The organism is Kribbella sp. NPDC003557, from assembly GCF_040610805.1.
Classification (GTDB): Bacteria; Actinomycetota; Actinomycetes; order Propionibacteriales; family Kribbellaceae; genus Kribbella.
Genome location: NZ_JBEXMY010000009.1, coordinates 1 through 112,980 on the forward strand (window position 1 = coordinate 1; position 112,980 = coordinate 112,980).

The following is a 112,980-nucleotide window of genomic DNA, read 5'->3' on the forward strand; positions in this document are numbered from 1 at the left end:
GCTAGCCGGAAGCAGATGCTCCGGCGCTAAGCCGGGGGCGGGCGGGAGCGCGCGGAGCAGGTGCGCTGAGGAGCGCAGCGACGAAGTAAGCACCTCCGCAGCACGCGCAGGGCACTCATCCCCTGACCAGTCGCCCGCCGGAACCCCCGGCGCAAGCCGGAACCCCCGGCGCAAGCCGGAACCCCCGGCGCAAGCCGGAACCCCCGGCGCTAGCCGGAAGCAGATGCTCCGGCGCTAAGCCGGGGGCGGGCGGGAGCGCGCGGAGCAGGTGCGCTGAGGAGCGCAGCGACGAAGTAAGCACCTGCGCAGCACGCGTGGGTGTTATCCCTTGGCGGCGAGCAGTTTCTCCAGATCGTCCAGGACCTTCATGGCGCCGATCGGGCCGAGGCCGAGGAACCAGACCTCGTCGTCGACCCGCTCGGCCTTGCCCGCCTTCACCGCGGCCAGCGACTTCCACAGGTTGCCGTTGACGACCTTGGTTTCGTCGGTGGTGTCGGGTTTGCCGTAGCTGGAGTAGAAGATCCAGTCGCCGGCGCCCTGGCCGATGTTTTCCTGGGAGACCTCGACGGCGAGGTCCTGGACGTCCTGGATCTTGGGGCGGGGCAGGCCGACGTCCTTCAGGATCACGCCGATGAACGACAGGTTGCCGTACAGCCGGATCTGTCCGGGGCGGAACCGGACCAGCGAGATCGTCGGGGAGCCGTCGACCTTCGACTTCACCTCGTCGGCACGCTTCTGGTAGTCGTTCAGCAGGCCGGTGGCCTTGTCCTCCTCGCCGACCGCGTCGGCGACCAGCAGGAAGTTCTCCTTCCACGGGAACCCGGGCCGGATGCTGAACACGGTCGGTGCGATCGCGCTGAGCTTCTCGTACAGGTCGTTGGCGCGCAGCTTGCTGCCCAGGATCAGGTCGGGCTTGAGCGCCGCGATCGCCTCGAGGTTCAGTTCGCTGATGCCGCCGACGGTCTTGATGCCCTGCGCCTTGTCGGCGAGGTACGACGGTACGCCGCTCTGCCCGGCCGTCGTCGCCATGCCGACCGGGGTGATCCCCAGCGCCAGCACGTCGTCGAGCTCGCCGCTGTCGAGGACGACGATGCGCGACGGCTTCTTCTCGATCTGCACCGAGCCGAGCGCGCCCTTCACCGTCCGCGGGAACGCGCCCGGCGCGGCGTCCGAGCCGAGTTTCGCGGTCTCGGCGTCGGCGGTCTTGAACAGCCGGCCGCCGGTGGCCACTTCCTTGTCACCGACGCCGGTGTCCGAACTCTTGGTGTCCCCGCCGCCGCACCCGGCGAGCGCCAGGACGGCGGCCGACGCGACGATCCCGATCAGCTTCTTCACGGACGTTGAGCCTACAACAACCTAGCTTAGGCTGGCCTAACCAGGTCCACGTGCTGACCCGCCCCGAGCTCGACGGTCCGCTCCCCGTCCGGCAACGCGATCCGGTACGTGCCGGCGTGCGACGCGCGGACGACGGCCTCCGTCAGCGTCCCGTCGCGCCAGGCGACGTCGAACGTCAGCCCGCCGCGGGCGCGCAGGCCGCGGAACGATCCGTCGGGCCACTCGGCCGGCAGCGCGGGCAGTACGCGGATGACGTCGGTGTGGCTCTGCAGCAGGAGTTCCGGGATGCACCCGGTCATGCCGAAGTTCGCGTCGATCTGGAAGATGTCGCCGTCGCGGTGCATCAGGTTGTCCGACACCAACCGGCTCAGATAGTCCTGGATCACCGCGACAGCGCGCGCCGGCTCGAACAGCCGGGCCCACAGCGCGACCAGCCAGGCGGCGGTCCAGCCACCGTTGACGGCGCCCGCCGTACGCAGCTCCAGCGAAGCCCGTGCCGCCGCGGCCCACTCCGGCGTACGCAGCGGGTCGATCTCCGCGCCCGGATACAGGCCGTAGAGGTGCGACTGGTGGCGGTGCTGCGGCTCCGAGGGTTGCCAGTCGGTCGGCCACTCCAGCAGCCGCCCGTCCGGCGCCGTACGAATCCTCGGCAGCTGCTCGCGGGCTGTGGTGGCCCGATCGACCAGCTCGGACGACAGGCCGAGGACCGACGAAGCCTCGGCCAGGTTCGCGAACAGCTCGCGGATCAGCCAGATGTCGTACGTCGACGTGAGGTCGACCGACGCCTTCGCGCCCGACGGCAGGACAAAGTGATGCTCCGGAGCGGTCGACGGGATGAACTGCAGTACGCCGTCCTGGTCCTCGACGAGCATCGCCAGGACGAACTCAGCCGCACCGGCCATGACCGGGTAGGCCCGTTCCCTCAGGAACTCGACGTCACCTGTGAACCGGTAGTGCTCCATGAGATGCGCCGTCAGCCACACGCCACACGTGGCGCACATCGCCCAGACGGGATCGTCCCCGCCCTCGCCGACAGGCCACGTCGCCATCCAGATATCCGAGTTGTGATGCGACACCCATCCGGGAGCGTCGTACAGGATCCTCGCCGTCTCCGCACCGGCCGAGGCCAGGCCTTCGAGGAGGTCGGTGAGCGGATCGAAGCACTCACTCAAACCGGTCAGGTCGGCGAGCCAGTAGTTCATCTGCGTGTTGATGTTGTTGGTCCAGTCGCTGGCCCACATCGGCCGGCGGTCCTGGTTCCAGATGCCTTGCAGGTTGGCCGCCTGCGTCCCGGGCCGTGACGACGCGATCAGCAGGTAGCGGCCGAGGTTGAAGGTCAGCGCGACCAGATCGGGATCGTTGCCCCCGGCAGCGACCGCCTCGATCCGCTCGTCGGTCGGCAGGTTCACGACCGGACCGAGCTCCAACGACGCCCGGTCGTACAAAGCCCCATGATCCTCGACGTGCCGCTCACGAAGCTTCTCCACAGCAACCGAATCCAGCGCGGAAAACGCTGCACTCAAGGCCTCCAGCGGATCCCGCCCCGGCGCGCTCTGCCACCCGGCGAACGTGCTCGCCGCCGCCACCAGCACAGTGAGCCGATCGGCCCCACGGACCGCGATGCCGTCGGGCGACGTCGTGACCGTACCGCCGGCAACGAAGGCGCGGACCGCGACGCCGAAGCCGATGCCGCGCCCCTCCTCGTACCGGATCGGGTCCGGACTCTGCCGGTACTCGATCGTCAGGTCCGACGGCGCCCGGCCGACCACGCCATAGGTGCTATCAGCAACTTCCGCCAGGATCGGATGCTGACTCTCCAGCGCCAGATCGAGCGTCATCGCCCCCGGCTGATCGGCCGTGATCGTCCACGCCAGCACCTGGTCCGGCGCCGACACGAAGGTCTCGCGCCGGAACCGCACGCCGTCGACCGTGTAGTCGACGGCGGCGATCCCGGTGCGCAGATCCAAGCTCCTCCTGTAGTCCGCAGCCTCGCCCGCCGACCGGATCACCAGGTCGGCGAGCGGCTGGTACGACTCCACCAGCGGCCCCTGCAACGCACGGGTCCGTTCGGTGGCCGCCAGCTGATCGCCGTCCTCCAGCAACAACCGGCGTACGTCGGCCAGCACCGCCGGCCCGTCCGGAACGGTCAGGGTCCGTGGACCGTCACCGGACCAGACGTCGTCGAGGTTGAGCGCGATCCGCTCGTCGGCGACCCGGCCGTACACCTTCGCGCCGAGATGCCCGTTGCCGAGCGGCAACGCCTCGAACCAGTCCGTTGCGGGGCTGCGGAACCACAGGAGGTGTGACAACTACTTGCTCCCGGACTTGTACTTGTCGTAGGCCTGCTGGTTGATCTCCAGGTACCGCGGCATGCCGGTGCTCTCGAGCCCCTTCACGTACGCGTCCCAGTCGGTGTCGATGTTCTTCGAACCGGTGATGAAGGCCAGCTGGTTCTGGTTCACGTAGGTGTTGAGGTTGGTCTGCAGCGTGGCGAGCTCGCCGCTCAGGCTCGGGTCCGGCCAGACCGAGGTCTGCGGGAACCACTGCGCCTTGTCCTCGTGACCCTCGTACAGCTTGGTGGCCTCCCACAGCCGCCGCTCCAGGCCGGCGCCGGTGTAGATGTCCTTCGGCGTGACCTGCGCGTTCCGGAAGGCGAGCGTGTTGTTGTACTGACCGAGCGCGCCCCAGCTGATGTTCTTCGGCGCGTCCTGCTTCGGCTTGTACATCGGCTTGGTGCTGGCGTCGAGCGCGATGTCACCAGCGGCGGGCTTGGTCCAGCCGACACCCTCCGGGCCCATGTTGGTGATCATCTGGCCCTCGTCGCTGTAGATCCAGTCGAGCATCTTGATCGCCGCGACCTGGGCCTCCTTGCTGGCCTTGTTGGTCAGCATGAACGTGTACCCGGTCGACGTCGGGTGGTTGTACCCGGTGTAGCTCTTGCCCTCGGGACCGGTCAGCGGCGGAACGGCGTCGTACTGCTTGTCCCGGCCGTCCTTGGAGTCGAGCTGCACGAAGATGCCCGGCCAGAGCACCGGCACGGAGCCCAGGACGACGGCCTTCGGGTTGTTGCCCTGCGCCTGCAGCGCCTGCGCGTTCTGGGTGAACGCGGCCTGGTCGATCAGGCCGTCCTTGTACAGGCCGCGGATGTACTTCAGGCCTTCCTTCCACTGGTCCGAGGTCACCGGCGTGACGACCTTGTCGCCGTTCAGCGTGATCAGCGACCGGACACCGTTGTTCGCACCGACCGGGTCGTAGGCGAACGCGTTCATCAGGTACGCGATCAGGCTGCTGTCCTGCGGGTCGGTCGTCATCGGGATCTCGTCGGCCTTGCCGTTGCCGTTCGGGTCCTTGGTCTTGAACGCCTCGAGCACCTTGCGCAGGTCGTCGGTCGTCTTCGGCACCTGCAGGCCGAGCTTCTTCAGCCAGCTGCTGTTGATCCACAGCTTGTCCGGGTAGGTGCAGTGGAAGCAGTCCGCCCACTGCGGCAGCGCGTAGATGTGACCGTCGGGCGCGGTCGACATCTCCTTGTACTCCTTGTTGGAGTCCAGCGCCTTCTGGATGTTCGGCGCGTTCTCCTTGATCAGGTCCTCCAGCGGGACCGCGATGCCCTGCTGGCCGAGCTTGAGCACCTCCGCCTGGGTGAACGCGTCGATCCACGGGATCAGGAAGAACAGGTCCGGGTAGTCGCCGCTGGCGAGCGCGATCTGCCGCTTCTCCTTGGCCGGCCCGGCGTCGTACGTCGTGGTCTGCCAGCGGAACTGGATCTTGAACTTGTCGCTGATGATCTTGGTCACCGCGTTGGTGTCCATGTTGGTGCTCTGGTCGGACGGCGTGAAGGTGTCGATCACGACCTTGCCGTCGGCCGACGTCTCGTTCGCCGCACCCTTGCCGGACTTGTCCGAACTGCACGCCGCCAAAGCCAGCGCACCGGCCGCGGCCAATGCGACGACCTTGCTCACGGATGAGCGCATTTCTGGTGTTTCCCTTCTGGAGTGGGCCCTTCAGCCCTTGACCGCGCCGACCATCACGCCCTTGGTGAAGTGGCGGGCGACGAACGGGTAGATGATCAGTACGGGCAGGCTCGAGATGACGATGAGCGCGTACTTGAGGACGTTGGCCAGCTGTTGCTGTTCGAGCTGCTGGGCCAGACTCGTCGTGGTGGTGGACCCGGTGAGGGTGTTCAGGATCAGGACGTTCCGCAGCACGATCTGCAGCGGGTACAGCCCGGGGTCCTTGAGGTAGATCAGCGCGTCGAAGTAGCTGTTCCACTGGAAGATCGCGTACATCAGCGCGATCACCGCGATCACCGGCTTGGACAGCGGCAGCACGATCGACCAGAGGAACCGCAGGTCGCTCGCCCCGTCGATGGTGGCCGCCTCGTACAGCTCCTCCGGGATCGTGCTGCGGAAGAACGTCCGCGCGATGATCACCTGCCAGACGCCGATCGCGCTCGGGATCACCATCGCCCAGCGGGTGTTCAGCAGGCCGAGGTCCTGGACCACCAGGTAGGTCGGGATCAGGCCGCCGGAGAACAGCATGGTGAAGATCAGCACGCTCATGATCACGTTCCGGCCGAAGAACGTCCGGCGGGACAGCGGGTACGCGATCGCGATCGTCAGCGTGACGCTGATCAGGGTGCCGCCGATCGCGTAGATGAACGAGTTCAGGTAGCCCTTCATGATCAGCGGATCGCTGAAGGCCTCCTGGTACGCCTTGATGCTCGGCTCGATCGGCCACAGCAGCACCCGGCCGGCGCTGACCGCCGACGGGCTGCTGAACGAGTTCGCCACGATGTAGATCAGCGGTACGGCGACCACGATGAGCGCGATCCAGAGCATGATCTTCACGCCGAGCAGGAAGATCTTGTCGGTGCGCGTCTCCTCGATCGTCGTGCGCTGCGACTCGTGCCGGCGCGCCGACGTACGGCGGAATCCCTGCAGTGTGATGCTCATGACCAGAGTCCGTTTCCGGTGATGCGCTTGGCGGCGAAGTTCACGCCCAGCAGCAGGAAGAGGTTGATCACCGAGTTGAAGAGCCCGATGGCGGTCGCCATGCTGAAGTCGGCGTTCAGCAGACCGGTCTTGTAGACGTAGGTGGCGATGATCTCCGACTGCGCGGTGTTCAGCGGGTTCTGCAGCAGGAACGCCTTCTCGAACCCGATCGACATGATGTTGCCGACGCCGAGCACCAGGATGATCACCGCGGTCGGCATGATGCCGGGCAGGTCGACGTGCCGGATCCGCTGCAGCCGGCTGGCGCCGTCGATCCGCGCCGACTCGTGCAGCGCCGGGTCGATCCCGGAGAGCGCGGCCAGGTAGATCACCGCGGAGTACCCGGTGGTCTGCCAGACGTCGGACCAGACGTAGATGTGCCGGAAGTAGTCCGGCCGCCCGAGGAAGTCGACCGACGGTACGCCGAACAGGCCGATCGCGTCGTTGACGAAGCCCAGCCGCGGCGACAGCACCAGGATCGTCATCGAGACCACGACCACGGTGGAGATGAAGTACGGCGCGTAGGTGACCAGCTGGACGATCTTCTTGAACCGGCCGTTGCGGATCTCGTTCAGCGCGATCGCCAGGATGATCGGGATCGGGAAGCTCGCCAGCACCGTGTAGACCGACAGCAGGAAGGTGTTCTTCACCAGGGTCCAGAACACCGGGTTCTGGAAGAACAGCTCGAAGTTGCGGAAGCCGACCCAGTCACTGCCCCACGGGCCCTTGATCGGGCTGTAGTTCTTGAACGCGATCACCGCGTTGGCGATCGGGACGTACTTGAAGATGACGAAGTACGCGAGCGGTACGACGACCAGCAGGTAGAGCTGCCAGTGCCGCCGAAGACTGCGCCGGGCCTGCGTCCGGCGACTCGTTCGCGGTGGTTTCCGGGCTGTAGCCGCCGCCGGCGGCGCCGGTGCCGCGGGTACCGGTTTCACCTCGAAGGTTGCGCTCACTCCGCATCCTTTCCCTCACGCGCTGGAGTGGAACCGATATCCGATAGGATCTCGGGTTTCGCTATCCCGGAGGATGACACAGATCCCAGGACAGCGGAAGAGTTCCCGGTCCGGTCGATACCGGACGGTGACCGATGCGCTCAGATCCCTTGTCCACAAGGGAATCTCGGAGTTGCCCCCAGCAACCACCGGTCGGCAAACGCCAACTGATCCGGTGGCCAGCCACCGGATCCGGGCACACACCGATCACACCCGGGGTCGCTCTGAGCCACCGACACCGGACCGATCCACAATTTATTTCTCGTGTTAACTATGTCGCAGTCAACCCGCCCACCACCACCCATGTCAAGACCTGGATTCAGGCGAGGGAGCTCTGCGGCTCGGCGTGCACGACCGGCCTGCGGGCGGAGTGACCGCGGCGAGGGCGACGGCGCTGTGGCGGATCGATCACGCTGCGCTGTACGAGACCCTGGGGCACCGGAAGGTGACTGGGGTCAGACAGGAACCTGACCCGACCATCACGGGGGAACGGCCGGGCCAGGCACTACTGATAGTACTCCTGCCGACCAAGCGAGGCCGGGTAATTCGAGGGCGGACGCGCCGGGTGCTCCCCTACTCTTGGCGGCATGCGTACTCGCTCCTGACAGCGCACCCGTCGTGCGCCATACCAAGCGTTTGACCGATTCCCGGTCGCGCTTCGTCCTGCCCGCACATGTCGTCAGGAGCAACCCGCGATGCCTTCGTACCGATCGGCCGACCCGACGCGGACGTACTACGTCTACAACGCCGCCTGGTCCTTCCTGGCCGCCCTGTCCTTCACCCTGAACCTGGTGTACTACGTCCGCGACGCCGGACTCGACCCGCTGCAGATGGTCCTGGTCGGGACCACGCTCGAGCTCACCTGCTTCCTGTTCGAGATCCCGACCGGCATCGTCGCCGACCTGTACAGCCGCCGGCTCTCGATCGTGATCGGCTTCCTGCTGATCGGGGCCGGCTTCCTGCTGCAGGGCCTGGTGCCGGCGTTCCTGGCGATCCTGGCCGCGCAGGTGCTGTGGGGTGTCGGCTTCACGTTCACGTCCGGCGCCGACCAGGCCTGGATCACCGACGAGATCGGCACCGACCGGGCCGGCCGGGTGTTCGTCCGCGCGCAGCAGTTCGAGCTGGCGGCGAAGATCGCCGGTATCGTCACCGCCGGCGGCCTCGGGCTGATCAGCCTGCCGCTGCCGATGGTGATCTCCGGCGCCGGGATGATCCTGCTCGGCCTGCTGCTCGCGCTGTTCATGCGGGAGCAGAACTTCCACCGCACCCCGCGCGAGGAGCGGGAGACGTTCCGGCACCTGGCGGAGACCTTCAAGCACGGTCTCGGTGTCGCCCGGCGCCGCCCCGTCGTACGGACGCTGGTCCTGGTCAGCCTGATCAGCGGCCTGTCGAGCGAGGCGTTCGACCGGCTGTGGTCGGTGAAGATCCTGACCTTCACCTTCCCGACCGTCTTCGGTACGTCGGACCCGGCGTTCTGGTTCACCGTTCTGGCCCTGATCGGGACACTGCTGTCGCTCGGCACGTCGGTGACGCTCGACCGGCTGTCCCCGGAGCGGTTGTCGGCCGCGCACCCGACCGGCATCCTCGCCACGTTCGCGCTGCTGCAGATCGTCGGCGTGGTCGGTTTCGCACTGTCCGGCAGCCTCTGGCCGGCCCTGGCGGGGATGTGGCTGAGCACGGTCGCGGGCACCGTCGCGTATCCGGTCCAGTCCGCCTGGCTGAACCGGCACATCGACTCCCGGTCCCGCGCGACCGTCCTCTCGATGGTGTCGCAGGCGAACGCGATCGGTCAGGTCGCCGGCGGGCCGCCGCTCGGCGCCGTCGGCCGCTCGTCGCTGCGTTCGGCGCTGCTCGCGTCCGGCCTGCTCCTGGTCCCGATCCCCGTCCTCTACCTGCGCACCCGGGTCCCGGACGAGGCCCTCACTCGTCGATCTTGATCCGGACGGCTTCGCGGCGGGCGTCGTACGACGACTTGATCAGGCTGGCGACCGTGGTGACGAACAGGGTGCCGACGATGAAGCCGAGGGAGGTCAGGATGCCGATGTGCGGCAAGTGGATCGCGCCGATGTCGTCGATGTGCGAGCCGTGCAGCGCCTCGATGATCAGCTTCACGCCGATGAACGCGAGGATCACCGACAGGCCGACGTTCAGGTAGACGATCCGCTCCAGCAGCCCGCCGATCAGGAAGTACAGCTGCCGCAGGCCCATCAGCGCGAACGCGTTCGCGGTCAGCACGACGTAGGCGTCCTGGGTGAGCCCGAAGATCGCCGGGATCGAGTCGAGCGCGAAGATCACGTTCGCCATGCCGATCGCGGAGATCACGATCACCAGTGGGGTGAGCATCCGGCGGCCGTCGATCCGGGTGGTCAGCTTGGCGCCGTCGTAGTCGTGCGCCAGCGGGAGGACCCGGCGCAGCCCGCGCAGCACGGCGTTCTCCTGGAAGTCCTCCTCGTCGTTCTCACCCTCGATCGCCAGGCGGACCGCGGTGTAGACCAGGAACGCGCCGAAGATGTAGAACACCCAGCTCGCCGCCGAGATCGCCGCCGCGCCGGCCAGGATGAACACCGCGCGGAGCAGCATCGAGACCACGATGCCGATGTACAGCACCTTGTCCTGCGCCAGGCTCGGGACGGCGAACCGCGCCATGATGATGACGAACACGAAGAGGTTGTCGACGCTGAGGCTGTACTCCGTGATGTACCCGGCGACGAACTCGCTGCCGGACTGCCCCGGGCTGAACAGGAACAGGCCGAGCGCGAACAGCCCGGCCAGACCGACGTAGAACAGCACCCAGCGGGTCGCGTCCTTGATCGTCACGGTGTGGTTGCGGCGGGCGATCACGATCAGGTCGAACGCGACGATCGCGAGCAACCCGACGATCGTCAGCACCCAGACGGCAGGGGACATGACAGAGACCATGACGAACCTCCGGACGTCGGCGAACAACCAGCTTGGTCCGGAGGTCTCTCCCGCCTGGCCGATACTCCTGAGACCAGGCCGGCAGCACCGGTTCGGCCGCCCAGGCCTCCCGTGATGACGACGCTGCCGCTTCGGGGATACTCCCCTCCACAAACGCGCCAAGTGTATAGGTACCTAACGCATTTGCGATCATGGTATACCGCATACTGACTGCAGAACTAGATCGGATGCCAATGTGAGACATCAATGTCTCACATGAGTTATGCTCGTCTCATGGCAGTCGATCGGGAGCAGGTACTGCGGGCCGCCGCGAGCCTGCTGATGCGCAAGTCCACCGCGACCATGGACGAGGTCGCCCGGGCGGCCGGGATCAGCCGCGCCACCCTGAACCGGCAGTTCGCCGGGCGGGACGCGCTGATCCGCGCGCTGGAGGAGCTCGGGATCGCCGAGTGCGAGGCCGCCGCGGCGCGCGCCGCCGTCGACGACGGTCCGGCGACCGACGCCGTCCGGCGGTTGGTGCGCGAGCTGGAGCCGGCCTCCGGGCTGATCGCGTTCCTGTACTCCGAGAACCAGCTGTTCGAGGGCGAGGAGCAGAACGAGGGCTGGGCGCGGCTCGACGCGCGCCTGGTCGCGCTGTTCCGCCGTGGGCAGGAGGCCGGCGAGTTCCGGATCGACCTGAGCCCGGCCTGGCTGACCGAGGCGCTCTACGGGCTGCTGGTCTCCGCGGCCTGGGCCATCTGTGAGGGCCGGGTCGCCCCCAAGGACTTCACCACGAACATCACCGAACTGCTGCTCGGCGGCGCCGTCCGGAGAACGGAATGAAGCAGCAAGTCACACGGCCCGGGCGCTGGCTCGCGCTGTCCGTCCTGGTGCTCGCGGTGCTGCTCATCGCCGTCGACTCGACCGTGCTCGGTCTCGCGACGCCGTTCCTGTCCGAGGACCTGCAGCCGTCGGGCAACCAGTTGCTGTGGATCGGCGACGCGTACTCGTTCGTGCTCGCCGGACTGCTCGTCTCGATGGGCAGCCTGGGCGACCGGATCGGCCGCAAGCGGATCCTGCTGGTCGGCGCGACGGCGTTCGGCGCGCTCTCGGTGCTGAACGCGTACGCGAACTCGGCCGAGCTGATGATCGCGGCGCGCGCCCTGCTCGGGGTCGCGGGCGCGACGCTGATGCCGGCCACGCTGGCGCTGATCCGCAACCTGTTCCACGACCCGCGCGAGCGCAGTCTCGCGATCGGGATCTGGGGCGCCGCGGCGTCGGCCGGGATGGCGATCGGCCCGATCGTCGGCGGTGTACTGCTGGAGAACTTCTGGTGGGGTTCGGTGTTCCTGATCAACCTGCCGGTGATGGCCGTGCTGGTCGTCGTCGGCGCGAAGCTGCTGCCGGAGTCGCGGAATCCGGAGCCGGGTCCGTGGGACCTGGTCAGTGTCGTGCTGTCGATGATCGGCATGGTCGGGATCGTCTACGCGATCAAGGAGTTCGCGGCGCACGGGGTCGACTGGATCCCGGTCGCCGCGGCCGTGGCCGGCGCGATCGCGCTCTACGGATTCGTCCGGCGGCAGCGCCGGCTCCCGATCCCGTTGCTGGACCTGCGACTGTTCCGCAGCCGTGGATTCAGCAGCGCCGTTCTGGCCGACCTGCTGACCATCCTCGGGTTGTCCGGGCTGATCTTCTTCCTGTCGCAGTACCTGCAGCTGGTCCAGGAGCGGCGGCCGATCGAGGCCGGCCTCGCGGAGTTGCCTGCCGCGATCGGGTCGATCGTCGCCGGTCTGCTCGCGGGACAGGTGGCGCGGCGATTCTCGGTGCGCGCCGTCGTGGCCGGCGGGCTCGCTGCGATCGGGCTGGCTTTGGCGGCTCTCACCACGATCAGCGCGGACACAGGCTATCCGCTGCTCGGTGCGGCGTTGCTCGTCGTCGGAGCGGGTGCCGGATTCTCCTTCACCGTCACGGCCGACGTGATCCTGGCCGCCGTGCCGAAGGAGGAGGCAGGCGCCGCGAGTGCCGTGTCGGAGACGGCGTACGAGCTCGGTGCGGCGCTCGGGATCGCGCTGCTGGGCTCGATCGTCACCGGGGTGTACCGCAACTTCACCGGTCCCGCGGGCACGCCCGCCGCGGCTCACGAATCACTCGGTGGGGCGGTCGAGGCGGCCGCCCAGCTGCCGCCGCAGGCCGGCGCCGAGCTGCTCGACGCCGCCCGCGAGTCGTTCGCGCACGGGGTATCGATCGCGGCCGGCGTGGGCGCGGTCGTCCTGCTCGCGACCGCGGTCGCCGCCTGGTTCCTGCTCCGCGGCCAGCGGCTCAGCAGCGAACGCTAGGCAAAAAGTTTCCGTTTCTTCGATGAGCCCTGGGAGATTTCGCCGGATCGGAGTACAAAAGAAGTTCTGTAGGTCTGTCCGCCCCTAGGCCTAGGAGGAACTGTCATGGCCGGATTCAACGGCGAAGCATCCTGGTTCTGTTGCGGAAACGCATGGGGACCCTGTGCGAGCACCGGTCACGGTGCCTGCGGCACGTGCAATTCCGGGAGCTTCCAGCACGCGTGGCCGAACACCTCGGACGCGTGCCTGTCGATCACCCGTCCGGACCGCTGCGGATTCACCGGGATGACCCGGCGTACCTGCGGTTTCCGGCACGCCACCACCAACCTGTGCAACGGAAAACGGGTCGTCACCTCGATCGCGGACTGCGGTCCGCAGACCGACCTGTTCTGCGGTGAACGCGCCTGCTGCGGCGGCACGTGCGCCGCGAACCGCCTGCTCGACCTCACGCCGGCCGCGTTCTCCGCGATCGCGAGCCTGAGCGCCGGTCTGATCCCCGCGAACATCGACGTCGGCTGAGGAGTGAGCTGAGATGACTGCAACGATGGATCGCCGCGCCCTGCTCACCCGCGCCGCACTCGGCGCGACCGGCCTGGTCGCCGCCACCGCGATGGGTTCACTCGCCCCGGAGACCGCGTTCGCGGCCGGTGCGCAGTTCCCGGACGCCGGGCAGCCGGACCCGAACTTCGCCGAAGGCGTGATCACCGGCCGGAACCAGGATCTCCTGCAGGTGCAGGGATCCGACGGCCGGCTGCACCGGATCCAGCTGACCGGTGTGACGAGCGTCTGGAAGCTCCGGCCGACCACGATCGACCAGGCCAGGATCGGCGACGGGCTGTACGCGCGCGGCGTGCTGCTGCCCGACGGGATCCTGGCCGCCGAGGCGATCTGGGTCAACATCGTCAACCTGACCGTCGCGATCACGTCGATCGGCCGCAACGGCGTCCAGCTCGACCACCACGGCCAGAAGGTCGTCGGGCACATGCAGCCCGGGACCACCGCGGCCGTGTACAACGGCACGCCGGCGGTGTCGGACCTGTCGATGCTCAAGGTCGGCCGGCACGCCCAGGTGATCGGCGCCTGGCGACCGGGGACCAACGAGATCGACATCGCCACCATCTACACGTCGAACTGACATGGGCACCGTGGCGGCCGCGCAGCCGCTCCTGATCGGACTGCTCCTGCTCTGGTCGGCCTACGGCAAGTTCGCCGACCCGGCCCTGGCCGACCGCACAGCGCTCCCGAGCCTGGTCGGCGAGTCCCGAGCCAAACCTACCTACCAAGCCGTTGCCACCCTCGAAGCCCTGATCGCCGTCGCCCTTCTGCTACCGCCGGTCTGGACGATCGAGGCCTTCGCTGCTGTCGCTCTGGCAGCGGGTTTCACCGGCTTTCTCATCTACTCGAAGGTCGTCGTACCGGAAGCCTCCTGCGGATGCATGAAGGCCTCGGCCAAACCCGTCGGCTACCGGGCGATCGCCCGCGCCTTGTTGCTGCTGGCAACCGCCGGCCTCGCGACCACGGCGGACGCGGGCTGGTGGTCGGCGGGCGCGACACTGCTCGTCCTCGTCGTCGAGGCGGCGGCGTTCGCGATGCTGTCCGCCGAGCTCGACCGGTACTGGCTGTTGCCGCTCCGGCGCTTCCGGATCCGGCTCAGCCACCCGTACGCCGGTACGGCGTCCGACGACACGCCACTCGTCGCCACCCAGCGGCGGGTTCTGCTCAGCCCGGCCTACCGCGCGGTCGACGGGATGCTGAGCTCCGACATCCACGACTACTGGGACGACGAGGAGTGGCGGTTCGTGAGCTACGCCGCCAGGTACGACGGCCGCCGCGCGACCGTCGTCTTCGCCGTACCGCACCAGGACTCCACCCCGTCGGCGATCCGGGTCGCCGTCGTCGAGGAGACGACCGGGCTGACCTTGTACCGCCCTACCGTGCTGGTCACGACCGGATAGCGATCGCCAGGCCATCACAATCGCACGCTGCCGCCCCCGCCACGCTCGCCGTGGCGGGGGCGGCGCGATTGTGCCGGCGTGGCGATCCGCGCTGTTGACATCGACCTCCATCATTAGGAAGCTTTCCTAACAGTTCGTCCCCTGCAGCTCCTCCGCCCCGGAACCCCAGGAGACCTCATGAAACCCCGTTCGCTCTGGGCTGTGACCGCGCTCGCGGCCGCCCTGCTCGGACTCAGTGCTTCCCCGCCCGCGACCGCAGCCCCGACCGATTACCAGGCCGAGGACGCGACCGTCTCGCAAGGTGTGGTCGAGTCCAACCACACCGGCTACACCGGCACCGGCTTCGTCAACTACGACAACCTGGTCGGCAGCTACGTCGAATGGACCGTGACGGCCCCGGCCGGCCCGGCCGACGTGACGCTGCGCTACGCGAACGGTACGACGGCCGCGCGCCCGATGGACTTCACCGTCAACGGCCAGCCCGGCGCGGTCGGGATCACGTTCCCGGGCACGGGCGCCTGGACGACCTGGCAGACCAGGACCGTCCGCCTGCAACTCGCCGGGGGCACGAACACGATCCGCGCCCGCGCGACCAGCGCCGACGGCGGGCCGAACGCCGACAAGCTGACCGTCACGCCGACCACCGACGACACCACTCCTCCGTCGGCCCCGGGCGACCTGACCGTGAGCGACATCAAGTCGAACGCCGCGACGTTCCACTGGACCGCGGCGACCGACGACGTGGGCGTCGTCCGGTACGAGATCAACCGCGGCGGCAACGTCCTCAAGGTCGTCGACGGCAGCACGCTGAGCGCGACCGTGGACACGTTGACCGCGAACACGGCGTACGACATCTCGGTCGGCGCGTTCGATGCCGCGGGCAACGCTTCGCAGCAGAGCAACGTGGTCACGTTCACCACCCCCGGCAGCGGCGACACGCAGCCGCCGACTGCGCCGGGGAACCTGCGCTCGACGGGCGTCACCGCGAGCAGCGTGTCGCTGGCGTGGACCGCGTCCACCGACAACAGCGGGAGCATCGCCGGCTACGACGTGTACCAGGGCTCGGCGAAGGTCGCGTCGACCGGCTCGCTGACCGCGACCGTCACCGGGCTGACTGCGAACACGGACTACACGTTCACGGTCAAGGCGCGCGACCCCGACGGGAACGCGTCCGCCTCGAGCGACGCGGTCACGGTGCGGACGTCTGCCACCGGCGCCGGCGGCATCCCGGCGTACGACAAGGACATCGCGAAGGTCGATCTCGGGTGGAGCGTGGCGTTCCTCCCCGACGGCTCGGCACTCGTCACCGAGCGGGACCGGTTCGAGGTCCTGCGGGTGACGGCGAGCGGCCAGAAGACGACGCTCGGAAAGGTCCCGGGGGTGGTCACGACGACTGGGGAAGGTGGTCTGCTCGGCCTCGCGCTGTCGCCGAACTTCGCGAGCGACCACTGGGTGTACTTCTACCACACGGCATCCGGCGACAACCGGATCGTGCGGATGAAGTACGAGAACGGGCAACTCGGTACGACGTCGTCGCCGGTCCTCACGGGGCTGGAGAAGAACCGGTACCACAACGGCGGGCGGATCGCGTTCGGGCCGGACGGGAAGCTGTACGCGACCGTTGGTGACGCCAAGAATTCGCAGAACGCGCAGAACAAGAACTCGCTGAACGGGAAGATCCTGCGGCTCAACCCGGACGGGTCGGCGCCCAGCGACAACCCGTTCTACAGCAGTGGCGGCAACGCGCGGTACGTGTGGAGCTGGGGCCATCGGAACCCGCAGGGACTGGCCTGGGACTCGCGCGGTCAACTCTGGGCGGGCGAGTTCGGCGAGAACAGCCAGGACGAGCTCAACCTGATCCAGAAGGGCGGGAACTACGGCTGGCCGGCCTGCGAGGGCACGATCGGCGACTGCGGCGGGTACATCGCACCGAAGCGCACCTGGTCGACCGCGCAGGCCGGTCCGAGCGGTGTCGAGATCGTCAACGACTGGATCTACATCGCCGGCGTGACCGGTGAGCAGTTGTGGGTCACGAAGATCAACGCGGCGGGCGACGGTGTCGGCACTCCGCAGGCGTTGTTCTCTGGCCGCTGGGGCCGTCTGCGCAGTGTCACGCGGACACCGGACGGCGGGCTCTGGCTCACGTCGACCAACAACGACAAGAACGGAGGTACGCCGTCCACTATCGACAACGTGATCGTCCGGCTGAAGTTCCCGTAACTAGAGCGGGCGGCCGAAGTCGGAGTAGGTGGGGACGCCCGTGGTGAGGGTCTGTTCGGCGAGGGCCAGGCGGCGGGTCATGGACGGGCGGAGGCGCGGCGCTGCCTGGGCCAGGGTGAGGAAGTGGTAGGCCCTGGCCTCGGTGGCGTCGAGCGTGAGCGTGGCGTCGTCCAGGACGCCGCCGTCGAAGACGAAGGCCAGCGAATCGGACCACGGGCCGTGCGCGGGGACCCAGTCGACGACCAGCAGGCGGCCGATGTTCAGGACGAGGCCGATCTCCTCCCGCACTTCCCGGCGGCACGCCTCGTACGGCGACTCGTCCGACTCGACGATGCCGCCCGGGATGTCGAGCGTCGGCTTGTACGTCGGCTCGAGGAACAGGACGCGGCCGTCGCGGTCCCGGATCAGCGCACCGCCCGCCGCGGTCTTGCGTGGCATCCGGGCCGCGATCCCCGCATTGAACTCCCGCTCCGGCTCGCCCTCGGCCACAAGATCGTCGTGTCGGTTCACCTCTCCAGTGTCGGCTACCAATTGAGCTCGGCCGGACGCGGGCAGCTACCCACTCGACGGCCGCCGCGGATCGGCGCATTCTCGAACCAGCGGACAGCGCGCGGAGGGGTCTGAGGCGCTGGGAAGTGGGGGACGAGATGTCTGGTCTCGGGTGGGCCGCGCGCGGGCGCGGGCGGATCAGTGTGGTGGCCGCGATCCTCTTGGTCGCCGCCCTCCTCACACAGGGCGCGGCCCGGGCCGCGACGTTGCCGACCGGGTTTCGTGACTCGGTCGTGCTGAGCGGGCTGACCAACCCGACGGTGCTGCAGTTCGCGCCGGACGGACGGATCGTCGTCGGTCAGAAGAACGGCGTGATCAAGATCTTCCAGAGCCTCACCGACACCAGTCCGGTCACGGTCGCGGACCTGTCGTTGCAGGTCGACGACTACTGGGACCGGGGACTGCTCGGACTCGCCCTGCCGCCCAACTTCCCCACCAGCCCGTACATCTACGTGCTGTACGCGTACGACGCGGCGATCGGCGGGACCGCGCCGCGGTGGAACGACGCCTGCCCGACACCACCCGGCCCCACCACCGACGGGTGCCTGGTGTCGGCGCGGCTGTCCCGGCTGCAGATCAGCGGCAACGTCATGACCGGCTCCGAGCAGGTGCTGATCAACGACTGGTGCCAGCAGTTCCCCAGCCACTCGGTCGGGACACTGCTGTTCGGGCGTGACGGGTACCTCTACGTCAGCGGTGGCGACGGCGCCAGCTTCAACAACGTCGACTACGGCCAGTACGGCGCGACGTACGCCGGCGACCAGGCGAATCCGTGCGGCGATCCGCCGGGCTCGGTCGGCACCGCGCTGACCGCTCCGAACGCGCAAGGCGGTGCGCTGCGCAGCCAGAGCATCCGCCGCCCCAGCGGTCCGGCCACGCTCGACGGCGCGATCCTGCGCCTCGACCCGGCCACCGGCGCCGGTGTGTCCGGCAACCCGTTCTTCTCCTCGACGGATCCGAACGCCCGGCGGATCGTTGCCTACGGCACACGCAATCCGTTCCGGATGACGCAGCGCCCGGGGACCGACGAGCTGTGGATCGGCGATGTCGGCTGGAACACCTGGGAGGAGATCAACCGGGTGGTGTCGCCGACGACGGCCACCAACCTCGGGTGGCCCTGCTACGAGGGCGCTGCCGCGCAGGGCGGGTACCAGGGCGCCGGGTTGTCGTCGTGCTCGTCGCTCTACTCGACGCCCGGCTCGGTCGTCGCGCCGTACTACGCCTACAACCACAACGCCTGCGTGGTGAGCTACACCGGCTGCCACACCGGAGGCTCGTCGATCACCGGGATCGCGTTCTACCAGGGCGGCGCGTATCCGGCCGAGTACAACGGGGCGTTGTTCTTCGCCGACCACTCGCGCAACGAGATCTGGGCGATGATGCCCGGTACGAACGGCCTCCCGGATCCGGCCAGACTGCGGTCGTTCGTCGGCGTCGACTCGACGGGGGCCGCGGCCGGGCACCCGGTCGACCTGAAGATCGGTCCGGGCGGCGACCTGTTCTACGTCGACATGGAGAGCGGTGCCGTTCACCGCATCACCTTCACGGCCGCCAACCAGCCGCCGACCGCGGCCTTCACCGCGACCCCGTCCAGCGGCCCGGTCCCGCTCACGGTGAACTTCAACGGCAGTTCGTCCACCGATCCCGAGGCTGGGCCACTCACCTACGCGTGGGATCTGAACGGTGACGGCACGTTCGGCGACGCGACGGGCGCGACGGCGACGTACACGTACACCTCGGCGGGCGTCTATCACCCGAGCCTGCGCGTGACCGACAACCAAGGTGCGACGGACACGACGTCGGTCGCCGTCACGGCCGGGAACACCGCGCCGACCGCGGTGATCGACTCCCCCGCCTCGAGCCTGCTGTGGAAGGTCGGTGACCAGATCGGCTTCACCGGTCACGCGACCGACGCACAGGACGGCGCGCTGCCCGCGTCCGCGCTGAGCTGGAAGCTGATCCTCCATCACTGCATCACGCCGGCGGACTGCCACGCACACGAGTTGCAGACCTTCGGCGGTACGTCGGGATCGTTCGCGGCGCCCGACCACGCGTATCCGTGCTGGCTCGAACTGTCCCTCACCGCGACCGATTCCGGCGGCCTGACCTCGACGACATCGCTCCGCCTGGACCCGCGCACCGTCGTCCTCACGTTCCGGACGAACCCGGGCGGGCTCAACCTGACCAACATGGTCGTCAACGAGGCGCCACGGTCGACGCCGTTCTCCGTCACGGTCGTCGTCGGCTCGGCGAACTCGGTCAGCGCGCCGTCGCCGCAGCAGTTCAACAAGTTCACGTACAACTTCGTCTCGTGGTCCGACGGAGGCCCGCAGAATCACACCATCACGGCGCCGGCGGTCAACACCACCTACACCGCCACCTATCGCAAACGCTGATGATCCAGCTGGGCCCGGAGGAACGTGAGTTTGTCCGGGTTCAGGATCGCGCGGATCGTGGCGATGCCGCCGTCGCGGAGCTGGGGGATCAGTACGCCGGTGAGCTCGCCGGACTCGTGGACCAGGATCGCGGGTGCGTCGTTGACCTCGACGACGGACAGCCGGGCGGTACGGGCGCGCGGGCCGGCGGCCAGGCCGGCCAGGTAGTGCGCGGCGTTCGAGCGGCCGAAGATCGGCTCGCGGGCGGCGATCGCCTTGCCGCCGCCGTCGGCCCAGATCGCGGCGTCCTCGGTCAGGATCGCCTCCAGGCCGGTGACGTCGCCGTCGACGGTGGCCGCGATGAACCGGTCGACCAGCGCCGTCGCGTCCGCGGGCCGCGCCTCGAACCGCCGCCGCTCGTCGCCGACGCGGGCGAGCGCGCGGTGGTACAGCTGCCGCGCGTGCCCTTCGTCGAGGCCGAGCACCTCGGCGCTGTCCCGGTGCGTGTAGCCGAACGCCTCCCGCAGTACGAAGACCGCCCGCTCCGGAGGAGTCAGCTTCTCCAGCAGCACCAGGAAGCCGAGCGACACCGTGGCCCGCCGTTCGACGAGCTCCTGGGGGTCGTTGCCGGTAGCAATCGGCTCCGGCAGCCACGGCCCGACGTACCGCTCCCGCCGGGCCCGGGCCGACGTGAGCCGGTTGATGCACAGATTGGTGACGACCGTGGTCAGCCAGGCTGCGGGCGTCTGCACCGGGCCGTGCGCGGATCGCCAGCGCAGGTACGCGTCCTGGACGACATCCTCCGCCTCGGTCGCCTCGCCGAGCATCCGGTACGCGATCCCGAACAGGCGCGGCCGCTGCTGCTCGAACTCGGCGACCTCGTCCATGACCCCGATTGTCACGGATGCTCCGCGAACGGGACGAGCTGCTCCCGGTCCCCTTCCCGTAAGGCGAGCTCCTGCCGCCAGACGGGATTGTCGACGAAGTGGTTGTCGAAGCGCTCCGCGGTCGCGAGCACCTCGGCCGGCGACGCCTCGCCCCGCCGGATCCGGTCACCGAGCCGGAAGTAGTCGAACCGGTTGGTGCCCGGGGCCTTCACGATCAGCACGTCGGCGCCGGTGTCCATCGGCGTACCCCAGGCGTGGTGCATCAGCGGCGGCACCAGCAGGTAGTCGCCCTTCCGGACGGTCAGCACCTGGTCGCCGGCGAGGATCCGGAGCGCGCCGTCGAGCAGGTAGAACATCTCCGGCGAGTCCTTGTGGAAGTGCGGCGGCGGGCCGTCGACGCCCGGGCCCAGCGTGGTCCGGACGACGTTCATGACCCCGGCGGTCTGGTCGGCGTCGGCGATCAGCCAGGTCTGGTTCGGCGCCGCGCCGAGCCGCTCGGCGCCGGCACCGCGGGTCAGGACTGCGTTCTGGTCTGCGTTCTCGTGTGCGTCCATGCCCACCTGACCGGGCGGCAGCCACGGTTCGTGACGGCGCGAGCTGTGACCGTGGTCACTTCGCGATCGATCAGTTTTCGAGAAGCAGGCGCCGCCCGGCGGCTCCTAGGGTTGAACTACCAACCCGACAGAGAGGCACGACGATGGCTGCCACGAAGAAGAAGTCGTACGAGGGGTTCACCGCGGAGGAGCAGGCCGCGATGAAGGAGCACGCGAAGGAGCTGAAGAGCAAGGAGGACCCGGCCGAGGCGCAGGCGGCGAAGATCGCCGGGATGGCGGACGCCGACCGGGTGATGGCCGAGCGGCTGAACGAGCTGATCCCGCAGATCGCGCCGGACCTCACCCCGAAGCTCTGGTACGGCATGCCGGGCTGGGCCAAGGACGGCAAGATCGTCTGCTTCTTCCAGGACGCCGCCAAGTTCAAGGCCCGCTACGCCACCTTCGGCTTCAACCCGCCGGCCGCGCTCGACGACGGCGACTTCTGGCCGACCTCGTACGCCGTCCTCGAACTCACCCCGGCCGTCGAGAAGAAGATCGTCGCCCTGGTCAAGAAGGCCGCCGGCTAGCCCTTCGGCGGCAGGCGCCGGCCGCACCTGGTGCCGTGGCAAAATCTGGCGGGTGCAGATCGGGATGCTGGGGCCGTTCGAGGTGCGGGCCGACGACGGGAGCGTCGTCGACGTGCCGGGCGCGCGGTTGCGCGGGCTGTTGGTCGCTCTGGCGCTCGACGCGGGACGGGTGGTGCCCAAGGCAACGCTCGTCGACTGGATCTGGGGTGAACAGCCGCCGGCGGACGCGGCGAACGCCCTGCAGCGCCTGGTCTCCCGCCTGCGCAAGCTGCTGCCGGTCGAGGGGCACACGGACGGTTACCGGCTGCAACTCGACCCGGACGCCGTGGACGCCGTACGGTTCGAGCGGCTGGTCACCCGCGCCCGCACCGATCAGGACCCGCAGGGCGTCCGGCTGCTGCGGGAGGCGCTCGCGCTGTGGCGCGGACCGGCGATGCAGGACATCGGCCTCACCGAGAGCGGCGCGTTCGACGCGGCCGTGACCCGGCTCGACGGGCTCCGCCTGACCGCGACGGAGGACCGGTACGACGCCGAGATCACGCTCGGCCACGGCGCTGACCTCGTCACCGAGCTGACCGACCTGGTCGCGGCCCACCCGATGCGTGAACGCCTGGTCGCCGCCCTGATGCGGGCGCTGGTCGCCTCCGGCCGCGACACCGAGGCGCTGCGCGTGTACGAGCGCACCCGCGAACTCCTCGCCGACGAGCTGGGCGTCGACCCCTCGCCGGAGCTCTCCGCCCTGCACGTCGCGCTGCTCCGCGGCGAGCTGGTCCGGCGCGACGAGAAGCGCAACACCAACCTCCGCGAAGAGCTGACGACGTACGTCGGCAAGGAGACCGACATCGCCGCGGTCCGTGACCTGATCGCCGGGCACCGCCTGACCACGCTGATCGGGCCGGGCGGATCAGGCAAGACCCGGCTCGCGTCGGAGACCGGCCGGACCGTGCTGGGCGACCTGCCCGACGGCGCCTGGATGGTCGAGCTGGCCGCGATCGGCGCCGACGGGGACGTGGCACAGGCGACGCTCGGGGCGCTCGCGCTGCGGGACGCGTTGCTCGGCGACGTACCGGACACCGACCCGACCGACCGGGTGATCGCGGCGGTCCGCGAGCGGGCGATGCTGCTGATCCTGGACAACTGCGAGCACGTGATCGAGTCCGCCGCGACGTTCGCGCACCGCGTGCTGGGCGAGTGCCCGCGGCTGCGGATCCTCGCGACCAGCCGGGAACCGCTCGGGATCACCGGCGAGGCGCTGTGGCCGGTCGCGCCGCTCGCCCTGCCGACGGACGGCAGCGACGTCGCCGCGTCGCCGGCCGTCCGGCTGCTGCAGGACCGCGCCCGGGCCGTCCGCGCGGACCTCGCGCTCGACCCGGAGACGATGGCTCGCATCTGCCGCGCGCTCGACGGGATGCCGCTGGCGATCGAGCTGGCCGCGGCCCGGCTGCGCACGATGTCGCTGGAGCAGCTCGCCACCCGCCTCGACGATCGTTTCCGCCTGCTGACGGGCGGCAGCCGTACGGCGCTCCCCCGGCACCGCACGCTACGCGCGGTGGTCGACTGGAGCTGGGAGCTGCTGTCCGATGCCGAGCGGTCGGTGTTGCGCAGGCTCGCGGTGTTCGCCGGTGGTGCCAGTCTCGAGGCGGCCGAGCAGGTCTGTGCGGGTGGCGAAGTCGAGTCGTGGGAGGTGCTCGACCTGCTGACCGCGCTGACGGAGAAGTCGCTGGTCGTCACCAAGGACGAGGGCGCGCCGCGGTACCGGTTGCTCGGCACCATCAAGGAGTACGCGCAGCAGCGTCTGGACGAGGCGGACGAGACCGACCTGACCCGCCGTACCCATCTCGCCTGCTTCACCGAGCTGGCCGAGACCGCCGACCCGCATCTGCGGCGCGCCGAGCAGCTCGAATGGCTGGCCAACGTCGAGGCCGAGCACGACAACATCGCTGCCGCGATGCGCGGGGCGCTGGCGGCCGGCGACGCGGAGGGCTCGATGCGGCTCGCCGCGGCGGCCGGGTGGTACTGGTGGTTCGCCGGGCACAAGGTCGAGGGCAGCGAGTTCCTGATGGCGGCGCCGGAGGTGCCGGGCGAGGCGTCGGACGAGAGCCGCGCCGTGGTGTACGCATTCGTCGCCAACTTCATGACGTCAGGGCGGGGCCGTGACCAGTTCGACGCCGAGGACTGGATCCGCAAGACCGCGGACCTCAGCCGGCGGGTCAAGAGCCCGCACCCGGCGGTGACCCTGTCGACCGCGCTCGAAGCGCTGCTGCAAGGCCCCGGCTCGTTCGTGTCCACGTTCGACTCGTTGCTGACCGATAGCGATCCGTGGGTTCGGGCGCTGGCGCGGCTGCAGACCGGCAAGATGCGGATCATGCTCGGCGACGGCGACCGGGACGCCGACCTGGCACTCGAGGCGGCGCTGGGCGAGTTCCGCGCGATCGGCGAACGCTGGGGGATGTCGTTCGCGCTGACCGAGCTGGCCGACCGGCTCGCGGTCCGCGGCGAGTTCGCCGACGCCTGCGCGTACTACGAGCAGGCGGCCGCGGTCGCCACCGAGGTCGGCGCGATCGAGGACGTCGTCCGGATGCGGTCGCGGCAGGCGCAGCTGTACTGGCTGGCCGACGACCAGGACGCGAGTGCGGCCGCGATGGCCGAAGCCCAGCGGCTGGCCGAGCGGGTCGCGTGGCCCGAGGCGCTGGTCGAGCTGGCGTTGTGCAAGGCCGAGCTCGCGCGCTGGAGCGGTGACGCCGAGGAGGCGCGCCGGCAACTCGACCGGGCGACGACGATGCTGGGCCGCGAGGCCGAGCAGGCGACCCTGCGCGCGATGATCCAGGACGTGCTCGGCTACCTCGCCACCGACCCCGACGAGGCCTGGCAGCACCGCAGCGCGGCGTTCCAGGCGGCGGCCGAGGGCGGGCACCCACCCGGGATCGCCCAGATGCTCGTCGGCATCGCGGACCTGGCGTTGCGCACCGGTCAGGACGAGCAGGCCGCGCGGCTGCTCGCCGCGAGTGCCGTCGTCCGCGGCCTGCCGGACCGCTCGAACCCCGACGTGGACAGGCTCGAGGACGAAACCCGCCGCCGCCTCGGTGACACGAAGTTCACCGAGGCGACGGAAGAGGGCCGGCAGGCGAGCTGGCGAGAGCTCGTCGAGGTCACGCTCGCTTCTTGAACGTCGAGGTCGCCCAGAAGTAGCCGACCGCGGCGATCCCGAGGCACCACGCGAACGCGGCGATCATGTCGCCGGTCTGCGGCGTCCCGTTCAGCAGGCCGCGCAGGCTCTCGATGATCGGCGTGAACGGCTGGTACTGCGCGAACTGCTTCACACCGGGCCCCATCTTGTCCGCCGGCACGATCGCGCTGCTGAAGAACGGCAGCATGACCAGCGGCACCGAGGCCAGGCCCGCGGTCTCCGGCGACTTCGCGAACAGGCCGAGGGCAACGGTCAGCCAACCGGTGGCCAGCCCCAGCAGGACGACGAGACCGATCACCCCCAGCCACTGCGCGAAACTCGCTGACGGGTTGAACCCGAGCGCGAACGCGACCCCGATGATCGCGGCGATCGCGATCAGATTGGTCAGCACGCTGGAGATCACGTGGCCGGTCAGCACCGCTCCGCGCGGCACGTCCATCACCTTGAACCGGTTGATGATGCCCTTGGTCATGTCGGAGTTCACCGCGGTCGCCACGGCGCCGAGCCCGTAGCAGACCGCCAGCAGGAGCATGCCGGGCGTCGCGTAGTCGACGTACGGGACGCCGACGCTGAACGCGTCGCCGAGCATGTAGACGAACATCAGCATCACCACGACCGGCATCAGGACGGCGTTGAACACCGAGGTCGGGTTCCGCGCGATGTGCTTGAGGTTGCGGCGCAGCATCACGATCGAGGGGTTCTTCATTTCGCGACTACCTCCGCGGTGTCGTGCCCGGTCAGGGCGAGGAAAACGTCGTCGAGGTCAGGGGTGTTGACGGAGAACTCGTCGGCGGCGAGCGCGTGCTCGTCGAGCCGGTCGAGCAGCGCGCGGACCGACTGGGTGCCGCCGTCGCTGGGGACGCGCAGGGCGAGCGCGTCGTCGTCGCGGGTCGAGCCGGGCATGACCGCCGCGGCCTTGTCGAGGTCCTCGACCGAGCCGAACCGGAACCGGACGTGGGTGCCGGGGATCTGCCGCTTCAGCTCCTCCGGGGTGCCCTGGGCAACCAACCGGCCCTTGTCGAGCACCGCGATCCGGTCCGCCAGCTGATCGGCCTCGTCCAGGTACTGGGTGGTCAGGAAGATGGTCACACCGTCGGCGAGCAGCTCGCGGATGATCGTCCACATGGTGCGCCGGCTGCGTGGGTCGAGGCCCGTCGTCGGCTCGTCGAGGAAGATGATCCGCGGGTTGCCGACCAGCGTCATCGCCAGGTCGAGCTTGCGGCGCATACCACCGGAGTACGTCGCCGCCGCCTTGTCCGCGGCCTCCGTCAGGTCGAAGCGCTCCAGCAGCTCGGTGACCGTGCTGTCGGCCGCGCCGGCGGTCAGGTCCACCATCAGCTGGAGGTTCTCGCGGCCGGTGAGCAGCTCGTCCACGGCCGCGAACTGGCCGGTGACGCCGATCGCGGACCGGACCGCCCTGGCCTCGGTCGCGACGTCGTGCCCGGCCACGCGGACCGTACCGCTGTCGGCCTTGGTCAACGTGGTCAGCACGTTCACCGTCGTCGTCTTGCCGGCCCCGTTCGGGCCGAGCAGGGAGAAGACGGTACCCGCGGGGACGTCGAGGTCGATCCCGTCGAGCACGGTCTTGTCGCCGAATGCCTTGCGCAGTCCTGTGACCGCGATCGCCGAAGTTGTCATGGGAACACCTTCGGCGGGCGCCCTGACACGCACCTGACACGCCGCCTACACGGTGTCAGCCCGGTGTCCGCCCTGATCGCAGGGCGCTGTCAGGCGGTCCGGCCAGAGTTGTCGCACCGACACCACAGGGAGCGATCAGATGTCCACTTTCACCACCCCCGCGCCGATCTCCGCCACCATCGACATCATCTTCGGCAACATCGTCGTCAAGGCGAGCGACCGCACCGACACCGTCGTCGAGGTCCGGCCGACGGACCCGGACTGGGAGCTGGACGTCAAGGCCGCCGACGAGGTGGTCGTCGAGTTCACCGACGGCAGGTTGCAGGTCAAGCACCCGAAACTGCGGTCGATCTTCAGCAAGCGGTACGGCGCCGTCGAGGTCCTGATCGAGCTGCCGACAGGCTCCGACCTGCACGGCTACACCGCCAAGGGCGAGTACGTCGTCGAGGGCGAGATCGGCTCGTGCGAGCTGAAGACCGCCAACGGCGACATCCACGTCGACAAGGTGACCGGCAACCTGCGCGCGAAGTCGGCCACCGGCCACATCACCGTCGACACGGCCGGCGGCGATGTCAACGCCCGGACGGCGAGCGGCAACATCCGCGTCGGCACCCTCGGCACCGGCCCCGTCGACCTCTACACCGCCACCGGCGAGGTAGCGATCGGCGTCCCCGCCGGCACCACACCCGCCCTGGACGCCCACACCTCGGTCGGCCGCGTCCTCAACAAGGTGGAAACAGACGGGCCGGCCGTCCGCACCGTGCCTGTCCGTGCCCGGACCCACGGCGGCAACATCACCCTCACCCGCGCCTGAGGCTACGGCCGGACGGGATCGGCGGCCAGGGAGGCGAGGAGGTGGAGTTTCTCGGCGGACGGGGAGCCGGGTTCGGCGGTGTAGACCATCAGGATCAGGCCGGGCTCGGCGGTGATCGCGAGCTCCTCGTAGGCGAGGGTGAGGTCGCCGACCTCGGGGTGGTGGAAGCGTTTCGTGCCCGAGCCGTGGGTGCGGACGTCGTGCGATCCCCACAGCCGGCGGAAGGTCTCACTCTGCGTGGACAGCTCGCCGACCAGGTCCTGCAGGCCGCGGTCGTGCGGGTCACGGCCGGCCTCGGCGCGCATGATCGCGACACACATCTGCGCGAACACGTCCCAGTGGGGGTAGAAGTCGCGCGACGCCGGGTCGAGGAACTGGAAGCGGGCGAGATTCGGCGTCCGTCCGCCGTCGCCGATCAGTGGCGAGTAGAAGACCCGCCCGAGCGCGTTGGTGGCCAGCAGGTCCTGCTGCGGGTTGCGGACGAACGCGATGCCGTCGGTGATCGCGTCCAGCGCCCACTGCAGGCTCGGCCGCGAAGGGCTCTGGGCGGTGGTCCGGCGACGCCGGCGTCCCGAGGCGGGGATGCCGTCGGCGGCGCGGGCCAGATCGAGCAGGTGCGCGCGCTCGGTGTCGTCCAGCCGGAGGGCCTGGGCGATCGCCTCAAGCACCCCCGACGAGGCGCCGGCGATCGTGCCCCGTTCGAGCTTCGCGTAGTACTCGACGCTCACCCCGGCCAGCGTGGCCACCTCGCTGCGGCGCAGACCGGCCACCCGGCGCTGCCCGACCGCGGGAAGGCCGACGTCCGACGGGGTCAGCTTCGCCCGCCGTGAGGTCAGGAACTCACGGACCTCGGCCTTGTTGTCCATGTCATCGACAGTAACGCCGCCGCGCCGCCCGAGGGATGTACTGCCGGTACACCTCTCCAGCGTGACTTCTTCGGCGCCTCCGCCGGCGCTTGCATGGAGACATGACCAGTACTGCCGCGCGTCCGACCGTGACGCTGACCGCCACGGTTCTCGCCTCGGTCGTGCTGATCACCGCGATCGCGCCGCTGGCGACCGACATGTACGTGCCCGCGTTCCCGCTGGTCGCCCGCGACCTGAACACCGGCCCGACCGAGGTGCAGCTCACGCTGACCACCTTCTTCGTCGGTATGGCGCTGGGCCAGTTGCTCGGCGGACCGTTCTCGGACCGGGTCGGCCGGCGTCGCCCGTTGCTCGTCTCGCTCGTCGTGCTGACCGCGGCGTCGCTCCTGTGCGCGTTCAGCCCGGGGATCGGCGTGCTGATGGTCGCGCGGCTGCTGCAGGGCTTCAGCGGCGGTTGGGCGATGGTCATCGCGCGGTCGATCGTCGTGGACCTGACCTCCGGAGCACGGCTGGTCCGGGCGATGAACGTGGTCGCCGGTGTCGCGGGGATCGCGCCGATCGTCGGGCCGTTGCTCGGCGCGGCCGTGCTGCAGTTCACCCACTGGCGGGTGTCGTTCTGGCTCGTCGCCGGGCTCGCCGCGCTGATGGTGGCGACGGTCGCGGTCGGCGTTCCGGAAACCCTGCGCCGCCGCGGTGAGCCGTTCAGCGGCGACGTACTGCGGCACCGTGGATTCATCGGCTACCTGGTGGTCTTCGCCTTCTCGATGGGCACGATCTTCGCGTACGTCGCGACGTCGGCCTTCGTGCTGCAGTCGATGAACGGCCTCTCGCCCGTCGCGTACTCCGTGGACTTCGCGTTCAACGCCGTCGGGCTGACCGTCGCCACCCTGGTCGCCGCGCGACTGGCCGATCGGGTCCCGACCCGGCGGGTCGTCCTTGTCGGGCTCGCCGTGACCGGCGTCGCCGGTGTGACGCTGCTCGGAGGCGCGCTCGCAGGCATGCCGCTGCCGGTGGCGTTGGCCGGCTTCTTCGTCCTGATGACCGCCCAGGGCCTGGTCGGCCCGAACGCCGGCGCGCTCGCCTCCGCCCAGGTCCCGGAGCATCCCGGCACCGGCTCGGCACTGCTGGGATTCCTGCAGTGGTGCATGGCCGGTGTCGTCGCCCCGCTCGCGGGTCTCGGCGGCGAGCGGAGCGCCGTACCGATGGCGTCGATCGTGCTCGCCCTGACGGTCCTTTCCCTGTTCGCACTGATCACCAACCAGAGAGGTTCCCACCGATGCGTGGAGTCATGATGTACGGTCCCGGCGACGTTCGCGTCGAGGACCGGCCCGACCCGGCGATCCAGCAACCGACCGACGCGATCATCCGGCTGAGCGCCAGCTGCGTCTGCGGTTCCGACCTGTGGCCGTACCGCGGCCAGGACCGGCTCGACGGAGCGACCCCGATGGGGCACGAGTACGTCGGGGTCGTCGAGGAGATCGGGTCCGCGGTCCGCACCGTCAAGCCCGGCGACTTCGTGATCGGCTCGTTCTTCGCCTCCGACAACACGTGCGAGATCTGCCGGGCCGGGTACCAGTCGAGGTGCGTCCACGCCGAGCCGATGGGTGCCATCGGCACCCAAGCCGAGCTGGCCCGGATCCCGCTCGCGGACGGCACGCTCGTCGCCACCGGCGGGATGCCCGACGCCGATCTGATCCCATCCTTCCTGGCCGCGTCGGACGTCCTCGGCACCGGCTGGTTCGCCGCGGTGGCAGCCGAGGCGGGCCCGGGCAAGACCGTGGCCGTCGTCGGGGACGGTGCCGTCGGGCTGCTCGGTGTGCTCGCCGCCAAGCAACTCGGCGCCGAGCGCATCATCGCGATGAGCCGCCACGAGCCCCGGCAGAAGCTGGCCCTGGAGTACGGCGCGACCGACATCGTCACCGAGCGCGGGGACGCCGGTGTCACGCGGATCAAGGAGCTCACCAACGGGTACGGCGCGCACAGCGTCATCGAGGCGGTCGGCACCCAGGAGTCGATGATGCAGGCGATCCGCGCGACCCGGGCCGGCGGCCATGTCGGGTACGTCGGGGTCGCGCACGACGTGGCCCTGCCCGGCGACGAACTGTTCTTCTCCGGCGTCCACCTGCACGGCGGCCCGGCCCCGGTCCGCCACTACCTGCCAACGCTGATCGACCTGATCTCCCGCCGCGAGATCGATCCCGGCAAGGTCTTCGACCTCACGGTCCCGCTCACCGACGCACCCAAGGCCTACGAAGCCATGGACCAGCGCCAGGCGATCAAGGCCCTGCTACAGCCGTAACCAGCCGAAGCCACGCGGTCAGGGTGACGTGGTCGGGCGCGCCCCGTCGCAGTCTGCCGCGGGAATTGGATCCGGGTTCGTCGGAAAGCGGGCTGAATTATGTCGGAGTGTTGACGGAATAATTCCTGGTTCCTACCGTCACGAACGTGCAGACGTTTCCAGGAGTGCAGGCGCTGGTGCGGAGGACCCATGAGGAGCGGGTCCTCCAGGTGCTGCGTGAGCAGGGCGCGCTGAGCCGGAATCAGATCGCCCATGCGGTCGGTCTGTCCCGGACGACGCTGTCCGAGATCACCGGGAGCCTGCTGCAGCGCGGTGCGATCGTGGTGACCGACACCGACGCGGCGCACCGGGAGGGCAGCGGGCGTCCCGCCGAGCGGCTGGCGCTGGATCCGGCCTCCGGGCAGTTCATGGGCGTCGACTTCGGGCACCGCCGCGTGCACGTCACGGTGGCGGACGCCTCGCACGAGATCGTCGCCTCGGGCTCCGACCGGTACGACGACCGGGTGGACTGGCCGACCCGGCTCGACGTCGCGTTCCGCCTGGTGGAGCGGCTGAGCGACGAGTACGGCGTCCACTACGGCGCCCTGCAGGGCGTGGGCATCGGGATTCCTGGCCCGTACTCGGGCAAACCCGGCGTCCGCGACTACCCGTCCCACCGGGCGGCGGCCGAGGGTTTCCACGAGGCCTCGGTCGACGAAGCCTTCTGCGAGCGGTTCGGCGCGCCGGTGATCGTCGACAACAACACCCGGCTGGCGGCGCTCGCGGAGGCGATCTTCGGCGAGAAGGCGATCGAGAACCTGCTCTACCTCCGCCTGTCCGACGGCGTCGGCGGCGGACTCGTCGTCGGCGGCCGGCTGGTGTCCGGGTCGGCCGGCCTGGCCGGCGAACTCGGCCACGTCACCGTGCGCGCCGACGGCGACCCCTGCCGCTGCGGCAAGAACGGCTGCCTCGAGACCATCGCCTCGGTCCCCGCCATCCTCGCCGCCTGCCGCGCCGCCGGACTTCCGGTCGAGAGCCTCGACGACCTCGCGGCCGCGGTCGCCCGGTCGCACCCGCTGGCCGACCGCGTCCTGCGGGACGCTGCCGCCGCGGTCGGCCGTGTGCTCGCCGCGGTCGCGATGGCGCTCAACCCCGCGGAGATCGTGATCGGCGGCGAGATCACCCGGATCGCGCCGGCGCTCGTCGAGCAGGCCGCCGCGACGGTCGCCTACGAACTCTTCCCGGGCGCCGCCTCCCCCGGTGTCCGGGCCGCGCACCTCGCCGACGACGACGGCGCGCTCGGCGCCCTTGCCGCGGTGTTCCACAGTTCGCCGTTACTGGCGGGCTACCCCGAGACGCCGGCGCCCGCCGGCGCCGGTTCGCGGGCGGCGATCCGCCCGCGGCAGACCCGAGGAGTGGCCGATGGCCGTGATCAGTGACCAGACCGCCCGCGGCGCCAAGCCGCGCGACCGCGCCGGAGGACGAACGCGCGCCCGGGCCGGTGGTCTCCCGCTGCTGCTGAACGCGGTCTCCGTCGGTCTCGGCATCGCCGTGTGGTGGGCACTGGCGCTCGCCGGGCTCAAACTCCCCACACCACCCGAGGTCGTCTCGCAGGCGATCACCCTGACCGGCAACGGGACGCTGGGCAAGGACGTGCTGGCCAGCCTGACGCGGGTGCTGATCGGCTTCGCGCTCGGCACCGCCGCGGCGATCCCGGTCGGCTTCCTGATGGGCTGGTACGCCGTGGTGCGCGGGCTGGTCGAGCCGTGGATCCAGTTCTTCCGCACCGTCCCGCCGCTGGCGATCATCCCGCTGGCCATCGTGCTGATGGGGATCGGCGAGGCGCCGAAGATCTTCGTCATCTTCCTGGCCGCGTTCCTGGCCTGTGTGATCTCGACGTTCCAGGGCGTGGTCAACGTCGACCGCACCCTGATCAACGCGGCCCGGGTGCTGGGCGCCAGGGACGCCGCCATCTTCGCCCGGGTGGTGGTGCCCGCCTCGACGCCGTTCATCCTGGTCGGCATGCGGGTCGGCCTCGGATCGGCCTGGGCGACCCTGGTGGCCGCCGAGCTGATCGCCGCCCAGCAGGGCCTCGGCTTCCGGATGCAGAACGCGCAGCTGTACTACGACCTGCCGACGATCTTCGTCGGCCTGATCTCGATCGGCGTCCTCGGTCTGCTGATGGACCGGATCCTGCTGACCGCCGAACGCCGGCTCACCGGATGGCAGGAGCGCCGATGAAGATCTCCGTGCAGTCCGTGACGAAAACCTTTGCCCTCGGCAAGGACACCTTCACCGCGCTCGACCGGGTGTCGCTCGACATCGCCGACAACGAGTTCATCACCGTCGTGGGCCCGTCGGGCTGCGGCAAGAGCACGCTGATGAACATCCTCGCCGGCCTGGAGGAACCCACCTCCGGACGGGCGCTCGTGGACGGCGTGCCGGTCGAAGGCCCCGGGCCGGAACGCGGCGTGATCTTCCAGCAGTACGCGCTCTTCCCCTGGCTCACCGTGCGCAAGAACGTCGAGTTCGGCCTCAAGACCGCCGGTGTCGGCAAGGCCGAGCGCCGCGAACGCGCGCAGCACTTCATCGACGTGGTGGGGCTCGCCGACTTCGCCGACGCGCTGCCCAAGATGCTGTCCGGCGGGATGCGGCAGCGCTGCGCGATCGCCCGCGCGTACGCCGTGAACCCGTCGATCCTGCTGATGGACGAGCCGTTCGGGGCCCTGGACGCGCTCACCCGGGTGAAGCTGCAGGAGCAACTGCTCGACACCTGGAGCCAGGAGCAGCGCACGGTGTTGTTCATCACCCACGACGTCGACGAGGCGGTCTTCCTGGCGAACCGCGTCATCGTGATGGCCGCCCGGCCGGGACGGATCTACGACGTGATCGACGTCGACCTGCCCTACCCGCGGTCGGAGGAGTTCCGGCTGAGCGCCGAGTTCGCCGACCTGCGCAACCACGTCTGGCACTCCGTCTACCACCAGGACGGCCGCACCGCCGCCGACTCCGGAACCACTCTGCCGTCGCCCGCGACGGCTCGATCCTAAGGACCCCCTGATGACGTTCTCACGCAAGCTGACGGCGCTGGCCGCCGGAGCCGTCGCCCTCGCGCTCACCCTCGCCGGCTGCGGCGGGTCCGACGACAAGGCCGCCGACGGCGGACCGCTGCAGGAGGTGAACTTCGGCTATATCGCCGACTACAACGGCACCAGCCTGCTGGCGATCGCGAACGACCAGAAGCTCTGGCAGAAGCACGGCCTGAAGGCGAGCACCAAGGTGTTCACCAACGGCCCGCTGCAGATCCAGGCGCTCGGCACCGGCGATCTCGACTTCGGCTACATCGGCCCGGGCGCGTTCTGGCTGCCGGCCTCCGGGCAGGCGAAGGTGATCGCGATCAACACGCTCGGCAATGCCGACCGGGTGATCGCGCGCTCCGGGACCACGTCGATCGACCAGCTCCGCGGCAAGACCGTCGGCGTACCGGAAGGCACGTCCGGTGACATGATCCTGACGCTGGCGCTGCGGAAGGCCGGGATGTCGAAGAGCGACCTCAAGGTGGTGAACATGGACGCCTCGACGATCGTGTCGGCATTCGCGTCGAAGAAGATCGACGCGGCCGGCTTCTGGTACCCGGCGATCGGGACGATCAAGAAGCAGGTCCCGGACCTGACCGAGCTCGCCAAGAACTCCGACTTCGAGGCGCAGGTCTCGTTCCCGACCGCCTTCGTGGCGGGCAACGACGTCGTGTCCGGGCAGAAGGACAAGACCGCGAAGACGATCGCGGTCCTGCGCGACGCGATGGCCTACCGGTCCGCGAACACGGACCAGTCGATCGAGCTGACCGCGAAGATGCTGAACGTGCCGGTCGACCAGGTCAAGGCCGACGCCGGCAACGTGAAGGTGCTGTCGGTCGACGAGCTGGACGCGAAGACCAAGGACGGCACGATCGACAAGTGGCTGAACGGGATGGCCGACTACTTCGTCCAGGCCGGCAAGCTGAAGTCGAAGACCGACCCGAAGACCTACTACACCGGCGACCTGTTCACCTCGGCGAGTTCCGGTTCGGTGGCCAAGTGACCGAGCCGCAGAACATCCTCTTCCTGATGACCGACCAGCACCGGGCGGACACGCTCGGTGCCTACGGCAACCGGTTGGGGACGACCCCGAACCTCGACGAGCTGGCCCGGACCGGGACCCGGTTCGACCGCTGGTACACGCCGACCGCGATCTGTACGCCGGCCCGGGCCAGCCTGCTCACCGGCCAGGCGCCGTTCCGGCACAAGCTGCTGGCGAACTACGAGCGCAACGTCGGATACCTCGAAGACCTGGGCGAGGGCACGTTCACGTTCTCGCAGGCGTTGCGCGACCGCGGGTACAACTGCGGGCTGATCGGCAAGTGGCACGTGGGCACGAACAAGTCGGCCGGTGACTTCGGCTTCGACGGGCCCGATCTGCCGGGCTGGCACAACCCGGTGGACCACCCCGACTATCTGGCGTACCTCGAGGAGCGCGGGCTCCCGCCGTACGAGATCTCCGACCGGATCCGCGGCACGCTGCCCAACGGCGGGCCGGGCAACCTGCTCGCCGCGCGGCTGCACCAGCCGGTGGAGGCGACCTTCGAGCACTACCTCGCGACCCGCGCGATCGAGATGCTCGAGCGGTACGCCGCCGACGGTGGGAAGCCGTTCTTCCTGGCGCTGCACCTCTTCGGGCCGCACCTGCCGTACATCCTGCCGGACGAGTACTTCGACCTGATCGATCCGGCGGACGTCGAGCTGCCGCGGTCGGTGGCGGAGACGTTCCAGGGCAAGCCGATGGTGCAGAAGAACTACAGCGCGCACTGGACGTTCGACACGATGCCGATCGAGACAACGCGCAAGCTGATCGCGATCTACCAGGGGTACGTCGCGCTGATCGACTTCGAGCTCGGCCGGGTGCTGCAGGCGATGCGGCGGCTCGGGCTCGCCGACGACACCGCGGTGTTCTTCACCTGCGACCACGGGGAGTTCACCGGCTCGCACCGGCTGCACGACAAGGGGCCGGCGATGTACGAGGACATCTACCGCACGCCCGGCCTGCTCCGGGTGCCCGGGCAGCCCGAGGGCGTCGTACGGAACGAGTTCGTCAGCCTGCTGGACTGCACCGCGACGATCCTCGAACTGGCCGGGGCCGACCCGAAGAACGCGGTCGACTCACGGAGCCTGCTGCCGCTGGTGAGTGGTGAGCCGGCCGAGTGGGACGACGACATCGTGTGCGAGTTCCACGGGCACCACTTCCCTTATCCGCAACGGATGCTGCGCACGGACCGGTACAAGCTCGTCGTGAACCCGGACTCGGTGAACGAGCTGTACGACCTGGAGCTCGACCCGGACGAGCTGCTGAACGTGTACGAGCACCCGGAGCAAGCCGGCGTACGGTCGCAGCTGATGCGACGCCTCTACACGGTGCTGCGGGAGCGGGGCGACAACTTCTACCACTGGATGACGTCCATGTACGACGTGGGCGACGTCGGCTACGACCCGACAATGAGCGGCCTCGACGAGACCACGTACGGCAAGTGACCCGCGGCGGGCCCTCCTGCGCTGGAGGGCCCGACGACGTGGTCAGCCGTTCTTGCGCCGTTGCGCGTAGATGCGGTTGCTGGTCGGGCCTGTCCACTCCATCCGGACGACGCCTGGTACGGCGGCGTCGCCGACGCGGGTGGGGTCCGCCCAGTAGCCCGCGGCCGGGTTGCGGAAGAACGTTGCCCACAGGTGGCCGGCGGCGTCGGTGAAGATGTTGTTGTGGCCGGCACCGACCCCGGCGGTCCAGCGGTGCGAATACGGGCCCTCGAAATGGTCGGAGACCGCCATCACCAGGTCGTACTGGTACTGCACGCGACCCGGTCCCGGCGGGTCGTAGGCGTTTCGGGCGCTGCCGTCGGGGTTGGTGGAGGCACGGTCCCAGGCGGCGTGGAGCAGGTAGTACTTCCCGCCGTGTTTGAAGACGTACGCGCCCTCGAGGTACGGCTCGGGTGAGTAGGGGCTCTGCTGGAACGACGGCAGTCCGGTCGTCGGGACGATGTCCTCCATATCGTCGCGGAACGGCGCGTAGAGGTTGTTGTGCAGGACCAGCCAGGCCTGGTCGCCCTCGGAGTACAGGCCGCCGTCGATGTGGTGGTACGCGCCGGGCAGGATGAAGCTCGGTCCGCCGATGAAGGAGTCGCCGAACGGCTTGTCCAGGTTGCCCTCCGCCAGGCGGTACGGGCCCTCGACGCCACCCTCGCTGATCAGCAGGAACGAGCCGACCTTGCGGGAGTGGTCGCCCATACAGGCGACGATGTACCAGGTGTCGCGGAAGTAGTGCAGCTCGGGAGCCCACGCCTGGCCGCGCTTGCCGAACTGGGTGTCGTACCAGTACTCCTGCCACGGGGCGACAACGGTGCGGCCGGGCGTGTTCTCGCCGGCGAACTCGGGCGACCAGACCTTGCCCCGCTCGGCGCCGGGCCGGATCCCGCCTGTGTCGGCGAGCCGCCACGGTCCGTGCAACGAGGGCGCCGTCCAAACGAAGATCCCGTCGTTCCAGGGACCGGCCGCGGGCAGACCCGGTACGCGCGTCGTGCCGGTCGCGACGTACAGCGGGCGGCCGTTGACCGTGAAGCAGTTGACGTAGGTGTCGCGCATCCACACCCGTCCGAGCTCCTCGTCCCGCGGCCGCAGCTCGAGCGGCAGCACGAACGAGTTGTCGTCCCGCGGCCACAGATCAAGCCGCGTATCAGCCACGCCGTACGGCGCCGACTCGGGCCAGGCCGCCGGATACCGCCTCGCACCCGCGTAAGCCGCCGCGGAGGGCAGGGCCGTCGCGCCGACGACCCCCGCCAAACCACCCAGAACCGTTCTCCTGTTGATCTCCATGCGCGCACGCTAATCAGACTCATTTCAACGGTGAAGAACCGGCAAAAAGGTTCGTCGGCTGGAGACCTGCAGGTCGACAGTACGTATACGTCCACTGCGCCGTAATCCGGCCGGCGCCCCGCCTGAGGGCGGGGCAAGTGGACGTATACGTACTGTCCAGCTGCCGATGTCAAGGGGAGGGCGGCGGGTCCGACCTTCCTGTGCGGGCGCCGGACGGCGGCGCCGAGGGTGAAGGGAGTTTCAGATGTCCGAGGTGCGGGTTCACAACTTCGCGATTTCGCTGGACGGGTTCGGGACGGGTGCGGGGCAGGCGCTCGAGGCGCCGTTCGGGCATGCCGGGGAGCGGTTGCACGAGTGGCTGGTCGGGACGCGGTTCTTCCATGCCGCGGACGAGGTGCCTGGTGGCACGCTCGGCGTCGACAACGCGTTCGCCGAGCAGCACGAGCGCGGGATCGGGGCCGAGATCATGGGGGCCGGCAAGTTCGGGCCGCCCGGCTGGCAGGACGACCCGGAGTGGAAGGGCTGGTGGGGGCCGAATCCGCCGTTCCACTCACCGGTGTTCGTGCTCACCCACCGGCCGCGCGCGTCGGTCGAGATGGAGGGCGGGACGACGTACCACTTCGTCGACGCGTCCCCGCGCGAGGTGATCGAGCAGGCGAAGGCCGCGGCGAACGGCGGCGATGTGCGTGTCGGCGGCGGGGCCACCGTCGTCCGCGCGTTCCTCGCCGAAGGGCTGATCGACTACCTGCACGTCGCGCAGGTCCCGATCGTGCTCGGCCGCGGCGCGCGCCTGTGGGACGGACTGGAGGCGCTCGAGGACAGGTACGACGTCGAGGTGGTCTCGTCCCCGAGCGGCGTCACCCACCTGACTTTCACGCTGAAGAACGGCTGAGATCGGCGGGCACGTGCACGGTGGCCCGGAGCCCGCCACCGATGCGCGGCATGAGCGCCAGGGTCCCGTCGTGGGCCTGCGCGATGGTGTTGACGATCGCCAGGCCCAGACCGACCCCGCCGTGGTCGGCGCGGGTCCGCTCGGCACCGCGCTGGAACGGCTCGGTGAGCGTGGCGACCATCCGCAGCGAGAGCTCCTCGCCGGTGTTCTCGACGACCAGCTCGGCGGTGCCCGAGCGCATGCCGGTGGTGATCCACACGGTGCCGTGGCCGGACAGGTTGTGCACGATCGCGTTGTGCACAAGGTTCATCGTCAGCTGCAGCAGCAGCGCACGCGAACCGATGGCCATGGCCACCTCGCCGGAGACCTCGATCGTCAGACCACGTTTCTCCGCGAGCGGCAGCAAGGTCTCGACGGCTTCCTCCACCAGGAGGGACAGGTCGACAGGCTCCGGTGTGAACGACCGCTGGTCGGCCCGGCTGAGCAGGAGCAACGCCTCGGTGAGGTCGATCGCCCGGTTGTTGACGGCACGGAGGCGGTCGACGAGGACACGGTTGTCGCTGTTCAGATCGTTGCGGGCGACGTCGAGCAAGGTCTGGGTGATCGCCAGCGGCGTTCGCAGCTCGTGCGAGGCGTTGGCCGCGAACCGCTGCTGCTCGCTGACGTGTGCCTCCAGCCGCGCCAGCATCGTGTCGAACCCGTCGGCGAGCTCGCGGAACTCGTCGTTCGACCCCGGCAACCGGATCCGGTGCGCGAGCGACCCGGTCGCGGCCAGCCGGGTGGCTTCGGTGATCCGGGTCAGCGGGGCGAGCATGCGGCCGGCCAGCAGCCACCCGCCCGCGAGACCGAAGACGAGCAGGATCAGCAGTACGACGGCCGCCCGCGGCGCGAACGTGCGCAGCAGCACGGAGCGGACCGGGAAGACGCCGTCGTCGATGCCGTCGGGAACGATCAGCATCGCCCGATCGGGAACGTACCGGAGCAGGAACGCCCAGACGGCCGCGAGCAGCAAGGCGCCGGCGAGCATCAGGAATCCCGCGTAGCTGAGCGTGAGCTTGAGCCGGACGCTCAGCCCGGGCTCCCTAACCATCCCTCGGCCCCGCGTCGATCCGATAGCCGGCACCGGCCACCGTCGCGATCAGCCAGGGTTCACCGAGCCGCTTGCGCAGAGCCGAGACCGTGATCCGTACGGCGTTGGTGAACGGGTCGGCGTTCTCGTCCCAGGCGCGCGCCAGGAGATCCTCGGCGCTGACCACACCGCCCTCGGCCGCGACCAGGACCTCGAGCACGGCGAACTGCTTCCGCGTCAGCGCGACGTACCGGCCGTCGCGGTAGACCTCGCGGCGGAACGGGTCCAGCCGCAGCCCGGCGATCTCCCACACCGGCGGGCGGTTGTGGGCGCGCCGCCGGTCGAGGGCGCGCAGCCGGAGCACGAGTTCCTGCAGCTCGAACGGCTTGGTCAGGTAGTCGTCGGCGCCCAGCTCGAACCCGGACGCCTTGTCGTCGAGCCGGTCCGCGGCGGTCAGCATGAGGATCGGCAGACCGCTGCCGGAGGCAACGATCCGCTCGGCGATCTCGTCGCCGGACGGGCCGGGGATGTCGCGGTCGAGAACGGCGATGTCGTAGGTGTTGACGCTCAGCAGCTCCAGCGCGGTGTCGCCGTCGCCGGCCACGTCGGCGGCGATCGCCTCCAGGCGCAGGCCATCGCGGATGGCGCCCGCCATCTCGGGTTCGTCCTCCACGATCAGCACCCGCACACCCTCGATACTACGAGGCGGCACATATCGCCCATGTATCGAAAACCGGATACGCGCCGGCAACACCGTGCCGATTTGACTGGACCCATGTCCGTCAGCGCACCGGCACAGCCAGCAGGCCGCCGGACCAGAATGTCGATCCGCGCGGCCCTCGTGGTCGCGAACGTGGCGATCATCGGCGTGTTCATCCATCAGACGCTGGCGTTCCCGTCCTTCTCGGCCGGATCCACGCTGGGCGAGGCCGACGGCGCCGTCCCGGAGGGCCTGACGGTCTTCGACGACCACATCCCGGCGGTGGGCAACCTCGACCCCGCTCTGCTCGGCGCGCTCCGCCGGGCGGCGACGGACGCGGGGAACGACGGGGTGAAGTTCTACGTCAACAGCGGCTGGCGCACACCGGCGTACCAGGAACAGCTGCTGCGCGACGCGGTCTCGAAGTACGGCTCGGAGAAGGAAGCCGCCCGCTGGGTCGCCACGCCCGCCACGTCCCCGCACGTCGCGGGACAGGCGATCGACATCGGCCGGTCCGACGCCACGGCCTGGCTGTCCGAGCACGGCGCCCGGTACGGGTTGTGCCAGATCTACGACAACGAGCCGTGGCACTACGAGCTGCGGCCCGAGGCCGTCACCCACGGCTGCCCGCCCAGGTACGCCGACCCGACGCACGACCCGAGGATGCAGGGGTGACGCTGACCGTCGCGCCGATCAGCTCCGCCGAGCACCTGGCGTTCGTGGCGACCCAGCGGTCGGTCAGCTTCCTCCAGACCCCGGCATGGGGCCGCGTGAAGACCGAGTGGCGGAGCGAGTCCCTCGGCTGGTACAACGGGCCGCGGCTCGTCGGCGCCGGGCTGGTCCTGCATCGGCCGGTGCCGCGGCTCGAACGCCACACGCTCGCCTACCTGCCCGAGGGGCCGTCCATCGACTGGACCGGCGATCTCACCACCTGGCTCGACCCGCTGGCGGCGTACCTGAAGGCGCACGGCGCGTTCGCGATCCGGCTGGTTCCACCGCTGCGCACGCACAGCTGGAGCGCCGAGCAGGTCAAGGCCGGGATCGCCGATCCCGGTATCGGCCGGCTCACCGACGTGCCTGGCGCTGTCGATCCCCTTGGTGCGCGTGTGAGCAGTCAGTTGAGCGCTGCCGGGTGGTTGCCGCAGAACCCGGAGGACGGCTTCGGCGCGGGGCAGCCGCAGTTCAAGTACGAGGTTCCGCTGGCCGGCCGGAGCGAGGACGACGTCCTGCGGGGCATGAACCAGCTCTGGCGCCGCAACATCAAGAAGGCGGCCAAGGCGGGTGTCGAGGTCACGGTCGGGGACGACCTGAAGGCGTTCCACGACCTCTACGTCCACACCGCCGAACGCGACCACTTCATGCCCCGGCCGCTGCGGTACTTCGAGACCATGTTCGCCGAGATGAGCGCGGAGGATCCCGAGCGGATCAAGCTCTACCTCGCCCATCACGAGGGCGACCTGGTCGCCGCGACCATCCTGGTCCGGGCCGGTGCGTACGCGTGGTACTCGTACGGCGCCTCCGCCACCGAGAAACGCGACGTCCGCGGCTCGAACGCCTGCCAGTGGGCGATGATCCGCGACTCGCTGGCGGCCGGCTGCGACGTGTACGACCTGCGCGGCATCACGCCGACGCTCGACACCGACGACCCGCACGTGGGACTGATCCAGTTCAAGGTCGGCACCGGCGGTCGGGCGGTGCGGTACGTCGGCGAGTGGGACCTGCCGCTGCGACCGGTGATGTACCGGGCCTTCGACCTCTACATGCGGCGGCGCGAATACGTGAGAGGCAAGCGGAAATAGCGTGATGATCAGGGACTGGCACGACCTGTTCCGGACCTTCAACGGAACGGTCCTGCTCACCTTCGCGGCCGCGCCGCCGGCCGCCCTGCTGGTCTGCGTTCTGGCGCTGTGGCGACGGGCCCGCGGTACGGCGTCGGCGTGGCGCCTGTCGCTCGCCGAGGTCGGCATGGTCTACGGGACGGTGCCGTGGGTCTGGATGACGATGTTGCCGGGCAGCCGGGCCGGGCAAGTTCCCGGCCGGGTCAGCCTCGTCCCGCTGCGGGACCTGTTGTCGATGTCGCCCTGGCAGATCGCCGGCAATCTGCTGGTGTTCGCGGCGCTGGGTTTCTTCGCTCCGCTGCGGTTCTCGAGGCTGGCGTCGCTGCCCCGGATCGTTGGATTCGCAGCGGCCTGCTCGGTCCTGATCGAGCTCGCGCAGTACGTGCTCCGGCTCGATCGGGTGTCGTCGGTGGACGACGTACTGGTCAACGCCCTGGGTGCCGGACTGGCCGCGCTGGCGTCGCGGGCCTGGTGGCGCGAGGCGTCCACATTTCGTGGGCATATCGAAAACCGGATACGGACCGGCAACACCCCCTCCTCTTGACTTGGAGGCATGACCTACAGCGAACCGGCAGAGACTGCGGTACGGAGCGCCGAACGGCTCGCAGGCATCACGATCTTCGGCTGCGAGCCGGACGAAGCCGCGTTGTTCCGGGAGCTGACCGCCCGCCTCGGGGTCGTTCCGGTCGTCACCGCGGCGCCGGTCTCCGAAGCCAACGTCGACCTGGTCGCCGGCAGCCGCTGCATCAGCATCGGTCACAAGACCAGGGTCACGAACTCCACGCTGCTTGCGCTCGCCCACGCCGGCGTCCGGTACATCTCCACCCGCAGCATCGGCTACAACCACCTCGACGTGAGGTACGCCGAGCACGTCGGCATCACCGTCGAGAACGTCAGCTACTCCCCCGACAGCGTCGCGGACTACACGCTGATGCTGATGCTGATGGCGATCCGGAACATGAGGTCGGTCCTGCGGCGGACCGACGTCCATGACTACCGCCTGGACGCGGTGCGCGGGCGGGAACTGCGGGACCTGACCGTCGGCGTCGTCGGGACCGGCCGGATCGGCTCGGCGGTGGTCGACCGGCTGCGGGGGTTCGGCTGCCGGGTAGTTGCCCACGACAAGCGTTCGGCTCCGCGGGTCGGGCTCGACGAGCTGTTGCGGCACAGCGACGTCGTGACGCTGCACACGCCGCTGACCGCGCAGACGCATCACCTGCTCGACCGGCGGCGGATCGAGCAGCTGAAGCCGGGCGCGTTCGTCGTCAACACCGGACGCGGGGCACTCCTCGACACGGCCGCGCTGGCCGATGCCTTGGAGAGCGGCCGATTGGGTGGCGCGGCCCTCGACGTACTCGAAGGCGAGGAAGGGATCTTCTACGCCGACCGCCGCGACGAGCCGGTCGAGAGCGAGCTGCTGCTGCGACTGCAGAAGCTGCCCAACGTGCTGATCAGTCCGCATACCGCTTACTACACCGACCACGCGCTGCGCGACACGGTCGAGAACTCCATCGTCAATTGCCTGAACTTCGGAAGCAGGGAGAACCATGGATAAGGTGAAGATCGGCATCCTCTTCGGTGGCGACTCCGAGGAACACCCGGTCTCGGTCAAGTCCGCACAGGAGATCGCCCGGAACCTCGACCTGGACAAGTACCAGCCGTACTACATCGGGATCACGCAGCGCGGCATGTGGAAGCTCTGCGACGGTCCCGGACCGGACTGGGAGATCAAGAACACCCACCCGGTCGTGCTGTCGCCGGACAGCAGCGTCAGCGGCCTGCTCGTCCTGGAGTCGGACCGGTTGGGATCGCGGATCCGGCAGGGGCAGTACCGGACGATCAACCTCGATGTGGTGCTTCCCGTGCTGCACGGCAAGCGGGGCGAGGACGGCGCGATCCAGGGCCTGCTCGAACTGTCCGGCATTCCTTACGTGGGCTGCGACATCCAGAGCTCTGTGCAGTGCATGGACAAGTCGCTGACCTATACCGTCGCGAGGAGCGCGGGCATCGCGACGCCGAACTTCTGGATCGTCACCGGTGATCAGGGCATCGATCCGAGCGGGCTGAACTACCCCGTGTTCGTGAAGCCTGCCCGATCGGGCTCGTCGTTCGGTGTCAGCAAGGTTTCGGGGCCTGACGAGTTGCCGGCCGCGCTCGAGACCGCGCGTCAGTTCGACTTCAAGGTGCTGATCGAAGAGGCCGTCGTCGGCAGCGAGATCGGCTGCGCGGTGATGGGCAACGACCTCGACCTGATGACCGGTGAGCTCGACCACATCGCGCTGACCCACGGCTTCTTCAAGATCCACCAGGAGGACTCGCCGGAGAGCGGCTCCGAGAACTCGACGCCGATCGTTCCCGCCGACATCCCCGAAGCCGCACGGGTGCTCGTCCAGGAGGCAGCCAAGGCGGTGTACGGCGCGCTCGGCTGCCGTGGGCTGGCGCGTGTCGACATGTTCCTCACGACGGACGGGCGAGCCGTGCTCAACGAGGTCAACACGTTCCCGGGGATGACGTCGTACAGCCGGTATCCGCGGATGATGGCGGCGGCCGGCGTACCGCTCGGCGAGGTGATCGACCGGCTGGTGTCGGTGACGCTGACCGGGAAACTGCAGTGAACGCCGGCTTCGGCTACGTCGACCTCCCCGGGATCCGGTGGGACGCGAAGTACGCCACCTGGGACAACTTCCTCGGGAAGCCGGCGGACGGCTACCTGGTGAACCGCATCGTCGGGACCAGGGCGCTGTGCGCGGCCCTGGAAACGGCCCGCGACAAGGCCGCGCCGCGCGGCTTCGGTCTGCTGCTGTGGGACGGCTATCGCCCGCAACGGGCCGTGGACAACTTCCTGCGCTGGTCCACGGAGCCTGAGGACGGCCGGACGAAGGCACGGCATTACCCGAACATCGAGCGCAGCCAGATGATCTCCGAGGGCTATGTGGCCGCGAAGTCCGGCCACAGCCGGGGCAGCACCGTCGATCTGACGCTGTACTCCCTGGCGACCGGCGAGCTGGCGCCCATGGGCGGCGACCACGACCTGATGGACCCGATCTCGCACCACGGAGCCGCCGGTGTGACGGAGGTCGAGGCCCAGAACCGTCGCCACCTCTGCAGCGTCATGGAGGCCGCGGGTTTCAGCCGCTGCGAGCACGAGTGGTGGCACTACACGCTTCGGGACGAGCCGTACCCGGACACGTATTTCGACTTCCCGATCGCGTAACCGGATGCAGATCCGACTGGCACGCAGTACCGACGCCATCGACACGTTGCTCGAGGAACTGGGCTATCCGCAGGACGACCCGGCCGCCACTGCGGTCCGGTTGCAGGCGTGGACCGACGACCCGGCCGGCGCGGCGTACGTCGCCGAGGCAGACACCCGTCTCCTCGGCGTCATCGCCGTACACGTCGTCCCGTTCTTCGAACGCGAAGGCACCTGGGCCCGCATCGTCGCCCTCGTCGTCTCCCACCAGGCCCGCCGCCAAGGCGTCGGCACCCGCCTACTGCAGGCGGCCGAATCCTTCGCCAAAACCCAAGGCTGCCGCCGGCTGGAAGTCACCAGCTCCAACCACCGCCACCCCGCCCACACCTTCTACCAATCCCACGGCTACACCAACCAATCAGAAGCCTCCACCCGCTTCCTGCGAAACCTGCAATGACCGGTGGAGTGGGCAGGGCCGCGCAGCGGAAGCCGTGAGCCCCGGGCATCGATATCCTCGGGCGGTGACGCGAGCCTCGGTACCTTCGGTCATCTTTCTCAACGGTGCCTCGTCCGCCGGCAAGACGACGCTCGGCACGGCGTTGCAGGACGCCTCGGACGAGCCGTACTTGCTGATGGGCCTGGATACCTGCTTCGCGATGGTCCCGTCGCAGTGGGCCGGCGGTCCGATGGGCGCGCACCGGGCGCAGGGTTTCCAGTACGTCGACCTGCCGGACGACAACGGCAAGCCTGTCACCGGCATCTCGTACGGCCCCGTCGGCCTGCGCATGCTCCAAGGGTTCCACCGAGCCGTCCGGGAGTTCGTCCTCGCGGGCAACTCCGTCATCGTCGACGAGATGATGCTCGGCCCCGAGGTCAGAGATCACTGGTTCACGACCTTCGCGGACGTCGACGTCAGCTGGATCGGCGTCCGCTGCGACCTCGACGAACTCGAACGCCGCGAGAAGACCCGCCGAGGACGCAACGGCCTTTCCCGCTGGTCCGACCAACGCGTGCACGAGGGAATGCAGTACGACCTCTGGGTGGACACGACCACCCAGGCCTCGGAAACCTGCGCCCACCAACTCCTGGAGGCCGTACGCCGGCATCCTTGACCGACGGACGCCGCGCCACCCGTTCCAGCTGTACGGCTGACCAAGCCGGTGCGTCAGCTTCTTCCACGGCGAGTGCGCCGGGCGTATCTTGAGCGCGTGGCATCCGAATCGTTGCCGCAGCGCGTAGCCCGGGCGGTCGGCGACAGCCCGGTTTCCGAGCGCGTCGCTCGTGCGCAGGCGGCGGCGTACGGGCCTCTGATCGAGTGGATGCGGCGCAGCCCGCTGCACACCGACGTACTCGGGCATTCGCTCCACCCGTCGCTGACCGACGTCACGACCGGCTGCTGGCTCAGTACGTCGCTCCTCGACCTCACCGGCGGATCCGGGTCGCGGCGCGGCGCCACGCTGCTCGCCGGGTTCGGCGTACTGGCGTCCCTCCCGACGGCTTTCGCCGGTGCCGCGGACTGGGCCGAACTGTCAGGCGAAGAACGCCGGATCGGCGCGGTCCACGGACTCGGCGCCGACACCGCGATCATGCTCTTCGCCGGCTCCCTCGTCGCCCGCCTCCGCGGCAACCACCGAGCCGGCACCAGACTCGCCCTGGCCGGCAACCTGGTCATCGCCGGCGCAGGCTTCCTCGGCGGCCACCTGGCCCTGAACCGTGGCACCGCCCGCCGAGCTCCCGCCGATTAGCACCCGAAGCGTCAGCAGCCCGAAGTCGTGGGATCGCTTGTCAGAAGGTGGCGATCGGGTTGACCGGGCTGCCCGAGGTACCGGCGAAGCGGACCGGCGCGACCGCCAGCTGGAAATCCCACTGGCCGAGCTCGGCAGCGGTCTCCGCGCACGCCTCCAGGTCGCAGTTGTCGAGCAGCCACAGCCCCATCGCGACAAGGCTCACGGCGTGGACCGGCATCAGTACATCGTCGTACCCCGACGGCTGGACGTCCTGGGGAGTGTCGGCGCCGATCAGCGCAACTCCCCGCTCATGCAGCCACGGCAGGCAGGACGCATGCCAACCGGCCTGCGTGAAGCTGAACGCCGCGCCCTGCTCGTGCCGGAAACGCCCGTACCCGGTCCGCAGGAGCACCGCATCACCCGCCTGCACTCGCACCCCTTGCCGCCGCTCGGCCTCCTCGAGGTCCTCAGGAAACACGCCCTGACCGGACTCCAGCCACGGGACCTCGCGGACCTTGGCAACGTCCAGCAGTACTCCCCGCGTGACGATCCCGTTGGCCGCCGCGGTGACCGCTGCCCACGACGATCCCGTGTCGGCGTCGACCAACGCGTGCGACCGCCCGTTGTACATCTTGCCGTCCCAGTACAGGTGGCACGGCGAATCCAGGTGCGTGATCGTGTTGCCGTGGAACAGGATCCCGAGCCGCTCGTTCGAGAACCCCCAGTGCCGATCAGCATGAAACGCCGCCGGCATGTTCTCCGCTCCCGGCATGTCAGCAGCGCATGGGCACGTCGTGGTCGCCCGCTCCATCTCCTCCGGTACGGCGACCTCCCACGCGCACGACACGCTCCGCCCGTGCCGCACGGCCCGCGCCGCGCCCAGCCGCACGTCGTCCGTGATGAGATTCAACGTCCCCAGCTCGTCGTCCTCCCCCCACCGTCCCCAGTTGGACAAGGTGTCGAAGTACCCCAGTACGTCGTCCTGCGTCGGCATCGAGCGCCCTCCCGTCTCCGTCGGATTCAGCAACCGTGCCGCGTCGGCGGGGTCAACCTGCGCCTCGCGGTCCGGTATCTGACGATCTCAGGTCGGCGAACGCGGGTGTAACGGGCGCCGAACGGACATGATGAGCGGGTGATCATCGAACTGCGCCCGCCACTCTCGGCCGGCCCGCTCGCCCTCGCCGCGACAGGCGAGGACATCGTCGCAACCATGCGACAGTTCGGCGAGCCCGAGCTGCTGCGCCGGGCGGCAGGCGACCGACCGGGCTGGCAGGTAACCGACCCGAACGGCCTCTACCTCAGCGCGTACTTCGACGCAGACGACCACGCAAACGCCATCGAGATCGGACGCCCGACGAATCCGGTGGTCTCCGTGATCTACGACGGCCTCGACATCTTCCAAACCCCCGCCGCAGACCTCATCGAAGCCCTACGCCACAAAACCCAGATCCTCGAAGAGGAAAACGGCCATTCCTACACCGCCCCCGACCTCCTCCTCGCCCTCTGGCGCCCCACAACCCCCGAGGGCCCAGACGATGACGACGGCAAGTACTTCGAATCCGTCCTGATCGCCGAACCCGGCTACTACAACGACGCTGACTGAGGCCGAGGACCGCGCTCGTGCCCAGCTGCGCAGGCACCCCCCAACGTCAGGCCTTCCGGATCCGGTCGCCGATCTCCGGCTGTGGGACGAAGCCGGCCGCCTTGTACGTCGCGACGCCGCCCACGTTGGAGCTCGTCGTACAGACGCGCGCACTGGACGAGCCCATCTCCCGCAGTGCGGCCGCGCCGGCGACGGTGATCGCTCGGCCGTAGCCGCGGCCGCGGTGGTCGGCGTGGACACCCATCGGCTCGACCAGTCCCGGCTTGCCCGGGCCGGCCGACCAGACCGTCACCACGGCGGCGGGGTTGCCCTCGTCGTCGTACGCACCAAGGCACCGCGCGTCGGCGAAGAACGGTGCCGCGGCCATCTCGTGCCGGTACTCGCGCGTCGGCCTCTTCGTGTTGAACGCGGACCGCAGGACATCGGCGAAGTCCTGCGCCTCCTCCAGGCCGATCTCCTTGATCCGCACGCCGGGGTCCTGCACCGCTTCGGCGAGGTCACGGAACAACGGCGTCCACGGCTCGTCGACGCCCCAGCCCTCCTTGGTCAGGAGGTCGTGCATCAACAGGCCCTGCGGCGCCTCGATGGATACCGCGCCTTCCGGCAGTACGCCGCGCTCAGGCAGCGAGAAGTCCTCGACGAGCCGCCGCGCCAACTCCTCGTCCTGGAAGGCATCAGGAGCGACCGTCATCCGCACGACCGTCGGCGAATCCAGCATCCCGACTGCGAGAATCCGCCCGTCCCGGCTCCACGTCCGAACCACCGCAGCCGTCTCAGCCGTGCCGAACCGGTAGTTCCAGCCGATGTCCCCGGGATGCAGCTGCATCGGCGCATCGTCGTACTGCCATTCCCGCAGCGCCGCCATAGCCGCGCCTACCTCTTCGGCCGCCGGCGTACTCAGCAAGATCGTCATAGCCGGGATCTGACACCCCGCACCGACTGCATGCAACCGATTAACCGGAAGCGAGAGTTCCCGATCACGCTGGGGTGAGGAGGCAGAACTCGTTGCCTTCCGGGTCAGCGAGGACCTTCCACGTGACATCGCTGCCCAGGTCCAGTGCGGTGGCGCCCAGGCTCCGCAGCCTGGCGGCCTCCCCCTCCAGGTCGTCACCCGGGTATGGACGGACGTCGAGATGGACGCGGTTCCACACGGTCTTCTCGTCGGGTGTGCGGACGAACTCCAGATAGGGTCCGACGCCCTTGGCGGAACGCAGTACGGCGATGTGGTCAGTCACCTCGACCAGGGTCCAGTCCATGGCCTCAATCCAGAAGCGGGCCATGGTTCGCGGATCCGCGCAGTCGACCACGACCGCGGCGATCGGTCCGGTGTCTTCGTAGCGCGGTCGGGGTTCCAGTACGCAGAACTCGTTGCCCTCCGGGTCGGCCATGACCGTCCACGGCACGTCGCCCTGGCCTATGTCGGCGAGCGTCGCGCCGAGCTCCTTCAGCCGCGCGACCAGCTCCGCCTGATGGGCCGCCGAGGTCGTGGCGAGGTCGACGTGTACGCGGTTCTTCACCGTCTTGGGTTCCGGCGAGACGACGAGGTCGAGGCAGACCGCTGTGGGGTCGGGATACACGAAGCCCTCAGGTTCGAGGTTCGTCACGCCGGGCCCCTCACTGGACTGACCCCAGCCGAGCACCTCCGCCCAGAAACCGCCCAGCGCGGAGTCGTCCCGGGCCTTCATGTTGATCTGCACCAGCCGTGTCGCCATGCCGAAGATGCTAACGGCAGCCCGGCACCTCAACACCAGAAGGCTGAGCAGCTTGCCTCTGTGGCAACAACGACAGAAAACCAGTGGTGCAGGTGTGAGCGTGCGGTCACGCTGGATGACATGCAGCTCACCTTGCAGCATGATCCGCGCGGTGAGAGTCTCACGCTGATCCGGCGGACGGACGGCGCAGTGTTCACGCTCTCGTCGTACTCACGGAAGTGGCGCGTACCGCACGATCTCTCGCACGCGGTGACCGAACGCGAGCTCGGTATCGCCGACGGGATCTTCGGTGTGATCGCGGCTGGTGCGGTCTTCTCCACCATGACCCAGATCGAGGGCAAGAAGCGCCATGACGCCAAGATCCGCAGCGCCCGCATCCTGAAGGCCGCTCAGGGCGTCGGTATCAGTGAGGCGATCGCGGCCGTCATCCACCAAGCCGTCGAGAAGCGCCGGCCGACGCCGTACGCCGACGTTCGCGAAAGCTGGGGCGTCATCTCCCAAGAGCCCTGCCCTTACCTCGACGAAGACATTCATCGCGCTACGACGACTCTGCGTGAACTGGGCGACCAGTGGAGTGCGAGCCCGGAACCCCTGGAGTTCCCGTGGCCGGCCAGGCTCTGCGCCGCCGACCCCAAGAGCACGCGCCGCCGGGCCGGCTCATAGCGAACCCGCAGTTATCCGAGGCGCTGTAGCGCTGTCTCGACGGCGATCTCGACCCGGGCAGTCATGCCGGTTACATCGACGGGACGGCGGCCAGCGACCTGACCACGGATCCACTTCGACCCGCTGCTGTCATAGTGCAGCAAGGTGTACAGGTCCCACCACGGATCGAGAGTCACCCCGGCGATCGATTCGTAGAGCGACCGAAGCTGCTCCGACCACTCAGGCGAGTAGAGCGCCGCCAGGTATCGCCGACAGTGCCCGACGTCGATCGCGCGCGAGCCCCGATAGATGGAGTTCCAGTCGGTCAGTCCAGTGATCCTCCCGCGCGACCACAGCATGTTGACCGGTAGGAGATCGCAGTGCAGAAAGACGGCGGTGTCCTTCGGCGGTTGCGCCGCCATGACGTCGAACGCTGCCTTCCACACAGCCGGCTTGTGTGCGTCGACCGGCACCCGAAACCCGTCTCGAGGAGCGATCCAGGAATCCGTCCAAGGTCTGAACGCCTTCGCGGGGAGATCGAGGGAATGCAGGTGTACGGCGAGCTCCGCGATCCTCGTCAGCCACGCCCGAGGCTCCGCGGGATTGAGGTGCACATGCCCCGGCAACCTTGTCATCAGCAACGATGGCGCGCCGCCGGTCGAAGCACCGGCAACATCCGTAGCGAGGACGCGAGGAACCGGGAGCCCGCTTCCCGCCACCACACCGAGGTTGGCGATCTCCTTCTCCAGGGGCGCCTCCAGGCCGAGCCCGCCCGGGTACTGCCGCAGTACGACGAACGTTCGCACTCCCCGTCGCTCGACAGTCAGCCGATGCACGGCGGAGCAGACGCCACCGGTCATTCGCCGATAACCGACGACACGACTGCCCCGCCCCATCGCCGCCGCAACCCAGGCAAGAGCCTCCACGGAGGGCCGCCGCTGCCTGAACCCGCCATCCCTCCAGTCACCGTCGGTCATGACCTCGAGCCGATTCGTCAGAAACCTGCATCGACACGGGTTTTCCAGCCCACCAAGCCGGCAACCCGACCGCTGCACGGCCCACCGGCTGGAACCTCTGCTCGGGAGCAGGGTCGACCTGATCACCTGAATGGCCAACCCGAGGCGGCGGACGCGGACCCGTCGCAGTCGCAAGCGCATCCGCGGCGGACGCGGGAAGCAAAAGCCGCCGCCACACTCCCGCCCCGCGGCGGACGCGGCAAAGAAGCCGCCGCCGCCACACCCACATCCCGCGACGGACCCCGGAAAGAAGAAGCCGCCGCCACACACCCACACCCCACGGCAGACACGGCAAAGGAGCCGCCGCCGTCGCACGCGCGTCCGTGGCGGACGCGGAACAAGCCGTCGCAGTCGCGACGCGCATCCGTGGCGGAGGCGGAAGAAGCGGTCGCAGTCGGCGCGCGCGTCCGTGGTGGACGCAGAAGAAGCCGTACCAGCAGAGCTGGCACTGGCTGGTCCGCCGGTGCGGGTGAATGCCAGGCCCCGTTGAGCGTCTTCCTCGCCGGTCGGTTCGCGGGTGAGCGGTCGCACGCGTGTGCTCGTGGCTCAAACGCTGGTCCGGACGGATGCAGGCCTGGCCCGAGTACCATGACCTGCATCGGACCAGTTGGCTTTCCGCTGTCTGGAGAACCACATGCGTCGTACCAATATCGGCGCGTGCCCGCTGCGCGCCCAGGTCGATCCGCGCCTCGTACGATTCAGCGCCGGGGCCACAGCAAGCGTGCTCGCCGTCGTACTGCTCATCGTCGAGGTAGCTCGACCACTAAGCCTCGGTCTACTCGCCTCCCAGGTCGCCGTGTTCGCGTTCACCGCGTTCGTGAGCTTCCACTGGTCGTTGTGGGCACAGATCTTCGCCCGCGTCATCTGGCCCCAGATCAGCGCGCCCACCAACTTGCAGGACGCCCGCCCACCGAGATTCGCCCAATTCATAGGCTTCGTGCTCACCGCCCTGGCACTGATCACCTTCATCCTCGGCCTCGATCCCGCCGGCTACAGCCTCACCGCTCTCACCCTCGCGATAGCAGCTCTCGACGCATCCACCGGCCTATGCCTGGGCTGCAAGGCCTACAACCTGATCCATCGCCCAAAGCCGGCCTGAGTTTGGCTGACCATGTCAGCACGCTCGTGACGGAGAAGGTGTATCGGCACCAGTCACGGCCAGCGATCCCAACCGCGGCGAAGACGATGGACGTGATCTTCCCGGATCTACAGCTAACGGAGACGTAGCCCCCCGCTATGCCTCCGGGTCATGCAAGGCGACCGGTCGCCCACTCGGGACATTGGCCTCTGACCCTTCGGTGGAGCTTAGGAGACTCGAGCCTCTTCGATTCCATTCATCACAGCCTCTGGACGGTCATCGCTGCTCGCTCGGCAACCGACCCCAACACGCACGTGGCGATGAGGCGAGCGGACCCCGATCTACGACCCACTGGCGTGTCCGATGCTTGCGCCCCGATCGGGAAACCAGCTCACACCCCAGGACCCGCGACGCAACAAGCCATGGGCTAACGGACGCAGAACGTCCGGAATCGGCGGTACGTTGTCAAGCATGTCCGACTTCACGATCAAGGCGCTCACGCCGGAGACGTTCGACGACTTCGCCGCTCTCGTCGAGCGGAACAAGGGCATGTTCGCCAGCTGCTGGTGCACGCATTTCCATCCCGACTGCGCCGAGAAGGGCCAAAGCGCAGAAGGAAACCGAGCACTCAAGCAACGTCTGGTGGCCGACGAGATCGCGCACGCGGCGCTGGTCTACGACGGCGACCGAGCCGTCGCCTGGGCGGAGTACGGATCACCCGAGGAGCTGCCCAACATCCAGCACCGCAAGGAGTACCTCGCCACCGCCGAGCGACTGCCCGACTACCGGGTCACCTGCATCCTGGTCGAGCGCGGCCTTCGCGGCCAGGGCCTGGCTGCGATCGCCCTGCGAGGGGCCGTCGAACTCATCGCGCAGGACGGCGGCGGCCTGGTCGAGGGCTATCCGCACGACACCGGCGGGGTCCGGAAGAAGAACTCCTCGTTCCTCTACAACGGCACTCGCACGATCTACGAACGCGAGGGCTTCACCTACGACCGGCCCAAGGGCCTGGGCAACTGCGTGATGGTACGCGAGGTGGCCCCGAGCACGCGCGGCTGACCAGTCCGGCACTCGACGCGCAGAGGTCACTGCTCGGCCGGATCCGCGCGTACCACAACGGCTCGCTCGCTCCGCGCGGTCCTGACCGGAGATGACGCGCGCACTTTCTCGGCCAAGCAGGCGTCAGCCCGTCTGCCGCGGTCAGCTGAGCGCGGCGCCGTCCGCGAGCAACGCGCGGCTCTGCTGGACCGTCGACGCGCTGGGTCAGACCCACTGACTGCGGCCGGCCATCACCTCTTGTGGAGACCCGGTCGATGCACTCGCTGCGAAGACGCCGGATGCTGGCCGAGATGAACAACAGCACGCGTCGGCCGAGAAGTGAGTTCACCACCACAATTCGGGCACCGCCGGTCGAGGCAGTGCTCGACACACTCCGCGCACCAGGTGCACTCGAAGCTACATATCAACGCCGACGTCGAGTCCGGCGGAAGATCGACGTCACAGCACTCGCACGAAGGCTTCATCAGCAGCATGAACACAGTCTCACCCCGATCCGCATGCGTCGCTGCAGCGCACGCAGCCGCGATCCGTGCGTTCGATCGGCTCGGATCACCCGGCAGATGACTGTTGCGAATCGCCCGCCGCTGCGGCCGGTGTTCCGAACTGAAGCGGCGATGAACGAGATCTCCCCGGACGTACAGCTCACGGATCCTTGGCCTCCCGTTTCCCCTCCCGGATCATGCACAAAGCCGGTCTCCCCCAGGGGAAACCGTGCCTGTCAGATTGTCAGGCGGGGGTGATCGACGGGCGAAGATGGAGCAGTCCCTCGGGCAGACTGTCGGCCCATTCGGCCAGTTCGGGTGTGACCCGGAACAGTTGGGTCCTGATGAATGGCTGGGCGTGAGCGTCCGAGCTGGTGCCGGACGATTCCAGGCGCCACTCCCACCACTTGGCCCGCAGTACGTCGCGGACCTCGTCGAGTTGAGCGCGGGTGAACCGGCTGGGCACCAGGCAGAGCTGATCTGGCAGGTACTTGGACAGCTGCCGGGTCGCAGTCTCGACGTCGGTGGCGGCGATGACGAGGACTTCCTGGTCGGCGGAGGGACGGAAGACCACCGCGTGGACGATCACCTCGGACGATCTCAGGTCGCCGAAATCCGGGTCCCAGGGCAGCACGTCGCGCCGCCAGCCACCGGGTGGGGGCGGGCAGGGTGGGTTCGTCCGGGCCGCACTCGGCTCCTGGGCGGGAGCTTCCGACGACTGCTCCTCGACCTCGATACTCTCGTCGCGCCATATCCCGACCACCGAGAGATAGCCCGGGCCGCGGTTCGCTGCCCAGTCGGTCGGGACCGCCTCGGCGTCGGTCCAGATCAGCCGGACCGACCGAGCAGACTTCCAGCCCGCCGGCTTGGAGATCGGGGTCTGGATGCGCGCCAGGTCCAGCCATTCACCGTCCGGACGGGCGACGTACCGACCCCAGGTCCGGACTCGATCCCCGGCCGCGAACACCAGATCCCTGACAGCCATGAACCCATCGTCCCTCTCTCGTGCGGCATGGGCTCGGCACGACCCGCAGCCGCTAAGCATCGCGGGCTTGATGTACACACAAGCCTTTGACTCGACCGCGGCGGTCGTATCGCGCGCTCGGGTGTGCGCTTCTTCTCGGGTGCGCAGTTCAGCCAGTAGCGCTTCGAAGAGGGGCCGGCCGGTGATGGTGGGTTCGGGTGCGTTCTCGATAGTCCTCCTGGTGGTCGTTGCATCAGATGTTCTCGGCGATGTGCTTGATCGCGGCGAGGCGGCGGTCCCATTCGGTGCCGATGGCGTCGAGGCGGCGGGCCGTGGCGCTGAGTCGTGCGCCGATGACCCGGTACTGCACCTCGCGCCCGGCTTGCACGGTCTCCACGAGACCGACCTCGTGCAGTACCGCGAGATGTTTTGCGATGGCTTGCCGGGTGACGGGCAGGCGCCGGGCGAGGGCGGATGCCGAGGCGTCGCCCTCGCCGAGGGCGGTGAGGATGCTCCAACGGGTCTCTTCACCGAGCGCGTTGCACATGGCGACCACGGATCCGTCCAGCAGTGCCCGGCCGCTCATGCGTTGCGCTCGAGCAGGGCGACGAGCTTGTCGAGTTCCCCGTCCCAGCCGCCACGGTGATCGGCCATGACCTGTGCCGGATCGCTGGTGTGCTCGAAGCCCGTCTCGACGACGGTGAGTTGCGTGCCGCTGGGGGTCGCTTCGAGGGTGAAGGTGAAGACCGTCGAGCGCTGCTCGTCGACCGTCTCCGGGAGCGGGCCTTCCTCGTTGCACCAGCGGTAGGAGACCTGCGACTGCGGCTCGAAGGTCTCGACCCGGATCGGTACCCGGCGCTCGCCCGGCCAACCGATCGTGCCGAGAGCGCTGGCACCTGTACCGGTGAGGGTGATTTGGCCGAACCACTGCGAGATCAGCGCGGGCTCGGTGACAGTTCGCCAGACCTTGTCCAGCGGGGCTTGGATGTGGATCGTACGGCGCACGCTGTAGGTGTCAGCGTCGATGACGGCCTGGGGGTTGCGGGTGCTCTCCATGAGTGTGTCCTCTTATTTGTCGGTGGTCATTGGACGGTGACAGGCTCGGTTTCGTGGGGCAGGGCCGATTCGGTCCGCGGCCGGCGTGCGGGCCGCAGAGAGCGGCTGGCGATCGCCGCGGCAATGGACACGGCGGCGAGGATCACGGCTGTGAGGATCGCCGCTGGGATACCGCCGATGTCGATCGCCTGCCCTCCGCTGAAGGCGCCGACGGCGTCGCCAAGGTTCCCGGCGGAGGCGGGCAGAGAGGCTGCGAGGATCACGCCCGGGCCGGCGAGGTGTTCGACGCGGTGCTGCCAGGGGCTCGTGATACCTGCACTGGTCATGGCGAGAACGAGCAGCGCGATCACGGCGACGACCAGGTTCGTTCCCCACAACATCATCGCGATGAGCGATGCGGCTACGCCGATCGCGCCGAGTATCAGGGCGCGTGCGGCTCCGGCATCAGCAAACCTACCGCCGGCGAACGACCCGACCGCGGCGGCGATCCCGAAGCCCATCAGGCACGCCCCGATCCAAGGCCCCGAGACCCCGGCGACGCCGTCCAGGAAGGGAACGAGGTACGTCTGCGCAGCCGAGACGCCCGCGAACAGAAGGACGCCGACGGCGAGCACCGCCAGCACGGGTGGGGCGAACGCGAACCGCAGTTGGCCCAGCATCCCGACCTCGCTCTCGGCCGGCACACGAGGCACCACGAGCAAGGCGATCACGAGAACGATGGCGGCTGTCAGCACGATGGCGAGGAACGACACGCGCCAGCCGACGGCTTCGCCGAGCAGCCGGCCCAGCGGCATCCCCACCGCACCGGAGACAGCGAACCCGGAGATCACCACCGCCATCGCCCGGCCGACTCGCTCCCGCGGCACGATCGAGGTCGCCGTCGTGATGGCAGCGGCGATGAACAGCCCCTCCGCCGCACCGATCACGACCCGGACCGCGATGAAAGTCTCCAGGCCGGCACCGAGGGCGGGCAGCAGGTTCAGCCCGGTGAACACGGCGAGCGCGACCAGCAGCACCGGCCGCCGGGCGAGTCGGGCGGTCAGGAACGTCAGCAGCGGCCCACCGATCGCGATCCCGAGCGCATTCGCAGACACCAGCGCACCCACTGCCGAGAGCGGTACCGCCAGGTCCGCGGCCATCAGATCGAGCATTCCCCCCACGAGCATCTCGGCGCACCCCATCACGAACGTTCCGGCGAACAACACACCCAGGGCGATCGCCACGCGCGAACGACCTGCACCGGGACGTCTCCGTTGATCGGGCATCAGAACCTCCAAGAACATGCAACCCTGTGGTTGCAGTCAAGCCTGCCGCATTTCCTCGAAAATTGCAACCAAGCGGTTGCACTACCGACCTGACCGCTGGACGTACACCCTTGAGCAGACAGTCAAGAATTGGTTGCCTACGGCCTGCACTCGGAAGGAGGGATCGGCCCCATTGAGCTCCGCAGAGCGACGGTCTCCGAGGAGCTCAGCATGATCGCCATCGCGGAGATCCACCGCCCTGCAGGATCTCGATACTCGGTTGACGGCAGACAGGGCCGATCGATCGTATGGCTTTGTGAGTCCCCGCAAGATCTACGCCGACCAGGCCGCCATCGACACCTCGCTCGTCCGCGAACTGGTCGCCGCGCAGTTCCCGCAGTGGGCCGCGTTGCCGCTGGAGCCGGTCGACTCCGGTGGATTGGTGAACGCGATCTACCGCCTCGGTTCTGACCTGTCCGTACGGCTGCCGCTCCGGCCCTCGACGGCCGACATAATGCAACGGGAGCAGGCGAAACTCGCGGCGCTCGCGCCGTTGTTGCCGGTGGTCATCCCTTCCGTCGAGGCGATCGGCTCGCCCACCGAGGCGTTCCCCGGCGAGTGGTCCGTCCACCGCTGGCTCGCCGGTACGCACCCCTCTCCCGACGCGCTGGTTGATCCGCGTGGGCTGGCGATGGAGCTCGCGGCGTTCGTCGACGCGTTCCGGCGGATCGACCTGCCGGACCGGCCGCCGGTGTATCCGGGCGAGCGCCGCACACGCGCTCCGATGGTCTCGCTGGACTCCTCGACGCGGGAGGCGATCGGCGAACTGGATGGCCTGATCGACACTCGCGCAGCGCTGGCGTCGTGGGAGAAGTCGCTCGCGGTGCCGTACGACGGGCGCGAGGTCTGGGTGCACTCGGACCTGACGCCGAGCAACTTGCTCGTGTCGTCGGAGGGCCGGCTGACCGCGGTACTCGACTTCGAGACGTGCGGTGTCGGCGATCCGGCGTGCGACTTGTTCCCCGTCTGGTACCTACTGCCCACGACCGTCCACGACGAGTTCCGCGCCGCGCTGGACATGGACGACGCAACGTGGCTCCGCGGACGCGGCCGCGTGCTGTCCCAGGCCGTGACGGTGTTGCGACACCTCAAGGACACCAACCCAACACTCGCGAACTCCGCGCGGCATGCCATCAGAAGCGTGCTCGCAACTCCTCGCTGAGCTGGCCCATACGAAAGGCCGGTCCTCCGAACGGAGAACCGGCCTCTGACCTGCGGTGGAGCTTAGGGGATTCGAACCCCTGACCTTTTCCATGCATGGATTTCTGGCCCGCCAGCGGCACCCTGAAGCCTTGAAGGCTGGCTCGATCCGCCGCAAGCGATCGCGGTTGCCTCCCAGATAGCCTCCCGCGCGGCGGTCACCGGGGGGCCGAGGTCGCGCCCAGGTACCTGGCCGGCAAGCGCTCCTCGGATGCCCCGGTGTCACCCCGGAGGACTGTGTAGGCGCCGGCGCCGGGACGCGAGCTGACGACGTTCGCCAGGTGGCCATTGGTGAAGTGCAACGCGACGCCGTCCTCGGCGGCATAGCCGGCCGGGAAGCCGGACTGGACCAGGTTGAGGAAGGTGTCACGCCGCAGAGCCTCGCCGTCGTAGTGCGGGCAGGCGCTGCCGGGAAGCAACCCGAGGCCGTCGGCCAGCGGACCGCAGCCGTTCGTGTCGAACGAGTCCGTCACCGATGCCTCGAACCAGCAGTTCATCCCAGCGCTGATCCCGGCCATGACCACACCTGCCCGGTACGCCTTCTCCAGCGCCGAGTCGAGTCCGTGCAGACGCCAGACGGCGAGCAGATTTGCGGTGTTGCCACCGCCGACGTACACGATGTCCTGATCCAGGACGAAGGCGTCCAGGTCGGCCACCGAGCGCTTGAACAGCGACAGCACTGTCGCTTCCGCACGATCCGGGCCGAATGCTGCCAGGAAGCGGTCGATGTACCCCTCGGAGTCGCCACTGGCGGTCGGAACGAAACAGACCCGGGGTTTGCGGTCCGTCGGCACCAGCGAGAGCAGGTAGTCGTCCAGCAGAGGGTTGTCCGGCTCCATCGAGAAGCCGCCGCCGCCCAGTGCGAGAATCTGAGAATCGACCATCGAGCTTCCAATCAGGTTTCTGTGCGGTGAGCAGGCGACAAGCTCACCGAGACTTGGCCTCCGCCTGCAGTCAGTCCCCCACCCGCGCCCCGGTCGCGACTCCCCATCACTGCCACATCCGCGGCACCGCCATCCTCGGCGAACATAGGGCCAAAACGAGTCCCCGCCTCAGCAACGCAGCCTCCCGAGTCATGCAAGAGGCCGGTTTCCCGCGTCGGGAAACCGGCCTCTGACCTGCGGTCGAGGTCAGGGGATTCGAACCCCTGACCTCTTCCATGCCATGGGCGGGGGTCGCATTGATGATCCACGCTTGGCGACGCTCATTCCCTTATCTACAGGGCGTTTTCGCCATCCTGGTTGCCGCGAGTTGGACCCGCTTCAAGACCGTTGGTACGTGTGGTTCGCTCCCAAAATCCTCCCACAGCAGCAGGCGGAGATGGAGCAACCGACGCCGTCCGCACAGTCGAAGTCACATGCAAGTTCCTACTTCGCGTGGGGTCTCCACCGGGAGTCTGCATGTTTGGGAGCATCATTGACGGTCATGACGGACAACACTCGCGGCGATTCACAAAGCAACAGTGCGGTGAACCCTGGGCAGGAAGGTCTGATCGAACGGGCAAAACACGTTCTTAGCCAAGACGATCGGGTGATGGGCCTGTGGTTGGTCGGTAGCCATGGCAGGGGCACTGCCGATCAGTTCAGCGATGTCGATCTGTGGGTCGTCGTCACTCCGGATGGTGCCGAGAGCTTCTGCGACGACTGGCCGAAGACTTCGGACGAGATCACTGCGACGGTATTCCAACGGGCGATCGGCGGGCGGATCTTCAATCAGATCACGCCGGACTGGCTTCGCTTCGACGTATCGGTGAGCACCCCGGATGCGATCGGCAGCCGCAGCCGGTCGACCGCCAAGCCGCTATACGACCCGAACGGATTGAGTGCCGATCTTGGCGAGCCAGGCGCGCCGAAGCAGCCGGACCCGAGCCGCGTCGAGTCGATTAGCCGGGAGTTCCTACGGGCGCTCGGGCTGTTGCCGGTCGTCGTCGGGCGTGAGGAGTTCGCAGTGGGCGAGTCGGGCGCCAGCCTGTTGCGGGACATGTTGATCGATTTGATGCTCGAGGACGTCGCAGCCGAGGATAGAGGCGGCGCGCTTCATCTCAATCGTCTGCTACCGGCTGACCGTCAGCAGATCCTGACCGATCTCCCGGCCCTCCAAGCCACGCGCGAATCGGTGATCGCCGCCCACGTCGCCTGCGCCACCGTCTTTCTACCGCTGGCTCGCGCCCTACACGCCAGATGCTCCCTGACGTGGCCCCAGGACCTTGAGGCTGCAGCCCGCAAACACCTGGTCACAACCCTGTCGGTCGACCTACCCACCTAGCCGTCGAACGGCAGGCCAGTGGAGGGTTCGCCGACCAGCTGCCCGAGATGGAGCGTCAGATCTCGGAGGTACTGGAAGAGCGCTTCCTGACCTCGGTACTCGCCCTGGATGATGACGAGCGGGCCAAGCTGCTCACCTGGGTGCCGGTGCTCAAGGACGCCATCGAGAAGGCCCAGGACGAGGCCGAGGCACTGGCGGCCAAGCTGGTGGGAGGCGAGCGCTTCTCCCAAATCTCTCCCACTGGGGCCTCTAACGAAAACAGGTCAGGGGGCGAAAGTGCCTCCTGACCTGCAATCTCTTGCGGTGGAGCTTAGGGGATTCGAACCCCTGACCTCTTCCATGCCATGGAAGCGCGCTACCAACTGCGCCAAAGCCCCGCGGTGTCTTGCGACTCCGAAAGCTTAGCGGATGAGGGCCTGCAAAGAAAAATCGGTTCCCTCGTGGGGCTGGTGAGGTACGCGACACCCCTTCCGAGGCACGCTGACGGGCCTGCCTTCACCGCCGAGTCGCGGGCCTACGGTATGTGGGAGCGCTGCCAAGGTGGCAGATGAGCTTGCCTCCACAGCCGCCCATGCGTCACCCGTGCGCTGCTGGACAGGGGCGTCGATCCGGTCCAGCCACGCACGGCGGAGCAGTCCGGCAGGAGACAGGCCCGACTGCCGGCGAAGCCGGTCAAAGAGACAGCCACCGCGAAGCGGTGTCCTTCCGCGCTCCCCCACATCACAGGCCGTACGCCGGGGCGCGCTCGCCGCAGGACCGGATGCGCCGCTGCCGGAGGCGGCCAACGAGGCAGCCGCCGCGAAGCGGTGTCCTTTCCATGCGTCGTCACAGGACACCAGCTCGTACGCCGGGGCATTCGCCCGCGAGACAGCCATGCGCGCCGCCGGAGGCGGCCAATAGGCAGTCGCCGCGAAGCGGTGTCCTTTCGGCGCTCCCTCACATCACAGGCCGTACGCCGGGGCGCTCGCCGCCGGACCGGATGCGCCGCCGCCGGACGCGGCCAAAGAGGCAGTCGCCGCGAAGCGGTGTCCTTTCGCGGGTGTCCGATGAGCGGTGTCCGTTCGGCGGTGCCCCGCCGTACCAGGTCTAGCGCTGGGGGTCGTCGCTCATGACTGGCTCGGGGAGGGAGCCGGCGTTCCATTCTTCGATTCGCCAGCCGGAGCGGCCGGGGAGGAGGGAGACCCAGTTGCAGTTGGAGAGGCCTCCGAAGGCGGGCCAGTTCGCCTGCGGGATGCCGAGGAACAGGCAGATGCCGACGCGGGCGGCCAGGCCGTGGGTGGCGACGACGATGGTGTCCTCGGACGTGCCTTCCAACGAGATCCGGGTGAGGGCCTCGGAGAAGCGCGCGGCGACCTCTTCGACGGTTTCGCCGTTGGAGCCGCGGCGCTGGGGTTCGCCGCTGCGGATCCGGGCGGCGGCCTCGGGGTTGATCGCGGCGAGCTCGGACATGGTGAGGCCGGCCCAGTCGTCGACGTCGATCTCGCGGAGCGCCTCGTCGTACTCGATCTTCAGGCCGGTCAGCGCGGCGAGCTCACCGGCGGTGGACGCGGCGCGCTGGAGGTCGCTGGCGAAGAGCCGGGTGGGGGCCAGCGAGGCCAGCCGGGCGGCCGCGGCACGGGCCTGGGATTGCCCGACAGAGTCGAGCGGGATGTCGGCCTGCCCCTGGATCTTGTCCTGCAGATTCCACTCGGTCCGGCCGTGCCGCCAGACGATCAGTCGCCCTGCGCTCATTCAGAGGCGCCAGGAACGGGCGACGGCAGCGGGATGGCCGGGCAGTCGCGCCACAGGCGCTCCAGGGAGTAGAACGAGCGCTCCTCGTCGTGCTGGACGTGGATGACGATCTCGAGGTAGTCGAGCAGCACCCAGCGGCCTTCGCGGGCGCCTTCGCGGCGGACCGGCTTGGCGTCGAAGTCGACGCGCAGCTTCTCCTCGATCGCGTCCACGATCGCGCGGACCTGGCGGTCGTTGGAGGCGGACGCGACCAGGAAGGCGTCGGTGATGGCGAGCTGCTCGGAGACGTCGAAGGCGAGGACGTTCTCGGCCTTCTTGTCGTGCGCCGCTTCCGCGGCCGCGGTCAGCAGCTCGATGGCGCGTTCACTGGCAGGCATAAAACGTCCTAACGGTTGGTGTAGAGCTCACGCTTGGCGATGTACTGGACGATGCCGTCGGGCACCAGGTACCAGGTCGGGTTGCCCTTGGCGACCCGGGCGCGGCACTCGGTCGACGAGATCGCCAGCGCCGGCACCTCGAGCAGCGTGATCCGGTCCATCGGCAGCTGGTCGAGCGGCAGTTCGAGTCCTTCGGTACCGGGCCGCGTACAGCCCACGAACTGGGCCAGCTTGAACATCTCGTCGACGTCCCGCCAGGTGAGGATCTGGGCGAGCGCGTCGGCACCGGTGATGAAGAACAGCTCCGCGTCCGGGTACAGCCTGGACAGATCGCGCAGGGTGTCGATCGTGTACGTCGGCCCCGGCCGGTCGATGTCCACGCGGCTGACCGAGAACCGCGGGTTCGACGCGGTCGCGATGACGGTCATCAGGTACCGGTCCTCGGCCGGGGAGACCTTCCGGTCCGACTTCTGCCACGGCTGGCCGGTCGGGACGAAGACCACCTCGTCGAGGTCGAAGTACGACTGAACCTCGCTGGCCGCGACCAGGTGCCCGTGATGGATCGGGTCGAAGGTGCCGCCCATCACGCCGATGCGTCGTACCCGCTCCACCGCCGCCATGCCCATCGCGCCGCTCAGCTGTGCGGCCGGCCCTTGCCCATGATGACGGTGACGAGCAGCAGCAGGACGAGCACGAACAGCGCGAACCCGCCGAACCACCACTTCGAGATGTGCGAGGCCTCGACCGCGGCCTCTTCGACCGCCGCGATCTGCGGCACCAAGTACGTGAGCATGAGGCAGAGCCTATCTCGTGACCGGCGAGACGACAGCGACCGGTGGCCCCGGACTCTCGCCCAGGCGCACCGGTCGCGATAGGAAGGTCAGCGGTGGCGGGTGGTGCGGGTCAGCAGCCGGCGCCAGTTGGACGGCGCGGCGTGCGCGCGGCGGGCCTGCGCGGCGACGCGGTGCATCTCGTCGATACGGGCACGGGCAACATCGGGGGTGATCATGATTCCTTCACTGGGTTGGTACGGCGGGACCGGGGCGAACTGGCCTCGATACCTCAAATTGTACGGTAAGAGCTACGCTCTCACAAACGAATTAAAGGCACAGGACATTCCTTGCCTTAGAATCTGCGGTGAACGGGAGGCGTCATGGACGCGATCGACCGACAGCTGATCGAGGCGCTCCGGCTGAACGGCCGGTCCAGCTGGGCCGAGCTCGGCCGGGAGGTCGGACTGTCCGGCCCGAGTGTCCAGGAGCGGGTACGGCGCCTCGAGGAGCGCGGCGTCCTGCTCGGGTACCGCGCGGTGGTCGCCCCGGAGCAGGTCGGCCTCGGCACGAGTGCGCTGATCGGGCTGTTCCAGCGCGACGACGTCGAGACCGACGACGTCGTGGAGCAGGTCCGCGAGATCCCCGCGGTCGAGGACTGCTGGTTCGTCGCCGGCGACCAGGAGCTGGTGGTCAAGGTGCGGGTCGCCGACGTGACCCAACTGGAGGCGGTCGTCGGATCGCTGCGCCGCGTGAACGGCGTGGTCAGGACGCGGACGACGGTCGTGCTGTCGACCCGCTGGGAGGGACGTCCCGCTCCCCTGCCCGAGTGAGCAGCGGTACGGCGCCCGCGGCGACGATGCGGAGCACCCCCCAGGCGTGGAGCAGCCCCCGGGCGTGGGCACTCACGGCCGGCTGAAGAACGACTTCACCTCGGCGGCGATGCGCCGTACCGCTTCGGGCTTGCCGTTCGGGTTGACGCCGCCGGGATCCGAGGACGAGCCGTGGTCGTAGCCGTCGAACTCGATGCGCCGGCAGTGCGGCAGCACCTTCTCCAGCGTCGCACGGCCGGGCTCGAGGCCGGGCAGGCCTTTACTGCCACCAAGGAGCAGGACCTCGGCGTCGACCGTACGGAACGCGTCGAAAGTGCCGGCCAGCTCGGCGACGATCGCGCCCTCGGCGTGGATCGTCGGAGCCAGTTGGCGCATCGTGATCGCACCGGCGGCGGCCCCACGCTCTTCCTTCGCCATCATCTTCTCGGTCATCCAGCGGAGCAGGCCGCGCGGCATCACCTTGAGGAACGGCGGCGCCATCCCGAACCCGAACATGCTCGTCACCATCGCCCCGGCGAGGTCGCCGCGCGCGATCTCCCGGTCGAACCGCGCCAGCCACTCGCGGTGCGGCGCGCCGTCGGCGACGATCGCGGGCTCGTAGAGCGCGACCTGTTTCAGGGACGGGAGGGTACGTGCCGCCTCCAGGACCACCGCTCCCCCGGCACTGACGCCGAACGCGCGCTCCGCCCCGGCCGCGTCGAGGACGGCTTGGAGGTCCTCGATCTCGGTACGGACGCCGTGGTCCGGCCGATGCGGGCCTGAGAGTCCGCGGCCCCGGCGATCCGGTAGGTACACGGTGAACTCGTCGGCCAGCGCCTCCGCGAACAAGGTGTGACTGCGAGCCGACTCCATGCTGCCGTGCAGGACGACGACGGCCGGTCCCTGGCCCGTCTTGTAGTAGCCGATCTCGGTGCCGTCGCGGGAGGTGACGACGCTCTGGGTCAGTTCTGCTGATCTCATGAATCGATAGTTACATGCACTCTAGTTGCATTGCAACTAGTTTCGGTGACCTCTAAAGTAGGAGCGTGACTTTTCGACGCTCGCCGCTCGCGCTCGCGATCCTCGGTCTGCTGGAGAACGGGCCGCTGCATCCGTACGGGATCCAGCGGCTGCTGAAGCAGTGGGGCAAGGACCAGGTGGTCAACGTCGGCCAGCGGACCAGCCTGTACCGGATGATCGGGCGCCTGGAGGAAGCCGGCCTGATCACGGTCGGCGCGACGGAGCGCGACGAGCGGTACCCCGAGCGGACGGTCTACCACCTCACCGACGCGGGCCGCGCGATCTGCCGGGAATGGCTGGCGGAAATCCTCACCACGCCGCGCAACGAGTTCCCCGAGTTCCCGGCGGGCCTCTCGTTCGTGATGCTGCTACCGCCCGAGACGGCCGGCGAGCTCCTCGCCCAGCGCCGCGAGCGCCTGACCAAGCGCATCGCCGACCTCCAACTGGAGCTCGGCTCCGAAGTCGACGGCCACCCGGTCCCCCGCTTCGCGTTACTGGAGACGGAGTACCAGGTCGCGGTCACGGCCGCCGAAGCCGAGTGGATCGACGGCGTGCTCGGCGACCTGCGGACAGGCGCCCTGACCTGGACGCCCGGCCCGGTCTGATCAGGTGCGGATCTGGCCTTCGCCGGTGACGACGTACTTGGTGGAGGTCATCTCCGGCAGGCCCATGGGGCCGCGAGCGTGGAGTTTCTGGGTGGAGATGCCGATCTCGGCGCCGAAGCCGAACTCGCCGCCGTCGGTGAAGCGGGTGCTCGCGTTGACAACGACGGCGGCCGAGTCGACCGCGGTGGTGAAGCGGCGGGCGGCCGCCAGTGAGCGGGTGATGATGGCGTCGGTGTGACCCGAGCTGTACCGGCGGATGTGCTGTACGGCGTCCTCGAGGGAGTCGACGACGGCGGCGGACAGGTCGAGCGAGTTGTACTCGGTCCCGAAGTCGTCCTCGGTGGCCGGTACGACGACCGCTGCGTCCCCGGCCCCGGCGGAGGCCGGCATGTTCTTGCCTGCGGCAACTACAGCGGGGTCACCGTGGACGGTGACACCAGCCGCGGCGAGCGCCGGGAGGGCGCGGGCCAGGAAGTCCTCGGCAACGGCCGCGTGGACCAGGAGCGACTCGGCGGCGTTGCAGACGCTCGGGCGCTGGGTCTTCGAGTTCAGCAGGATCTCCAGACCGAGGTCGAGATCCGCGTCCGCGTCGATGTACACGTGGCAGTTGCCGACGCCGGTCTCGATCACCGGCACGGACGACTCGCTCACGACGGTCTGGATCAGCCCGGCGCCGCCGCGCGGGATCAGCACGTCGACCAGCCCGCGTGCCTGCATGAGCTCCTTCACCGCGGCCCGATCCGTCGGCACGCCCTGCACGACGTCGGCCGGCAACCCCGCCGACCCGGCAGCGTCCCGCAGTACGGCGATGATCGCCTCGTTGGAGGCGGCCGCGGACGACGAACCGCGCAGCAGCACCGCGTTGCCGGACTTCAGGCAGATCCCCGCGGCGTCGGCCGTCACGTTCGGCCGCGCCTCGTAGATGATGCCGACGACGCCGAACGGCACCCGCACCTGCCGGAGCTCGAGTCCGTTGGGCAGCGTGTACCCGCGGACGACCACGCCGATCGGGTCCGCCAGCCCCGCGAGCTGCTCGAGCCCGGCGGCCATCGCGTCGACCCGCGCCGGGTTGAGCGCCAGCCGGTCCACGGTGGACTCCGGCGTACCGGCATCCCGCGCCGCAGCGACGTCGACAGCGTTCGCCGCGACGATCGCGTCCGTGTTCTCCCGCAGCGCCGCCGCCATCGCGTGCAACGCCGCGTCCTTGGTCGCCCGGGACGCCTCCGCCAGCGCGTACGACGCCACGCGCGCCCGCCGCGCCAGCTCGATGATCTCGCTCACCCCTTCATCGTATGGCCCCACGCCCGCGCCCGTGGACACGGATCTCATCAGCCGGAGGCACGGCGTCGGCGGAGGCGTGGCAGGCGGGCGATCGTGTGCGCCACCGGGACGACCGCAGCGAGGGCGAGGTTGAGGCGGCGGTCGGACGGTGCGATCGGTACGCCGTCCGCCCGCAGCCGCCGCCAGGCCCACGCGCTGAACGGGATCACGACCAGCGGCGTCGTGATCAGGCCGGGTGTGTAGCGCCGGAGCACGGCCGACTGCGCGATATGCGTACCGGCGTGCAGGCCGAAGCCCAGCAGCGATGCCTGGAAGAACTTGCTGCGTCCGCCCGTGGCCGCGCCCGCGGCGGAGGCGGCCGCCATCGCGACGCCGGTCAGTCCGATCGCGGTGGCCGCCTCCGTACGCGACATCGGCAGGATCCTCGTCAGCGGCGCCGGGAGATCCTGCTGCTGCGAGAACGACGGCATCGTCGCCAGTTCCTCGAGATCGTGGACGATCCAGGCCGCGAGCAGACCCCAGGCGAGCTTCACTCCGTCATCGTAGGTTCCGGGACCGGAGCTTCCTCCTGGGGACGCCGGCGCTGGCGGTCGCGGAAGATCTTGAACAGGGTGCGCAGCGTCAGCAGGGCGACGATGCCCACGATCTGGCCGCCGAGGATGACCTTGGTGACGTCCACGGCCGGCGACCAGGTGACCTTCTCACCGTCGATGACGTAGACGCCGACCGGCCGCGCGGTCAGGCCGAGCCCGCCGCCGGACCCCTCGGCTCCGCGACCGTTGGCGTCGTCGCCCCGGCCGCCGCCCCCGCCGCCGGCGATCTTCGCGACCGGCAGCACCGTGAGGCCGTTGTGGCTCACCGGCGTACCGAAAACCGTCCCGGCCCTGACACTGTCCACCACTCCGCGCAGCACTTCGTAAACGTCCGGCTGCGTCTTGTCCGGCTTTCCCATGTCCGTCGGCCTCCCCTGGTCTGACTCACATGTCGCCCCAAGCCTCGGCGCGACGACGTACGCCTGTCCAGGGCAGACGGTCCTGGCAGAACGGGACCTCTGGGACGCGACAACCGCCGAGGTTGCGGCGAGGCTCAGACCGAGGAGGTGCGAGCATGCTCAAGCAGACGGAACGCGGCCCCTCACGGGCGACGCGGCGGACCGGCTACGTGTTCGCCGTCGTGTTCAACGCTGTCGCGCTCTACGCCATCCAGGTCTGGCCCGGCTGGCAGGAGGTCCCGTTCCTGACCTCGGAGACCGAGCAGGTCCTCGGCTGGGTCAGCGCGACGCTGATCGCGGGTCTCGCGGTGAACGTCGTGTACCTGCTGACGGATCCGCGATGGCTGAAATCGCTGGGTGACCTGACCGTCACCGGCATCGGACTGGTCGCGATCATCCGGGTCTGGCAGGTCTTCCCGTTCGACTTCGGGGACCCGTGGGTGCCGACCACCCGGATCCTGCTGGCGATCGGGTTCTTCGGGTCGATCGCCGCCATGATCGTCCAGCTCGTCGTCCTGGTGGCAGACGGGAGCCGGGCGCGCCGCCGTTAGAGCAGGACCAAGTCGTCGCGGTGCACGACCTCGCGCTCGTACGCCGCCCCGAGTTCGCGCGCCAGGTCCCGCGTGGAGCGTCCCAGCAGGTCGGGCAGCTCGGACGCGTCGTAGTTGACCAGCCCGCGCGCGACGACGACACCTGACGGCGAGACCAGATCGACGGGGTCACCGGCCGAGAACGTCCCTTCGACCGCGGAGATGCCGGCCGGCAGCAGCGACGCGCGGCGATGCGTCAGGGCACGCACCGCACCCTCGTCGAGGTGCAGGATGCCCTGGCCGGACGTCGCGTGGGCGAGCCACAGCAGGCGTGTCTTGCGGCGCCGGCCGGTGGGGTGGAAGAGCGTGCCGACGGGCTCGCCGCGGAGCGCCTGGCCGACCTGCGCCGCGGAGGTGAGAACCACCGGGATCCCTGCCTCCGTGGCGATCGCGGCCGCCTCGACCTTCGTCTGCATGCCGCCCGTGCCGACCCCTGACGAGCCGGTCTTCCCGAGCGCGAGCGGCTCCAGGTCGGCGGCGCCGCGGATCTCGGTGACCATCGACGTACCGGGCTTGCGGGGATCACCGTCGTACAGGCCGTCGACATCGGACAGCAGGAGCAGCAGGTCCGCGTGCACCAGGTGACTGGTCAGCGCCGCGAGCCGGTCGTTGTCGCCGAAGCGGATCTCCGTGGTCGCGACCGTGTCGTTCTCGTTCACGATCGGGACGACGCCGAGCTCGAGCAGCCGGGCGAACGTGCGGTACGCGTTGCGGTAGTGCGATCGCCGGGTCACGTCGTCGACGGTCAGCAGCACCTGCCCGACCCGCAGCCCGTGCGCCGCGAACGCGTCGCTGTAGCGGGCCATCAGCAGCCCCTGGCCGACCGAAGCCGCGGCCTGCTGCGTCGCCAGGTCACGCGGCCGGGACCGCAACCCCATCGGGGCCAGCCCGGCGGCAATCGCGCCGGACGAGACGAGCACGACCTCGGTACCCTCCACCCGACGCGCCGCGATGGCGTCGACGAGCAGCCGAAGCCGTTCCAGGTCGATCTTGCCGCGCTGGGTCAGCGACGACGAGCCGACCTTCACGACGATTCGCGTGGCGTTCAGCGCCTCCGCGCGTTGCTTCATGAAATCAACCGTTCTGGTCGAGATCCTCCGCCGCGGCCAGCTCGCGCGCCTCCTTGCGCGCCTGCTTCGCCGCGGCCTCTGCCGCTCGTTTCGCCTCGGCCGGAGACAGGTCGACCTCGTCGGTGTCCCAGTTCGCGCCGTACTGCGACCAGTCCTCGGACCGCTCGCCCTCGCGGAACGCGTGGTACTCCGTGTCCTTCGCCCGCCGCCGCTGCGCCGCCGGACGCGCCTCCTCCAGCCGGTGGTCCTCACCGCGCCGGGCGAGGATCTCCGCCCCGGCCTGGATGTCGGGTGCGAAGTCGAACACGATCGCGTTCGGCCCGTCCCCGATCACCACGGCGTCGCCCGGGTTCGCACCGAGCCTGAGCAGCTCCTCCTCGACGCCGAGCCGGTTCAGCCGGTCGGCGAGGTAGCCGGTCGCCTCCGCGTTGGCGAAGTCGGTCTGCTTCACCCAGCGCTCGGGCTTCTGGCCCTGCACCAGCCAGCCGCCGTCGTCCGGCAGCTTCTTCACCTTGAACTCGGGCCCGCCCTGCACCTGCGGCCGGATCACGATCCGCGTGGTGTCGGGCTTGTCCTGCTCCGCGCGCCGGGCGAGGACGATCTCGGCCATCGCGAACTTCAGCGCCTCCAGGCCCTCGTGCGAAGCGGTCGAGATCGGGAACACCCGGTACCCGCGCTGCTCCAGCTCGGCCCGCACCATGTCGGCGATCTCGCGGGCGTCCGGTACGTCGATCTTGTTCAGGGCAACGAGTCGCGGCCGGTCCTCGAGCCCGCCGTGTGCGGTCAGCTCGGCCTCGATCGTGTCCAGGTCGCTCAGCGGGTCGCGGCCCGGCTCGTACGTCGCGCAGTCGATGACGTGGACCAGCGCGGCGCACCGCTCCACGTGCCGCAGGAAGTCGTGCCCGAGTCCACGGCCCTCGCTCGCGCCCTCGATCAGACCGGGGACGTCGGCGACGGTGAACGTGGTGTCACCGGCAACGACCACGCCGAGGTTCGGGATCAGGGTGGTGAACGGGTAGTCGGCGATCTTCGGCCGGGCGCGGCTGATCGAGGCGATCAGCGACGACTTGCCGGCACTCGGGAAGCCGACCAGGCCGACATCCGCGACGACCTTCAGCTCCAGGACGAGGGTACGCTCCTCGCCGTCCTCGCCGAGCAGCGCGAAACCGGGCGCCTTGCGGGAACTGCTCGCCAGCGCCGCGTTGCCCAGACCGCCCCTGCCGCCCTGCGCCGCGACGAACTCCGCGCCCGGTCCGACGAGGTCGGCCAGGACGTCGCCGTCCGCCGTACTGATGACGGTGCCGTCCGGGACGCCGAGCACCACGTCGCCGCCGTTGCTGCCGGCCTGGTTGTCACCCTTGCCCTGGGCACCGTTCGTGGCGGTGCGGTGGCTGGAGCGGTGGTAGTCGACGAGCGTGGTGACGTCCGGGTCGACGCGCAGGATCACGCTGCCGCCGTCACCGCCGTTGCCGCCGTCGGGGCCGCCGAGCGGCTTGAACTTCTCCCGGTGCACCGAGGCGCAGCCGTTCCCGCCGCGGCCCGCGGTGACGTGCACCGTGACGCGGTCGACGAAGCTGGGGATTGCCATCGGTGTTCTCTACTTCCTGGAGGAGCCAAGTGCTGCAGACAGCCAAGTACTACATAGACAGCAAAAGGGCGGGTCCGCGGTATTCCGCGACCCGCCCTTTCGACAGAGCTTCGTGAACCGGGTGGCGGTGTTACTCCGCCGGGGCCGGGACGATGTTGACGACGCGGCGACCGCGCCGGGTGCCGAACTCCACGGTGCCCTCGGCCAGCGCGAACAGCGTGTCGTCGCCGCCACGGCCGACCAGGTTGCCCGGGTGGAAGTGCGTGCCGCGCTGGCGGACGATGATCTCGCCGGCGTTGACCAGCTGACCGCCGTACCGCTTCACGCCGAGGCGCTGGGCGTTGGAGTCACGACCGTTGCGGGTCGAGGCCGCTCCCTTTTTGTGTGCCATGTCGAGATCAGCTCACTTCTTCTTCGAGTCGATCGCGGTGACCTTGACCTGGGTGTAGTGCTGACGGTGCCCCTGGCGCTTGCGGTAACCGGTCTTGTTCTTGTACTTGAGGATGTTGATCTTCGGGCCCTTGGTGCGGCCGAGAACCTCAGCCGACACGGCCACGTTGGCCAGCGCCGCAGCGTCGGCCGTCACGGTGTCGCCATCGACGACGAGGACCGCCGGCAGCGACACGGTGTCGCCCACCTTGTCGGTCAGGCTGTCGATCTCGATGACATCGCCGACGGCGACCTTCTGCTGGGTGCCGCCACTGCGCACGATCGCGTACACCGTGGATCTCACTCTCTGCTGGATCGGAAAACTTACGGGTGTGATGGCGTGAGGTCGTCGCGAGGACGAGATCCTCACACACACTTTCACACCGACACGAGTAGGGTGCGCCGAGCGCACCCGCTCAACTTTACAGGGTTGGGCCTGCAAAGTTGAAATCGGCTTAGCTGCCGGTAGTGACGAGTTCCGAGGGGTCGGTCGCGTCACCGTCGGTAGCGGTCTTGCTCCGGCTGCGGCTGCTGCGCCGCCGCCGGGTGGTCTTCGGGGCGCCGTTCTGCGCCGCGTCGGCCTCAGCCGCGGCCTCGGTGGTCTCAGGCTTGGTCTCAGCCGTCGCCTCCGACGCGGTGTCAGCCGTCGCGTCAGCGGCCGGGGCCGGGAAGCCGGTGGCCTCGGGGCTCACGTGCTCCTCGGCGTCGGCGGAGACCGGGTAGCCGGTGGGCTCCGGCGTACCGCCGCCCTGCTCGCCCTCGGCGTCGTCCTTCTTGACCGACGCCGCGGCGATCTGGGCCAGCCGCTGCGCGGCGTCGCCGTTGTGCTGCGGGGCCTCGGCCTCGGCGACCTGCTCGTCGTCGCCCCGGCCCTTGCCGCGGCGGCGGCGCGAGCTCTTCCGGCCGCCCTCCTCCGCCTGCTTGCCGTGGTCGTGACCGTTGCCCTGACCGCCCTGACCGCCCTGACCGCCCTGGCCACCCTGGGCGTTCCCGCCCTGGCCGTTGCGGCCGTCGCGGCGACGCGACTCCTTCGGCTCGTCGTGCAGGATCAGCCCGCGGCCACCGCAGTGGTCGCAGTTCTCGCTGAACGCCTCGAGCAGGCCGGTGCCGATCCGCTTCCGGGTCATCTGGACCAGGCCGAGCGAGGTGACCTCGGCGACCTGGTGCTTGGTGCGGTCGCGGCCCAGGCACTCGACCAGCCGGCGCAGCACCAGGTCCCGGTTCGACTCCAGGACCATGTCGATGAAGTCGATGACGATGATACCGCCGATGTCGCGGAGCCGGAGCTGCCGGACGATCTCCTCGGCCGCCTCCAGGTTGTTCTTGGTGACGGTCTCCTCGAGGTTGCCGCCGGAGCCGGTGAACTTGCCGGTGTTCACATCGACGACCGTCATCGCCTCGGTGCGGTCGATGATCAGCGAGCCGCCGGACGGCAGCCAGACCTTGCGGTCCAGCGCCTTCTTGATCTGCTCGTCGATCCGGTAGTTCGCGAAGACGTCGCCGTCGCCGCTCCACTTCTCGACCCGGTCGGCCAGGTGCGGCGCGACGCCCTCGACGTACTCCCGGACCTGGTCGTAGGCGCGGTCACCGGAGATCACCAGCTTGGCGAAGTCCTCGGTGAACAGGTCGCGGACGACACGGATCAGCAGATCCGGCTCGCCGTACAGCAGTTGCGGGGCCTGGCCGTTCTTGGACTTCTTGTCGATGTCCTCCCAGGCGGCCTGCAGGCGGCTGACGTCGGCGGTCAGCTCCTCCTCCGACGCGCCCTCGGCCGCGGTCCGGACGATCACGCCGGCCTCGTCGGGGACGATGTCCTTGAGGATCGCCTTCAGCCGGTTCCGCTCGGTGTCGGGCAGCTTGCGGCTGATGCCGCCGTTGCCGCCGCGCGGCACGTACACGACGTACCGGCCCGGGAGGCTGATCTGGTTGGTCAGGCGGGCGCCCTTGTGGCCGATCGGGTCCTTGGTCACCTGGACCAGGACCGACTGGCCGGACTTCAGCACCTGCTCGATCTTGCGCGGGCCGTTGGAGCCACCGAGGGTGGCCCAGTCGACCTCACCGGCGTACAGCACCGCGTTGCGGCCCTTGCCGATGTCAATGAACGCGGCCTCCATGCTGGGCAGCACGTTCTGCACGCGGCCGAGGTACACGTTGCCGATCAGCGAGGTCTGCTCCGCCGTGGTCACGTAGTGCTCGACCAGGACGTTGTCCTCGGAGACCGCGATCTGGGTCAGGTCCTCGCGGGACCGGATCACCATGGTCCGCTCGACCGACTCGCGGCGGGCCAGGAACTCCGCCTCGGTGACGATCGGCGCGCGGCGGCGGCCGGCGGCGCGGCCCTCGCGGCGGCGCTGCTTCTTCGCCTCCAGGCGGGTCGAGCCCTCGACCGCGGTGATCTCGTTCGCGGTGTTCTTGCTGCGCGGCTCCCGGACCCGGACGACGGTCTCGTCGGGGTCGTCCGGGGAGCCGGCGCCTTCCTCGCCCTTGCGGCGGCGACGGCGGCGGCGCCGGCGGGACGAGCTGCTGCCGGACTCGCCGTCCTCGTCGGAGTCCGCGGCGTCCTGGTCGGCGTCCTCGGCCTGCGCCTCGGTGTCCTGCTCGTCGTCGTCCTGGTCGTCGTCGGACTGCTCGTCGGCGCTGTCCTCGGCGTCACCGGACTTGCGGCGACGGCGACCGCCGCGGCGGCGCCGGCGACGGCGGGTGCCCTCGCCGCCGTCCTCGCCGTCCTCGGCGTCGGTCTGCGCGTCCGTCTGGGCGTCCGTCTGAGCCTCGGTCTGCGCCTCGGTCTCCTCGGCGACGGCTTCGGCGGCCTCCAGGACCGGCTCGGCGCGGTCGGCGGCGACCTCTTCGGGGGTCTCGGTGGTCTGCGCCTCGGCGTCGCGGTTGCGGCGGCTCCGGCGGCGGCGCGTGGCCGGCGGCTGCTCGTCGTCACCCGGCGCCGGGGTCACGTCGGAGGTGGCCTCGACCGCGCTGGTCGCCTCAGCCTGAGCGGGCGCCTTCTGCGCGCCGGACTTGGTGTCCGCGGGCGCCTTCTGCGCGCCGCCGTCGACAGGCGCCTGGAACAGCACAGCCGCGGGAGCGGCGGCGCGCCGGCGCGTACGCCGGGGGGTGGTCTCCTCAGCCGGCGCCTCAACAGCCGCCTCCGCGGCGGGCGCGTCGGCAGCACGGCCTGCGGCAGCCTGAGCGCCGTCGGCGGCAGATCCGGCGTCGGTCGCGCCCGAGCGACGGTTGGCGGCCTGGGCGCCGTCGGCGTGGCCGTCAGCGGCAGATCCGGCGTCGGTGGCGCCCGAGCGGCGGTTGGCGCCGGCCCGGCGGCGGGTACGCCGCGTGCCCGACTCGTCGCCGGCGGGCGCGTCGGCCGCAATCCCGGCGTCGGTGGCCGGGTCCGTGGCTGCCGGTTCGGTGACGGCCGACTCGGCGGCGGTCGTCGACGTACGGCGGCGGGAGGTGCGCTTGCGGGCAGGCGCCTCAGCGGCCGATGCCGCGTCGTCCGCGGTGGGGGCGTCGGCGTTGGCGACCGGGCCGTCGGTGGTCGGGGCTGCGTCGGTCGGCGGTTGCTGGGTGGTTTTCTTGGTGGTGCGCTTGCGGGTGGTCTTCTTCGCCGCGGGGGCGCTCTCCACGACCGGGCCGGCGTCGGCGAGCGACGTCGTGGTGTCCTCGGTGAGCTCCGGGAACGTGTCCTGGCCGGCCGTCTTCTTCGCGGGGCGCTTCGCGGCCTTCTTGGCCGGGGCTGTCGCGGCGGCCTTCTTCGCCGTGACCTTCTTCGCGGCGGCGGCCTTCTTGGCGGCCGTCTTCTTCGCCGGCGCCGGGGCCGGGTCGGCCGCCTGGTCGTCGGACTGGGTCGGGACCGCCGTCACGTCGTCGGCGACGGCCTTCTTCGCCGCACGCTTGCGCGGCGTACTGGTCTTCTTCGCAGCCGCGGCCTTCTTGGCGCTCTTGCGCGCAGAGGCGGCGGGCTGGGCGGGGGCAGCGGTTTCGGCTGCTTCGGTGGTCGGCTCGTTGTCGAGCATGTAGTGCGGGTCTCCTCAAGCCCTCCGGCGCATCCTGCGACCCCTGTCACGGGTCCGGGCGCGGCCACAAGGCGGTCACGGTTCGCCCCACCTGGCCCTCGGGTACTGCACGGGCCGCGGTACGGCGGAAGCCTGCTGGATCCGCTCCGCCCGCGCTCAGGGCACAGAGGGAGCGGCGGCGTCGCCCTCCGCTGTGTGCGTCTGGTGGGGACCTGCCTGGCCGGTCGCGGTCGCCTGGTTGGCGTCGCGGTCACGAGCGAGCGGGTCTTCCACCGTGCCGGTGTCCGTGGTGAGCGGGCCCTGGGCGAGCCTGGTCAAAAGAGCCGGGCCCGTCACCGGGAGCGTCGCTACCTCGAGCACGCCGGCGAGAACGTCGTCGGGTCTCACGGCCGGGGTTCCGTGCCGTAACACCACTTGCAGTATCGCACACGCCGCAACCGACCCCGGTTCACTCACGACGGTGAGTCGGAGAACGGCAGCCCGACAGTCGAACGAGCGAAGCCCCCGTTTGGTCATGCGCTCGACCAGAATTTCCTCCCGGCCCAGGAACGCCTGCACCGCCGCCGCGGCCGCCTCCGGATCCGCCCCGGGCAAGGCGATCCGCCACTCACTGGCCTCCAGCCGCTCCGCCAGCGCCCCCGGCCCGGCGACCACCACTTCGAGGACGTCCAGGCCGGGCGGCAACGCCTCGTCGAGCGCGGCCCGGACCTGTTCGGCGTCCCGCTCCTGTGTGAGCGAAATCTCCAGGTACTCCGCCTCCGAGGCGGCCCCGGTCGGCGCCGCACCGGCGTACGAGATCTTCGGGTGCGGGCTGAAACCGTGCGAGAACGCGACCGGCAGCTCGGCGCGCCGGACGGCGCGCTCGAACGCCCGCTGGAAGTCGCGGTGTGAGGTGAATCGCAGCCGCCCGCGCTTGGCGAACCTCACCCGCAGTTTCTGGACCGCGGGGAGCTGCTGCGACGGCGGGGCTTGAACTGGTGGCACAGACGCATTCTCGCAGGCCGCGCCCGGCACGTCAGGGCTGGGCCGCGGACTTGCCGGTCAGGTAGAGCGCCCAGCCGAGGATTCCGAAGGAGACCAGCGCGAGCAGGGTGCGGACCAGGTTGAAGGTCACCCATCTGGCCTCGTCGAAGGCCGCGCGGGCCGCCGTGACGTCGATCGTCGACGGGTCGCCGGCCGCTTTCAGCGCGTCGTTCAGCGGGACGTTCACCGCGATCGTCAGGATCATCGAGACCAGGTAGAGCACGAACGCGACCGCGATCCACGGCAGCGCCTTCTCCTTCAGGCTGAGCAGACCGGCGAGGCCGGTGAACAGCAGTGCGCCGACGAATCCGAGGCCAAGGAACAGCGGGTTCACGATCGCCCGGTCGACGGCCGTGAACGCCCCGACGAAGGTCCTGTCGTCGGTCTTCGCGAGGCCCGGCATGAACGCGTTCGCGTAGATCCCGTACACGCCGGCCACCAGGCCCGTCGTCATCGTGGCCGCCATCAACGAGGCCACCCGCAGTCCGTTCATCTCACTCCTTCGGTACGGCGGGAACTCCCCGCACCGAGAAAGCTAGAAGATCCGGACCACCGGGGACATGTCGGCGAAACTCACCTGCATGTCCGCCCGGCTCAGAGCTTCGCGCACTGCCCTGAGCGCGGCCCGGACACCTTGTTCGGCGCCTCCAGGTTGGTCGGCGCCGGGGTGTTGCCGGAGCAGCTGAGCGGACCGTCGACGGTGTTCCCGGCGAGCGTGACCGGGTCGGTCGTGCGGCTGTTCGTGACGGAGAGCGGCCCCTGGACCGTGCTGCCGACCGCGACCAGGCTGCGGGTGACGCCGTCAGCGCTGACCGGTCCGGCGACCGTGGAGCGCAGAAGGTGCAGGTCAGCCGCCTGATCGGCCCGGACAGGCCCGTTGAGCCGCGAGTCGGTGGCGACCAGGGATGCGCCGGCCGTGACGAGCACCGGGCCGCTGACAGTCGCGCCGGTCAGGCAGGTCACGCCTGAGCGCACGTACAGCGGCTCGTCATGCGTCCCGGTCAGGGTCGTCGTACAGGCCGGTGCGGGGCGCAGCAGCGTGACGGCGAACGAGCGCGGGTCGCCGATGTTGCCAGTGGCATCGATGGCGCGGTACTCGACCCGGTGCCGCCCGTACCCCGGGGGCACGTCGTCCCACGGCACCACCCGCGGTACGCCGATCTTGCCGTACACGAGCTGGTCGATGGTCGTCCCCGCGGCGGTGAACCGGAACGGCGCGGACGCGTCGGTCGGCCAGCCGTAGTAGTTGTACCAACCGTCCCCGTCGACGCGGAACTCCGGTACGACGTACCCCGTGCTGTCGTCCCGCGCCGCCAGCCCCATCGTGAACGCGTCGTTGTAGACGTACTCGGGACCGGTCGGTTTCTGCACCGTGAGCAGGGGTTCCGACATCGTTGGGGTGACCACCGGCTGTACGCCGTCCACGTCCCAGCTGAGCGTCTGGGTGCCGGCTGTCGCAGTCAGCGTGTGCCGGCCGGTCAGCCGCAGCGGAGCCAGGTCGAGGTCGCGGTCGTTGCCCGGGTTCGCGACCGGCTTGCCGTCGAGCGTCCAGGCGATCGCCCCGGCCGACTGCGCGGTCTCGGCGTACACGACCTCGTCGGCACTCACCGGGTGGTCGGTCGAGGTCGAGCCGGTGAACACCGGCTCAAACGTTTGCGTGGCGCGGAGGGACGGGTCGACGGTCCACGTTCGGCTCGCCGTCGGGCGGACGGCGGGATCGCGGATGAACTCGGTGGGGTCGACGATCGTCGCCTTCAGCGTGTGGGCGCCGGGGCCGACGTCGAGCGTGGACAGGTCGACGGCGCGGGCGTTCGCGGTCGGCAGCACCGTGCCGTCGAGGGTCCAGGTGACGTCGAGCTCGTGGTCGACCGGGTGCAGGGTCTGCAGCCAGACGACCTGGTCGGCCGCGACCGGGCCGGCCGGGGTGCTGTCCTGGAACAGGTTCGCCTTCGCGGACAGGCGCTGCGTCATCCGCTCGCGGGACGGCTGGTCGAAGTAGTACCCGAGGGCCTTCATCATCGAGTGCGCGCTCGGCCGCCAGACGCCCGATCCGGCGTACATCCCGCCCTCGTAGCGGCCGATCGTACCGCCGGACTCGGACGGCTCCCCCAGCCAGCGGTACCACTTCTTCTGCTGCGCCAGCATCTGCTGCTCGGTCAGCAACGTGTGGTGGATCGAGGACGGCTCCGGGCCCTGGTACGGCGCTCCGCGCTCGCCGCGGGCGTAGTAGTCGTACTCGTCCTGGAGCCCGCCGAGCGAGTGGCCGAGCTCGTGCGGCGTGATCAGCGCGGAGAGCGCGTTGCCGCCGGACGCGGTGGCGTACGTCCCGCCCGCGCCGCCGTACGTGTCGCTGTTGCCGATAGCAAGAATCTGCCGGTTGGCGCTGGTGGTGCCGGGGACCAGATCGGCGTACTGCGTCGCGGCCGCCTGGCTGACGGTCAGCAGCCGCTGGACGCTGCCCGGGTTGCAGCCGCCCCAGAAGCCCATCTGCAGTGGGGTGTCGCGCTTCGGGTCGGTCAGGCCGGGATCGCAGTCGACGCCGGACTCGGGCGAGGCGATCTCGACGGCGTACACGTTGACGTAGTTCCGGTACGACTTGAACGGCTCGATGCTCCAGAGGATGTTCAGGTGCTTGTCCAGCTGCTCGCGGAACCTCGGCAGCTCGGCCGCGGTGTAGCCGTCGCCCATCACCACCAGGTTGAATCGCGACGAGGCGGGTCCGGTGACCTGGATCGGTACGACGGTCGCGTCCGGCGCGGCCGCTCTCGCGGGCAAAGTCACCAGAGCCCCGGCCAGCAGCGCCAGGACCGCGATCAGGAGCTTCGTGCGCATGGTTCTCTCCCCCACCTGGGCGACGGTGCCGTCAGCAGCTTACGAAGGTCCGGCGCCGGGTGTGAGGAGTTCCCGCGTGGCGGCGTACGAGCCAAGCGGGCGATCGTGCGGCATCATGTGGGTCGGGGAAGAGTGAGGAAAGGATGCTGATGACGGAACCGGCACAGTCGCCGCGGCGGGAGCCGGACCCTGCGGTCGTGGATGCCGGGGACGGCGACGGCAAGGGCATCTACTGGGTGCTGAAGAACGTGATCGTCGGACCGCCGGTGAAGCGGATCTTCCGCCCGAACGTGATCGGCGCCGAGAACGTGCCGGACACCGGGCCCGCGATCATCGCCAGCAACCACCTCTCGTACTCCGACTGGATCTTCATGCCGCTGGTGCTGCGGCGGCGCGTCACGTTCGTCGCGAAGTCCGACTACTTCACCGGGGCCGGGATCAAGGGCCGGTTCCAGCGCGGGTTCTTCAAGGGCACCGGCCAGGTGCCGATCGACCGGTCCGGCGGGTCGGCGTCCGAGGGCGCGATGCGGGCCGGGATGAAGGTGCTGGAGCGCGGCGAGCTGTTCGGCATCTACCCGGAGGGCACCCGCTCGCACGACGGCCGGCTGTACAAGGGCCGGACCGGCGTCGCGCGGCTGGCGCTGGAGGCGAAGGTGCCGGTGATCCCGTGCGGCGTGATCGGGACCGACGTGGTCGCCCCGCCCGGGAAGGTGGTCGCGTCGTTCGCGTCGCCGACGGTGAAGTTCGGCGAGCCGCTGGACTTCTCGCGGTACGAGGGCATGGAGGGCGACCGGCTGATCCTGCGGGCCGTCACCGACGAGATCATGTACAAGATCATGGAGCTGTCCGGGCAGGAGTACCTCGACATGTACGCCACCAAGGCCAAGGCGCTCGAGGGTCGCGCGGTCACCGGGGCGCCGACGAAGGTCCGCAAGTCGGACACCTGATCCGGCTGGTGAGATCGGGTGGGTCTACCCTGGGAGATCGTGGACGGACCGATCGCTTACCAGGGTGAGCCAGGCGCCAACTCGGCGATGGCGTGCACCGACATGTTCCCGGACCGCGAGCAGCTGCCCTGTACGACGTTCGAGGACGCGCTCGAGGCGGTCAGCAGCGGCCGCGCCGGGCTGGCGATGATCCCGGTCGACAACTCGATCGCGGGCCGGGTCGCGGACATCCACCACCTGCTGCCGGAGTCCGGGCTGCACATCGTCGGCGAGTACTTCCTGCCGATCCACTTCCAGCTGCTCGGCGTCCCCGGGACGACGCTGGACCGGATCCGGACCGTGCGCAGCCACGTGCACGCGCTTGGGCAGTGCCGCAAGATCATCCGCGAGCACGGCTGGTCGACGGTGGTCGCCGACGACACGGCCGGCGCCGCGCGCGAGGTGTCCGAGCTCGGCGACCCGACCGTCGCGTCGCTGTCCCCGCGGGCCGCCGCCGGGCTGTACGGGCTGGAGACCCTGGCCGCGGACGTCGAGGACGAGCACCACAACACGACCCGCTTCCTGGTCCTGTCCCGCGAGCCCGAGGTCCCGCCGGTCGACTCCGGCCCGGTGATCACGTCGTTCGTGTACCGCGTCCGGAACGTGTCGGCGGCGCTCTACAAGGCGCTCGGCGGGTTCGCCACCAACGGCGTCAACATGACCAAGCTGGAGTCGTACCAGCTCGGCGGCATGTTCTTCGCCACCCAGTTCTACGCCGACATCGAAGGCCACCCCGAGGACCCGAACGTCGCCCTCGCCCTCGAAGAACTCGCCTTCTTCTCCGTCGAGGTCCGCATCCTCGGCGTCTACCCCGCCAACGACTTCCGCGCCCAAATAGCCGAACCCGCCGCCAACCGCGCCCTCCGCCCGCACCACTGACGTTGCAGGTCGTCCTGATCGGCGGGACATCGAACGTCGGCAATCCACGGTCGCCGGGGTTCTGGCGGAACGGCTCGGCTTCGACGTCGTCTCCACCGACCAGCTCGGCCGGCATCCCGGGCGACCGTGGGCCGGCGCGGGGAGGGACGTTCCACCCCATGTCGTCGAGCATTATCGGTCGCTGACCGGCGAGCAGTTGCTGGATGCTTTGCTCGACCACTACGACCGGATGTGGCCGCGGATCGAGGAGTTGGTCACGGCTCGGCCGTCGGCGGGGCTGGTGCTGGAGGGGTCCGGAGTCTGGCCCGCGAACGTCGTCCGACTGACCACGCCGTACACCAAAGCTGTCTGGCTCACAGCGGACGAGGACGTCTTGGCCAGCCGGATGCGGAGGGCAAGCAGGTACGACGAGTTGCCCGACGGGAGCCGCCGACTGGTCGACAAGTTTCTCGCCCGATCGCTGGGCTACCAGACGAGAATGCTGACCCTCGTCGACCACCTCGCCTTGAACCACCTGGACGTGACCACACCCCGCTCCCCCGAGCACGTCGCCGACGAACTCCTTGAGCTGACGCGCTCACACGACGGTTGGCCGTCGAGCGACGACACCTCGCGGGGACTCTGAACAAGCTATTGCCTGTTCACGGTCCCCGGTGGGTGTCTCCCGAGCACCGTGCGCACCGCGGCGCTCAGGCAGGTTGTATCGCCGGTGCGTAGGTCGAACCACTCGTAGCCGGCGGTGTCCGGGGAGGTAACTGGGGCGGGTGGTGAGGCGAGGGCGAGGTCCAGGACCACGCCGTGGTGGTGGAAGTCGATCGGCGCGCCGGTGGACGACTGCTGGACGTGGACGTCGAACGGCCGGAAGGCGCCCGTGGCGCTGATGGTCAGGCCGAGTTCTTCCTGGAGTTCGCGTTCGAGGGTTTGGGGCCAGGTCTCGCCGGGCTCGGGGCGGCCGCCGGGGAGGTCCAGGAGGCCGGTGTACGGGCCGCGGGTCTTGTGGACCAGGAGGATGCGGCCGGCGTCGCGGATCCGGGCGTATACCCCGAAGTGGCACTGCGGTGCTGAGCCCATCCCGGGATGGTAATTGGCGGGCGGATAGGGTCGCGGGATGCGGATTGTGGTGGTGGATGGGCAGGATCCGGAGGTTTTCCGGCGGTTCTACGCGGTGAAGTTCGGGGTGCGGCAGGAGGAGTTGGAGTTTCCGGCCGGGATGGGGCTGGAAGAGGCTCGGGTGGTGATGGCTCGGGAGCATGCCGAGGTGCGGGCGGACGGGCTGGGGCTGGTGGACGGGGACACCTGGCTGGGGATCGCGTGGCTCGACTGGTGGCTGGTGGGGAACACCGACACCGTCGACGTGGAGCTCGCCGTCGCTCCGGAGTACCGGCGCCGCGGGGTGGCGACGAAGCTGCTCGACGCAGCGATCGAGCGGGCGAAGGCCGAGGGCCGGAGCATCGTGTCGGGGACGAACATGGCCGGCGACCCGGTGACCGGTGAAAGCCCGGGTACGGCGTTCGCCGCCGCGCGCGGGTTCGTGAAGAAGCATGCCGAGCTGCACCAGGTGGCCGAGCTGCCGCTGGCCGACCTCCCGGACCGCCCGGTGGACGGGTACGAGATCGTCCAGTGGCGGGAGCACACGCCCGACGAGTGGATGCCGCAGTTCGTCGAGCTGCTCAGCGGGATGAGCGAGGACGTGCCGACCGGCGATCGCTCGACCGAGGCGGTTCACTGGACACCCGACCTGGTCCGCGACAACGAGGCGCGCCGGCTCGCGCAGGGCCGGTTCACCTACACCACGGCCGCCGTCCACACCGCGACCGGCGAGCTCGCGGCGTACACCCAGATGGGCGGTACGCCGGAAACCCCGGACCGCCTCAACCAGTACGACACCTATGTACGCCGCTCCCACCGCGGCAACGGTCTCGGCATCGCGGTCAAGGCCCCGAACCTCCGCGCCCTGCAGGCCGGCGTCCCGCTCCCCGCCGTACTCCACACCTGGAACGCCCCCGAGAACACCCCGATGGTCGCCGTCAACACCAAGCTCGGCTTCCGCCCGGTGGCCCAGCGCACGATGTGGGAACGGGCGATCTGACCTACCGCACCCGCTCTGCCCGGTGGCGGCGCACCCTCCACACCACGATCGCAGCCACGACAACACCCGCCACCACCAGCGCAGCGACGCGGCCGAACGTCTTCTCGACGCGCGTGTACGACGTGCCGGCGAGATACCCGAGCAGCACAACAGCCGTGCCCCACACGAGTCCGCCGGCCGCGTTGTAGCCGAGGAACTTCGGGTACCGCATGCCGGACATCCCGGCCAGGGCCGGCATCGTCGCGCGGAGGAACGCCACGAACCGGCCGAGGAACACCGCCGTACCGCCGCGCTCCGCGAGCTGCCGCCGGGCCGTGTCGAGCCGGCTCGCCCGGCGTTGCAGCACGCGGTGTCCCAGCAGGCGGGGCCCGAAGTACCTCCCGACCTCGTAGCCGACGCTGTCCCCGAGAATCGCCGCGCCGACCACGACCGCCAGGACCACCGGCAGCAGCGTGTGCCCGAGGGCCGCCGTCACGCCGCCGAGCACCGCGGCGGTCTCCCCCGGCAGCACGAACCCGACGAACAACGCGTCTTCGGCGAACACCAGCAACCCGACCATCCCGTAGACGGCGATGCCGTGCAGCCCCAGCAACCAGTCGGTCAGTCCCTTCACTCCTCCAGCCTCCCACCGACCGCCAGGCCATCCGTGAAATTCTCCAACCGCCACAAGGAATCCAGCGAAGCTGACTGCCCGTGTGCGAGGCCTTGTGCGCGGTCGGTGATCGGCGGATCGTGAATCGGAGAGCAGGGCGTTTGGGGGCCGACTGTTCGGTGGGGGAAGACGGCAGGACCGTCTTCGATCGAGGACGCGCTGGGGGTGACCTCTTCGGTTCGGCGCACGCCGGCCTGCTCGGGTGCCCCCGCGGAAGGGGGAAAGATGCCGAGGAAGGCCAACGGGCGAGCGGACAAGCACCGCGACGAGCACGGGATGCCGGGTGAGTCACCGGCGACCGAGCCGAACGGGCAGACCGCGAACGGACAGCCCGCGGCGGACGGCATGCCGACGGCCGGGATGAACACCCCGGCGGATTCCAGCAGTACCACGAACATGAGCGGCAGCGGCTCGCCCGCGGCCGGCATGGGCGGCGGTGGGTCGCCGGCCGCGAACATGAGCGGCGGCGAGGCCGGTGGTGCCGGTATGAGCGGCGCGACCGAGGGCGGGCGGACCGAGTACCCGACCCGTCGTGAGTGCGGTGTGATGGACGTGCACCGGCGGCTGCTGACGACGTCCCCCGGGTACGCCGCGGCACGGTCGGCGCTGGAGACCGCGACGATGGCCTACGTCTCCGGCGAGGAGCGCTTCACCGGCGTGGCACGCATCCCCTGTGTCGTGCACGTCGTCTGGAACACCAACGCGCAGAACATCTCGCAGGCCCAGATCGACAGCCAGATCGACGTGCTGAACCGCGACTTCCGCGCCGCCAACCCGGACACCAGCATCGTGCCGGGTGTCTTCAGCGGCCTGATCGCGGACTCGCGGATCGAGTTCTTCCTGGCCACCGAGGACCCGAACGGGAACCCGACGACCGGCGTCACCCGCACCCAGACCAGCACCGCGAGCTTCGGCACCGACGACAAGGTGAAGTCGTCGGCGACCGGCGGCATCGACCCGTGGGACACCGCGAACTACCTGAACATCTGGGTCTGCCAGCTCGGCGGCGGCCTGCTCGGGTACGCGCAGTTCCCGGGCGGACCGGCGAACACCGACGGCGTGGTGATCCTGCACAGCGGGTTCGGCACCAACGGTACGGCGGCGGCGCCGTTCGACCTCGGCCGGACCACGACCCACGAGGTCGGTCACTACCTGAACCTGTTCCACATCTGGGGCGACGACGGCAGCGGCTGCAGCGGCAGCGACGAGTGCGCGGACACCCCGAACGCGGCCGGCCCGAACTTCGGCGTACCGACGTTCCCGCATGTGACCTGCAGCAACGGGCCGAACGGCGACCTGTTCTACGACTACATGGACTACACCGACGACCGCGGCATGGTCATGTTCACGACCGACCAGGTGACCCGGATGCACGCCTGCCTGGACACCGTCCGCAAGGACCTGCCCGAGTTCGGCGGCGTCGCCGGGACGCCGGAACCGGCCGGATCGGTGGTGGCCTGGGGCGCGAACCGGCTGGACGCGTTCGTGCTCGGCACCGACCTGGCGATGTATCACAAGTGGTGGGACGGATCGGCCTGGGGACCGTCCGTCGCGGGTTACGAGTACCAGGGTGGGATCTGCATGAGCGCTCCTGAAGTCGCGTCCTGGGGGCCGAACCGGCTGGACGCGTTCGTCCTCGGCACCGATCACGCGCTGTACCACAAGTGGTGGGACGGCTCGTCGTGGAACGGCTACGAGTACCTCGGCGGCGTCTGTATGAGCCCGCCGCGGCTGGCGACCTGGGGCCCGAACCGCCTCGACGCGTTCGTCCTCGGCACCGACCGGGCGCTGTACCACAAGTGGTGGGACGGATCGGCCTGGAACGGCTACGAGTACCTCGGCGGTATCTGCATGAGCCCGCCGGAAGTCGTTGCCTGGGGCGAGAACCGGCTCGACGCGTTCGTGCTCGGCACCGACAACGCGGTCTACCACCGGTGGTGGGACGGCTCGTCGTGGAACGGGTACGAGTACCTCGGCGGGGTCTGCGCGTCACCGCCGCGGGTCGTGGCCTGGGGTGAGAACCGGCTCGACATGTTCGTGATCGGCACCGATTCGGCGCTGTACCACAAGTGGTGGGACGGCTCGTCCTGGAACGGCTGGGAGTACATGGGCGGCGTGTGCACGTCGGCGCCGACCGTGGTCTCGTGGGGCTCCGACCGGCTGGACGTCTTCGTGCTCGGCACCGACTCGGCGCTCTACCACAAGTGGTGGGACGGCTCCGCGTGGGGACCGTCGGTCACCGGGTACGAGTACATGGGCGGGATCTGCACCGACGAGCCGCGCGTGGTCTCGTGGGGCGCGAACCGGCTGGACGTGTTCGTCACCGGCACCGACAAGCAGCTGTACCACAAGTGGTGGGACGGCTCGGCCTGGGGACCGTCGGTCACCGGGTACGAGGCGCTCGGCGGCGTGATCAGCGACTTCAAGGTGACGATCCCGGAAACGCCTGCCGCGATCGGACAAGGAATGAGGGTCTGACCACGGCACCGACCGGGCGCTGGACGCATTCCGCCGAGGAGGACCACGACGGGATCAGCGTCTACCGCCGCGACGACTTCGCCTTCCCGCCGGCCCGTGGCCGGCGGGGGGTGGAGTTCCGGGCCGACGGCACGCTCGTCGAGCTGCTGATCGGCCGGGGCGACGCGCCCGAGCCCGGACCGGCCGGCCGGTGGGACGCCGCCGGCCGGCTCGTCCGCGGCTCCGGCGGGACAGGGCGCGTCGTCAGCGTGACCCCGGACCGGCTGGACATAGCTTGGGAATGAACACATGACCACAGGACCTGTGCGTTACCTCGTCGTACCGACCGCGGACGCCGCCGGAGGTGCGCGGTCGGCGCGGTTCGGGGACAAGACCCTGCTCTGGGTGTCCGCGGACCAGCGCCTCGGCCGCGCGTCCCGGACCGCGCCCGGCCTGCTGCTCGTCACGCAGATGGGCCGGAGCTTCCAGACCGACTACCCCGACGTCACCCCGCTGCTCGACCACGGCCGGCATCTGGTGATCTCGGCCGCCGACAAGCCGCGGCGACGGTCGAACAACTGCTGGCGGATCGAGCCGCTGCGCGCCGGTACGACGGTCGTCGACACCCCGCCCGTCGTCGCGGCGCGCGCCGATCCGCTGGTCGCGGACCTGGTCGCCGACGTGTCCACGGCGTCGTACCAGAACGACCTGACCTGGCTCGCGAACCTGCCGACCAGGCACTCGCTGAGTGCGGGATTCGCCCAGGCGACCGACTTCGCCGCCGACCGGATGGTTGCCCTCGGCTACCAGACGAGCCGGATGCCGGTCACCGTCGGCGCCGGCCAGTCGGCGAACCTGATCGGCGACCGGGCCGGCGTCGGGGCGAACCGCGGGCTGGTGATCGTCACCGCGCACCTGGACTCGATCAATCTCGCCGGCGGCCCGGCCGCGGCGTCGCCCGGGGCCGACGACAACGGCAGCGGTTCGGCCGGCGTACTCGAACTCGGCCGGCTGCTGGCCGGACAGTCGTGGCAGCACGACGTCCGGCTGATCCTGTTCGGCGGCGAGGAGGAGGGTCTGTTCGGCAGCAAGCAGTACGTCCCGACGCTGCCGCCGGCCGAACGTGCCCGCGTCCGCGCCGTCCTCAACATGGACATGATCGGCACGCGGAACACCGCGACACCGACCGTCCTGCTGGAGGGAGCGGCGGTGTCGTCGGCGCAGATCGCCGCGCTCGCGACCGCCGCCGCGACGTACACCGGTTTGCACGTCGAGACCTCGCTGAACCCGTTCGCCAGCGACCATGTCCCGTTCATCACCGCCGGGATCCCCGCGGTGCTGACGATCGAGGGCGGCGACAGCGCGAACGGCCACATCCACTCCGCGAACGACACGCTCAACTTCATCGACTGGTCGTTCGCCACCGAGATCCTGCGGATGAACATCGCCGCCCTGGCCGGCTGGCTGGAGCCGGCCGCCGCCCACCGGCGCCCGCAGCCGGCCGGATCCGTGGTCGCCTGGGGCCCCGGCCGGCTCGACGTCTTCGCGGTCGGCACCGACTCGGCCCTGAACCACAAGGCCTACGACGGAAGCTGGCACGACTTCGAGTCCCTGGGAGGCGTTGTCCTAAGCTGACAGGTATGTGGAGCCGGAATGCGCGTGACGTTGGCGGACTTCCGACGCGGTACGGCGTCCCGACGCGCTCGCGGTCGCTGGTGCGGACCGACGCGCTCGACACCGTGCACGCCGAACTCGTCGCGCTCGACGCGGGGCTCGTCCTCGATCTGCGGTCCGACTGGGAGCTGAAGGAATCGCATCCGCTCGACGGCACACCGTCGTACCGGCGGATCCCGTGGATCGATCCGGAGGCCGAGCGGCTGCGGGAGCCGGAGGCGGAGCCGCGGCTGCTCGACGTCTACCGCAACAGCCTGACCCGCAACGCCGCCCATATCGCCCGGATCTTCGCCGCGATCGCGGACGCGCCCGCGGACCGGCCGGTCGTGGTGCACTGCAAGGCGGGCAAGGACCGGACCGGTCTGACCGTCGCGGTGCTGCTCGAACTGGCCGGCGTGCCGCGCGCCGAGATCGCCGCCGACTACGCGATCAGCGAGATCCACCTCGGCACGCAGGACGGGCCCGAGTTCTCCCGGACCCTGCCGGAGACGATCCTCGGATCGCTCGAGCACCTGGACGACCTCGGCGGGGTGCGCGCGTACCTGTCCTGGCTGGGGTTGAGCCCGGCCCAGATCCACCGGCTGGCGACCCGGCTGGTGCCGGTCGACGTACCGGCGATCGTCTTCGACTTCGACGGCCTGCTGATGGACACCGAGACCACGATGGTCGAGAGCTGGCAGGCCGAGTGGGCGTACCACGGCCTGGAGCTCGACCTGGACGGCTTCTGGCCCGGCCACGGCGGCGACATCACCGAGGAGCGGTACGCCGTCCTCGCTGCCGCCGTCGGGGCCGGATTCGACCGCACCGAGAGCCACGCCCGCCGGGTCGCGCATCGCAACCGGTTGCACGCCGAGCTCGACTTCCGCCCCGGGATCCGGGACTGGATCGCGACGGCGCGCGAGCTGGGGCTCCGGGTGGCGATCGCCAGCAGCTCACCGCGGACGTGGGTGCTCCCCCACCTGGAGCGGGTGGGCGCGGTCGGCCTGTTCGACCAGATCGTCACCGGCGACGAGGTGACCACGCACAAGCCCGATCCGGCGATCTACGAGCTGGCCCTGGGGCGTCTCGGCGTCCCGTGGGCGATCGCGGTCGAGGACACGGCGCACGGCGTCGCGGCGGCGCAGGCGGCCGGGATGTACGCGGTCGCCATCCCCAATCCGTACGTGAGCGCCGCCGCGGTGGGCGCCGCCGACCTCGTTCTGGGCAGCGCTGACGAGCTTTTGCTCACCGAGCTGCTTCTGTCCGCCACGCCGAAGGGCTCGACGCTGGTAACTGAGTGACCTAATCTGCTGACACTCTGTAGGTTTCCAACTGAAGGGTGTTCAGATGCGGAAACTCGTTGGTGCGGTCGCGGCCACCGCGGCTGCCGTCGCCGGACTGACTGTCGCAACGCCCGCGCAGGCGTCGACGTCGGCCTGCGATCTGGTGACGGCGAAGTCGGTCGGGTACTCGGCGTTGATGCTGTACGTCGCCGTCGGCCTGGAGGGGTGTTCGAACAGCGTGACCGAGGTCCGGGTCGAGCTGCAGAAGGGTGACAGCGCGAGCGGGCCGTTCGCCACGGTCGCGGAGACCTACGCGTACTCCGGCGGCGGCGCCTGGTTCGACGAAGGCACCGGCTGCGGGTACTACGTCGGCGTCGCCCACTGGCAGGACCAGACCGAGACGACGCCGAACCCGGCGTACTACTGCAACTAGACGACAGAGAGCGGGAGGAGCTTCTTCCCGGTCGGGCCGATCTGGATCTCCGTGCCCATCTGCGGGCAGACGCCGCAGTCGAAGCACGGGGTCCAGCGGCAGTCCTCGACCTCGATCGCGCCGTCCTCCTCGAGCGAGTCCTGCCAGTCCTCCCAGAGCCAGTCGCGGTCCAGCCCGGAGTCCAGGTGGTCCCACGGCAGGACCTCGGCGTACTCACGCTCGCGCGTCGTGTACCAGGCGAGGTCGACCGGCTCGCCGGCGAGCGCCTTCTCGGTGCACTCGACCCAGCGGTCGTACGAGAAGTGCTCGCTCCAGCCGTCGAACCGGCCGCCGTCGCGCCAGACCGCCTCGATCACCCGGCCGACGCGCCGGTCGCCGCGGGACAGCAGGCCTTCGATGATGCCGGGCTTGCCGTCGTGGTAGCGGAAACCGATCGCCTTCGCGTAGCCCTTCTCGGACCGGATCGCGGCGCCGAGCTTCGCCAGCCGCGCGTCGGTCTCCTCGGCGCCGAGCTGCGCGGCCCACTGGAACGGCGTGTGCGGCTTCGGCACGAACCCGCCGATCGACACCGTGCAACGGATGTCGCGCCGGCCGGACACCTCGCGGCCGGTCTCGATCACCCGCTTCGCCAGGTCGGCGATCGCCAGCACGTCCTCGTCGGTCTCGGTCGGCAGGCCGACCATGAAGTACAGCTTGACCTGCCGCCAGCCGTGGCTGTACGCCGCCGCGACGGTGCGGATCAGGTCCTCCTCGGTGACCATCTTGTTGATCACCTTGCGCATCCGGTCCGACCCGCCCTCGGGCGCGAACGTCAGGCCGCTGCGCCGGCCGTTGCGGGAGAACTCGTTGGCCAGCGTGATGTTGAACGCGTCGACCCTTGTCGACGGCAACGACAGCGAGACGTTGCTGCCTTCGTACCGGTCGCCGAGGCCCTTCGCGACGTCGGCGATCTCGCTGTGGTCGGCGCTGGACAGGCTGAGCAGGCCGACCTCCTCGAACCCGGACTGCTTCAGCCCGTTCTCGACCATGTCGCCGATGGTGGTGATGCTGCGCTCACGCACCGGCCGGGTGATCATGCCCGCCTGGCAGAACCGGCAGCCGCGGGTGCAGCCGCGGAAGATCTCCACGGAGTAGCGCTCGTGCACGGTCTCGGCGAGCGGGACCAGCGGCTTCTTCGGGTACGGCCACGCGTCCAGGTCCATGACCGTGTGCTTCGCGGTCCGGAACGGTACGCCCGGACGGTTCGGGGTCACGCGCTGGATCCGGCCGTCGGCCAGGTAGTCGACGGTGAAGAACTTCGGGATGTACACGCCGCCGGACTTCGCCAGCCGGAGCAGCACCTCGTCGCGGCCGCCCGGACGGCCCTCGGCCTTCCACTCCCGGATCACCTCGGAGATCGCCAGCACGATCTCCTCGCCGTCACCGAGCACCGCGGCGTCGATGAAGTCCGCGATCGGCTCCGGGTTGAACGCCGCGTGCCCGCCCGCGAGCACGATCGGGTCCTCGTCGGTGCGCTCCACGGCGTGCAGCGGGATGCCGGCCAGGTCGAGCGCGGTCAGCATGTTCGTGTACCCGAGCTCGGTCGAGAACGACAGCCCGAACACGTCGAACGCCCGCACCGGCCGGTGGCTGTCGAGCGTGAACTGCGGGATGCCGTTGTCCCGCATCACCTTCTCCATGTCCGGCCAGACGGAGTACGTCCGCTCGGCCAGGATGTGGTCGCGCTCGTTCAGCACCTCGTACAGGATCTGCACGCCCTGGTTCGGCAGCGCGACCTCGTACGCGTCCGGGTACATCAGCGCCCACCGGACACTGACCGCGTCCCACTCCTTGCTGACCGAGTTCAGTTCACCACCGACGTACTGGATCGGCTTCTGCACACCCGGCAGCAGCGCCTCCAGGCGCGGGAACAGCGATTCCACAGTCATAGACAACTTCCAGTCAGCGATCAGAGCGCCTACCAGCCTAACGCCGCCGCGGCCGTACGCCGCATTCAGCCGAGGTGGGCGAGCAGGAGGGGGTTGATGACGTCGGGGTGGGAGTAGGTGACGAGGTGGGCGGCGTTCTCGATGACCTCGAGGTGGGCGCCGGGGATCTGGGTGGCCAGGGGGACGACGGTTTCGGGTGGGACCGAGGTGTCGGAGTCGGTGGTGATGAGGAGGACGGGGGCGGTGATGCTGGTCAGGCCGGGGAGGAGATCGAGGGTGCTGAGCGCCTCACAGCAGGCCGCGTAGCCTTCGGCGGGGCAGTCCAGGAGCATCTGGAGGATCGGGTCGATGTCCTTGAACTCCGGGAGGAACCAGCGGCCCAGGGTCGCATCCGCGATGGCCTGGGTACCTTCGGCGCGGACCTGGGCGGCGCGGTCGATCCAGGGCTGCGGGTTCGCGGCCAGGTTCGACGGCGGGCAGATCGCGACGAACCGGTGGAAGCGGTCCGGTGCGTTCTGCGCGAGCCAGAGGCCGACCGCGCCGCCGAGCGAGATCCCGACGTAGGACGCCTGCTCGACATCGAGCGCGTCCAGCAACCCGACGACGTCGCCGCCGAGTTCCTCGATCGAGTACGGCCCCTCCGGTACGTCCGAGCGGCCGTGACCGCGATGGTCGAACGCGATCACCCGGAACCGCTTCGACAGTACGTCGACCTGCGGTGCCCACATCCCCTGGTCCGCACCGAGCGACGAGCCGAGCAGTACCACGGGTGCGTCGGCCGGACCGGTCTCCACGTAGTTGAGTCGCATGTCCCCCACCCTACGAACCCAACGGCATGATCGTCGTGCGGCGGTGATGCTCGAACACGACCGAACTGCGGATGTCGGCGATCTCCTGGCGTTTGGCCAGCGCGAGGACCAGGTCGCGGAGCGCCTCGGTGTCCTTGACGGCGACATGGGCGAGGAAGTCGGCGCCGCCGGAGACCATGAACATGTCCAGCGTCTGCGGCAGGTCCATCACGTACGCCTGGAACGCGGTCGCCACCGCCATCGCCTGCGGCCGGAGCTTGATCGAGATGATCGCCTGGGTCGACCGGTCGATCGCCTTCAGGTCGACGGCCGCGTGGTACCCGCTGATCACGCCGCGGTCCTTGAGGCCGCGGATCCGCTCGAGGCAGGTCGACGGCGCGATCCCGAGCTCGGCCGCCATGTCCCGGTTGGTCCGGCGGGCGTCGTTCTGCAGCATCCGCAGCAGCGCCGTATCAAGTTCGTCCATGGCAGCTATTTTCCCAGATCGGCCGAACGATGTTCGGAGCTGGCTCAGGTCTGCCGTTCATCGGGCTAGCGTGGCCGCCGTGCTGACGAACAAGATGGTCGTGATCATCGCGACCGAGGCCCCTGTCGGAGTCGCCCTCAACACCGCCGCCCTGCTCGGCGTCGGGCTGGGCAGCCACCACGACGACACCGTCGGCCGGGACACGGTCGACGCGGCCGGCACCCCGCACACCGGGATGTGCGTCCATCCGATCCCGATCCTGCGCGCCGACGACCTGCGGACCCTGCGCGCCCAGGCGGCCGCCCGGCCGGACATCACCATCCACGACATGCACCAGGTCGCCCAGCGGGCCCGCACGTACGACCAGATGTCCACCACGCTCGCCGGCACCAAGCCCGAGGACATCGAGTACCTGGGCCTGGCCCTCTACGGGCCCCGTCAGTCGATCGACTCCGTCACGGGTGCTCTACCGCTCTACCGCTGACAGCTTCTCCGGGTTCGCCAGGACGCGGATCGCGGTGATCCGGGTGCCGTCGGTGTCGAGGGTCAGGAGGTGTGGGTTGCCTCGGACAACCACCCTCAGGGCCGGCCCGGTGACCAGGTCGACCGCCGTGACCTCGACGTGGCGGTAGATGTGGGTGAAGAAGTTGGCGACCTTCTCGCGGCCCGCAACCGGCGTGCGGGCAGTTCGGCGGCGGCCGTTGGAGTCGGTCCAGGAGATGACGTCGTCCTTCAGCATCGACTCGAGACGGGACAGGTCGCCGTCGCGGGCCGCGGCCACGAAGTCCAGGAGCAGGCGCCGTTGTTCCGCGGCGGTCGGCTGATATCGAGGTAGGTCGTCGTCGAGCGCGTGCAGAGCCCGGCGGTGCAGCTGGCGGCAGTCCTCCGGCGTACGGTCGAGGATGGCGGCGATCTCGTCGTACGGGAGGGTGAAGGCGGTGCGCAGCACGTAGACCGCGCGCTGCGGCGGGGTGAGCCGCTCCATCAGGTGCAGGAGCGCCACGGACACGTCCTCGAGGTCGAGGGTGTCCGCGAGCACCGGCTCCGGGAGCCATTCGCCGACGTAGCTCTCGCGGCGCGCCTGCCGGGTGCGCAGCACGTCGACGGACAGCCGCGTCACCACCCGCGTCAGGTAGCGGCGCGGCTCGGCCACGCCGGCGCGGTCCGCCGCCGACCACCGGACGTACGCGTCCTGCAGCACGTCCTCCGTGTCGTGCCAACTCCCCAGCATCCGGTACGCGAGCCCGGCGAGCATCCCGCGCGCCGCCGCGAACTCGGTCAGCGCGCTCGTCAGCCCGTGACCTCCGGCTGCCTCCGGGTCGCGATCATCAGGCGATTCCACAGATTGATCATGCCAATCGCCAGCAGCACGTGCGCGGTTCCCTCCTCACCGAACTGCGCGACCGCGGCGTCCCACACGGCATCGGGCACGCCGCCCCGCCCGAGCAGGGTGACCGCGTCGGTCAGGCCGAGGGCGGCCCGCTCACGCTCGTCGTAGAAAGGCGACTCGGTCCACGCGGCCAGCCCGAACAGGCGCTGCGTGGTCTCGCCTTCCTTGAGGGCATCAATGGTGTGCATGTCCACGCAGAAGGAGCACTCGTTGACCATCGACGCACGCACCTTGATCAGGTGCAGCACCGTGTGGTCGACCTGGCTCTGGGCGTAGCTCTCCACTCCGAGCACGGCCCGGAAGGCGGCCGGGGTGACCCTGCTGAAATCCATTCGTTGTTCCATGCCAACACGACGGTCCGTCCTACGGCCGGCGTGACGACGCGAGCTGTGATGCCCGTCACGCCGGCTGCAGCACGTGGCGGGCCTTCGTGACGGCGGCCTCGGTGGCCGCGTCGAGCTCGGTGCCCTGGCCGGCCAGGACGCCGACCGAGACGATCACGTCGTCCACACCGGTGACGACGGCGGCGTACTCGAGGCCGCGCTTCGGCCCGCTGGTGCCGGTGAGGCGGAACGCGAACGGCTTCGCGCCGTACTCCGGGGCGGTGATCGTCTCGACCTTCATCGACGTGCTGCCGGCGCCGTCGGTCTTGAGCGTCACCTTCGTGCACGACTCGACCGCTTCGGCGTACGAGTCGCGCAGGTCGGCGACCTTCTCGGCGGTGGTCATCGAGTCGAGGCCGAAGTCGATGTACGGGCCTTCCTGGCCGCCGGTGAACGTCCGGGCCACGCTGGCCTTGGAGCCAGGCGCCTTGGTGGCGTTCAGGTACTTCACGAGCGTCTTGCAGCGGCTGCTCGGCGACGAGAACGGCTTGGAGTCCTCGTCGGCCTCCTCCTTGTCCTCGGTGAAGCCGCTCGGCAGGTCGGCGAGCTCCAGCAGCGCCTTGGTGAGCTCGGCGCTCGTCCGCGTGACGGGCGCGACGGGCGTCGACGCCGTCGCGCTCGGCGTCGGCGTGGTCGCAGGTGGACCGGCGGCAGCCTTCTCGTCCTCACCACCGCAGGCGGCAAGGGACAACGTCAGGGCGGCAGCAAGGGCGAGCGGAACCGACAGGGACCTGGTCATGAGGCCTTCCGAGCTCTGGGCGGGGGCCGAGCCCGAGCAGCCTACCTGACAGCTCAGTCGACGGGTCAGTAGCGGTGCGAGCGGAGGTGGATGTTCTGCAGCAGGCCGATCGCGAGCAGGCAGGCGAACATCGACGAACCGCCGTACGACACGAACGGCAGCGGCAGGCCGGTGACCGGCATGATGCCGAGCGTCATCCCGATGTTCTCGAACGCCTGGAAGGCGAACCAGCAGACGATCCCGGTCGCCACCAGCCGCCCGAACGCGTCCCGCGCGTTCACCGCGATCCGCAGCCCGCGGAACAGGATGATCGCGAACAGCACGATGATCGCGCCGGCGCCGATCAGCCCGAGCTCCTCGCCCGCGACCGTGAACACGAAGTCGGTGTGCTGCTCCGGGACGAACGCGTTCTGCGTCTGGCCGCCGTGGAACAGGCCCTGCCCGAACACGCCGCCGTTGCCGATCGCGATCCGCGCCTGGTTCACGTTGTAGCCGATGCCCTGCGGGTCCGACGACGGGTGCATGAACGCGGTGAAGCGGGCGATCTGGTACTCCTTCAGCACCTGCAGCTTGATCGCGATCGCCGCGACCAGCACGCCCGCGGTGAGCAGGCCGAGCATCCAGCGTTTCGGGACGCCCGAGACCGCGATGATGCCGAACACGATCGAGCCGAGCACCATCACCGTGCCGAGGTCCGGCTGCAGCATCACCAGCACCACCGGGATCGCGGCGACCCCGACCGCCTGCGCGACGTCGATCGTGCGGGCGTCCTCGTGGCGGTCGGTCTCGCTCTTCTCCGCGATCAGCAGCGCCATACCGACGATCACCGCGAGCTTGGCGAACTCACTCGGCTGGATCGACATGAACGGCAGCTGGATCCACGACCGGGACCCGTTGATCGTCGAGCCGACCCCCGGCACCAGGACCAGGATCAGGCCGATCACCGAGGCGACGTACAGCAGCGGGGCGAGGATCCGCACCCGGCGGTGGTCGGTGATCGCGGCGCCGACCGCGAGCACCAGGCCGATCGCGAAGTTCAGCGCGTGCCGGACCAGGAACGCATCCGGGTTGCCCTCGGTCAGCGAGGTCCGGTTGTGGGTCGCGGACCAGATCAGCATCGCGCCGAGGAACGACAGCGCGACCACGCTCAGCACGAGGACCCAGTCGACATGCCAGACCGTCGACCGGCGGTCCATCCGCGGCCGGGTCCGGATCGGAGTCAGGAGCGCCATCTCACTGCCCCGGCTTCGGCTGGGCCGGCGGCGCCGGCTTGATGTTGTACAGGGTCTCGTAGATCTTGCGGACCGCGTCACCGCCGGCGCCCGAACCGGTACCGGCCTGGCTGATCATCATCACCACGGCATACCGATCGGTGTACGACGCGAGCCACGAGGTGGTCTGCTTCCCGTAGACCTCGGCCGTACCGGTCTTGGCGCGGACCGGGATCTTGTCGAGCGGGAAGCCCTGGAACTTCCACGCCGCCGTCCCCGAGACCGTGGTCTGCTTCAGCGCGGTGTCGATGTACTTCAGCGTGTTCCGCGGGACCGGAAGCTTGGCCTTGACGGCCGGCTTGATCTCGTGCGGCTTGCCGTTCGCGCCGACCCAGGACTGCACGACGCGCGGCTCGTAGACCGTGCCGCCGTTGGACAGTGCCGAGTAGACGGTCGCGAGCTGCAGCGGGGTGACCGTGGTGTCGCCCTGGCCGATCGCGAAGTTCACCGCGTCACCGGCGCGGTACTTGTAGCCGTCGACGCAGAACTCGCGGGAGAACTGCTTCAGGAACGCAGACGTCCCGGCGGGCGGGTTGTCCGCGATCTTGCAGTAGTAGTCCTTCTGCGAGTCGTAATAGGTCTTCTTCCACTTGCGGTCGGCGATCCGGCCGCTGACCTCGCCGGGCAGGTCGATCCCGGTCGGCTTGCCGAGCCCGAACTTCTGCGCCATCTCGACCAGCGGGTCGCGGGTCGTGACGTCGCTGGAGTTGCCGCCCTCCTTGAGCCAGAGCGCGTAGGCGATCCGGTAGAAGAACGTGTCGCAGGACAGCGCCAGCGCCTGGTCGAAGCCGATCATCCCGTACGACGCGGACTCGTAGTTCTTGAACCGGCGGTTGCCGACCTCGAAGAACGACGAGCAGTCGAGCCTTGTCTTCGGGCTGTACCCGGCGCTCATCGCCGCGGCGGTCGTGATCGGCTTGAACGTCGACCCGGGCGCCAGCTGGCCCTGCAGCGCGCGGGACACCAGCGGCGTCCCGGACTTCGTCGAGTACAGCGCGTCCAGCTCGCGCTGGGTGATGCCGCCGACCCAGACGCCCGGATCGTACGTCGGGTAGCTGGCCATCGCGACGATCCGGCCGGTCTTGGTGTCCATCACGACCGCGGCGCCGGAGTCGGCGACGTACTTCTTCTTGGTGATCTTGTCGTACTGCTTCCGGGCGGTCATGATCGCGTTCTTCAGCTGCGCCTCGACCGAGGCCTGGATCCGCGCGTCGATCGTGGTGACCAGCGTGGCGCCCGGGACCGGCGCGGTCTGCTTCTTGATGCCGGTGGTGTACCCGACCGCGTCGACGATCACGTCCTTCTCGCCGGGCGACCCGCGCAGCAGCTTGTCGTACGACCGCTCGACGCCGGCCCGGCCGACCAGGTCCGAGCGGTGCGGGACCGAGTCCTGCCCGGCCTTGTCCATGTCCTCGAGCTCTTCGGTGGTGATCGGCGACAGGTACCCGAGGATGTGCGCCGCGTTCACCTTGAACGGCGCGGGGTAGGCGCGCAGGGTCTGCGAGTCGGCGGCGATCCCGGGGAAGTCCTCGCGGCGCTCCATCACCTCGATCGCGACCTGCTCACTGACGTCCTTCGCGACCGGGATCGGCTGGTACGGCGTGCCGTTCCAGCAGGCGGGCGGTTTGGACGCGCCGGGCTCACCGCACAGCATCGTGCGCGCCTTCAGGTCCTTCGGCTTCTGGCCGAGCACTTTCGCGAGCCGGGTGAGGACGACGTTCTGCTGGCTCTCCGGCAGCTTCGCGAGCACGGACCGATCGACCGTGATCATCACCGAGACCCGGTTGCCGACCAGCGTGCGGCCCTGCGAGTCGACGATCGTGCCGCGCGGGGCCGGGACCAGGACCTGGCGGATGTGCTGCTGGGTGGCCGCCTGGCTGTAGTCCGCGTTCGACATCACCTGCATGTACCAGAGGCGGCCGAACAGCGTGCACAGCAAGGAGAAGACCAGCACCCCGATCACGAACAACCTGAGCCGCGCCTTCAGCGGCGCCTCGAAGCCGTCCCAGCTCATGGCGTGACCCGTCGCCGTTCACGGGCCGGTTTGAGGCGGCCCATCAGCCACATGACCAGTGGGATCACCACGATCGCGCCGACCACGTCGTACCCGGCGGCGATGCCGAGGCGGACGCCGAACTCGCTCCAGTCGACCGTCGGGTCGTGCAGCAGCGAGCCTGTCGCGCAGTACAGGAAGAAGGAGATCGCGGTCCCCAGCACTACCGTCAGCGCGACGCCGAGCGGCCCGACCGGGCTGCCGGAGGTCTCGCGGCGGATCAGCCCGGCGACGTAGCCGGCGACCGCCAGGCCCAGGGCCCAGCGCCCGGCCGTGTGGTCGGCCGGCGGCACGACGTCGAGCAGCAGACCGCCGACGAAGCCCGCGATCGCACCCCACTCCGGGCCGCGGGACAGCGCCAGCGCGATCACCACGATCAGCGTCAGGTCGCACGTGACGCCGGCGACCGCGATGTTCGTCAGCACGGACGTCTGCACGGTGACGGCGATCATCAGGAACAGGGCAGCCAACCCGATGCGTACGGCGATCATGTCAGTTCCCCTTCCCTGGTAGTTGCTGGCGTGGCGGCCGGGCCGGTGGCCCGGTGACCACGCCGACGGTGTCGATCCGGGTCGGATCGACATACGGCTTGACGGTCGCGGTGGACCCGAGGGCGCCCTGGTTCGGCGTCACCGAGGTGACGACGCCGATCGGGACACCCGGCACGTACGGCGCGTTGCCGCTCGAGCCCCAGGTGACGATCCGGTCGCCTTCCTTCGGCCGCGCCTTCGGGTCGACCAGCTTGTAGTCGAGGGTGCCGGCCACCTCTCCGCGTCCGGAGACGAAACCGAGCGCCATCGACGCGTTCAGCCGGCCGCCGACGGTCGAGTTGCGGTCGCCGATCAGCAGCACGGTCGCGGTCCCCTGGGTGACCCGCACCACCCGGCCGACCAGACCGGTCCCGTTCAGCACCGTCATGTCGGCGCGCACGCCGTCCGCCGTCCCGGCGTCGATCGTCACCGTGTGGCTGAAGTTCTGCGCGCCGCCGATGCCGATCACCCGGGCCGGCGTCACCGTGTACGCCGGCGCGACCTTGAGCAGCTTGTCCAGCTCCTGCGCCCGGCTGCGGGCGTAGTCGGAGGTGTTCAGCTCCCGGGTCAGGTCCTCGTTGTCCTTCTTCAGTTGTTCGTTCTCTGCTTTCAACCTATCCATTTCCGCGAACCGGTCGCGGAGGTTGTCCACAGGCTGCCGGGCCGAGGTCGCGGTGGACTCGAGCGGGCCGAAGACACCGGCCGCGGCCTCCCGCAACGGCTCGACCGGCGATCCGGCCGAGCGGCGGGCGTCCAGCACGATCAGCGTGAAACACGCCAGCACGACCAGCAGCAGGACGGTCCGGCGGCGGCGCACCTCCCGCGGCGTACCGGCCGAACGCAGCGGGGCCTCGCCGGCGGAGCGGAACGCGCTCCTGGTCGACGGCGAACCGAGGTCTTTGAGCATCGCCTGCTACCTCAGCGCCGGTTGTCGGTGACCAGGATGCGGTTCAGGGTCTCGATGTTGTCGACGCACTTGCCGGCGCCGAGCACGACCGCGTCCAGCGGGTTCTCGGCGACGTGGATCGGGATACCGGTCTCGTGCCGCAGCCGCTCGTCCATCCCCTTCAGCAGCGCGCCGCCGCCGGTCAGCACGATGCCCCGGTCGACGATGTCGCCGGCCAGCTCCGGCGGGGTCTTGTCCAGCGTCGCCTTGACCGCGTCGACGATCGCGGTGATCGGCTCCTCGATCGCCTGCCGCATGTCCGCCGACGACACCTTCACGGTGCGCGGCAGGCCGGAGACCATGTCCCGGCCGCGGATCTCGCTGTCCGGGCCGTCGGTGGTCGGGAACGCCGAGCCGATCGTCATCTTGATCTGCTCCGAGGTGGCCTCGCCGAGCAGCAGCGAGAACTCCTTCTTGCAGTAGTTCACGATCGCCTTGTCGATGGCGTCGCCGGCCACCCGGATCGACTGGCTGGTGACGATGCCGCCGAACGAGATGACCGCGACCTCCGTGGTCCCGCCGCCGATGTCGACGACCATGTTGCCGGTCGCGTCGCGGACCTCGAGGTTCGAGCCGAGCGCGGCGGCCATCGGCTCCTCGATGATGTACACCTTGCGGGCGCCGGCCATGTACCCGGCGTCACGGACCGCGCGCTGCTCGACCGCGGTGATCCCGGACGGGACGCAGACCACGATCCGCGGCTTCGCGAAGTACCGCCGGCGGTGGACGCGCTGGATGAAGTACCGCAGCATCTGCTCGGCGGCGTCGAAGTCGGCGATCACACCGTCCTTCAACGGCCGGATCGCGGTGATGTTGCCCGGCGTCCGCCCGATCATCTTCTTCGCCTCGTGCCCGAACGCGACCGCCTCCTGCGGCTCGTCGGTCCGGGTCGCCACCACGGACGGCTCGTTCAGCACGACGCCCCGGCCACGCACATACACCAGCGTGTTCGCCGTCCCGAGATCAACCGCCATGTCGCGGCCCAGCATGCTGTTCGCCACCGCGGCACCTCCCACTCGGTCCCCGACCAGGCTAAGCGCCGCCCGCGCACAGCCCGTGGACCGACACGACCCGTCCGCCCAGGACAGATCGTATCGGTCCGAGCACCTGCTGTCGGCAACGGCCTCCGTCGCAGCTAGTTCAACGGTTCACCAGATGCCGGCCATGTCTCCCGCCCACTCGAACCCTTGGGCTGCGAAGTCGATCGTCTTGTCGACCGACTCCCAATCGACGACGTAGCCCGAGTTGGCACCTGCCGTGGCATAGGCCCCGCCCACGCTGGCCCCAACGCCGAAGCCGCCCTTGATCGCCACGGAGGACTGCCCGGTGGTCGGGTCTATCGTGCCCTCGACTCCGCCGCCCCAACCGGCCTTGAGATTGGTCGAGCCGAGCATCTCGATGATCTTGGACCACTTTTCGCCGTTGAACGGTGTGGACGAGATCTCGAAGCCCGGGCCGTTGTTCACGGTGGTCGCGTCACCGGAGTTGAACTTCACGGCCCCACCTACCGAGGCATCGAATCCGAGGATGGCACCGACTTTCACACCTGCGCTCCGCGTCATCCCGTGCCGGTCGAAACTGCTGCAGACCTCGCCGCCGCCGCCGAAGAACACCCCTGCGAAGACATCCATGCACCCCGAGATGGACTTGAACGGAGCGTCTTCGAACAGACCGTTCATCAGGTTGGTCATCAGACGAAGGGGCTGCCGAGCCTTTGCGATGTGGCGTGGCGCCTTCGGCTTGAAGGACACGGGCTTCGGACTTCCGTTCTGCGACCGGCACGCCTTGGCGTCGCTCGCGCGGGACGGCGGGCACTGCGTGGTGAACATCCGTTTGAACTTGTTCGGGCACGAGAAGGCACCTGCGATCGAGGCTCCGCAGCGCTTCTTCGCGACCTTGTCGACCGCCTTCTGATTGCTGTACGCGCGACCGGAATCGCCCTCGAAGTACTTCAGGCCGTCCGGGTCGCTGAATGTGGCGGGGCTGTTGTTGGCGTAGGCGTAGGCGTTGAGTTGTTGGGGGTCGTTGGGGTCGATGATGGGGTCTACCGAGAGGAATCGGCCCAGGGCTGGGTCGTATTCTCGGGCTCCCAGTCTGGTCAGGCCTGTGTTGGCGGTGGGGGTGCCTCCTACGTAGGAGCGGTTGCCTCCGGGCCAGGTGGTGGTTGTGCCTCGGGGGGCTCCGAAGGGGTCGAAGAGGCGGGTGGTTATTGCCAGAGTGGCGGCGTCCAGGGCGGTCTGGTTGGTGCCGAAGCGGTCGGGGATCGTCCAGGTCAGGCCTGTGCTCGTGCGGACGCCGATGCCGTTGTAGTACCTAGTGCCCTTCAAAACACCGTTTGTTACCGTCAGCTCCCCGTCGCCGACGAACAGCGTGCTGGAGCCGGCGTCTCGGCGGATCAGGACTTTGCCGTCGGCGTCATAGACATAGTTGCTGCTGCCGACTGCGGCCAACTGACCCTCGTCGTCCCAGACAAGCGGTTGCGGCTGACCGTCAGGACCCGTGCGGCTCGTCGTATTCCCGGCGGCGTCGTACTCGTATGCCGCCACAGCCGATCCGGTCGTGACGGACCGGACCGCGTGCGGCAGGTCGCTGCCGGGCTGGCCGTACGCGTAGGTGCTCACCTTGTCCGCCGCGCCGCCAAGACCCTTCACTGTCGCCGCCGTGCGGTTACCCGTCAGGTCGTACGTGTACTCCTGCCAGTACGGCGCCGGCCCGCCGATCCGACTCGCATCCGGAGCAGCCGCACACGCGTCGGTCGCCGTCCAGGCAGCCGTCGTACGACGTAGGTGGTCGTAGCGGAAGCACTGCGTGTCCAGCGAGCGGCCCTGGACCTGGTCGGTGACCCGGGTGACGTTGCCGGTCGGGTCGTAGCTGTAGGTCTGGTCCGCGGCCATCACGTTGCCCGCGGAGTCACGATGCGTCTTGACCTCCTTGAGCCGCCCGGTCCCCGGGTCGTAGAAGTTCGTCCGCCAGACAGTCCGGTCTGTCGGCCCGAGGACGAGCTGCGCCACCTCGGCCAGTCCGGTGTACTTGGTGTCGTTCACGTACGGCGTCGTTCCGGTCATCTTCTTCTGCAGCCCGAGACCGTCGTACGAGTAGTTGAGTGTCTCGGCCGCGACGTCGCCGAGCTTGGGCAGCGCGGTCGACCAGACGCTGCCGCTGTCGGCGTACGTCTGCGTCGTGGTGTAGGTGTTCGCCAACTTCCCCTCCACCGCCGGGATGACGACCTGCTCCCCCTGTGCACGCCCGGCCTCGTCGTAGCCGGTTACCGCTCGCACATAGGCGTTCGCGCCGACGTACCGGGTCGACGACGTCAGCTGCCCCTTCGAGAGCGTGTCGTAGACCGACTTGGTGAGTAGCGGCCCGTCCGCCGCCCCGCTGTGTGTCTCCGCCTTGCGACCGAGAAGGTCATAGCTCGTCACGACGGTCTTGTCGCGTGCGTCCGTCGTGCTGATGAGCTGGTCGGCGTCGTCGTACGTCATGACGGCCGTCCCCTTGTCCGGGTCGTCCGCCTTGACCTTGCGGCCGAGCACGTCGTACTCGTACCGCCAGCTGTTCCCGGCGGAGTCCGTCAGCGACGCCAGGTCGCCGCGCTTGGTGTAGCCGTAGCGAGTGGTCTCGGCCGTGCTGCTCGTCGTCCGGCCCTGGTACTGCAGCCGGGCGGTGGTCCGGCCGCGGGCGTCGCTGACAATGGTCGTCAGTGTCCCGCCGTCGGGCGGCAGGACGGTCACCCGATCACCGCCGTACGTGGTCGTGGTCCGCCACTTCTCCGCCCCGAACTCGACATGCGCCTCGCCCGTAACGCGCTCTGCTCCGTCGTAGCCGATCGCCGTGGCGTTCGGGACCTCGCCGTGCACCAGGGAAGCCACCGCGGTGCCAGGCGCAGCACTGGGGTCGTAGTACGGCGATCGTTTGAAGTACACCAGCCCGCGGCTGTTCGTGTACTCGTCGGTGAGGATCCGGCCGCCGAGCGGGCTGGGCGACTGCGTCTGCCGCAGCCGCAGGAACCCGTCCAGCAGTTGGTACGACGCCACCTGGGTGCCGTTGGCCGTCAGCGTGAGGGTCTTCACCCAGTTCGGTCCGCCCGAGTTGCGGACGCCGTACGCGAACTGAAGATGCGGCGACTCCAGGTTCGCCTCGGTCCGGCCGGGCTTCCAGACGGCGGTGAGACGCCCGAGCGCGTCGTACTGCAGCGACGTGATCCGGCCGTCGGCGTCCGTCTCCTTGACCGGCTGCCCCAGCCGCGGGTCGATGTCCTGCGTGCGGTCATGGCCGAGCGCGTTCCTGGTCGTCACCGCGGTGTTCACGCCGTTGGTCTCGACGTACGCGACCGTGGTCGGCCGGCCCAGCGCGTCCTTGGTCTCGAGCGGACGGCCGAAGCCGTCGTAGGTGGTCGTGCTCCTCGTCAGGTACGTCGGAGTGGCTCCGCTGTACGACTTGGCCTGCTCGACCCTGCTCGGGTTGCCGTGCTGCGGGACCGCGTCGACGGCTCCCCCGTCGTACGACGTCCGCACGTCCTCGATCGCGTCCGCCGGGTACGACGGGGTGGCGTCACAGGCCACGCCGACGGTCCGGACCCGCGAGGCGAGATCCATCAGCCACTTGCCGGCGTTGCGGTTGTAGGTCGTCGTCGTGCACCGGTCGTCGGTGGCCAGCGCGGTGTCGCCCCGGTCGTCGACCTCGGTCTCGTTGCCGTAGGCGTCGTACGTGGTCCGCACATCAGTGGTACGTACGCCGCCCGCGGCCAGCGCGGTCCGGCTGACGGTCCGGGTCTGTTCGACCTGATAGGACTCGTACGGCGCCTGCACGGCTGTCCGGCGTGACCACGGGTCGTGGATCGATCCGCCGACCTCCGGGCCGCCGACGTTGTTGTAAGTGATCTCCTCACGGACCAGACCGGCGTACGGCTTCGAGTCCGTCACGACGGTGCCGGCGCTGTCCTTGATACCGACCGTCTTGCTCCCGCCGGCCGCGGTCCGGTCGCCGTTCATGCCACGGAAGTACTGGTACCGCGTAGCCGACTGGGGGCTGTTCGGCTCCTGGGTCTTGTCACCACGGACGACCAGCACCTTCTCGTACCCGCGCCAGTCGGTCCAGCTGCGGTACTTCGGGTCCGCGAGCGGGTTCTGGTCGTACGCCCAGGCCGCTGCGCCCTCGTAGGTGTACTTGGTGCGTCCGGCGAAGTTGCCGGTGAGCAGGTCGTCCTCGGTGATCTCGCTGACGACGTACTTGTGGAACCAGTCGTTGCGGGGCTCCACCTCGGGTTCCATCAGCCAGCGGACCGGGAAGCAGCGCTTGCCGTTGCTGTCCGGTGCCGGCAGTGCGCCGGGGGCGCAGTCCTTCCCGGCGTAGGCGACGTTGATGCGGCCGCCGGACTCGCTGGTGATGGTGATGAGGCGGGGCCGGTTGAGCGCCGGCAGACCGTCGGTGAGCGAGTCGACGCGGTTCGGCTTCATCTCATAGTCGAACTTGACCGGCGGCAGGCCGACGTACGTGTCGGTGGCGAGACCGGTGCGGGTGATCGAGTCGAGCCACAGCGGTGCGGAGGTTCCGTCGCCCGGCGGCGGGTAACTGTGGGCCAGGTTCCACTGGTTGACGTGCGCGTAGTTGACGCCGCCGGCCGAGACCTGCGTGTTGATCTTGGCCAGCCGCTTGGTCGTCCAGAACGTCGGTGACAGCTCGTCCTTGCAGTCCGCGACAGCGCATTCGAGGGTCCACGGCACGTCGGGCCAGGACTTGGGGTCGTGCACGGCACAGTTCTGGTTCGGGGCGCAGCGGTCGGCGGTGCTGAGGACGACGCGGGCCGGGGCCGTCGTGTAGGCGTTGCCGGCGCGCAGGCCGTACTCGATCCGCTTGAGCGACCCGGCCCGTGTGTACGACGCCACGGACGCGCCGAGGTTCTGGCCGTACTTGCCGGTCTCGACGTCGTAGTAGTAGCTCATCGCGTTGTCGTTGCGGTCGACGACGTAGTCCAGGTTCCAGCGGTACGCCTGCTGGCAGGCGCTGGCCGCGAACGTCGCCTGATGGCAGGGCTCCCCGTCGTCGTTGCCGTAGACCGGCACGGTCCAGGTCGAGTTCGTGGTCGCGCGACCACTCTCCCAGCCCGGCAGCCTGGTCAGGCCGAAGTAGTACTCCGTTCCGTCGGGCGTGGTGACACGCCAGTACTCGCCGTTGTCGTCACCGTTGATCCCGGCGCTCCGCAGCAGGTGCTCGACCTTCGTCCCGTCGTTGTTCTCGGGGTGCCAGACCCCGTCCTGCAGGACGAGACGCCCGGACCGCTGCCCCAGCGACAGGACCGCGTTCTCGGTCTCCCAGCACAGGTCACCGGTCTTGGTCTTGCCGTTGTTGCCGTCGAGGTCGTCCGCGCAGCCCTTGTAGGAGCGCTCGATGAATCCCCCGCCGAGGTCCCAGCCCTCGCCGACCCACGACGGCTGGTTGTTGGTGGCAACTGTCCGGCCGTCCACGGACTGCGACGAGTACGATGCCTCGAGGTCCGGCACGAGCCCGCCCGGCACCTGCGGCACCTGGAACGGGTACGACCAGCTGAAGCCGCCGCTGGCCGTGGACACCTGCCACTGACCGGACGGGGCGAGGGAGGTCGCCTTGTACGTGCCGGCCGAGCCGCTTGATTCCGCCGCCACGGTGAAGGTCGAGGCCGCCGCACTGACCGGTACGTCGGCGTACAACCGGTCGCGGTCCGTGTCGTTGCCCTGAGCTCCGACCTGTCGCCCGTCCGCGCCGAGGACGCGCAACCGGGAGGCCCAGTCACCGCCGAACGAGTCGCGGAACTTCGAGTAGTCGAGGAAGACGCGCACGGTGCCCAGGGCTTTCGCTCCGTCGGTACGACGTACCTGGAACGTCAGCTGGTCCTTGACGCCGCTGTCGGCATCGAGCTTGACCTCCACCGTGGCCGGAGAGGTCCGCCCCGAACGCGCCACGCTGACCGGGAGTCCATCTGCCTTGGCAGCTGCACCGACGGTGAGCTGTGCGACACCGTCCTTCGGCCAGGCCGTCCGTGCAGCCGGAGCAGGCGGCCGGGGCCTGTCTGGCACCGGCGCCGGTACGAAGTCCTTCGTTGCCACGGTCGGTGTCTGCGGCAGAGCCGGGCTGGCCGGTTTCGGTGCCCTGGCCTCCGGTTGAGCGGCAGTCGCAGGGACGGCCAGGGACACCACCAGGACTCCTGCTGTGGCTGCGGTCCAACTGCTACGCCACCGAGCGAATGATCGTTTCGTCATCACTGTGTCCTTCAACGTCAGAGAGAGGCGGCGACGTAGCCGACCGAACGGACCAAGGTGTGCTGCGCGCCCTCACAACCGGCGTCACGGGAGTCGAAGAGGTCTCCCCAGGAGGCACGGCACCGGAACACCTCGACGCGACCGGGCGCGGGCTCGGTCCAGCCGTAGCCGGACAGGGCCACGACCGTCTTGCCTTCGCAGCCGGGATCGCTCGAGGTGAAGCTGTCCGCTCCGTCGCGGCACAGCATCCAGGGCGTCGTACCGGGCAACTGCCGCATGGCGAGGTAGCCCAGCGAGGACTCGGCGCGCTGCGTCGCCGGCTGCTTCGCCGTACTGCTGATGTGGTCGTACGGATGGTTCGTGGCACTCGTCCGGACGAGGGCGAAGTACGGCCGGACGTAGCCGAGCCGGAACTCCATCGTGGCGCCGGCGACGCCGTCGCAGTTCTCGTCGTTGGAGGCGAAGTGGGCGACCATGTAGATGTAGCAGCGGTAGACCGGGACCGTCTCCACCCCGGCCGGCGGGCTCTTCCAGAACTGCCCGACACTGCCCAGCACGGTGTGCCCGGCGCAGGTCGCGTCCAGGAAGTAGTCCGTCGCACCGTTACGGCAGGCAAGGACGGTGGTGGTGTTCGCGGTACCGGCCGGCGCCGGGACTCCCAGCGACTTCTGGAAGTGCGAGCTCGGCGGCACCGGCCCGTTGGTGACCATCCGGAACCCATTGCTGTCCAGGAAGTACGACAGCTGCCCGGAGTACGCCGTCGACCGGGTCGTCGCCGGATGCGCGAGGTCGTCCTGGACCTGGCCCTCGGTGCGCACGCCGGACCAGGCGTGGACGTCGTCGATCTCGCCGGTGAACGCGTTCGCCACCTGCCCTGCCTTGCGAGCCGTCCCGACCTGGAAGGCACCGGTGGCGTTCCACTTGGCCTGTGCGGCGGGATACCCGCCCACCTGCCGGCCGTCGACGTAGAGCCGGATCTGACCGGCGGCCTGGTCGTAGACGCCGGTGAGCGAGGTCCACTGGCCCGCGGTCGGGGCACTGTCGTCGGTGACCGTGACAGGCAGGTCCGTGGCACTGTCGGCTTGGGAGAGACCGAAGTACCAACGCCGCTTGGGGCCGTCGTACCCGAGCTGGAAGCCGCTCGACTGCTGACCGTCCTGGCTCAGCGCTGTCCGGCTGACCGCGTCGACCGTGTCCAGCTTGACCCGGGCGCTGACGGTGAAGCTGCTGTCGGTCCGGACAACGGCGGCCGGACCGGTGATCCCACCCGAGCCGTCGAGTCGCACCGCGCCGGTGCCCACGGCGCCTGCCGTGCGCGTCACTCCGGGCGCAGCCGTCCCGAGACGATAGTTGCCTGAGGCATCCGAGACCTGCGTTCCGGTGGGTTCGTCGAGCGGCCAGAAGGCCTGCTCGGCCGCCGGTCTGCCGGCCAGGTCGTCGATCTCCACGGTCGTCAGCACCCGGTTGAAGACCTGCACGTCGTCCAGCGCTCCGAGCCAGTTGTCGGCACCGGCCGCCTGGTACTGCGCCCTGCCCAGTTGCATCGCGCCGGTCGCCCGCCACGGCGTCGAGTGGCTCGCCGTGGTCCCTTGGACGCCGTCGACGTACAGCGTGATCTGTTTGGTGGCGTCGTCGAAGACTCCGGTCAGGTGAGTCCAGCGACCCGCCACGGCGGACCCCGGGGATGCTGCGACGTGGCGTGCCGCTGTGTCGGCGTCACTCGCCGGCATCATGAAGTTCCACTTCTTGGTGCTCGGGTTGTACTGCAGGAAGAAACCGCTCAGTCGGGAGCCGCTCTGACTCACCGCGGTGCGGTACACCGTGCCGGCCTGATCCAGCTTCACCCAGGCCGACACCGTGAACGACTTGCTGGTGTCGACGGCCGACGTACCGGAAGCTGCGACGTACGCGGACTGGGAGCCGTTCAGCCACAGGGCATCGCCGTTCCGGCCGCCCTTCCACTGCGCTGCGGGCGCCGCCGGCCGGACGCCGTCACGGTGACCGGCCGCATCGTCCACGACCGCCGTGTCCGAGCCCTCTCCGTTGAGCCGCCACGCCGCCGTCGGCGAGCCACCGTGCTTGACGTGGAACTCGTAGACCTGAGTCGTCGACGACACGTTGCGCGCGCGATCGACCGCTCGAACGCTCAGGAACTGCGGCCCGTAGTCCGGCGGGGTGATCAGCACCCGCGCGAGGCCGTCGCTGCCGACCGGCGCGTACCGGTTCTCGAAGGCGCCCAGCAGCGAGTACTGGAAGCCTGCGACATCGGTGTCGTTCTGTCCGGCCCCGAAGGTGAATCCACCGGTGAACCCGACTCCCCCGTACTGGCGGCAGTCGGCCACTGTGCACTCGGGGTAGGTATCCGAGTGCACGGTCGGAGCCTCCTGCGGTGCGACCTTGTCGATCGTCAGGTCGCAGTACCCGCTCCACCCGGAACCGTCCACGTCGTCCGACGCGAACGCGCGGAACGACAGCCGGCTCCCGTGCGCGGCGTTGGCCGACGGCACGCCTGCCTTGAACGTCGTACCTGACGCGAACAACCCTGTGGTCGCGCCACCGATCCGGTTGTGCGCGCGATCCGCCCACTCGAACACCGTGCGGATCAGTTGCGGGTCCTCCTCGGTCGCCTTCACCGACAGCACGGGGCCGCGCGTCTGGTCCTCCTCCTCACCACTGACCGCCGGGTTCACGAAGATCTCCTGGCCGCGGCAGAGCTGGCCCTCGACGGCCAGATCGGTTGGCACTCCCGGGCGGGTGTTGTAGGTGACGGACAACGTCGGCCTGGTGCCGAACTTCTTCCACGCGTACTGGTCGGCCTCGTTGGTCGCGGACAGCGCGATCGTCGCCCAGCCGTCGTGCAGGCTGATGCCGTCGTTCACCGCCCGCACGGCCGACCAGCCGAGCCAGATGTCCTTGCACTGCGGCGGCATCACATCGCCGAGGCTGGTGGCGATGCCGGGCCGGTTGGCCCAGTTGGTGCCGGTGCCGACCGGTGCGGTGCTCGAGGCCCGGACGGTGCGCTGCTGTGCGCAGTCAGGCACGTGGTCCAGGAACGCGTTGAAGCTCGCGCTCTTGATGAGCTTCCGGCCGCCCAGCAGTCCACGCACGTCGAACCTGAAGTACGACCGGGCCACACCGATGCCGTAGCACTCGCCCCTCGCGTCGTAGCAGTTCCCGACCTTGGCGACGCCCTCGCCGTCGCCGCCCCAGTACTCGTCCTCCGGGTGCCCCGAGAACACCATCGCCCAGCCGTACAAGGGCCCGGTCGTGTCGGGGTCGAGATAGACCGGGTACTTGGTGTTGCTGCCGGTCAGGAGCTTCTGGTCGGGCGTGACCGACAACGTCCGGCCGGTCAGCTTCGACGCGCCAGTCGCGCGGTGGTCGGCGGAGTCCCACATCAGCGGGGCACCGGCGCTGTAGACGAGCTTGTTCGTTCCGTCGTACGCGCCGAAGCTTCCAGCCTTCGTATCGCGCAGGGCCAGGCCGTCGGCGGCCAGACCAAGGTTCAGCGTGCTCAGCTGCTTCGCGGCGGCCGCACTGTGAATGACGAAGACCTTGGAGAAGCCCTGTGTCTTGGCGGTCAGCTGCAGGTCCACGCCGGGCAGGACGTCCCGGTACGTCGCCGTACTGCCCTGCAATGTCGGGGCCGGCAGTGAGTTCGCCCAGGTGTACGACAACTGCTGCCGGGACGTACCCAGTCGTACCAGAGAGCCCTTACCGCCGCCGGAGAACGCGGTCGGGATGCTGGTTGCCCGCGGCGCGACACTGCCGTCGGTGCGGCGCTCCAGCGTCGTGTCCACCGGGGTCCAGCCGGCACCACGCCGTACCCGGACCGGCTCGGTGTGGAACGTCTCGGTGAAAGAGCCGTCCGGATTGGCCACCACGTCACTCGTGGCGGTCTGCGCAGACGGCACGGGTACCGGCTTGCCGGTCTGGCGCGCCAGGTCCGAGGCAGCAGGCGTTTGGGCAGTGCCCGCGCTGGCGGTCTGCGTGGGAATCAGCAGGGCAACTGCACTGACGAGCAGCGCAACAGACCGATGAAGGCTATGCGGCGATGACAAGGGGTCCCCTCCCTGGGCAGCTGGGGTGACAGCTCACCCCGCCCAGAGAATGTGGGACCGACCTTTCAGTTCGCTTTCACGGCCGCGCGCGCTCAAGGTCGTCGACCGTACCGGACATGACTGTAGGGAGGTGCTTGGTGAGGTGGTCCAGGGGCCAGTCCCACCAGGCGATGGTGAGGAGGCGGTCGATGTCCGTGTCGTTGTAGCGGCGGCGGATGAGTTTGGCTGGGTTGCCGCCGGCGATGCCGTAGTCGGGGACGTCGGTCGTCACGACCGAGCCGGAGGCGACGATCGCTCCGTGGCCGATCCGCACGCCGGGCATCACCAGGGTCTGGTAGCCGAGCCAGACGTCGTTTCCGATCACGGTGTCGCCGCGGCCGGGCAGGCCGGTGATCAGGTCGAAGTGCTCGGACCAGGAGCCGCCCATGATCGGGAACGGGAACGTCGACGGCCCGTCCATCCGGTGGT

Annotated in this window: 106 protein-coding genes and 1 tRNA gene (1 of these 107 only partly in view); 48 read left to right on the top strand and 59 right to left on the bottom strand. The window is 69.3% G+C overall.

Translation table 11 applies throughout. The features are described from left to right. Positions 1-321: 321 nt before the first annotated feature. From ABZW60_RS33575 to ABZW60_RS33595, 5 genes are read right to left on the bottom strand one after another with little or no spacing between them, the layout of a single operon-like run. Complete coding sequence (locus ABZW60_RS33575; RefSeq protein ID WP_355483784.1) at positions 322-1,335, bottom strand: iron-siderophore ABC transporter substrate-binding protein; 1,014 nt, start codon at positions 1,333-1,335, stop codon at positions 322-324. 26 nt (positions 1,336-1,361) lie between these two features. Next, positions 1,362-3,644: a glycoside hydrolase family 95 protein gene (locus ABZW60_RS33580; protein ID WP_355483786.1), complete on the bottom strand. Its 2,283-nt coding sequence runs from the start codon at positions 3,642-3,644 to the stop codon at positions 1,362-1,364. Continuing rightward, a complete protein-coding gene (locus ABZW60_RS33585) occupies positions 3,645-5,306 on the bottom strand; it encodes an ABC transporter substrate-binding protein (protein ID WP_355483788.1) in 1,662 nt (553 codons plus the stop codon). It abuts the gene before it with no gap. 30 nt (positions 5,307-5,336) lie between these two features. Continuing rightward, positions 5,337-6,287 carry a carbohydrate ABC transporter permease gene (locus ABZW60_RS33590; protein ID WP_355483790.1) on the bottom strand — a complete coding sequence of 317 codons (951 nt, stop codon included), beginning with the start codon at positions 6,285-6,287 and terminating at the stop codon, positions 5,337-5,339. Then, positions 6,284-7,282 (bottom strand): ABC transporter permease subunit, encoded by a 999-nt coding sequence (locus tag ABZW60_RS33595; protein ID WP_355483792.1) that lies wholly within the window; start codon positions 7,280-7,282, stop codon positions 6,284-6,286. The genes ABZW60_RS33590 and ABZW60_RS33595 overlap by 4 nt, the downstream gene beginning before the upstream one ends. Before the next feature lie 734 nt (positions 7,283-8,016). Between ABZW60_RS33595 and ABZW60_RS33600 the strand changes: the two genes are divergently transcribed. After that, positions 8,017-9,258, top strand: a complete 1,242-nt coding sequence (locus tag ABZW60_RS33600; RefSeq protein ID WP_355483794.1) for an MFS transporter — start codon at positions 8,017-8,019, stop codon at positions 9,256-9,258. On the opposite strand, the gene ABZW60_RS33605 is transcribed toward ABZW60_RS33600, so the two are convergent. Next, the gene (locus ABZW60_RS33605; protein ID WP_355483796.1) at positions 9,242-10,228 is read right to left on the bottom strand and encodes a TerC/Alx family metal homeostasis membrane protein; all 987 of its coding nucleotides are present in this window, start codon (positions 10,226-10,228) and stop codon (positions 9,242-9,244) included. The two genes, ABZW60_RS33600 and ABZW60_RS33605, sit on opposite strands and share 17 nt — an antisense overlap. A gap of 285 nt (positions 10,229-10,513) precedes the next feature. Between ABZW60_RS33605 and ABZW60_RS33610 the strand changes: the two genes are divergently transcribed. From ABZW60_RS33610 to ABZW60_RS33635, 6 genes are all read left to right on the top strand, one after another. Beyond that, positions 10,514-11,062 (top strand): helix-turn-helix domain-containing protein, encoded by a 549-nt coding sequence (locus ABZW60_RS33610; RefSeq protein ID WP_355483798.1) that lies wholly within the window; start codon positions 10,514-10,516, stop codon positions 11,060-11,062. Further along, on the top strand, positions 11,059-12,555 hold the full coding sequence (locus ABZW60_RS33615; RefSeq protein WP_355483800.1) for an MFS transporter: 1,497 nt from the start codon (positions 11,059-11,061) through the stop codon (positions 12,553-12,555). The genes ABZW60_RS33610 and ABZW60_RS33615 overlap by 4 nt, the downstream gene beginning before the upstream one ends. Before the next feature lie 285 nt (positions 12,556-12,840). After that, entirely contained in the window at positions 12,841-13,074 is a 234-nt protein-coding gene (locus ABZW60_RS33620; RefSeq protein ID WP_241997717.1) for a septal ring lytic transglycosylase RlpA family protein, read from the top strand. Positions 13,075-13,087: 13 nt separating this feature from the next. Further along, positions 13,088-13,690, top strand: a complete 603-nt coding sequence (locus ABZW60_RS33625; RefSeq protein ID WP_355483802.1) for a cell wall protein — start codon at positions 13,088-13,090, stop codon at positions 13,688-13,690. Between the two features lies 1 nt (position 13,691). Further along, a complete protein-coding gene (locus ABZW60_RS33630; RefSeq protein WP_355483804.1) occupies positions 13,692-14,510 on the top strand; it encodes a MauE/DoxX family redox-associated membrane protein in 819 nt (272 codons plus the stop codon). Between the two features lie 177 nt (positions 14,511-14,687). Further along, positions 14,688-16,730, top strand: a complete 2,043-nt coding sequence (locus ABZW60_RS33635; RefSeq protein WP_355483806.1) for a PQQ-dependent sugar dehydrogenase — start codon at positions 14,688-14,690, stop codon at positions 16,728-16,730. Here ABZW60_RS33635 and ABZW60_RS33640 read toward each other — a convergent pair whose 3' ends face one another. Further along, positions 16,731-17,240 carry an NUDIX hydrolase gene (locus tag ABZW60_RS33640; RefSeq protein ID WP_355483808.1) on the bottom strand — a complete coding sequence of 170 codons (510 nt, stop codon included), beginning with the start codon at positions 17,238-17,240 and terminating at the stop codon, positions 16,731-16,733. It abuts the gene before it with no gap. Between the two features lie 137 nt (positions 17,241-17,377). On the opposite strand from ABZW60_RS33640, the gene ABZW60_RS33645 reads away from it, so the two are divergent. Beyond that, complete coding sequence (locus tag ABZW60_RS33645) at positions 17,378-19,675, top strand: PQQ-dependent sugar dehydrogenase (protein ID WP_355483810.1); 2,298 nt, start codon at positions 17,378-17,380, stop codon at positions 19,673-19,675. Here the strand turns inward: ABZW60_RS33645 and sigJ are convergent. Further along, complete coding sequence (sigJ, locus tag ABZW60_RS33650; protein WP_355483812.1) at positions 19,660-20,541, bottom strand: RNA polymerase sigma factor SigJ; 882 nt, start codon at positions 20,539-20,541, stop codon at positions 19,660-19,662. The two genes, ABZW60_RS33645 and sigJ, sit on opposite strands and share 16 nt — an antisense overlap. Before the next feature lie 11 nt (positions 20,542-20,552). Continuing rightward, a complete protein-coding gene (locus ABZW60_RS33655; RefSeq protein WP_355483814.1) occupies positions 20,553-21,095 on the bottom strand; it encodes a cupin domain-containing protein in 543 nt (180 codons plus the stop codon). A gap of 143 nt (positions 21,096-21,238) precedes the next feature. Between ABZW60_RS33655 and ABZW60_RS33660 the strand changes: the two genes are divergently transcribed. Next, positions 21,239-21,661 carry a DUF1801 domain-containing protein gene (locus tag ABZW60_RS33660; RefSeq protein WP_355483816.1) on the top strand — a complete coding sequence of 141 codons (423 nt, stop codon included), beginning with the start codon at positions 21,239-21,241 and terminating at the stop codon, positions 21,659-21,661. A 52-nt stretch (positions 21,662-21,713) separates the two neighbouring features. Continuing rightward, a complete protein-coding gene (locus ABZW60_RS33665) occupies positions 21,714-24,827 on the top strand; it encodes a BTAD domain-containing putative transcriptional regulator (RefSeq protein ID WP_355483817.1) in 3,114 nt (1,037 codons plus the stop codon). On the opposite strand, the gene ABZW60_RS33670 is transcribed toward ABZW60_RS33665, so the two are convergent. Beyond that, entirely contained in the window at positions 24,811-25,554 is a 744-nt protein-coding gene (locus tag ABZW60_RS33670; RefSeq protein WP_355483819.1) for an ABC transporter permease, read from the bottom strand. The genes ABZW60_RS33665 and ABZW60_RS33670 overlap by 17 nt on opposite strands. Then, entirely contained in the window at positions 25,551-26,486 is a 936-nt protein-coding gene (locus tag ABZW60_RS33675; RefSeq protein ID WP_355483821.1) for an ATP-binding cassette domain-containing protein, read from the bottom strand. The genes ABZW60_RS33670 and ABZW60_RS33675 overlap by 4 nt, the downstream gene beginning before the upstream one ends. Before the next feature lie 139 nt (positions 26,487-26,625). On the opposite strand from ABZW60_RS33675, the gene ABZW60_RS33680 reads away from it, so the two are divergent. Further along, positions 26,626-27,300, top strand: coding sequence for a DUF4097 family beta strand repeat-containing protein (locus tag ABZW60_RS33680; RefSeq protein ID WP_355483823.1), 675 nt, complete (start codon positions 26,626-26,628; stop codon positions 27,298-27,300). A gap of 2 nt (positions 27,301-27,302) precedes the next feature. On the opposite strand, the gene ABZW60_RS33685 is transcribed toward ABZW60_RS33680, so the two are convergent. Next, a complete protein-coding gene (locus tag ABZW60_RS33685; RefSeq protein ID WP_355483824.1) occupies positions 27,303-28,166 on the bottom strand; it encodes a helix-turn-helix transcriptional regulator in 864 nt (287 codons plus the stop codon). Positions 28,167-28,267: 101 nt separating this feature from the next. On the opposite strand from ABZW60_RS33685, the gene ABZW60_RS33690 reads away from it, so the two are divergent. The 7 genes from ABZW60_RS33690 (at position 28,268) to ABZW60_RS33720 (ending at position 36,008) form a co-directional block, all read left to right on the top strand. After that, a complete protein-coding gene (locus ABZW60_RS33690) occupies positions 28,268-29,458 on the top strand; it encodes a multidrug effflux MFS transporter (RefSeq protein ID WP_355483826.1) in 1,191 nt (396 codons plus the stop codon). Continuing rightward, the gene (locus ABZW60_RS33695) at positions 29,443-30,465 is read left to right on the top strand and encodes a zinc-dependent alcohol dehydrogenase family protein (protein ID WP_355483828.1); all 1,023 of its coding nucleotides are present in this window, start codon (positions 29,443-29,445) and stop codon (positions 30,463-30,465) included. The genes ABZW60_RS33690 and ABZW60_RS33695 overlap by 16 nt, the downstream gene beginning before the upstream one ends. A 146-nt stretch (positions 30,466-30,611) precedes the next feature. Further along, positions 30,612-31,883 (top strand): ROK family transcriptional regulator, encoded by a 1,272-nt coding sequence (locus ABZW60_RS33700; RefSeq protein WP_355483830.1) that lies wholly within the window; start codon positions 30,612-30,614, stop codon positions 31,881-31,883. Further along, positions 31,867-32,685, top strand: a complete 819-nt coding sequence (locus ABZW60_RS33705; protein ID WP_355483832.1) for an ABC transporter permease — start codon at positions 31,867-31,869, stop codon at positions 32,683-32,685. Before ABZW60_RS33700 ends, ABZW60_RS33705 begins: the two co-directional genes overlap by 17 nt. Continuing rightward, positions 32,682-33,494 carry an ABC transporter ATP-binding protein gene (locus ABZW60_RS33710; RefSeq protein ID WP_355483833.1) on the top strand — a complete coding sequence of 271 codons (813 nt, stop codon included), beginning with the start codon at positions 32,682-32,684 and terminating at the stop codon, positions 33,492-33,494. Before ABZW60_RS33705 ends, ABZW60_RS33710 begins: the two co-directional genes overlap by 4 nt. 10 nt (positions 33,495-33,504) lie before the next feature. After that, positions 33,505-34,524 (top strand): aliphatic sulfonate ABC transporter substrate-binding protein, encoded by a 1,020-nt coding sequence (locus ABZW60_RS33715; protein WP_355483835.1) that lies wholly within the window; start codon positions 33,505-33,507, stop codon positions 34,522-34,524. Beyond that, positions 34,521-36,008, top strand: coding sequence for a sulfatase-like hydrolase/transferase (locus tag ABZW60_RS33720; RefSeq protein WP_355483837.1), 1,488 nt, complete (start codon positions 34,521-34,523; stop codon positions 36,006-36,008). Before ABZW60_RS33715 ends, ABZW60_RS33720 begins: the two co-directional genes overlap by 4 nt. 42 nt (positions 36,009-36,050) lie before the next feature. On the opposite strand, the gene ABZW60_RS33725 is transcribed toward ABZW60_RS33720, so the two are convergent. Further along, entirely contained in the window at positions 36,051-37,340 is a 1,290-nt protein-coding gene (locus tag ABZW60_RS33725; protein ID WP_355483839.1) for a family 43 glycosylhydrolase, read from the bottom strand. 244 nt (positions 37,341-37,584) lie between these two features. On the opposite strand from ABZW60_RS33725, the gene ABZW60_RS33730 reads away from it, so the two are divergent. Continuing rightward, on the top strand, positions 37,585-38,232 hold the full coding sequence (locus ABZW60_RS33730; RefSeq protein ID WP_355483841.1) for a dihydrofolate reductase family protein: 648 nt from the start codon (positions 37,585-37,587) through the stop codon (positions 38,230-38,232). On the opposite strand, the gene ABZW60_RS33735 is transcribed toward ABZW60_RS33730, so the two are convergent. Both ABZW60_RS33735 and ABZW60_RS33740 read right to left on the bottom strand, forming a co-directional pair. Next, entirely contained in the window at positions 38,213-39,322 is a 1,110-nt protein-coding gene (locus tag ABZW60_RS33735) for a HAMP domain-containing sensor histidine kinase (protein WP_355483842.1), read from the bottom strand. The two genes, ABZW60_RS33730 and ABZW60_RS33735, sit on opposite strands and share 20 nt — an antisense overlap. Then, on the bottom strand, positions 39,315-39,989 hold the full coding sequence (locus tag ABZW60_RS33740) for a response regulator transcription factor (RefSeq protein WP_355483844.1): 675 nt from the start codon (positions 39,987-39,989) through the stop codon (positions 39,315-39,317). The genes ABZW60_RS33735 and ABZW60_RS33740 overlap by 8 nt, the downstream gene beginning before the upstream one ends. A gap of 87 nt (positions 39,990-40,076) precedes the next feature. On the opposite strand from ABZW60_RS33740, the gene ABZW60_RS33745 reads away from it, so the two are divergent. The 9 genes from ABZW60_RS33745 to ABZW60_RS33785 all read left to right on the top strand — a co-directional run bounded on the left by ABZW60_RS33745 (position 40,077) and on the right by ABZW60_RS33785 (position 46,777). Further along, positions 40,077-40,676, top strand: coding sequence for a M15 family metallopeptidase (locus ABZW60_RS33745; RefSeq protein WP_355483846.1), 600 nt, complete (start codon positions 40,077-40,079; stop codon positions 40,674-40,676). After that, entirely contained in the window at positions 40,673-41,800 is a 1,128-nt protein-coding gene (locus ABZW60_RS33750) for a peptidoglycan bridge formation glycyltransferase FemA/FemB family protein (RefSeq protein WP_355483847.1), read from the top strand. The genes ABZW60_RS33745 and ABZW60_RS33750 overlap by 4 nt, the downstream gene beginning before the upstream one ends. 4 nt (positions 41,801-41,804) lie before the next feature. Continuing rightward, on the top strand, positions 41,805-42,383 hold the full coding sequence (locus ABZW60_RS33755) for a VanZ family protein (RefSeq protein WP_355483849.1): 579 nt from the start codon (positions 41,805-41,807) through the stop codon (positions 42,381-42,383). A 9-nt stretch (positions 42,384-42,392) separates the two neighbouring features. Continuing rightward, the gene (locus tag ABZW60_RS33760; RefSeq protein ID WP_355483851.1) at positions 42,393-43,394 is read left to right on the top strand and encodes an NAD(P)-dependent oxidoreductase; all 1,002 of its coding nucleotides are present in this window, start codon (positions 42,393-42,395) and stop codon (positions 43,392-43,394) included. After that, on the top strand, positions 43,387-44,454 hold the full coding sequence (gene vanA, locus ABZW60_RS33765; RefSeq protein ID WP_355483853.1) for a D-alanine--(R)-lactate ligase: 1,068 nt from the start codon (positions 43,387-43,389) through the stop codon (positions 44,452-44,454). The genes ABZW60_RS33760 and vanA overlap by 8 nt, the downstream gene beginning before the upstream one ends. After that, on the top strand, positions 44,451-45,053 hold the full coding sequence (gene vanX / locus ABZW60_RS33770; protein ID WP_355483855.1) for a D-Ala-D-Ala dipeptidase VanX: 603 nt from the start codon (positions 44,451-44,453) through the stop codon (positions 45,051-45,053). Before vanA ends, vanX begins: the two co-directional genes overlap by 4 nt. 4 nt (positions 45,054-45,057) lie before the next feature. Continuing rightward, positions 45,058-45,489 (top strand): GNAT family N-acetyltransferase, encoded by a 432-nt coding sequence (locus ABZW60_RS33775; protein WP_355483857.1) that lies wholly within the window; start codon positions 45,058-45,060, stop codon positions 45,487-45,489. Positions 45,490-45,553: 64 nt separating this feature from the next. Beyond that, complete coding sequence (locus ABZW60_RS33780) at positions 45,554-46,144, top strand: AAA family ATPase (protein WP_355483859.1); 591 nt, start codon at positions 45,554-45,556, stop codon at positions 46,142-46,144. Between the two features lie 96 nt (positions 46,145-46,240). Then, positions 46,241-46,777 (top strand): DUF2231 domain-containing protein, encoded by a 537-nt coding sequence (locus ABZW60_RS33785; protein ID WP_355483861.1) that lies wholly within the window; start codon positions 46,241-46,243, stop codon positions 46,775-46,777. A 40-nt stretch (positions 46,778-46,817) separates the two neighbouring features. Here ABZW60_RS33785 and ABZW60_RS33790 read toward each other — a convergent pair whose 3' ends face one another. Beyond that, the gene (locus ABZW60_RS33790; protein ID WP_355483862.1) at positions 46,818-47,753 is read right to left on the bottom strand and encodes a cyclase family protein; all 936 of its coding nucleotides are present in this window, start codon (positions 47,751-47,753) and stop codon (positions 46,818-46,820) included. Positions 47,754-47,891: 138 nt separating this feature from the next. Between ABZW60_RS33790 and ABZW60_RS33795 the strand changes: the two genes are divergently transcribed. Further along, positions 47,892-48,362, top strand: a complete 471-nt coding sequence (locus ABZW60_RS33795; protein ID WP_355483864.1) for a hypothetical protein — start codon at positions 47,892-47,894, stop codon at positions 48,360-48,362. 46 nt (positions 48,363-48,408) lie between these two features. Here the strand turns inward: ABZW60_RS33795 and ABZW60_RS33800 are convergent, their stop codons facing one another. Then, entirely contained in the window at positions 48,409-49,275 is an 867-nt protein-coding gene (locus ABZW60_RS33800; RefSeq protein ID WP_355483866.1) for a GNAT family N-acetyltransferase, read from the bottom strand. Positions 49,276-49,339: 64 nt separating this feature from the next. Beyond that, on the bottom strand, positions 49,340-50,074 hold the full coding sequence (locus tag ABZW60_RS33805; RefSeq protein ID WP_355483868.1) for a VOC family protein: 735 nt from the start codon (positions 50,072-50,074) through the stop codon (positions 49,340-49,342). A gap of 120 nt (positions 50,075-50,194) precedes the next feature. Between ABZW60_RS33805 and ABZW60_RS33810 the strand changes: the two genes are divergently transcribed. After that, complete coding sequence (locus ABZW60_RS33810) at positions 50,195-50,737, top strand: hypothetical protein (RefSeq protein WP_355483870.1); 543 nt, start codon at positions 50,195-50,197, stop codon at positions 50,735-50,737. An 11-nt stretch (positions 50,738-50,748) separates the two neighbouring features. On the opposite strand, the gene ABZW60_RS33815 is transcribed toward ABZW60_RS33810, so the two are convergent. Next, positions 50,749-51,693 (bottom strand): aminoglycoside phosphotransferase family protein, encoded by a 945-nt coding sequence (locus ABZW60_RS33815; protein WP_355483871.1) that lies wholly within the window; start codon positions 51,691-51,693, stop codon positions 50,749-50,751. 673 nt (positions 51,694-52,366) lie between these two features. On the opposite strand from ABZW60_RS33815, the gene ABZW60_RS33820 reads away from it, so the two are divergent. Together ABZW60_RS33820 and ABZW60_RS33825 are read left to right on the top strand one after the other, a co-directional pair. Next, positions 52,367-52,831 carry a DUF4395 domain-containing protein gene (locus ABZW60_RS33820; protein WP_355483873.1) on the top strand — a complete coding sequence of 155 codons (465 nt, stop codon included), beginning with the start codon at positions 52,367-52,369 and terminating at the stop codon, positions 52,829-52,831. 450 nt (positions 52,832-53,281) lie between these two features. Further along, complete coding sequence (locus ABZW60_RS33825; RefSeq protein ID WP_355483875.1) at positions 53,282-53,869, top strand: GNAT family N-acetyltransferase; 588 nt, start codon at positions 53,282-53,284, stop codon at positions 53,867-53,869. 230 nt (positions 53,870-54,099) lie between these two features. Here the strand turns inward: ABZW60_RS33825 and ABZW60_RS33830 are convergent, their stop codons facing one another. The 5 genes from ABZW60_RS33830 to ABZW60_RS33850 form a co-directional block, all read right to left on the bottom strand. Next, positions 54,100-54,342 (bottom strand): DUF1272 domain-containing protein, encoded by a 243-nt coding sequence (locus ABZW60_RS33830; protein ID WP_355483877.1) that lies wholly within the window; start codon positions 54,340-54,342, stop codon positions 54,100-54,102. Between the two features lie 253 nt (positions 54,343-54,595). Next, on the bottom strand, positions 54,596-55,336 hold the full coding sequence (locus tag ABZW60_RS33835; RefSeq protein ID WP_355483879.1) for a hypothetical protein: 741 nt from the start codon (positions 55,334-55,336) through the stop codon (positions 54,596-54,598). Positions 55,337-55,568: 232 nt separating this feature from the next. After that, the gene (locus ABZW60_RS33840) at positions 55,569-55,901 is read right to left on the bottom strand and encodes a metalloregulator ArsR/SmtB family transcription factor (protein ID WP_355483881.1); all 333 of its coding nucleotides are present in this window, start codon (positions 55,899-55,901) and stop codon (positions 55,569-55,571) included. After that, the gene (locus ABZW60_RS33845; RefSeq protein ID WP_355483882.1) at positions 55,898-56,371 is read right to left on the bottom strand and encodes an SRPBCC domain-containing protein; all 474 of its coding nucleotides are present in this window, start codon (positions 56,369-56,371) and stop codon (positions 55,898-55,900) included. The genes ABZW60_RS33840 and ABZW60_RS33845 overlap by 4 nt, the downstream gene beginning before the upstream one ends. A gap of 26 nt (positions 56,372-56,397) precedes the next feature. Continuing rightward, positions 56,398-57,594 (bottom strand): MFS transporter, encoded by a 1,197-nt coding sequence (locus ABZW60_RS33850; RefSeq protein WP_355483884.1) that lies wholly within the window; start codon positions 57,592-57,594, stop codon positions 56,398-56,400. Between the two features lie 337 nt (positions 57,595-57,931). Between ABZW60_RS33850 and ABZW60_RS33855 the strand changes: the two genes are divergently transcribed. Further along, entirely contained in the window at positions 57,932-58,837 is a 906-nt protein-coding gene (locus ABZW60_RS33855; RefSeq protein ID WP_355483886.1) for an aminoglycoside phosphotransferase family protein, read from the top strand. A 196-nt stretch (positions 58,838-59,033) separates the two neighbouring features. On the opposite strand, the gene ABZW60_RS33860 is transcribed toward ABZW60_RS33855, so the two are convergent. Further along, a complete protein-coding gene (locus tag ABZW60_RS33860; protein WP_355483888.1) occupies positions 59,034-59,759 on the bottom strand; it encodes a peptidase E in 726 nt (241 codons plus the stop codon). A 541-nt stretch (positions 59,760-60,300) separates the two neighbouring features. On the opposite strand from ABZW60_RS33860, the gene ABZW60_RS33865 reads away from it, so the two are divergent. Both ABZW60_RS33865 and ABZW60_RS33870 read left to right on the top strand, forming a co-directional pair. After that, positions 60,301-61,140, top strand: coding sequence for a nucleotidyltransferase domain-containing protein (locus ABZW60_RS33865; RefSeq protein WP_355483890.1), 840 nt, complete (start codon positions 60,301-60,303; stop codon positions 61,138-61,140). A gap of 47 nt (positions 61,141-61,187) precedes the next feature. Then, entirely contained in the window at positions 61,188-61,427 is a 240-nt protein-coding gene (locus tag ABZW60_RS33870) for a hypothetical protein (RefSeq protein WP_355483892.1), read from the top strand. A gap of 17 nt (positions 61,428-61,444) precedes the next feature. On the opposite strand, the gene ABZW60_RS33875 is transcribed toward ABZW60_RS33870, so the two are convergent. From ABZW60_RS33875 to ABZW60_RS33900, 6 genes are all read right to left on the bottom strand, one after another. Continuing rightward, positions 61,445-61,517, bottom strand: a tRNA-Ala gene (locus ABZW60_RS33875). Between the two features lie 709 nt (positions 61,518-62,226). Next, positions 62,227-62,871, bottom strand: coding sequence for a histidine phosphatase family protein (locus tag ABZW60_RS33880; protein WP_355483893.1), 645 nt, complete (start codon positions 62,869-62,871; stop codon positions 62,227-62,229). Then, complete coding sequence (gene rsfS, locus ABZW60_RS33885) at positions 62,868-63,248, bottom strand: ribosome silencing factor (protein WP_355483895.1); 381 nt, start codon at positions 63,246-63,248, stop codon at positions 62,868-62,870. The genes ABZW60_RS33880 and rsfS overlap by 4 nt, the downstream gene beginning before the upstream one ends. Before the next feature lie 8 nt (positions 63,249-63,256). Further along, complete coding sequence (gene nadD, locus ABZW60_RS33890; protein ID WP_355484256.1) at positions 63,257-63,868, bottom strand: nicotinate-nucleotide adenylyltransferase; 612 nt, start codon at positions 63,866-63,868, stop codon at positions 63,257-63,259. Between the two features lie 14 nt (positions 63,869-63,882). Next, the gene (locus ABZW60_RS33895; RefSeq protein ID WP_355483897.1) at positions 63,883-64,041 is read right to left on the bottom strand and encodes a hypothetical protein; all 159 of its coding nucleotides are present in this window, start codon (positions 64,039-64,041) and stop codon (positions 63,883-63,885) included. 87 nt (positions 64,042-64,128) lie between these two features. Continuing rightward, entirely contained in the window at positions 64,129-64,257 is a 129-nt protein-coding gene (locus tag ABZW60_RS33900; protein ID WP_355483899.1) for a hypothetical protein, read from the bottom strand. A gap of 144 nt (positions 64,258-64,401) precedes the next feature. Here ABZW60_RS33900 and ABZW60_RS33905 point away from each other — a divergent pair, with 144 nt between their 5' ends. After that, positions 64,402-64,851, top strand: a complete 450-nt coding sequence (locus ABZW60_RS33905) for an Lrp/AsnC family transcriptional regulator (protein ID WP_355483901.1) — start codon at positions 64,402-64,404, stop codon at positions 64,849-64,851. 72 nt (positions 64,852-64,923) lie between these two features. Here the strand turns inward: ABZW60_RS33905 and ABZW60_RS33910 are convergent, their stop codons facing one another. Continuing rightward, on the bottom strand, positions 64,924-65,811 hold the full coding sequence (locus ABZW60_RS33910) for an alpha/beta hydrolase (RefSeq protein ID WP_355483903.1): 888 nt from the start codon (positions 65,809-65,811) through the stop codon (positions 64,924-64,926). A gap of 65 nt (positions 65,812-65,876) precedes the next feature. On the opposite strand from ABZW60_RS33910, the gene ABZW60_RS33915 reads away from it, so the two are divergent. Continuing rightward, positions 65,877-66,455: a PadR family transcriptional regulator gene (locus ABZW60_RS33915; protein WP_355483905.1), complete on the top strand. Its 579-nt coding sequence runs from the start codon at positions 65,877-65,879 to the stop codon at positions 66,453-66,455. Here the strand turns inward: ABZW60_RS33915 and ABZW60_RS33920 are convergent, their stop codons facing one another. From ABZW60_RS33920 to ABZW60_RS33930, 3 genes are read right to left on the bottom strand one after another with little or no spacing between them, the layout of a single operon-like run. Beyond that, positions 66,456-67,736, bottom strand: a complete 1,281-nt coding sequence (locus tag ABZW60_RS33920) for a glutamate-5-semialdehyde dehydrogenase (RefSeq protein WP_355483907.1) — start codon at positions 67,734-67,736, stop codon at positions 66,456-66,458. It abuts the gene before it with no gap. A gap of 47 nt (positions 67,737-67,783) precedes the next feature. After that, a complete protein-coding gene (locus tag ABZW60_RS33925; protein WP_355483909.1) occupies positions 67,784-68,269 on the bottom strand; it encodes an HXXEE domain-containing protein in 486 nt (161 codons plus the stop codon). Further along, positions 68,266-68,688, bottom strand: coding sequence for a spore germination protein GerW family protein (locus ABZW60_RS33930; RefSeq protein ID WP_355483911.1), 423 nt, complete (start codon positions 68,686-68,688; stop codon positions 68,266-68,268). The genes ABZW60_RS33925 and ABZW60_RS33930 overlap by 4 nt, the downstream gene beginning before the upstream one ends. A gap of 155 nt (positions 68,689-68,843) precedes the next feature. Between ABZW60_RS33930 and ABZW60_RS33935 the strand changes: the two genes are divergently transcribed. Further along, a complete protein-coding gene (locus ABZW60_RS33935; protein ID WP_355483913.1) occupies positions 68,844-69,278 on the top strand; it encodes a hypothetical protein in 435 nt (144 codons plus the stop codon). Here the strand turns inward: ABZW60_RS33935 and proB are convergent. The 8 genes from proB to ABZW60_RS33975 form a co-directional block, all read right to left on the bottom strand. After that, entirely contained in the window at positions 69,275-70,387 is a 1,113-nt protein-coding gene (gene proB / locus ABZW60_RS33940) for a glutamate 5-kinase (protein ID WP_355483915.1), read from the bottom strand. The genes ABZW60_RS33935 and proB overlap by 4 nt on opposite strands. A gap of 4 nt (positions 70,388-70,391) precedes the next feature. After that, entirely contained in the window at positions 70,392-71,975 is a 1,584-nt protein-coding gene (gene obgE / locus ABZW60_RS33945) for a GTPase ObgE (protein ID WP_355483917.1), read from the bottom strand. A gap of 130 nt (positions 71,976-72,105) precedes the next feature. Further along, a complete protein-coding gene (gene rpmA / locus ABZW60_RS33950; RefSeq protein ID WP_132152713.1) occupies positions 72,106-72,366 on the bottom strand; it encodes a 50S ribosomal protein L27 in 261 nt (86 codons plus the stop codon). Positions 72,367-72,378: 12 nt separating this feature from the next. Then, a complete protein-coding gene (gene rplU / locus ABZW60_RS33955; protein ID WP_355484258.1) occupies positions 72,379-72,696 on the bottom strand; it encodes a 50S ribosomal protein L21 in 318 nt (105 codons plus the stop codon). A 163-nt stretch (positions 72,697-72,859) separates the two neighbouring features. Further along, complete coding sequence (locus ABZW60_RS33960; protein ID WP_355483920.1) at positions 72,860-76,414, bottom strand: Rne/Rng family ribonuclease; 3,555 nt, start codon at positions 76,412-76,414, stop codon at positions 72,860-72,862. A 156-nt stretch (positions 76,415-76,570) separates the two neighbouring features. Further along, positions 76,571-77,398, bottom strand: a complete 828-nt coding sequence (locus ABZW60_RS33965) for a TIGR03936 family radical SAM-associated protein (protein ID WP_355483922.1) — start codon at positions 77,396-77,398, stop codon at positions 76,571-76,573. Between the two features lie 31 nt (positions 77,399-77,429). Continuing rightward, positions 77,430-77,930, bottom strand: coding sequence for an anthrone oxygenase family protein (locus ABZW60_RS33970; RefSeq protein WP_355483924.1), 501 nt, complete (start codon positions 77,928-77,930; stop codon positions 77,430-77,432). A gap of 101 nt (positions 77,931-78,031) precedes the next feature. After that, positions 78,032-80,269: a M64 family metallopeptidase gene (locus ABZW60_RS33975; protein ID WP_355483926.1), complete on the bottom strand. Its 2,238-nt coding sequence runs from the start codon at positions 80,267-80,269 to the stop codon at positions 78,032-78,034. Between the two features lie 149 nt (positions 80,270-80,418). On the opposite strand from ABZW60_RS33975, the gene ABZW60_RS33980 reads away from it, so the two are divergent. The 3 genes from ABZW60_RS33980 to ABZW60_RS33990 all read left to right on the top strand — a co-directional run bounded on the left by ABZW60_RS33980 (position 80,419) and on the right by ABZW60_RS33990 (position 82,759). Further along, the gene (locus ABZW60_RS33980; RefSeq protein WP_355483928.1) at positions 80,419-81,216 is read left to right on the top strand and encodes a lysophospholipid acyltransferase family protein; all 798 of its coding nucleotides are present in this window, start codon (positions 80,419-80,421) and stop codon (positions 81,214-81,216) included. Between the two features lie 39 nt (positions 81,217-81,255). After that, positions 81,256-82,134 (top strand): prephenate dehydratase, encoded by an 879-nt coding sequence (locus ABZW60_RS33985; protein WP_355483930.1) that lies wholly within the window; start codon positions 81,256-81,258, stop codon positions 82,132-82,134. A gap of 196 nt (positions 82,135-82,330) precedes the next feature. Continuing rightward, positions 82,331-82,759 (top strand): hypothetical protein, encoded by a 429-nt coding sequence (locus ABZW60_RS33990; protein WP_355483932.1) that lies wholly within the window; start codon positions 82,331-82,333, stop codon positions 82,757-82,759. Positions 82,760-82,764: 5 nt separating this feature from the next. Here ABZW60_RS33990 and ABZW60_RS33995 read toward each other — a convergent pair whose 3' ends face one another. Further along, a complete protein-coding gene (locus tag ABZW60_RS33995; protein ID WP_355483933.1) occupies positions 82,765-83,205 on the bottom strand; it encodes an NUDIX domain-containing protein in 441 nt (146 codons plus the stop codon). A gap of 37 nt (positions 83,206-83,242) precedes the next feature. Here ABZW60_RS33995 and ABZW60_RS34000 point away from each other — a divergent pair, with 37 nt between their 5' ends. Further along, the gene (locus ABZW60_RS34000; protein ID WP_355483935.1) at positions 83,243-84,223 is read left to right on the top strand and encodes a GNAT family N-acetyltransferase; all 981 of its coding nucleotides are present in this window, start codon (positions 83,243-83,245) and stop codon (positions 84,221-84,223) included. A gap of 1 nt (position 84,224) precedes the next feature. Here the strand turns inward: ABZW60_RS34000 and ABZW60_RS34005 are convergent, their stop codons facing one another. Further along, on the bottom strand, positions 84,225-84,836 hold the full coding sequence (locus ABZW60_RS34005; RefSeq protein WP_355483937.1) for a DedA family protein: 612 nt from the start codon (positions 84,834-84,836) through the stop codon (positions 84,225-84,227). 264 nt (positions 84,837-85,100) lie between these two features. Here ABZW60_RS34005 and ABZW60_RS34010 point away from each other — a divergent pair, with 264 nt between their 5' ends. The 5 genes from ABZW60_RS34010 (at position 85,101) to ABZW60_RS34030 (ending at position 90,701) form a co-directional block, all read left to right on the top strand. Beyond that, a complete protein-coding gene (locus tag ABZW60_RS34010) occupies positions 85,101-87,353 on the top strand; it encodes a M43 family zinc metalloprotease (RefSeq protein ID WP_355483939.1) in 2,253 nt (750 codons plus the stop codon). A gap of 110 nt (positions 87,354-87,463) precedes the next feature. Further along, entirely contained in the window at positions 87,464-87,637 is a 174-nt protein-coding gene (locus ABZW60_RS34015; RefSeq protein ID WP_355483941.1) for a hypothetical protein, read from the top strand. 4 nt (positions 87,638-87,641) lie between these two features. Then, on the top strand, positions 87,642-88,967 hold the full coding sequence (locus tag ABZW60_RS34020) for a M20/M25/M40 family metallo-hydrolase (RefSeq protein WP_355483943.1): 1,326 nt from the start codon (positions 87,642-87,644) through the stop codon (positions 88,965-88,967). A gap of 5 nt (positions 88,968-88,972) precedes the next feature. Continuing rightward, positions 88,973-90,286: an HAD-IA family hydrolase gene (locus tag ABZW60_RS34025; RefSeq protein ID WP_355483945.1), complete on the top strand. Its 1,314-nt coding sequence runs from the start codon at positions 88,973-88,975 to the stop codon at positions 90,284-90,286. A gap of 46 nt (positions 90,287-90,332) precedes the next feature. Further along, complete coding sequence (locus ABZW60_RS34030) at positions 90,333-90,701, top strand: hypothetical protein (RefSeq protein ID WP_355483947.1); 369 nt, start codon at positions 90,333-90,335, stop codon at positions 90,699-90,701. Here ABZW60_RS34030 and ABZW60_RS34035 read toward each other — a convergent pair. From ABZW60_RS34035 to ABZW60_RS34045, 3 genes are all read right to left on the bottom strand, one after another. Then, positions 90,698-92,629, bottom strand: coding sequence for a TIGR03960 family B12-binding radical SAM protein (locus ABZW60_RS34035; RefSeq protein ID WP_355483949.1), 1,932 nt, complete (start codon positions 92,627-92,629; stop codon positions 90,698-90,700). The genes ABZW60_RS34030 and ABZW60_RS34035 overlap by 4 nt on opposite strands. 65 nt (positions 92,630-92,694) lie before the next feature. Next, positions 92,695-93,438 (bottom strand): 3-oxoadipate enol-lactonase, encoded by a 744-nt coding sequence (pcaD, locus tag ABZW60_RS34040; RefSeq protein ID WP_355483951.1) that lies wholly within the window; start codon positions 93,436-93,438, stop codon positions 92,695-92,697. A 10-nt stretch (positions 93,439-93,448) separates the two neighbouring features. Continuing rightward, positions 93,449-93,904, bottom strand: coding sequence for an Lrp/AsnC family transcriptional regulator (locus ABZW60_RS34045; protein WP_355483953.1), 456 nt, complete (start codon positions 93,902-93,904; stop codon positions 93,449-93,451). A gap of 79 nt (positions 93,905-93,983) precedes the next feature. On the opposite strand from ABZW60_RS34045, the gene ABZW60_RS34050 reads away from it, so the two are divergent. Then, entirely contained in the window at positions 93,984-94,388 is a 405-nt protein-coding gene (locus ABZW60_RS34050) for a DUF2000 domain-containing protein (RefSeq protein ID WP_355483955.1), read from the top strand. Here ABZW60_RS34050 and ABZW60_RS34055 read toward each other — a convergent pair. The 11 genes from ABZW60_RS34055 to ABZW60_RS34105 all read right to left on the bottom strand — a co-directional run. After that, the gene (locus ABZW60_RS34055) at positions 94,371-95,246 is read right to left on the bottom strand and encodes a sigma-70 family RNA polymerase sigma factor (RefSeq protein WP_355483957.1); all 876 of its coding nucleotides are present in this window, start codon (positions 95,244-95,246) and stop codon (positions 94,371-94,373) included. The genes ABZW60_RS34050 and ABZW60_RS34055 overlap by 18 nt on opposite strands. Then, positions 95,195-95,626 (bottom strand): carboxymuconolactone decarboxylase family protein, encoded by a 432-nt coding sequence (locus ABZW60_RS34060; RefSeq protein ID WP_355483959.1) that lies wholly within the window; start codon positions 95,624-95,626, stop codon positions 95,195-95,197. The genes ABZW60_RS34055 and ABZW60_RS34060 overlap by 52 nt, the downstream gene beginning before the upstream one ends. Positions 95,627-95,693: 67 nt before the next feature. Beyond that, positions 95,694-96,416: a hypothetical protein gene (locus ABZW60_RS34065; protein WP_355483960.1), complete on the bottom strand. Its 723-nt coding sequence runs from the start codon at positions 96,414-96,416 to the stop codon at positions 95,694-95,696. 65 nt (positions 96,417-96,481) lie between these two features. Beyond that, a complete protein-coding gene (rodA, locus tag ABZW60_RS34070; protein ID WP_355483962.1) occupies positions 96,482-97,648 on the bottom strand; it encodes a rod shape-determining protein RodA in 1,167 nt (388 codons plus the stop codon). Between the two features lies 1 nt (position 97,649). After that, on the bottom strand, positions 97,650-99,701 hold the full coding sequence (gene mrdA, locus ABZW60_RS34075) for a penicillin-binding protein 2 (RefSeq protein ID WP_355483963.1): 2,052 nt from the start codon (positions 99,699-99,701) through the stop codon (positions 97,650-97,652). Next, complete coding sequence (gene mreD / locus ABZW60_RS34080) at positions 99,698-100,231, bottom strand: rod shape-determining protein MreD (protein WP_355483965.1); 534 nt, start codon at positions 100,229-100,231, stop codon at positions 99,698-99,700. The genes mrdA and mreD overlap by 4 nt, the downstream gene beginning before the upstream one ends. Position 100,232: 1 nt before the next feature. Beyond that, entirely contained in the window at positions 100,233-101,177 is a 945-nt protein-coding gene (mreC, locus tag ABZW60_RS34085) for a rod shape-determining protein MreC (RefSeq protein ID WP_355483967.1), read from the bottom strand. A gap of 11 nt (positions 101,178-101,188) precedes the next feature. Next, on the bottom strand, positions 101,189-102,205 hold the full coding sequence (locus tag ABZW60_RS34090; RefSeq protein WP_167219028.1) for a rod shape-determining protein: 1,017 nt from the start codon (positions 102,203-102,205) through the stop codon (positions 101,189-101,191). Between the two features lie 159 nt (positions 102,206-102,364). After that, a complete protein-coding gene (locus tag ABZW60_RS34095) occupies positions 102,365-108,154 on the bottom strand; it encodes an RHS repeat-associated core domain-containing protein (protein ID WP_355483969.1) in 5,790 nt (1,929 codons plus the stop codon). Between the two features lie 314 nt (positions 108,155-108,468). Next, positions 108,469-112,365, bottom strand: a complete 3,897-nt coding sequence (locus ABZW60_RS34100; RefSeq protein WP_355483970.1) for a LamG-like jellyroll fold domain-containing protein — start codon at positions 112,363-112,365, stop codon at positions 108,469-108,471. Between the two features lie 223 nt (positions 112,366-112,588). Next, positions 112,589-112,980, bottom strand: partial view of a CatB-related O-acetyltransferase gene (locus tag ABZW60_RS34105; RefSeq protein WP_355483972.1) — the 3' portion only. The gene runs 250 nt beyond the window's last position; 392 of the gene's 642 nt are visible here — the last part of the coding sequence; its start codon lies beyond the right edge, outside the window; it ends in the stop codon at positions 112,589-112,591.

Excerpts from the sequence above, each read along its gene's own strand:
- ABZW60_RS33995 (WP_355483933.1), bottom strand. The coding sequence starts at position 83,205 with ATGGGCTCAGCACCGCAGTGCCACTTCGGGGTATACGCCCGGATCCGC.
- mreD (WP_355483965.1), bottom strand. The coding sequence starts at position 100,231 with ATGATCGCCGTACGCATCGGGTTGGCTGCCCTGTTCCTGATGATCGCC.
- ABZW60_RS33880 (WP_355483893.1), bottom strand. The coding sequence starts at position 62,871 with ATGAGCGCAGGGCGACTGATCGTCTGGCGGCACGGCCGGACCGAGTGG.
- ABZW60_RS34035 (WP_355483949.1), bottom strand. The coding sequence starts at position 92,629 with ATGACTGTGGAATCGCTGTTCCCGCGCCTGGAGGCGCTGCTGCCGGGT.
- ABZW60_RS33905 (WP_355483901.1), top strand. The coding sequence starts at position 64,402 with ATGGACGCGATCGACCGACAGCTGATCGAGGCGCTCCGGCTGAACGGC.
- ABZW60_RS33970 (WP_355483924.1), bottom strand. The coding sequence starts at position 77,930 with ATGAACGGACTGCGGGTGGCCTCGTTGATGGCGGCCACGATGACGACG.
- rodA (WP_355483962.1), bottom strand. The coding sequence starts at position 97,648 with ATGGCGCTCCTGACTCCGATCCGGACCCGGCCGCGGATGGACCGCCGG.
- rsfS (WP_355483895.1), bottom strand. The coding sequence starts at position 63,248 with ATGCCTGCCAGTGAACGCGCCATCGAGCTGCTGACCGCGGCCGCGGAA.
- ABZW60_RS33675 (WP_355483821.1), bottom strand. The coding sequence starts at position 26,486 with ATGACAACTTCGGCGATCGCGGTCACAGGACTGCGCAAGGCATTCGGC.
- ABZW60_RS33775 (WP_355483857.1), top strand. The coding sequence starts at position 45,058 with ATGCAGATCCGACTGGCACGCAGTACCGACGCCATCGACACGTTGCTC.
- ABZW60_RS33590 (WP_355483790.1), bottom strand. The coding sequence starts at position 6,287 with ATGAGCATCACACTGCAGGGATTCCGCCGTACGTCGGCGCGCCGGCAC.
- ABZW60_RS33810 (WP_355483870.1), top strand. The coding sequence starts at position 50,195 with ATGCAGCTCACCTTGCAGCATGATCCGCGCGGTGAGAGTCTCACGCTG.
- ABZW60_RS33695 (WP_355483828.1), top strand. The coding sequence starts at position 29,443 with ATGCGTGGAGTCATGATGTACGGTCCCGGCGACGTTCGCGTCGAGGAC.
- ABZW60_RS33705 (WP_355483832.1), top strand. The coding sequence starts at position 31,867 with ATGGCCGTGATCAGTGACCAGACCGCCCGCGGCGCCAAGCCGCGCGAC.
- ABZW60_RS33600 (WP_355483794.1), top strand. The coding sequence starts at position 8,017 with ATGCCTTCGTACCGATCGGCCGACCCGACGCGGACGTACTACGTCTAC.
- ABZW60_RS33615 (WP_355483800.1), top strand. The coding sequence starts at position 11,059 with ATGAAGCAGCAAGTCACACGGCCCGGGCGCTGGCTCGCGCTGTCCGTC.
- ABZW60_RS33735 (WP_355483842.1), bottom strand. The coding sequence starts at position 39,322 with ATGGTTAGGGAGCCCGGGCTGAGCGTCCGGCTCAAGCTCACGCTCAGC.
- ABZW60_RS33715 (WP_355483835.1), top strand. The coding sequence starts at position 33,505 with ATGACGTTCTCACGCAAGCTGACGGCGCTGGCCGCCGGAGCCGTCGCC.
- vanA (WP_355483853.1), top strand. The coding sequence starts at position 43,387 with ATGGATAAGGTGAAGATCGGCATCCTCTTCGGTGGCGACTCCGAGGAA.
- ABZW60_RS34025 (WP_355483945.1), top strand. The coding sequence starts at position 88,973 with ATGTGGAGCCGGAATGCGCGTGACGTTGGCGGACTTCCGACGCGGTAC.
- ABZW60_RS33845 (WP_355483882.1), bottom strand. The coding sequence starts at position 56,371 with ATGGAGAGCACCCGCAACCCCCAGGCCGTCATCGACGCTGACACCTAC.
- ABZW60_RS33760 (WP_355483851.1), top strand. The coding sequence starts at position 42,393 with ATGACCTACAGCGAACCGGCAGAGACTGCGGTACGGAGCGCCGAACGG.
- ABZW60_RS34030 (WP_355483947.1), top strand. The coding sequence starts at position 90,333 with ATGCGGAAACTCGTTGGTGCGGTCGCGGCCACCGCGGCTGCCGTCGCC.
- rpmA (WP_132152713.1), bottom strand. The coding sequence starts at position 72,366 with ATGGCACACAAAAAGGGAGCGGCCTCGACCCGCAACGGTCGTGACTCC.
- ABZW60_RS33835 (WP_355483879.1), bottom strand. The coding sequence starts at position 55,336 with ATGGCTGTCAGGGATCTGGTGTTCGCGGCCGGGGATCGAGTCCGGACC.
- ABZW60_RS33870 (WP_355483892.1), top strand. The coding sequence starts at position 61,188 with ATGGAGCGTCAGATCTCGGAGGTACTGGAAGAGCGCTTCCTGACCTCG.
- ABZW60_RS34060 (WP_355483959.1), bottom strand. The coding sequence starts at position 95,626 with ATGGATTTCAGCAGGGTCACCCCGGCCGCCTTCCGGGCCGTGCTCGGA.
- ABZW60_RS34090 (WP_167219028.1), bottom strand. The coding sequence starts at position 102,205 with ATGCTGGGCCGCGACATGGCGGTTGATCTCGGGACGGCGAACACGCTG.
- nadD (WP_355484256.1), bottom strand. The coding sequence starts at position 63,868 with ATGGCGGCGGTGGAGCGGGTACGACGCATCGGCGTGATGGGCGGCACC.
- ABZW60_RS33895 (WP_355483897.1), bottom strand. The coding sequence starts at position 64,041 with ATGCTCACGTACTTGGTGCCGCAGATCGCGGCGGTCGAAGAGGCCGCG.
- ABZW60_RS33930 (WP_355483911.1), bottom strand. The coding sequence starts at position 68,688 with ATGGGAAAGCCGGACAAGACGCAGCCGGACGTTTACGAAGTGCTGCGC.
- ABZW60_RS33960 (WP_355483920.1), bottom strand. The coding sequence starts at position 76,414 with ATGCTCGACAACGAGCCGACCACCGAAGCAGCCGAAACCGCTGCCCCC.
- ABZW60_RS33625 (WP_355483802.1), top strand. The coding sequence starts at position 13,088 with ATGACTGCAACGATGGATCGCCGCGCCCTGCTCACCCGCGCCGCACTC.
- ABZW60_RS33840 (WP_355483881.1), bottom strand. The coding sequence starts at position 55,901 with ATGAGCGGCCGGGCACTGCTGGACGGATCCGTGGTCGCCATGTGCAAC.
- ABZW60_RS33900 (WP_355483899.1), bottom strand. The coding sequence starts at position 64,257 with ATGATCACCCCCGATGTTGCCCGTGCCCGTATCGACGAGATGCACCGC.
- ABZW60_RS33830 (WP_355483877.1), bottom strand. The coding sequence starts at position 54,342 with ATGCTGCTGATGAAGCCTTCGTGCGAGTGCTGTGACGTCGATCTTCCG.
- mrdA (WP_355483963.1), bottom strand. The coding sequence starts at position 99,701 with ATGAGCTGGGACGGCTTCGAGGCGCCGCTGAAGGCGCGGCTCAGGTTG.
- ABZW60_RS33825 (WP_355483875.1), top strand. The coding sequence starts at position 53,282 with ATGTCCGACTTCACGATCAAGGCGCTCACGCCGGAGACGTTCGACGAC.
- ABZW60_RS33680 (WP_355483823.1), top strand. The coding sequence starts at position 26,626 with ATGTCCACTTTCACCACCCCCGCGCCGATCTCCGCCACCATCGACATC.
- ABZW60_RS33725 (WP_355483839.1), bottom strand. The coding sequence starts at position 37,340 with ATGGAGATCAACAGGAGAACGGTTCTGGGTGGTTTGGCGGGGGTCGTC.
- ABZW60_RS33935 (WP_355483913.1), top strand. The coding sequence starts at position 68,844 with ATGCTCAAGCAGACGGAACGCGGCCCCTCACGGGCGACGCGGCGGACC.
- ABZW60_RS33790 (WP_355483862.1), bottom strand. The coding sequence starts at position 47,753 with ATGCCGACGCAGGACGACGTACTGGGGTACTTCGACACCTTGTCCAAC.
- ABZW60_RS34045 (WP_355483953.1), bottom strand. The coding sequence starts at position 93,904 with ATGGACGAACTTGATACGGCGCTGCTGCGGATGCTGCAGAACGACGCC.
- ABZW60_RS33745 (WP_355483846.1), top strand. The coding sequence starts at position 40,077 with ATGTCCGTCAGCGCACCGGCACAGCCAGCAGGCCGCCGGACCAGAATG.
- ABZW60_RS33980 (WP_355483928.1), top strand. The coding sequence starts at position 80,419 with ATGACGGAACCGGCACAGTCGCCGCGGCGGGAGCCGGACCCTGCGGTC.
- proB (WP_355483915.1), bottom strand. The coding sequence starts at position 70,387 with ATGAAGCAACGCGCGGAGGCGCTGAACGCCACGCGAATCGTCGTGAAG.
- ABZW60_RS34020 (WP_355483943.1), top strand. The coding sequence starts at position 87,642 with ATGACCACAGGACCTGTGCGTTACCTCGTCGTACCGACCGCGGACGCC.
- ABZW60_RS33975 (WP_355483926.1), bottom strand. The coding sequence starts at position 80,269 with ATGCGCACGAAGCTCCTGATCGCGGTCCTGGCGCTGCTGGCCGGGGCT.
- ABZW60_RS33630 (WP_355483804.1), top strand. The coding sequence starts at position 13,692 with ATGGGCACCGTGGCGGCCGCGCAGCCGCTCCTGATCGGACTGCTCCTG.
- ABZW60_RS33710 (WP_355483833.1), top strand. The coding sequence starts at position 32,682 with ATGAAGATCTCCGTGCAGTCCGTGACGAAAACCTTTGCCCTCGGCAAG.
- ABZW60_RS33645 (WP_355483810.1), top strand. The coding sequence starts at position 17,378 with ATGTCTGGTCTCGGGTGGGCCGCGCGCGGGCGCGGGCGGATCAGTGTG.
- ABZW60_RS33685 (WP_355483824.1), bottom strand. The coding sequence starts at position 28,166 with ATGGACAACAAGGCCGAGGTCCGTGAGTTCCTGACCTCACGGCGGGCG.
- ABZW60_RS33910 (WP_355483903.1), bottom strand. The coding sequence starts at position 65,811 with ATGAGATCAGCAGAACTGACCCAGAGCGTCGTCACCTCCCGCGACGGC.
- ABZW60_RS33620 (WP_241997717.1), top strand. The coding sequence starts at position 12,841 with ATGACCCGGCGTACCTGCGGTTTCCGGCACGCCACCACCAACCTGTGC.
- ABZW60_RS33610 (WP_355483798.1), top strand. The coding sequence starts at position 10,514 with ATGGCAGTCGATCGGGAGCAGGTACTGCGGGCCGCCGCGAGCCTGCTG.
- mreC (WP_355483967.1), bottom strand. The coding sequence starts at position 101,177 with ATGCTCAAAGACCTCGGTTCGCCGTCGACCAGGAGCGCGTTCCGCTCC.
- ABZW60_RS33660 (WP_355483816.1), top strand. The coding sequence starts at position 21,239 with ATGGCTGCCACGAAGAAGAAGTCGTACGAGGGGTTCACCGCGGAGGAG.
- ABZW60_RS33820 (WP_355483873.1), top strand. The coding sequence starts at position 52,367 with ATGCGTCGTACCAATATCGGCGCGTGCCCGCTGCGCGCCCAGGTCGAT.
- ABZW60_RS33655 (WP_355483814.1), bottom strand. The coding sequence starts at position 21,095 with ATGGACGCACACGAGAACGCAGACCAGAACGCAGTCCTGACCCGCGGT.
- ABZW60_RS33800 (WP_355483866.1), bottom strand. The coding sequence starts at position 49,275 with ATGACGATCTTGCTGAGTACGCCGGCGGCCGAAGAGGTAGGCGCGGCT.
- ABZW60_RS33585 (WP_355483788.1), bottom strand. The coding sequence starts at position 5,306 with ATGCGCTCATCCGTGAGCAAGGTCGTCGCATTGGCCGCGGCCGGTGCG.
- ABZW60_RS33805 (WP_355483868.1), bottom strand. The coding sequence starts at position 50,074 with ATGGCGACACGGCTGGTGCAGATCAACATGAAGGCCCGGGACGACTCC.
- sigJ (WP_355483812.1), bottom strand. The coding sequence starts at position 20,541 with ATGGACGAGGTCGCCGAGTTCGAGCAGCAGCGGCCGCGCCTGTTCGGG.
- ABZW60_RS34000 (WP_355483935.1), top strand. The coding sequence starts at position 83,243 with ATGCGGATTGTGGTGGTGGATGGGCAGGATCCGGAGGTTTTCCGGCGG.
- ABZW60_RS33690 (WP_355483826.1), top strand. The coding sequence starts at position 28,268 with ATGACCAGTACTGCCGCGCGTCCGACCGTGACGCTGACCGCCACGGTT.
- ABZW60_RS33815 (WP_355483871.1), bottom strand. The coding sequence starts at position 51,693 with ATGACCGACGGTGACTGGAGGGATGGCGGGTTCAGGCAGCGGCGGCCC.
- ABZW60_RS33860 (WP_355483888.1), bottom strand. The coding sequence starts at position 59,759 with ATGGTCGATTCTCAGATTCTCGCACTGGGCGGCGGCGGCTTCTCGATG.
- ABZW60_RS33865 (WP_355483890.1), top strand. The coding sequence starts at position 60,301 with ATGACGGACAACACTCGCGGCGATTCACAAAGCAACAGTGCGGTGAAC.
- ABZW60_RS33730 (WP_355483841.1), top strand. The coding sequence starts at position 37,585 with ATGTCCGAGGTGCGGGTTCACAACTTCGCGATTTCGCTGGACGGGTTC.
- ABZW60_RS33635 (WP_355483806.1), top strand. The coding sequence starts at position 14,688 with ATGAAACCCCGTTCGCTCTGGGCTGTGACCGCGCTCGCGGCCGCCCTG.
- ABZW60_RS34010 (WP_355483939.1), top strand. The coding sequence starts at position 85,101 with ATGCCGAGGAAGGCCAACGGGCGAGCGGACAAGCACCGCGACGAGCAC.
- ABZW60_RS33670 (WP_355483819.1), bottom strand. The coding sequence starts at position 25,554 with ATGAAGAACCCCTCGATCGTGATGCTGCGCCGCAACCTCAAGCACATC.
- obgE (WP_355483917.1), bottom strand. The coding sequence starts at position 71,975 with ATGGCAATCCCCAGCTTCGTCGACCGCGTCACGGTGCACGTCACCGCG.
- pcaD (WP_355483951.1), bottom strand. The coding sequence starts at position 93,438 with ATGCGACTCAACTACGTGGAGACCGGTCCGGCCGACGCACCCGTGGTA.
- ABZW60_RS34065 (WP_355483960.1), bottom strand. The coding sequence starts at position 96,416 with ATGACCAGGTCCCTGTCGGTTCCGCTCGCCCTTGCTGCCGCCCTGACG.
- ABZW60_RS33605 (WP_355483796.1), bottom strand. The coding sequence starts at position 10,228 with ATGTCCCCTGCCGTCTGGGTGCTGACGATCGTCGGGTTGCTCGCGATC.
- ABZW60_RS33755 (WP_355483849.1), top strand. The coding sequence starts at position 41,805 with ATGATCAGGGACTGGCACGACCTGTTCCGGACCTTCAACGGAACGGTC.